Annotated in this window: 93 protein-coding genes and 2 riboswitches; of the genes, 64 read left to right on the top strand and 29 right to left on the bottom strand. The window is 71.9% G+C overall.

The features are described from left to right. The 3 genes from MTQ10_RS00460 to MTQ10_RS00450 form a co-directional block, all read right to left on the bottom strand. A partial coding sequence (locus tag MTQ10_RS00460; RefSeq protein WP_247461001.1) for an ABC transporter transmembrane domain-containing protein occupies positions 1-1,331 on the bottom strand: 1,331 nt, incomplete at its 3' end. A gap of 61 nt (positions 1,332-1,392) precedes the next feature. Next, complete coding sequence (locus MTQ10_RS00455; RefSeq protein WP_247461000.1) at positions 1,393-3,249, bottom strand: ABC transporter ATP-binding protein; 1,857 nt, start codon at positions 3,247-3,249, stop codon at positions 1,393-1,395. Further along, positions 3,246-5,057, bottom strand: a complete 1,812-nt coding sequence (locus MTQ10_RS00450) for an ABC transporter ATP-binding protein (RefSeq protein WP_247460999.1) — start codon at positions 5,055-5,057, stop codon at positions 3,246-3,248. The genes MTQ10_RS00455 and MTQ10_RS00450 overlap by 4 nt, the downstream gene beginning before the upstream one ends. A gap of 154 nt (positions 5,058-5,211) precedes the next feature. Between MTQ10_RS00450 and MTQ10_RS00445 the strand changes: the two genes are divergently transcribed. Beyond that, positions 5,212-5,919, top strand: coding sequence for an LmeA family phospholipid-binding protein (locus MTQ10_RS00445; RefSeq protein ID WP_247460998.1), 708 nt, complete (start codon positions 5,212-5,214; stop codon positions 5,917-5,919). 81 nt (positions 5,920-6,000) lie between these two features. Here MTQ10_RS00445 and glgX read toward each other — a convergent pair whose 3' ends face one another. Further along, positions 6,001-8,241, bottom strand: coding sequence for a glycogen debranching protein GlgX (gene glgX / locus MTQ10_RS00440; RefSeq protein ID WP_247460996.1), 2,241 nt, complete (start codon positions 8,239-8,241; stop codon positions 6,001-6,003). Between the two features lie 154 nt (positions 8,242-8,395). On the opposite strand from glgX, the gene MTQ10_RS00435 reads away from it, so the two are divergent. Beyond that, on the top strand, positions 8,396-9,637 hold the full coding sequence (locus MTQ10_RS00435; protein WP_247460994.1) for a L,D-transpeptidase: 1,242 nt from the start codon (positions 8,396-8,398) through the stop codon (positions 9,635-9,637). 159 nt (positions 9,638-9,796) lie between these two features. After that, positions 9,797-11,041: a L,D-transpeptidase gene (locus tag MTQ10_RS00430; RefSeq protein WP_374117548.1), complete on the top strand. Its 1,245-nt coding sequence runs from the start codon at positions 9,797-9,799 to the stop codon at positions 11,039-11,041. 81 nt (positions 11,042-11,122) lie between these two features. Here the strand turns inward: MTQ10_RS00430 and MTQ10_RS00425 are convergent, their stop codons facing one another. Next, positions 11,123-11,566, bottom strand: coding sequence for a DUF6325 family protein (locus MTQ10_RS00425; protein WP_247460990.1), 444 nt, complete (start codon positions 11,564-11,566; stop codon positions 11,123-11,125). 194 nt (positions 11,567-11,760) lie between these two features. Between MTQ10_RS00425 and MTQ10_RS00420 the strand changes: the two genes are divergently transcribed. From MTQ10_RS00420 to MTQ10_RS00400, 5 genes are all read left to right on the top strand, one after another. Then, entirely contained in the window at positions 11,761-12,066 is a 306-nt protein-coding gene (locus MTQ10_RS00420; RefSeq protein ID WP_247460988.1) for an SHOCT domain-containing protein, read from the top strand. Between the two features lie 185 nt (positions 12,067-12,251). Beyond that, entirely contained in the window at positions 12,252-13,019 is a 768-nt protein-coding gene (locus tag MTQ10_RS00415; protein ID WP_247460986.1) for an enoyl-CoA hydratase/isomerase family protein, read from the top strand. A gap of 327 nt (positions 13,020-13,346) precedes the next feature. After that, entirely contained in the window at positions 13,347-13,853 is a 507-nt protein-coding gene (locus MTQ10_RS00410; protein WP_308404522.1) for an ATP-binding protein, read from the top strand. Positions 13,854-13,993: 140 nt separating this feature from the next. Then, positions 13,994-14,776 (top strand): polysaccharide deacetylase family protein, encoded by a 783-nt coding sequence (locus MTQ10_RS00405; protein ID WP_247460982.1) that lies wholly within the window; start codon positions 13,994-13,996, stop codon positions 14,774-14,776. Continuing rightward, on the top strand, positions 14,776-15,978 hold the full coding sequence (locus MTQ10_RS00400) for a YncE family protein (protein WP_247460980.1): 1,203 nt from the start codon (positions 14,776-14,778) through the stop codon (positions 15,976-15,978). Before MTQ10_RS00405 ends, MTQ10_RS00400 begins: the two co-directional genes overlap by 1 nt. 24 nt (positions 15,979-16,002) lie before the next feature. Here the strand turns inward: MTQ10_RS00400 and MTQ10_RS00395 are convergent, their stop codons facing one another. After that, complete coding sequence (locus MTQ10_RS00395) at positions 16,003-16,647, bottom strand: GNAT family N-acetyltransferase (protein WP_247460978.1); 645 nt, start codon at positions 16,645-16,647, stop codon at positions 16,003-16,005. Positions 16,648-16,798: 151 nt separating this feature from the next. Here MTQ10_RS00395 and MTQ10_RS00390 point away from each other — a divergent pair, with 151 nt between their 5' ends. Beyond that, on the top strand, positions 16,799-17,011 hold the full coding sequence (locus MTQ10_RS00390) for an EF-hand domain-containing protein (protein WP_247460976.1): 213 nt from the start codon (positions 16,799-16,801) through the stop codon (positions 17,009-17,011). A gap of 267 nt (positions 17,012-17,278) precedes the next feature. Here the strand turns inward: MTQ10_RS00390 and MTQ10_RS00385 are convergent, their stop codons facing one another. Beyond that, positions 17,279-18,988 carry a 2-isopropylmalate synthase gene (locus tag MTQ10_RS00385; protein ID WP_247460974.1) on the bottom strand — a complete coding sequence of 570 codons (1,710 nt, stop codon included), beginning with the start codon at positions 18,986-18,988 and terminating at the stop codon, positions 17,279-17,281. 195 nt (positions 18,989-19,183) lie between these two features. Here MTQ10_RS00385 and MTQ10_RS00380 point away from each other — a divergent pair, with 195 nt between their 5' ends. Both MTQ10_RS00380 and MTQ10_RS00375 read left to right on the top strand, forming a co-directional pair. Then, the gene (locus MTQ10_RS00380) at positions 19,184-19,879 is read left to right on the top strand and encodes a FadR/GntR family transcriptional regulator (RefSeq protein ID WP_247460972.1); all 696 of its coding nucleotides are present in this window, start codon (positions 19,184-19,186) and stop codon (positions 19,877-19,879) included. A gap of 112 nt (positions 19,880-19,991) precedes the next feature. Then, positions 19,992-20,654, top strand: a complete 663-nt coding sequence (locus tag MTQ10_RS00375; protein WP_247460970.1) for an NADPH-dependent F420 reductase — start codon at positions 19,992-19,994, stop codon at positions 20,652-20,654. A gap of 403 nt (positions 20,655-21,057) precedes the next feature. Here MTQ10_RS00375 and MTQ10_RS00370 read toward each other — a convergent pair whose 3' ends face one another. The 5 genes from MTQ10_RS00370 to gcvT all read right to left on the bottom strand — a co-directional run bounded on the left by MTQ10_RS00370 (position 21,058) and on the right by gcvT (position 26,108). Next, positions 21,058-21,615 (bottom strand): glycoside hydrolase family 25 protein, encoded by a 558-nt coding sequence (locus MTQ10_RS00370; protein WP_247460968.1) that lies wholly within the window; start codon positions 21,613-21,615, stop codon positions 21,058-21,060. A 95-nt stretch (positions 21,616-21,710) separates the two neighbouring features. After that, a complete protein-coding gene (locus MTQ10_RS00365; protein ID WP_247460966.1) occupies positions 21,711-23,078 on the bottom strand; it encodes an L-serine ammonia-lyase in 1,368 nt (455 codons plus the stop codon). Between the two features lie 103 nt (positions 23,079-23,181). Further along, positions 23,182-24,462 carry a serine hydroxymethyltransferase gene (gene glyA, locus MTQ10_RS00360; RefSeq protein WP_247460964.1) on the bottom strand — a complete coding sequence of 427 codons (1,281 nt, stop codon included), beginning with the start codon at positions 24,460-24,462 and terminating at the stop codon, positions 23,182-23,184. A gap of 15 nt (positions 24,463-24,477) precedes the next feature. Next, the gene (gene gcvH, locus MTQ10_RS00355; protein WP_247460962.1) at positions 24,478-24,855 is read right to left on the bottom strand and encodes a glycine cleavage system protein GcvH; all 378 of its coding nucleotides are present in this window, start codon (positions 24,853-24,855) and stop codon (positions 24,478-24,480) included. Positions 24,856-24,980: 125 nt separating this feature from the next. Next, on the bottom strand, positions 24,981-26,108 hold the full coding sequence (gcvT, locus tag MTQ10_RS00350) for a glycine cleavage system aminomethyltransferase GcvT (RefSeq protein WP_247460960.1): 1,128 nt from the start codon (positions 26,106-26,108) through the stop codon (positions 24,981-24,983). Positions 26,109-26,145: 37 nt separating this feature from the next. Next, positions 26,146-26,257, bottom strand: a riboswitch (glycine riboswitch). Then, positions 26,258-26,358, bottom strand: a riboswitch (glycine riboswitch). A 169-nt stretch (positions 26,359-26,527) separates the two neighbouring features. Here gcvT and MTQ10_RS00345 point away from each other — a divergent pair. The 9 genes from MTQ10_RS00345 (at position 26,528) to MTQ10_RS00305 (ending at position 36,449) form a co-directional block, all read left to right on the top strand. Next, positions 26,528-27,193: an AAA family ATPase gene (locus MTQ10_RS00345; RefSeq protein WP_247460958.1), complete on the top strand. Its 666-nt coding sequence runs from the start codon at positions 26,528-26,530 to the stop codon at positions 27,191-27,193. A gap of 133 nt (positions 27,194-27,326) precedes the next feature. Next, on the top strand, positions 27,327-28,118 hold the full coding sequence (locus MTQ10_RS00340; RefSeq protein ID WP_247460955.1) for an enhanced serine sensitivity protein SseB: 792 nt from the start codon (positions 27,327-27,329) through the stop codon (positions 28,116-28,118). Positions 28,119-28,246: 128 nt separating this feature from the next. Further along, complete coding sequence (locus MTQ10_RS00335; RefSeq protein ID WP_247461007.1) at positions 28,247-29,008, top strand: enhanced serine sensitivity protein SseB C-terminal domain-containing protein; 762 nt, start codon at positions 28,247-28,249, stop codon at positions 29,006-29,008. A gap of 307 nt (positions 29,009-29,315) precedes the next feature. Next, on the top strand, positions 29,316-30,323 hold the full coding sequence (locus MTQ10_RS00330) for an ABC transporter permease (protein ID WP_247460952.1): 1,008 nt from the start codon (positions 29,316-29,318) through the stop codon (positions 30,321-30,323). 68 nt (positions 30,324-30,391) lie between these two features. Beyond that, positions 30,392-32,185, top strand: a complete 1,794-nt coding sequence (locus MTQ10_RS00325; protein WP_247460950.1) for an ABC transporter substrate-binding protein — start codon at positions 30,392-30,394, stop codon at positions 32,183-32,185. A gap of 141 nt (positions 32,186-32,326) precedes the next feature. After that, the gene (locus MTQ10_RS00320; RefSeq protein ID WP_247460948.1) at positions 32,327-33,328 is read left to right on the top strand and encodes an ABC transporter permease; all 1,002 of its coding nucleotides are present in this window, start codon (positions 32,327-32,329) and stop codon (positions 33,326-33,328) included. Then, positions 33,325-34,422: an ABC transporter ATP-binding protein gene (locus MTQ10_RS00315; RefSeq protein ID WP_247460946.1), complete on the top strand. Its 1,098-nt coding sequence runs from the start codon at positions 33,325-33,327 to the stop codon at positions 34,420-34,422. The genes MTQ10_RS00320 and MTQ10_RS00315 overlap by 4 nt, the downstream gene beginning before the upstream one ends. After that, positions 34,392-35,732, top strand: a complete 1,341-nt coding sequence (locus MTQ10_RS00310) for an ABC transporter ATP-binding protein (protein WP_374117549.1) — start codon at positions 34,392-34,394, stop codon at positions 35,730-35,732. Before MTQ10_RS00315 ends, MTQ10_RS00310 begins: the two co-directional genes overlap by 31 nt. A 63-nt stretch (positions 35,733-35,795) precedes the next feature. Further along, entirely contained in the window at positions 35,796-36,449 is a 654-nt protein-coding gene (locus MTQ10_RS00305) for a trimeric intracellular cation channel family protein (RefSeq protein ID WP_247460942.1), read from the top strand. Here the strand turns inward: MTQ10_RS00305 and MTQ10_RS00300 are convergent. Further along, the gene (locus MTQ10_RS00300) at positions 36,358-37,623 is read right to left on the bottom strand and encodes an alpha/beta hydrolase (protein ID WP_247460939.1); all 1,266 of its coding nucleotides are present in this window, start codon (positions 37,621-37,623) and stop codon (positions 36,358-36,360) included. The two genes, MTQ10_RS00305 and MTQ10_RS00300, sit on opposite strands and share 92 nt — an antisense overlap. A gap of 98 nt (positions 37,624-37,721) precedes the next feature. Here MTQ10_RS00300 and MTQ10_RS00295 point away from each other — a divergent pair, with 98 nt between their 5' ends. Both MTQ10_RS00295 and MTQ10_RS00290 read left to right on the top strand, forming a co-directional pair. Beyond that, a complete protein-coding gene (locus MTQ10_RS00295; protein ID WP_247460937.1) occupies positions 37,722-38,582 on the top strand; it encodes a thioesterase family protein in 861 nt (286 codons plus the stop codon). A 313-nt stretch (positions 38,583-38,895) separates the two neighbouring features. Further along, positions 38,896-39,945: a helix-turn-helix transcriptional regulator gene (locus tag MTQ10_RS00290; RefSeq protein ID WP_247460935.1), complete on the top strand. Its 1,050-nt coding sequence runs from the start codon at positions 38,896-38,898 to the stop codon at positions 39,943-39,945. Here the strand turns inward: MTQ10_RS00290 and MTQ10_RS00285 are convergent. Next, a complete protein-coding gene (locus tag MTQ10_RS00285; protein WP_247460933.1) occupies positions 39,911-40,540 on the bottom strand; it encodes a TetR family transcriptional regulator in 630 nt (209 codons plus the stop codon). The two genes, MTQ10_RS00290 and MTQ10_RS00285, sit on opposite strands and share 35 nt — an antisense overlap. A gap of 121 nt (positions 40,541-40,661) precedes the next feature. On the opposite strand from MTQ10_RS00285, the gene MTQ10_RS00280 reads away from it, so the two are divergent. The 3 genes from MTQ10_RS00280 (at position 40,662) to MTQ10_RS00270 (ending at position 42,448) form a co-directional block, all read left to right on the top strand. Continuing rightward, the gene (locus MTQ10_RS00280; protein ID WP_247460931.1) at positions 40,662-40,829 is read left to right on the top strand and encodes a hypothetical protein; all 168 of its coding nucleotides are present in this window, start codon (positions 40,662-40,664) and stop codon (positions 40,827-40,829) included. 50 nt (positions 40,830-40,879) lie between these two features. After that, on the top strand, positions 40,880-41,146 hold the full coding sequence (locus MTQ10_RS00275; protein WP_247460929.1) for a DUF4190 domain-containing protein: 267 nt from the start codon (positions 40,880-40,882) through the stop codon (positions 41,144-41,146). A gap of 138 nt (positions 41,147-41,284) precedes the next feature. Further along, complete coding sequence (locus MTQ10_RS00270; RefSeq protein WP_247460927.1) at positions 41,285-42,448, top strand: cysteine desulfurase family protein; 1,164 nt, start codon at positions 41,285-41,287, stop codon at positions 42,446-42,448. Between the two features lie 272 nt (positions 42,449-42,720). On the opposite strand, the gene MTQ10_RS00265 is transcribed toward MTQ10_RS00270, so the two are convergent. Beyond that, a complete protein-coding gene (locus MTQ10_RS00265) occupies positions 42,721-43,419 on the bottom strand; it encodes an N-acetylmuramoyl-L-alanine amidase (protein WP_247460925.1) in 699 nt (232 codons plus the stop codon). A 60-nt stretch (positions 43,420-43,479) separates the two neighbouring features. On the opposite strand from MTQ10_RS00265, the gene mnmA reads away from it, so the two are divergent. Then, positions 43,480-44,613, top strand: coding sequence for a tRNA 2-thiouridine(34) synthase MnmA (gene mnmA, locus MTQ10_RS00260; protein WP_247460922.1), 1,134 nt, complete (start codon positions 43,480-43,482; stop codon positions 44,611-44,613). Between the two features lie 69 nt (positions 44,614-44,682). Here the strand turns inward: mnmA and MTQ10_RS00255 are convergent, their stop codons facing one another. Then, the gene (locus tag MTQ10_RS00255; protein WP_247460920.1) at positions 44,683-45,465 is read right to left on the bottom strand and encodes an alpha/beta fold hydrolase; all 783 of its coding nucleotides are present in this window, start codon (positions 45,463-45,465) and stop codon (positions 44,683-44,685) included. 152 nt (positions 45,466-45,617) lie between these two features. Here MTQ10_RS00255 and MTQ10_RS00250 point away from each other — a divergent pair, with 152 nt between their 5' ends. The 5 genes from MTQ10_RS00250 (at position 45,618) to MTQ10_RS00230 (ending at position 52,622) form a co-directional block, all read left to right on the top strand. After that, positions 45,618-46,157 (top strand): TIGR00730 family Rossman fold protein, encoded by a 540-nt coding sequence (locus MTQ10_RS00250; RefSeq protein ID WP_247460919.1) that lies wholly within the window; start codon positions 45,618-45,620, stop codon positions 46,155-46,157. A gap of 18 nt (positions 46,158-46,175) precedes the next feature. Continuing rightward, the gene (locus tag MTQ10_RS00245; protein WP_247460917.1) at positions 46,176-46,874 is read left to right on the top strand and encodes an SDR family oxidoreductase; all 699 of its coding nucleotides are present in this window, start codon (positions 46,176-46,178) and stop codon (positions 46,872-46,874) included. Between the two features lie 32 nt (positions 46,875-46,906). Next, positions 46,907-47,914 (top strand): methionine synthase, encoded by a 1,008-nt coding sequence (locus tag MTQ10_RS00240; RefSeq protein WP_247460915.1) that lies wholly within the window; start codon positions 46,907-46,909, stop codon positions 47,912-47,914. A 15-nt stretch (positions 47,915-47,929) separates the two neighbouring features. Then, the gene (gene ligA / locus MTQ10_RS00235) at positions 47,930-50,125 is read left to right on the top strand and encodes an NAD-dependent DNA ligase LigA (RefSeq protein WP_247460913.1); all 2,196 of its coding nucleotides are present in this window, start codon (positions 47,930-47,932) and stop codon (positions 50,123-50,125) included. A gap of 268 nt (positions 50,126-50,393) precedes the next feature. Further along, the gene (locus tag MTQ10_RS00230) at positions 50,394-52,622 is read left to right on the top strand and encodes a putative bifunctional diguanylate cyclase/phosphodiesterase (RefSeq protein WP_247460911.1); all 2,229 of its coding nucleotides are present in this window, start codon (positions 50,394-50,396) and stop codon (positions 52,620-52,622) included. 61 nt (positions 52,623-52,683) lie between these two features. Here MTQ10_RS00230 and MTQ10_RS00225 read toward each other — a convergent pair whose 3' ends face one another. Then, the gene (locus MTQ10_RS00225; RefSeq protein WP_247460909.1) at positions 52,684-53,274 is read right to left on the bottom strand and encodes a TetR/AcrR family transcriptional regulator; all 591 of its coding nucleotides are present in this window, start codon (positions 53,272-53,274) and stop codon (positions 52,684-52,686) included. A gap of 95 nt (positions 53,275-53,369) precedes the next feature. Here MTQ10_RS00225 and MTQ10_RS00220 point away from each other — a divergent pair, with 95 nt between their 5' ends. From MTQ10_RS00220 to gatB, 5 genes are all read left to right on the top strand, one after another. Further along, positions 53,370-53,741, top strand: a complete 372-nt coding sequence (locus MTQ10_RS00220; protein WP_247461005.1) for a DUF4267 domain-containing protein — start codon at positions 53,370-53,372, stop codon at positions 53,739-53,741. A gap of 257 nt (positions 53,742-53,998) precedes the next feature. After that, positions 53,999-54,295, top strand: a complete 297-nt coding sequence (gatC, locus tag MTQ10_RS00215; protein WP_004925108.1) for an Asp-tRNA(Asn)/Glu-tRNA(Gln) amidotransferase subunit GatC — start codon at positions 53,999-54,001, stop codon at positions 54,293-54,295. 5 nt (positions 54,296-54,300) lie between these two features. Beyond that, positions 54,301-55,800: an Asp-tRNA(Asn)/Glu-tRNA(Gln) amidotransferase subunit GatA gene (gene gatA, locus MTQ10_RS00210; protein ID WP_247460908.1), complete on the top strand. Its 1,500-nt coding sequence runs from the start codon at positions 54,301-54,303 to the stop codon at positions 55,798-55,800. Continuing rightward, the gene (locus MTQ10_RS00205; protein WP_247460905.1) at positions 55,797-56,036 is read left to right on the top strand and encodes a hypothetical protein; all 240 of its coding nucleotides are present in this window, start codon (positions 55,797-55,799) and stop codon (positions 56,034-56,036) included. Before gatA ends, MTQ10_RS00205 begins: the two co-directional genes overlap by 4 nt. Positions 56,037-56,052: 16 nt before the next feature. After that, positions 56,053-57,567 (top strand): Asp-tRNA(Asn)/Glu-tRNA(Gln) amidotransferase subunit GatB, encoded by a 1,515-nt coding sequence (gene gatB, locus MTQ10_RS00200; protein WP_247460902.1) that lies wholly within the window; start codon positions 56,053-56,055, stop codon positions 57,565-57,567. Positions 57,568-57,925: 358 nt separating this feature from the next. Here the strand turns inward: gatB and MTQ10_RS00195 are convergent, their stop codons facing one another. After that, positions 57,926-58,702: an SAM-dependent methyltransferase gene (locus tag MTQ10_RS00195; protein WP_247460900.1), complete on the bottom strand. Its 777-nt coding sequence runs from the start codon at positions 58,700-58,702 to the stop codon at positions 57,926-57,928. A 72-nt stretch (positions 58,703-58,774) separates the two neighbouring features. Between MTQ10_RS00195 and MTQ10_RS00190 the strand changes: the two genes are divergently transcribed. The 6 genes from MTQ10_RS00190 (at position 58,775) to MTQ10_RS00165 (ending at position 66,041) form a co-directional block, all read left to right on the top strand. After that, positions 58,775-59,212 (top strand): hypothetical protein, encoded by a 438-nt coding sequence (locus tag MTQ10_RS00190; RefSeq protein ID WP_247460898.1) that lies wholly within the window; start codon positions 58,775-58,777, stop codon positions 59,210-59,212. A 214-nt stretch (positions 59,213-59,426) separates the two neighbouring features. Then, positions 59,427-61,661 carry an MMPL family transporter gene (locus tag MTQ10_RS00185; RefSeq protein ID WP_247460897.1) on the top strand — a complete coding sequence of 745 codons (2,235 nt, stop codon included), beginning with the start codon at positions 59,427-59,429 and terminating at the stop codon, positions 61,659-61,661. Beyond that, positions 61,639-62,214 carry a GNAT family N-acetyltransferase gene (locus MTQ10_RS00180; RefSeq protein ID WP_247460895.1) on the top strand — a complete coding sequence of 192 codons (576 nt, stop codon included), beginning with the start codon at positions 61,639-61,641 and terminating at the stop codon, positions 62,212-62,214. Before MTQ10_RS00185 ends, MTQ10_RS00180 begins: the two co-directional genes overlap by 23 nt. Positions 62,215-62,452: 238 nt before the next feature. Further along, positions 62,453-62,638 (top strand): hypothetical protein, encoded by a 186-nt coding sequence (locus MTQ10_RS00175; protein ID WP_247460893.1) that lies wholly within the window; start codon positions 62,453-62,455, stop codon positions 62,636-62,638. A gap of 92 nt (positions 62,639-62,730) precedes the next feature. After that, a complete protein-coding gene (locus tag MTQ10_RS00170; RefSeq protein WP_247460891.1) occupies positions 62,731-65,775 on the top strand; it encodes a helix-turn-helix transcriptional regulator in 3,045 nt (1,014 codons plus the stop codon). A gap of 38 nt (positions 65,776-65,813) precedes the next feature. Then, complete coding sequence (locus MTQ10_RS00165) at positions 65,814-66,041, top strand: DUF6191 domain-containing protein (RefSeq protein WP_247460890.1); 228 nt, start codon at positions 65,814-65,816, stop codon at positions 66,039-66,041. Between the two features lie 30 nt (positions 66,042-66,071). Here the strand turns inward: MTQ10_RS00165 and MTQ10_RS00160 are convergent, their stop codons facing one another. Beyond that, positions 66,072-67,244 (bottom strand): PQQ-dependent sugar dehydrogenase, encoded by a 1,173-nt coding sequence (locus tag MTQ10_RS00160; RefSeq protein WP_247460887.1) that lies wholly within the window; start codon positions 67,242-67,244, stop codon positions 66,072-66,074. 243 nt (positions 67,245-67,487) lie between these two features. Next, a complete protein-coding gene (locus MTQ10_RS00155) occupies positions 67,488-68,486 on the bottom strand; it encodes an aldo/keto reductase (protein WP_247460885.1) in 999 nt (332 codons plus the stop codon). Between the two features lie 76 nt (positions 68,487-68,562). On the opposite strand from MTQ10_RS00155, the gene MTQ10_RS00150 reads away from it, so the two are divergent. The 6 genes from MTQ10_RS00150 (at position 68,563) to serA (ending at position 78,504) form a co-directional block, all read left to right on the top strand. Beyond that, positions 68,563-69,504 carry a 2-hydroxyacid dehydrogenase gene (locus MTQ10_RS00150; RefSeq protein ID WP_247460883.1) on the top strand — a complete coding sequence of 314 codons (942 nt, stop codon included), beginning with the start codon at positions 68,563-68,565 and terminating at the stop codon, positions 69,502-69,504. 424 nt (positions 69,505-69,928) lie between these two features. Next, positions 69,929-72,916, top strand: coding sequence for a putative bifunctional diguanylate cyclase/phosphodiesterase (locus MTQ10_RS00145; RefSeq protein ID WP_247460881.1), 2,988 nt, complete (start codon positions 69,929-69,931; stop codon positions 72,914-72,916). Positions 72,917-73,133: 217 nt separating this feature from the next. Then, positions 73,134-74,984, top strand: a complete 1,851-nt coding sequence (locus MTQ10_RS00140) for an acetolactate synthase large subunit (RefSeq protein ID WP_247460878.1) — start codon at positions 73,134-73,136, stop codon at positions 74,982-74,984. A 20-nt stretch (positions 74,985-75,004) separates the two neighbouring features. Beyond that, on the top strand, positions 75,005-75,529 hold the full coding sequence (gene ilvN, locus MTQ10_RS00135) for an acetolactate synthase small subunit (RefSeq protein WP_030942875.1): 525 nt from the start codon (positions 75,005-75,007) through the stop codon (positions 75,527-75,529). Positions 75,530-75,651: 122 nt separating this feature from the next. Further along, positions 75,652-76,650, top strand: a complete 999-nt coding sequence (gene ilvC, locus MTQ10_RS00130; RefSeq protein WP_247460876.1) for a ketol-acid reductoisomerase — start codon at positions 75,652-75,654, stop codon at positions 76,648-76,650. 264 nt (positions 76,651-76,914) lie between these two features. After that, entirely contained in the window at positions 76,915-78,504 is a 1,590-nt protein-coding gene (gene serA / locus MTQ10_RS00125) for a phosphoglycerate dehydrogenase (RefSeq protein ID WP_247460874.1), read from the top strand. A gap of 99 nt (positions 78,505-78,603) precedes the next feature. On the opposite strand, the gene MTQ10_RS00120 is transcribed toward serA, so the two are convergent. Continuing rightward, positions 78,604-80,136: an MFS transporter gene (locus MTQ10_RS00120; protein WP_247460872.1), complete on the bottom strand. Its 1,533-nt coding sequence runs from the start codon at positions 80,134-80,136 to the stop codon at positions 78,604-78,606. A 195-nt stretch (positions 80,137-80,331) separates the two neighbouring features. On the opposite strand from MTQ10_RS00120, the gene MTQ10_RS00115 reads away from it, so the two are divergent. After that, entirely contained in the window at positions 80,332-80,913 is a 582-nt protein-coding gene (locus tag MTQ10_RS00115; protein ID WP_247460870.1) for a TetR/AcrR family transcriptional regulator, read from the top strand. 15 nt (positions 80,914-80,928) lie between these two features. Here MTQ10_RS00115 and MTQ10_RS00110 read toward each other — a convergent pair whose 3' ends face one another. After that, positions 80,929-82,092, bottom strand: coding sequence for a PucR family transcriptional regulator (locus MTQ10_RS00110; RefSeq protein ID WP_374117547.1), 1,164 nt, complete (start codon positions 82,090-82,092; stop codon positions 80,929-80,931). A 182-nt stretch (positions 82,093-82,274) separates the two neighbouring features. Here MTQ10_RS00110 and MTQ10_RS00105 point away from each other — a divergent pair, with 182 nt between their 5' ends. Continuing rightward, a complete protein-coding gene (locus MTQ10_RS00105; RefSeq protein WP_247460866.1) occupies positions 82,275-83,201 on the top strand; it encodes a proline dehydrogenase family protein in 927 nt (308 codons plus the stop codon). Positions 83,202-83,251: 50 nt separating this feature from the next. Continuing rightward, on the top strand, positions 83,252-84,883 hold the full coding sequence (pruA, locus tag MTQ10_RS00100) for an L-glutamate gamma-semialdehyde dehydrogenase (RefSeq protein WP_247460864.1): 1,632 nt from the start codon (positions 83,252-83,254) through the stop codon (positions 84,881-84,883). Positions 84,884-84,966: 83 nt separating this feature from the next. Here pruA and MTQ10_RS00095 read toward each other — a convergent pair whose 3' ends face one another. Both MTQ10_RS00095 and MTQ10_RS00090 read right to left on the bottom strand, forming a co-directional pair. Next, complete coding sequence (locus tag MTQ10_RS00095) at positions 84,967-85,170, bottom strand: DUF5988 family protein (RefSeq protein WP_247460862.1); 204 nt, start codon at positions 85,168-85,170, stop codon at positions 84,967-84,969. A 101-nt stretch (positions 85,171-85,271) separates the two neighbouring features. Then, positions 85,272-86,159, bottom strand: a complete 888-nt coding sequence (locus MTQ10_RS00090) for an alpha/beta fold hydrolase (RefSeq protein ID WP_247460861.1) — start codon at positions 86,157-86,159, stop codon at positions 85,272-85,274. 464 nt (positions 86,160-86,623) lie between these two features. On the opposite strand from MTQ10_RS00090, the gene MTQ10_RS31210 reads away from it, so the two are divergent. The 3 genes from MTQ10_RS31210 to MTQ10_RS00080 all read left to right on the top strand — a co-directional run bounded on the left by MTQ10_RS31210 (position 86,624) and on the right by MTQ10_RS00080 (position 89,247). Beyond that, positions 86,624-86,755 (top strand): hypothetical protein, encoded by a 132-nt coding sequence (locus MTQ10_RS31210; RefSeq protein WP_282611591.1) that lies wholly within the window; start codon positions 86,624-86,626, stop codon positions 86,753-86,755. Positions 86,756-86,859: 104 nt separating this feature from the next. Then, positions 86,860-87,903, top strand: coding sequence for a 3-isopropylmalate dehydrogenase (locus tag MTQ10_RS00085; protein ID WP_247460859.1), 1,044 nt, complete (start codon positions 86,860-86,862; stop codon positions 87,901-87,903). Positions 87,904-88,158: 255 nt separating this feature from the next. Continuing rightward, the gene (locus MTQ10_RS00080) at positions 88,159-89,247 is read left to right on the top strand and encodes a branched-chain amino acid aminotransferase (protein ID WP_247460856.1); all 1,089 of its coding nucleotides are present in this window, start codon (positions 88,159-88,161) and stop codon (positions 89,245-89,247) included. A 115-nt stretch (positions 89,248-89,362) separates the two neighbouring features. On the opposite strand, the gene MTQ10_RS00075 is transcribed toward MTQ10_RS00080, so the two are convergent. Continuing rightward, the gene (locus MTQ10_RS00075) at positions 89,363-90,844 is read right to left on the bottom strand and encodes a cytosine permease (RefSeq protein WP_247460854.1); all 1,482 of its coding nucleotides are present in this window, start codon (positions 90,842-90,844) and stop codon (positions 89,363-89,365) included. Between the two features lie 155 nt (positions 90,845-90,999). Here MTQ10_RS00075 and ureA point away from each other — a divergent pair, with 155 nt between their 5' ends. Genes ureA through MTQ10_RS00060 form a run of 3 tightly spaced genes read left to right on the top strand, consistent with a single transcriptional unit; the run spans position 91,000 to position 94,554 of the window. Then, positions 91,000-91,761: an urease subunit gamma gene (gene ureA / locus MTQ10_RS00070; RefSeq protein ID WP_247460852.1), complete on the top strand. Its 762-nt coding sequence runs from the start codon at positions 91,000-91,002 to the stop codon at positions 91,759-91,761. Continuing rightward, a complete protein-coding gene (locus MTQ10_RS00065) occupies positions 91,758-93,470 on the top strand; it encodes an urease subunit alpha (protein WP_247460851.1) in 1,713 nt (570 codons plus the stop codon). The genes ureA and MTQ10_RS00065 overlap by 4 nt, the downstream gene beginning before the upstream one ends. A gap of 55 nt (positions 93,471-93,525) precedes the next feature. Then, positions 93,526-94,554, top strand: coding sequence for an agmatine deiminase family protein (locus tag MTQ10_RS00060; RefSeq protein WP_247460849.1), 1,029 nt, complete (start codon positions 93,526-93,528; stop codon positions 94,552-94,554). Positions 94,555-94,876: 322 nt separating this feature from the next. Here the strand turns inward: MTQ10_RS00060 and MTQ10_RS00055 are convergent, their stop codons facing one another. Both MTQ10_RS00055 and MTQ10_RS00050 read right to left on the bottom strand, forming a co-directional pair. After that, positions 94,877-95,038, bottom strand: a complete 162-nt coding sequence (locus tag MTQ10_RS00055; protein WP_247460847.1) for a hypothetical protein — start codon at positions 95,036-95,038, stop codon at positions 94,877-94,879. Further along, entirely contained in the window at positions 95,035-95,256 is a 222-nt protein-coding gene (locus tag MTQ10_RS00050) for a hypothetical protein (protein ID WP_247460845.1), read from the bottom strand. Before MTQ10_RS00050 ends, MTQ10_RS00055 begins: the two co-directional genes overlap by 4 nt. 367 nt (positions 95,257-95,623) lie before the next feature. On the opposite strand from MTQ10_RS00050, the gene MTQ10_RS00045 reads away from it, so the two are divergent. The 3 genes from MTQ10_RS00045 to MTQ10_RS00035 are packed head-to-tail and all read left to right on the top strand — an operon-like array spanning position 95,624 to position 97,258. Then, positions 95,624-95,884, top strand: coding sequence for a hypothetical protein (locus MTQ10_RS00045; RefSeq protein WP_247460843.1), 261 nt, complete (start codon positions 95,624-95,626; stop codon positions 95,882-95,884). Then, entirely contained in the window at positions 95,856-96,383 is a 528-nt protein-coding gene (locus MTQ10_RS00040; RefSeq protein ID WP_247460841.1) for a DUF6879 family protein, read from the top strand. The genes MTQ10_RS00045 and MTQ10_RS00040 overlap by 29 nt, the downstream gene beginning before the upstream one ends. A gap of 20 nt (positions 96,384-96,403) precedes the next feature. Continuing rightward, complete coding sequence (locus MTQ10_RS00035; protein ID WP_247460839.1) at positions 96,404-97,258, top strand: helix-turn-helix domain-containing protein; 855 nt, start codon at positions 96,404-96,406, stop codon at positions 97,256-97,258. Between the two features lie 60 nt (positions 97,259-97,318). Here MTQ10_RS00035 and MTQ10_RS00030 read toward each other — a convergent pair whose 3' ends face one another. Next, positions 97,319-97,558: a hypothetical protein gene (locus MTQ10_RS00030; protein ID WP_247460837.1), complete on the bottom strand. Its 240-nt coding sequence runs from the start codon at positions 97,556-97,558 to the stop codon at positions 97,319-97,321. 727 nt (positions 97,559-98,285) lie between these two features. Between MTQ10_RS00030 and MTQ10_RS00025 the strand changes: the two genes are divergently transcribed. Next, complete coding sequence (locus MTQ10_RS00025; protein WP_247461003.1) at positions 98,286-98,828, top strand: TetR/AcrR family transcriptional regulator; 543 nt, start codon at positions 98,286-98,288, stop codon at positions 98,826-98,828. A gap of 288 nt (positions 98,829-99,116) precedes the next feature. Further along, entirely contained in the window at positions 99,117-100,736 is a 1,620-nt protein-coding gene (cimA, locus tag MTQ10_RS00020) for a citramalate synthase (RefSeq protein ID WP_247460835.1), read from the top strand. A 73-nt stretch (positions 100,737-100,809) separates the two neighbouring features. On the opposite strand, the gene MTQ10_RS00015 is transcribed toward cimA, so the two are convergent. Beyond that, positions 100,810-101,496 carry an SLATT domain-containing protein gene (locus MTQ10_RS00015; RefSeq protein WP_247460833.1) on the bottom strand — a complete coding sequence of 229 codons (687 nt, stop codon included), beginning with the start codon at positions 101,494-101,496 and terminating at the stop codon, positions 100,810-100,812. Between the two features lie 193 nt (positions 101,497-101,689). On the opposite strand from MTQ10_RS00015, the gene MTQ10_RS00010 reads away from it, so the two are divergent. Together MTQ10_RS00010 and MTQ10_RS00005 are read left to right on the top strand one after the other, a co-directional pair. After that, positions 101,690-104,710, top strand: coding sequence for a glycoside hydrolase family 3 protein (locus MTQ10_RS00010; RefSeq protein ID WP_247460831.1), 3,021 nt, complete (start codon positions 101,690-101,692; stop codon positions 104,708-104,710). Positions 104,711-104,754: 44 nt separating this feature from the next. Continuing rightward, positions 104,755-106,089 (top strand): YceI family protein (locus MTQ10_RS00005; protein WP_247460827.1); only part of this gene is annotated, 1,335 nt, incomplete at its 3' end.

Below are 106,089 nucleotides of genomic sequence, written 5' to 3'. Positions count from 1 at the left end.
CGCCCCCCGGTCGCCCTGGCCGACGCGGAGCAGCCCGCCGCCCCCGCCGCCCCCGCCGTTCCGCCGATCACCTCGCGCAGGGTGCCCGCGAAGAGGTCGGCCTCCGGGTCGGCGACCAGGACGCGGGCGCGCACCTGGGCCGGAGGGATGGCGTCCAGGCGTACGTCTCCCCAGGTCACCGCCGAGGGAACGTACCGGCCCAGGCGGTCCACCACCTCCGCCGCATCCGCCGGGCGGTCCGCCACGAGTGCCGTCAGACCGCCCGGCCGCACCCGCACGCCCGAGTCGGGGTCGTGCAGCACCGCCGGCTCGGCGGGCGCCTCGGCCGTGCCCGCATCCGGTTCCGGCTCCACGCCCAGCAGCCGCACCACGCGCCGCGCGGCCACCACGCCCCGCCCGAGCTGGTAGGCCCACTCCACGAAGTACGACATCGGGCGCACCAGCACCGCCACATAGCCGTACACCGACACCAGCTCGCCGACGGTGATGGTCCCCTGGGCCGCCATCCGCGCCGCCAGCCACGCCACCACCGCCAGATACAGGGTGGGCAGGCCCAGCCCGAGCGCCTGTAGCCAGCTGGCCACCGCGCCGACCCGGTAGCCCTGGGCGCGCAGCCGGGCCGAGTCCCGGCGGAACCCGTCCGCGAACAGGCCCTTGCCGCCGAGGCCGTTGAGGACGCGCAGCCCGCCCGCCAGGTCACCGATCCGCGCGGTCAGCACGCCCTGCCGCTCCCGGTACTCCGCCTCCACCGTCTGGAGCCGACGCGTCAGCGGCCCGATCAGGAGGGCGATCAGCGGCATCCCGACGAACACCACCAGCGTCAGCCGCACCGACACCGTCAGCAGCAGCCCCGTGACGGCGAGATAGGCGGCGACCGCGCCGACGCCGGGCCCGACGACGGTCAGCGCGGACGCGATGTGCTGCACGTCGCCGACGCCGATGGTGACGACCTCACCGGCGCCGACCCGGCGCGGCAGTACCGCGCCGAGCCGCACCACATGGTCGACGACCACCTTCACCGTGCGGAAGTTGGCGTCCATCCGCACCCGTGTCATCGTGCGGTGCCGCAGGATGCTCAGCCACGCGTTGAACGCGCCCACCGCCATCATCAGCGCCGTCCACAGCACGAGCGCCCCTGTGTCGCCGGGCACCAGGCCCTCGTCGACGGCCCGCTGCATCAGATACGGCGTCGCCGACAGCAGCACCATCCAGACGCTGCCGAGCAGCGCGCCCGCCACCGACCGGCCCGCCTGGCAGCGCACCAGCCACCACAGGTAGTGCCAGCCGCCCCGGTGGTCGGGCACACCGGGATCCCCGTACGTGTCGATCACCGAAACCCCGCCCCTGCCGTTCCGCCCCGCCGTCGTGCGTCCGCTGTCGACCGCTGCCCGCTCACGCGAGGCTGTCCCGCCACGCCCGGTGCAGATCGGAGAAACGGCCGCTGCCCGCGATCAGGTCGGCGGGTCTGCCGTCCTCCACGATCCGGCCGCGTTCCATCACCAGCACCCGGTCGGCGATCTCCACCGTCGACAGCCGGTGCGCGATCACCACTGCGGTACGGCCGTGCAGCACCGTCTCCATCGCCCGCTGCACCGCCCGCTCCCCGGGGATGTCCAGCGAACTCGTCGCCTCGTCCAGGATGAGCACCGCGGGATCGGCCAGCAGCGCCCGCGCGAACGCCACGAGCTGGCGCTGCCCGGCGGAGATACGGCCGCCGCGGCGGCGTACGTCGGTGTCGTAGCCGTCGGGCAGGGCGCTGATGAACTCGTGCGCGCCGATCGCCTTCGCCGCCAGCTCGATGTCCTCCCGTGTGGCGTCGGGCCGGCCGATCGCGATGTTGTCGGCGACCGAGCCGGAGAACAGGAACGCCTCCTGCGTCACCATCACCACTCCGCGCCGCAGCTCGGGCGTGGCCAGGTCGCGCAGGTCCACGCCGTCCAGCAGGATGCGCCCCTCGGTGGGGTCGTAGAACCGGGCGAGCAGCTTCGCCAGCGTCGACTTGCCGGCGCCGGTGCTGCCGACGACGGCGACGGTCTGCCCTGCGGGCAGCGTCAGGCAGAAGCGGGGCAGCACCTCGCCGCCGGTGCGGTACGCGAACCGCACCTTGTCGAAGACGACCTCGCGGCCCGGCATGTCGTCCTTGGCCGGGGGCAGTTGGCGCGGCTGCGCCGGCTCGGGCACCGACGGGGTCTGCGCGAGCAGGCCGGCGATCTTCTCCAGGGACGCGGCGGCCGACTGGTAGGAGTTGAGGAACATGCCGAGCCGGTCGATCGGGTCGTACAGCCGCCGCAGATACAGCACGGCGGCGGCCAGCACACCCAGCTCCAGTGAGCCGTCCGCGACCCGGTAGGCGCCCCACAGCACGATCGTCGCGACGGCCGTGTTCGCGACGAGGCGGGAGCCGACGACATAGCGGGCCATCTCCAGCAGCGCGTCGCCGTTGCTGCGTTCGTGCCGCCGGTTCAGCACCCGGAACTCGGCGTCGTTGACGTCCTCGCGGCGGAAGGCGCGCACCGGGCGGATGCCGTTCATCGTCTCGACGAACTTCACGATCACCGCCGCGATCGCCGTGGACCGCACCCGGTACACCTCGCCGGCCCGCCGCTGGTACACCCGTACCAGCAGATACAGCGGCACGAACGACGCCACGGCGACCGCGCCGAGCCCGAGGTCCAGCCACAGCAGCATCGCCGAGATGTACACGAAGGACAGGATCACCGTCACCAGCTCCTGGAGGCCCTCGTCGAGCAGCTCCCGCAGCGATTCGACGTCCGTGGTGGAGCGGGAGATCAGCCGGCCGCTGGTGTAGCGCTCGTGGAAGTCGACGCTGAGGGCCTGCGCGTGCCGGAAGATCCGTCCGCGCAGATCGAGCAGCACGTCCTGGTTGACGCGGGCGGCGGCGGTGATGAACGCGTACTGAAGCGCGCCGGAGGCCGCCGCGCTCAGCAGATAGCCGACCGCCACGGCGATCAGCGGGCCGTGGTCGTCGCGGCGGAAGGCGGGCACGGCACGGTCGATGGCGTACGCCACGAGCAGCGGGCCCGCCTGCACGGCCGCCTGCTGGAGCAGCAGCAGAAGCGTGGTGACCGCGACGCGGGCCTTCATCGGCGCGAGCAGGGACCGCAGCAGCGCGGCTGTCGCGCCCGGCGGGGTGGGCAGGACGTCCCGGTCGAAGGGGTCGCCGGCGGACTCCCGCCGCCGGTCGGCGTCGTCGTCGGTGGGGGTGACGGAGGCGGTGGGGGCCGTCATGGGGTGGGGTCCTCCCGGTACTCCTCGGCGCCGGACATGAGATGGGCGTACTCGGCGTTGCCCCGCAGGAGTTCGTGATGGGTGCCGACGGCGGTGATCCGGCCGCCGGAGAGCAGGGCGACGCGGTCGGCGAGCAGCACCGTGGACGGGCGGTGCGCCACGATCAGCGCGGTCGTGTCGGCGAGGACCCGCCGCAGCGCGGCCTCCACGGCGGCCTCCGTGTGCACGTCCAGCGCGGACAGCGGATCGTCCAGCACGAGGAACCGGGGCCTGCCGACGACCGCGCGGGCGAGCGCGAGGCGCTGCCGCTGCCCGCCGGAGAGGCTGTGGCCCTGCTCGCCGACCTGGGTGGCGGTGCCCTGCGGGAGGGCGTGGACGAAGTCGGCCTGGGCGACGGCGAGGGCGCGGTCCAGGTCGGCGGGGGAGGCGTCGGCGGCGGCGCCCATGAGGACGTTCTCGCCGACGCTCGCGGAGAACAGCGTGGGTTCCTCGAAGGCGACGGCGACCTGGGCGCGCAGCTCGGCGCGGCTCATCGCGCGGATGTCGATGCCGTCGAGGGTGATACGGCCCTCGGTCACCTCGTGCAGCCGGGGCACGAGCGCGGTCAGGGTGGTCTTGCCGCTGCCGGTGGCGCCGACCAGGGCGAGGGATTCGCCGGGACGGATGTGCAGGTCGATGCCGTCGAGGACGGGTGGGCTGTCCGGAGGCGCGTCGGGGTAGCGGAAGCGGACGTTCTCGAAGCGGATGCCGTCGGGGCGCGGCCCGGCGGGCGTCTTCGCTGCGGGGGTGTCCAGCGGCCGGTCGGACTCGGGCCGCTCGTCCATCACCTCGAAATAGCGTTCGGTGGCGGTGGCCGCCTCCTGGCTCATCGCCAGCAGGAACCCGATCGACTCCACGGGCCAGCGCAGCGCGAGGGCCGTCGACAGGAACGCCACCAGCGTCCCCGCGGACAGCTCCCCGTCGGCCACCTGCACCGCACCGACCACGAGCGCGGCGCCGATCGCGACCTCGGGCAGGGTGACGATGACCGCCCAGATGGTGGCGAGCAGGCGGGCCTTGCGCAGTTCGGTGCCGCGCAGGGTGGCCGACAGTTCGCGGAAGGCGCGGGCCTGGCTGCGGTGGCGTCCGAAGCCCTTGATGATGCGGATGCCGAGGACGCCCTCCTCGACGACGGTCGTCAGATCGCCGACCTGGTCCTGGGCGAGCCGGGCGGCATCGGCGTACCGCTTCTCGAAGACCACGCACATCACGATCACCGGGACGACCGGGCCGAGGATCACCAGGCCCAGCGTCCAGTCCTGCGCCAGCATGATGATCACGCCGACGAGGATCGTCACGCCGTTGACCAGCAGGAAGGTCAGCGGGAAGGCGAGGAACATGCGCAGCAGCATCAGATCGGTGGTGGCGCGCGACAGCAACTGGCCCGACGCCCACCGGTCGTGGAAGGCGACCGGCAGCCGCTGTAGATGCCGGTACAGATCGGCGCGCATCTCCGCCTCGACGTGCGACAGCGGGCGGGCCACCAGCCAGCGCCGGAACCCGAACAGCAGTGCCTCGGTGAGGCCGAGCAGCAGCAGCCACAGCGCGCCGAGCCACACCCCGGCCGGGTCACGGTCGGCGACCGGCCCGTCCACCATCCACTTCAGGACGAGCGGGATGACGAGCCCCATGCAGGAGGCGACGATCGCGACGCCCGCGGCGGTGAACAGCCGCACACGGACGGGCCGTACGTACGGCCACAGGCGCAGCAGCGCACGGACGGCGGAGCGCGGGACGGTCTCCCGGGCGGCGGCAGGTGTGGTGGACATCAGGAGCGAGCCTACGGTTCACCACTGACATCGCCCACCGAGTTTTCGTCGGCGGGGGCGGCGCGTCCGAGTATCCGTACTCATGCATATCGTCGAACGCCTGTGCAATGATCGGCGACCGTCACGGAAGCCGACGGGACAAGGGGGAGGCGGCATGAGACGTCGCTGGGTCAAGGTGCTCACGATCACGGTGGTCGTGCTCGCCGTGCTGTTCACGGTCGTCGACCGGATCGCGGTGCACTTCGCGAACGGCGAGGTCGCCGAACTCGCCACCGAGAAGTACTTCGGCAGTCCGTCGGGCAGCGACCTGGACGTGTCCATCACCGGCTTCCCGTTCCTCACCCAGGCCGCGGGCCGAGAGTTCGACCATGTCACCCTGGACGCCGACCGTGTGCTGGTGAACAGCACCGCCAACCGCACCGGCGACTACCTCGACCTCACCGACCTGCACATCGACCTGTACGACGTCTCCGTGCCGTCCTTCACCGCCCGCTCGGCGGAGGCCGACCACGCCACCGGCACGGTGACCGTGCCCTACGACGACCTGGCGAAGACGCTCGGCCGGCTCGGCAACGGCGAGTTCACCGTCACCCCGGCGGGCGACGACCGGATCAACGTCAAGGGCGACCTGGTGGACTTCGAGACCGGCCGCCGTACCCCGGTCGACACGACGGGCACCCTCCGGCTCGCGGGCGACGAGTTCTCCGTCGTCGTCCCCGGCGCCGGCAAGGCCGGCGCCACCTGGCGCGCCCCCCTCCCGCCGGGCATCGACATGACCGCCGCCCACACCACGAAGACCGGCATAGAACTCACCCTGGAGGGCCATCAGGTGGGCCTGGGAGCGACCCGCTTCACCCGCTGACGCCGAGCGGACATCCGAACTGCCGTGGATGTCGAGGCCACCGACCGACCGCCTTCGGCGGCGGGGCCGTGGGCCGGCGCCTCACCGCACCCGCAGCAGCAGTACCGCACGTTCCGGGACCGTGATGTCCGTGCCGGCGGCGTGGAGGGTGCCGGGGGGTTCCGACTGGTTCTCGCGGGACGTGTCCAGCAGGAGTTCGTAGCGTTCCGCCCATGGGGGGCCCGGGAGGGTGAAGGGGACCGGGTGGTCGCCGGCGTGGAGGACGGTGAGGAAGCTGTCGTCGGTGATCGGCTCGCCGCGCTCGTCGCGGCCGGGGATGTCCCGGCCGGAGAGGTACATGCCGAGGGTGGCGGCGGGGGCGTACCAGTCGGCCTCCGTCATCTCCGTGCCCCGCGCGGTGAACCAGGCCAGGTCGCGCAGGCCGTCCGCGGAGTGCGCGCGGCCGGAGAAGAACGCGCGGCGGCGCAGCACCGGGTGGCGGTGACGCAGGGCGATCAGGCGGGCGGTCAGGTCGAACAGGGCCCGCCAGCCGGGGTCGTCGAGGAGGCTCCAGTCGACCCAGCTGATCTCGTTGTCCTGGCAGTAGGCGTTGTTGTTGCCGCGCTGGGTGCGGCCCATCTCGTCGCCCGCGACCAGCATGGGTACGCCGGTGGACAGCAGCAGGGTGCTGAGCAGGTTGCGGAGCTGGCGGCGGCGCAGGGCGCGGATGTCCTCGTCGTCGGTCTCGCCCTCGTGGCCGCAGTTCCAGGCCCGGTTGTCGTCGGTGCCGTCGCGGTTGCCCTCGCCGTTGGCCTCGTTGTGCTTGCGTTCGTACGACACCAGGTCGCGCAGGGTGAACCCGTCGTGCGCGGTCACGAAGTTCACGGAGGCGTACGGGCGCCTGCCGCCCCACGCGTACAGGTCGCTGGAGCCGGACAGCCGGTAGCCCATCTCCCGCACGTCGGGCAGCGCGTGCCGCCAGAAGTCGCGGACGGCGTCCCGGTAGCGGTCGTTCCACTCCGTCCACAGCGGCGGGAAGGCGCCGACCTGGTAGCCGCCGGAGCCGACGTCCCACGGCTCCGCGATCAGCTTCACCCGGCGCAGCACCGGGTCCTGCGCGATCACCGCGAGGAACGGGGAGAGCATGTCCACGTCGTGCATGGAGCGGGCCAGCGCCGCGGCCAGGTCGAAGCGGAAGCCGTCGACGCCCATCTCCGTCACCCAGTAGCGCAGCGAGTCGGTGATCAGCCGCAGTACGTGCGGCTGCACGACGTGCAGGGTGTTGCCGCAGCCGGTGTAGTCGGCGTAGCGGCGGGCGTCGGACCGCAGGCGGTAGTAGCCGCGGTTGTCGATGCCCTTGAGGGACAGCGTCGGGCCGTACTCGCCGGCCTCCGCGGTGTGGTTGTAGACCACGTCCAGGACGACCTCGATGCCGGCCGCGTGCAGTGCCCGCACCATGCGTTTGAACTCGCCCACCTGCTGGCCGGTGGTGCCGGACGCGGCGTACGCGGCGTGCGGGGCGAAGTAGCCGATGGAGTTGTAGCCCCAGTAGTTGCGCAGGCCGCGCCGCAGCAGATGGTCCTCGTGCGCGAACTGGTGCACCGGCAGCAGCTCGACGGCCGTCACGCCCAGCTTCACCAGGTGCTCGATCGCCGCCGGGTGCGCGAGCCCCGCGTAGGTGCCGCGCAGCTCCTCGGGGACGCCGGGATGGAGTGCGGTGAAGCCGCGTACGTGCAGCTCGTAGATGACCGAGTCCGCCCACGGTGTCTTCGGGCGGCGGTCGTCCGCCCAGTCGTCGTCATCGTGGACGACGACACCTTTCGGCACGTACGGCGCCGAGTCCCGGTCGTCGCGGACCGTGTCGGCGACATGCTGGTCGGGCCAGTCCCGCACATGCCCGTACACCTCGGCCGGCAGGGAGAACTCGCCGTCCACGGCCCGCGCGTACGGGTCGAGCAGCAGTTTCGCCGGGTTCCAGCGGGCGCCCGTCCACGGGTCCCAGCGGCCGTGCACCCGGTAGCCGTACCGCTGCCCGGGCAGCACGCCCGGCACGAAGCCGTGCCAGATCTCATGGGTCAGCTCGGTCAGCCGCAGCCGGGTCTCGGTGCCCTTCTCGTCGAACAGGCACAGCTCCACGCCCTCCGCGCCGCCCGCCCACAGGGCGAAGTTGGTGCCGGCCACTCCGTCCGGGCCGACCCGGAACCGGGCGCCCAGCGGCATCGGCGTCCCCGGCCACACGGCCCCGGCCGGTGCGCGCCGCGTCCCGTTCACGACGGCGGCCGGTCGCGGCTCACCGGCGGCCTGCCCGTCGGCGACCGCCTCCTGCTCGGCTGCGCTCGACACCTGTATCGGCCCTTCGTCGGTCGGCTCCGGCCCGTGCGGCGGGGGCGGCGGCGTCCCGGCCGCGGCGCCCCCGTACGGCGTCCTTCTCACAGTTCTGCCCAGACGGGCGCTCGCACTCACGTTTCCCCAGGGCGGGCCGGTCGTTGGGCAGGCCGTGAGGCATGCACACGGACGCGCACGGCGCGCGGGGGCCGTCCTGGCCGCCGTACTGACATGGGCGGGACTGCTGGCCGGGGCGGTCGGCTGCACCGCCGACGGCACGACACCGATCGACAGCGTGTTCGGCAAGGGGTCCGCCCCGAAGGACGTCATCCGGGTCACCCCCGAGGACGGCAGCAAGGAGGTGAGCCCGGACCGGCGGCTGCGGGTGCGCATCCCGGACGGGCGCCTGGAGTCGGTGAAGGTGGTGAAGTCGCAGGACGCGCAGGAGACCCCGGTGCCCGGCCGGATCTCCGCCGACGGCCTGACCTGGCAGCCCGCCGAGGACCGGCTGGCGCTCGCCGCCGAGTACACCGTCGACGCGGTCGCCGTCGACGGGCACGGCCGCCGCTCCGCCCGCCACGCCGTCTTCACCACCAAGGTCCCCGGTCGGCGGTTCGTCGGCTACGTCACCCCCGAGAACCGTGCCGTCGTCGGCACCGGGATGATCGTCTCCGTCGAGTTCAACCGGGAGATCACCCATCGGGCGGCCGTGGAGCGGGCCATCGAGGTGAAGGCGGAGCCCCCCGTGGAGATCCGCGCGCACTGGTTCGGCGACTCCCGCGTCGACTTCCGCCCCGAGCACTACTGGAAGCCCGGCACCCGCGTCACCGTCGCGCTGCGGCTGCGGGACGTGGAGGGCGCGCCCGGCGTGTACGGCCTGCAGTCCAGGACGTTCTCCTTCACCGTCGGCCGCAGCCAGGTCTCCCTGGTCGACGCCGCCGCGCACACCATGGAGGTGCGGCGAGACGGCGAGCTGCTCGCCACCGTGCCGATCACGGCGGGCGCCCCGAAGACCACCACGTACAACGGCAAGATGGTGGTGATGGAGATGCTGGAGGTCACCCGGATGAACGGGGCGACGGTCGGCTTCCGCAAGAAGGACGGCAAGAGCGAGTACGACATCCCCGACGTGCCGCACGCGATGCGGCTGACCGACTCCGGCACCTTCCTGCACGGCAACTACTGGGCGGAGGGCGTCTTCGGCGAGGAGAACGTCAGCCATGGCTGTGTCGGTCTGCGGGACGTGAAGGGCGGCGGCGCGGACACCCCGGCGGGCTGGTTCTTCGACCGCAGTCTCGTCGGGGACATCGTCGAGGTCGTCAACAGCAAGGACAAGACGGTCGCCCCCGACAACGGCCTCGGCGGCTGGAACATGGGCTGGAAGCAGTGGAAGGCGGGCAGCGCGTTGCGCTGACCCTCCCCGGCGCGTTCACGGTTGGGACGGAACAGTGACATTCCCGCCCCTCCGGCCCCCCCTGACCATGCAGTTAATATGCGCGCACAGCGTGCCCGCGAGCTGCGGCGACGCTGCGGTGCGGGCCCGGTCGGGGCCCGGGGGAGGGGAGACACAGCTGTGAACGTGCGTCCGATACGGGGGGCGTCGGCCGATGGGCGTGGGCGGCGGCGCGGATGGACGGCGATGGCCGTCGGCGCGCTGCTGCTGGCCACCGCGGCCTGCGGCGGGGGTGGCTCGGACTCCGGGTCCGCCGGCGACGGCAAGAACCCCGGCAAGGCGACCGCCGTCGCGCAGAGCGGCCAGTCCGAGGCCGTCGTGACCATCGCTCCGAAGAACGGCGCCACCTCGGTCGACACCAGCGGCGCCCTCAAGGTCACGGCCGCCAAGGGCAAGCTGACCGAGGTCGTCGTCAAGGACGGCAAGGGCACGAAGGTCGACGGCGCGATATCCGCCGACGGCACCAGCTGGACGCCGGCGACGCACCTCGCCGCGTCCACGAAGTACCAGGTGCACGCGGTCGCCAAGGACGCGGCGGGCCGTACGGCGGCCGAGGACGCCAGCTTCACCACCCTCACCCCGAAGAACACCTTCGTCGGCACGTTCACCCCCGAGGACGGCTCCACCGTCGGCGTGGGCATGCCGTTCTCGGTCCGCTTCACCCGGGGCATCACCCACCCCGAGGACGTCGAGAAGGCCATCAGGATCACCACCGAGCCGCCCGTCGAGGTCGAGGGCCACTGGTTCGGCAACGACCGCCTCGACTTCCGGCCCGAGAAGTACTGGCAGGCAGGCACCAAGGTCACCGTCCGCCTCAACCTGGACGGCGTCGAGGGCCGCCCCGGCGTCTACGGCAAGCAGTCCAAGACCGTCTCCTTCACCATCGGCCGCAACCAGGTCTCCGTCGTCGACGCGAAGGCCCACACCATGCAGGTCATGCAGGACGGCAAGGTGATCAAGACGATCCCCGTCACCACCGGCAAGCCCGGCTACGCCACGTGGAACGGCCAGATGGTGATCAGCGAGAAGTTCACCGTGACCCGGATGAACGGCGACACGGTCGGCTACGACGGCGAGTACGACATCAAGGACGTGCCGCACGCGATGCGGCTGACCGACTCCGGCACCTTCGTGCACGGCAACTACTGGGGCGGTGACGCCTTCGGCAACTACAACGCCAGCCACGGCTGCATCGGCCTGCGCGACGTGCGCGGCGGCTACGACGGCAAGGCGCCGGCCGCCTGGTTCTTCAGCCACTCCATCGTCGGTGACGTGGTCGTCGTGAAGAACTCCACCGACCCGGTCGTCTCCCCGTCCAACGGGCTCAACGGCTGGAACATGTCCTGGGAGAAGTGGAAGGCCTGACCCGGCACCCCGCGCGGCCGGCGCCCACGCGCCCGGCCGCGCCGCCGTGACGTCTCCCGTGGCCGTGGTCGTCGCCCCGCTTCAGGACGCGGCTTCGAGCGCGTCCAGGGAGGCGAGCACGGCCTGCACGTTCAGCCGACCGGACGCCACGAGCTGGGCGCCGCCGCGCCGCAGCGCGGCTGCGAAGGGCCCCGCCCACGTGTTCTCGTAGATCAGCAGCCCCGCCGAGTTGCCGGGCTCCACGGCGGCTGCGGCCTCCTCCAGATCGTCCTGGCCGATCAGCCCCGAGTTCACGCCCTCGAAGACGGCGAGATCGAGCAGCCCGTCACCGGTCAGGTCGGCGATCTCCAGCGCGGTCACCGAGCCGTCCTCGTCCTTCCTGATGAACCGCAGGTCCAGGATGCGGATGATGCCCCGGTCCACCAGATCCACCAGCAGCGGGAAGGCCTCGCCCGTCATACGGTTGCCGGGGAACTCCACCACCACGTAGTCGATGGGTCCCGTCTCGTCGAGTGGCTCGCTCATCCTCGGTCCCCTCTCGCACCGGTCGGCCCCCGAGTGCCATTGCATCACCGGCGGGCAGGCACCGCACCCGCTGCGGGCCGCGGTCACCGCCCGCCCTCGGCGGGCCCTGCGGGCGGGCGGGATGCCGGGCCGCCCCCGCGATGCTCTACTGGAGGTGCCGGCCCGCACACGGCTGCCGCTGGGAGGCGATCACCATGCCAGGTCTGCTTCGCGGAGTCGCCCGCACCGCCGTCGTCGCCGGCACGGCGACCGCGGTCTCCAACCGGGTGTCCCGACGCCAACAGGGCCGCTGGGCCGCGCAGGCGCAGCAACAGCAGGCGATGCAGCCCGCCTACGGATCGTACGGATACGGAGAGCCGCCGGCGGCGGAGACCACCACCTCGACGCCCGACGAGATGACCGCCAAGATCGAACAGCTCAAGCAGCTCGGCGAGCTGAAGGCCCAGGGCATGCTCACCGAGGCGGAGTTCCAGGAGCAGAAGCGCCGCCTGCTCGCCTGACGCCCGGCCCCACCGGGCCGTCGGACGAGGCGCACGCGCCGCGCCCCGGCATCCGCACGATCCGTACGGGCCGAGACGACGTACGCCCGCGCCCCGGCGCCCGTACGCCCCGCACGGGCCGGTCCCGCGCGGTGTGACCGACCGCACCGGACCCACCCCCGTTAGTGGCCGTTAACCTGGCTGCCATGACCGTGAATCTCGAAGTCGCCGAGGGCGTCGGCACGCTGCGCCTGGACCGCCCGCCCATGAACGCGCTGGACGTCGCCACCCAGGACCGGCTGAAGGAACTCGCCGAGGAGGCCACGCGCCGCGACGACGTGCGCGCCGTCGTGATCTACGGCGGGGAGAAGGTGTTCGCGGCCGGCGCGGACATCAAGGAGATGCAGGCCATGGACCACACCGCGATGGTCCTGCGCGCCCGCGCCCTCCAGGACTCCTTCACCGCGGTCGCCCGCATCCCCAAACCGGTCGTCGCCGCCGTCACCGGGTACGCGCTGGGCGGCGGCTGCGAGCTGGCCCTGTGCGCGGACTACCGCATCGCCGCCGACAACGCCAAGCTCGGCCAGCCCGAGATCCTCCTCGGCCTCATCCCCGGCGCGGGCGGCACCCAGCGGCTGTCCCGGCTGATCGGCCCGTCGAAGGCCAAGGACCTCATCTTCACCGGCCGTATGGTCAAGGCCGACGAGGCCCTGACGCTCGGCCTGGTCGACCGGGTGGTCGCACCGGAGCAGGTGTACGCCGAGGCCCACGCCTGGGCCGCCAGGCTCGCGCAGGGGCCGGCGATCGCGCTGCGCGCGGCGAAGGAGGCGATCGACACCGGTCTGGAGACCGACATCGAGACCGGCCTCGCCGTCGAACGGAACTGGTTCGCGGGCCTGTTCGCCACCGAGGACCGTGAGCGCGGCATGCGCAGCTTCGTGGAGGAGGGACCGGGCAAGGCCAAGTTCCTCTGACGCTCCGATCCCGGCGGGACCCGGTCGGCCTGACGCGATGTGACCTCGGGAACGAGTTCGGCCGGAGGGCTTGCAATTGACGTGATGTCTGATCCGGGTCCCCCGAAGGGGCGGTTTGTGGGAACCTTGGGGCGACCTTGAGCCTGTCTCGTCGAGGGAGCCTGTCGATTGCCTCCGGCCGAGCCGTCACCGCAGGTCAGCCCGGGTACGTCGGACGCCGAAGTGCCCCTGTCATATGCCGAGCGCATGAAGCGCAAAGGGGGCGTCCAGGGGGCGTATTCGCCCGGAACGCCTCCGCGTGCCGTACCGGACGGCCATGATGGGGGCATGGCGGGGCTGGAGGGCATCGATCAGCCGCGGGGACACGGCCGTGCTACAGCGGCGGCACGCTGGTCGCCCGCTGTCGAGGACGAACGGGCGCTCAAGGCACTGGAGTTGTACGGCAACCCCACGGAAGCGGAGGTCCCCTTACCGTCGCTCCCCGAGTCCGCCGGCACCGCCCGCCGCCTCGCCCAGGTCGTCGTCCTGCGGCACTGGGCGCTGGGTCCCAAGCTGACCGAGGACACCGTCCTGCTGGTGTCGGAACTCGTCGGCAACGCCGTACGGCACACCGGCGCCCGCGTGTTCGGGCTCCGTATGCGCCGCCGCCGAGGCTGGATCCGCGTCGAGGTCCGCGACCCCTCCCGCGGCCTGCCCTGCCTGCTGCCGGTGCAGGAACTCGACACCAGCGGCCGGGGCCTCTTCCTCGTCGACAAACTCGCCGACCGCTGGGGCGTGGACCTCCTCCCGCGGGGCAAGACGACATGGTTCGAGATGCGCGTGTCCGACCGCTGACGTACGCCACAGCCGCCCAGGGGCGCCCTGCGGTGGCGGCCCGCTGTCGGATGAGGCCCGCGGTTCGGGTGCGACCCGCATCCCGCCACCGTCCGGGTGAATCGCCCGGTTTTATGCCATAACGCCCCTTAAATGGTCCGGTGACCTCCACCGACCGCCGCGCAGCGCTCCGCACCGGCGCCGGCCTCCTCGCCGGAGCCGCCGTCACCGCCGCCTGCGCACCCTCCGGCACCGGCGCCCCGGACAGTCCCGGCACCGGACAGCCCCCTGCCGCACCGGCGGCCGACGCCCCCGCGGCGCCCGGCCCGCGCCGCTTCCCGGGCAGCCCGGAGCAGATCACCCACGGCCCCCGCACCCGCGCCCGCGTCGCCCTCACCTTCCACGGCCAGGGCGACCCCGCCCTCGCCCGCGCCCTCCTCGACACGGCCGAACGCCACGGCGCCCGGCTGACCGTCCTCGCCGTCGGCACCTGGCTGGACGACCACCCCGAGATGGCCCGCCGCGTCCTCGACGGCGGCCACGACCTCGGCAACCACACCCAGAACCACCTCGACATCGGCGCGATGCCCGAGGCCGAGGCCCGCGCCGAGATCACCGCCTGCGCCGACCGGCTGAAACGGCTCACCGGGTCCATCGGCACCTGGTTCCGCCCCTCCCGCGCCGCGCGGGCCTCCCCGCTCGTCGCCCGCCTCGCCCGCGAGGCCGGCTACCCCCATGTCCTGTCGTACGACGTGGACTCGCTGGATTTCACCTCGCCCGGCGCCGACGCGGTCACCCGCACCGTGCTCGCCGAGGTCCGGCCCGGTTCCGTCGTGAGCCTGCACTGCGGCTACCCCGACACGGTCGCCGCGCTCCCCGCCGTCCTGACCGCCCTCGACCGCCGCGGCCTGCGCGCGGTCACCACCACGGAGCTGCTCAGCTGATGCCCACCATGCGTCCCTCCCGCGCCCTGCTCACCGGCACCGCCCTGCTCGCCGCCGCGGCCCTCGCCGCCTGCGGCACCGAGACCAAGGACCGGCAGACCGTCCAGACCGTCCAGACCACCAAGGCCGCCCTGCCCGCCCCGGCGCAGAAGAAGCAGCCGCCGGCCGTGCACGGCCTGCCCGGCATGCCGCCCGTCCTCGACCCGAAGGACGTCTACGCCGCCGACCGGCCCAACCGGCTCTCCCCGGTCGTCAAGGACTTCCCGTCCCGCGTGTACGTGCCGAACACCGAGTCCGACACCGTCTCCGTCATCGACCCGAAGACGTACGAGGTGATCGAGACGATCCCCGTCGGCCGGCAGCCGCAGCACGTCGTGCCGTCCTGGGACCTGAAGACGCTGTGGGTCAACAACAACCGCGGCCACACGCTCACCCCCATCGACCCCAGGACGGGCAAGGCGGGCAAGCCGGTCGAGGTGCACGACCCGTACAACCTGTACTTCACGCCCGACGGCAAGTACGCCGTCGTGATGGCCTCCCTCGACCGCGAACTGGTCTTCCGCGACCCGCACACCATGGAGCGCAAGAAGACCGTCCCCGTCACCTGCTACGGCGTCAACCACGCCGACTTCTCCCTGGACGGCCGCTACTTCATCGTCTCCTGCGAGTTCAGCGGCGAACTCCTCAAGGTCGACACCGCGCAGATGAAGGTGGTCGGCCAGCAGAAACTCCCCTTCAAGGGGGCCATGCCGCAGGACGTGAAGGTGTCGCCCGACGGCAAGCGGTTCTACATCGCCGACATGATGGCCGACGGCATGTGGGTGCTGGACGGCGACAAGTTCACCGAGCCCACGCTGCTGCCCACCGGCAAGGGCACGCACGGCCTGTACGTCAGCCGGGACTCGCGCGAGATGTACGTCTCCAACCGGGGCGAGGGCACCGTCTCCGTCTTCGACTTCCAGCAGAACAGGATCACCAAGAAGTGGAAGCTGCCGCAGGGCGGCAGCCCCGACATGGGCGGCGTCTCCGCCGACGGCAAGGTGCTGTGGCTGTCGGGCCGCTACAACTCCGAGGTGTACGCCATCGACACCAGCACCGGCCGACAGCTCGCCCGCATCAAGGTCGGCAGCGGCCCGCACGGCCTCGCCGTCTACCCGCAGCCGGGCCGCTACTCCCTCGGCCACACCGGCATCTTCCGCTGAGGACGCACGGCCCCGCCGGTCGGCTCACCCCGCCCGCTCCGGCAGCCGCAGCAGCGCCTCCGCACCCACCTGACGGAAGCCCGCCGCCTGGAACGCCCGCGCGCTGCGGGCGTTCCCGGGGGAGACCTGCGCCCACAGCGGCTCGTCGGCCAGCCGCCGTGCCGCCGCCACCAGGGCACGCCCCAGCCCCCGGTGCCGTACGTCCTCGTCGACCTCCACGGACACCTCGAGCCGCCCGGCGATCCCCCGGCCCAGGACCAGGACACCCCCGTCGGCCGACCACGCCCGCACGTCGTCGCGGCGCCTGCGGGCGTAGGCCACCCTCGGGTGGTCCGAGTCGATCTCCCGCAGCGGGACGGCCGGGCCGCCCGGCAGCGGGTCGGCGACCAGGACCGCGTCGATCGTGTCCGTGGTGCGGCCGGTGCGGTCCAGGAAGGCGGTGAGGAAGCGGGGGCTGAGCGTCGCTGCGAGCGGGTCGCAGTCCAGACCGGCCAGCGTGCCGTACACCCAGCTCGGGTCCTCGTCGGTGAAGACGACCGAGTGGCCGGTGAACGCCATCACGCCGGCGTCCCGCGCATCGTGCTGCGGCACCACGGTCGTGCCGCCGTCCGGGGGCGGGAAGTCGCCCCGCGCCGCCGCCTCCAGAATCTCCCGCAGACTCTGCCCCACTCCCGCGCTCCTCGTCTCCCGGTCTCTCCGTGCCGTCGGCAGGGCCCAGCCTCACACAGGGCGGCCGTACGGGGGACGCCCTCGGGCCGTTAATCTGACCTGCGGCACTGTGCCAGCTGTACCGGAAAACGTGACACAAAGGGGCGGATCGGTGGCGGACATCGAGGAAGCACGCAAGCAGTTCGAGCGGATCGACACGGACGGGGACGGTCGGATCACCGCTGCCGAGTTCAAGACCGCGCTCGCCCAGGGCGGCGACTGGAACGTCACCGAGGCGGTCGCCGAGGCGATCATCGCCAGCCGTGACCTGGACGGCGACAAGCAGCTGTCCTTCGAGGAGTTCTGGGCCTACCTGAACAAGTGAGACACCGCCGGGGACCCGCCTGACCAGGCGCGTTCCCCGGCCCGAGGTGGCGCCCGCCCGGTGGTCCGGGGGCGCCCCCTCGGCACGGGAGCACGTCCGGCCGGCGCATCCGGCACGGTCAGGACCTTGCGCACGGCCGGCGCGTCCCGCACGGTCTGGATTTCCCGCACGGCCGGCGCGTCCCGCACGGTCTGGATTTCCCGCACGGCCGGCGCGTCCCGCGCGTGCGGGACGTCCTCCCCGGCGCCTACGGGCTCGTCGCCGCGCTCATCGGGCCGCCGCCCGGTTCACCGCCGAGACGACCGCCGCGACCCGCGCCGCGAGCGGGGACGGGGCGATGCCCGCGCCCCACACGGTGACCCCGCCCACCCGGCACTCCGCGTAGGCGGCGGTGCCGTCGGTCACCGGCTGGTCGCTCGCCTCCAGCACCTCCACGGCGTACCCGGCGCCGGCGAGCGCGTCCGCGAACGCGGTCAGCGGGCCGCTGCCGGTGCCCTCGAGGTCGGCGGTGCGGTCGCCGGTGTCCAGCGTGCAGACGAAACGGTGGGCGCCGGACGGGTCGCTGTGCACGGACCACACGTCCGGCCGGATCACCGCGTCGGCGAGATACGTCGCCCGGAACAGCTCCTCCACCTCCTTCGGTGTGGCCTCGCCCCCGCTGTCCTCCGTGGCCTCCTGCACGACCCGCGCGAAGTCGGCTCGCATCCGCGCCGGCAGGTCCAGCCCGGTGCGTGTGCGCAGCAGATACGCCACACCGCCCTTGCCGGACTGGGAGTTGACCCGGATCACCGCCTCATAGGTGCGGCCCACATCGGCCGGGTCGACCGGCAGATACGGCACCGACCAGGGCGCCAGCCGCTCCGGCAGACCCGCCTCCCGTGCCGCGCGGGCGTGGTGCGCGAGACCCTTGCTGATGGCGTCCTGGTGGGTGCCGGAGAACGCCGTGTACACGAGGTCGCCGACGTAGGGGTGGCGGGGGTGCACGGGCAGCCGGTTGCAGTGCTCGACGGTCTCCCGCACCGCGTCGATGTCGCTGAGGTCGATCATGGGGTCGACGCCCTGGGCGTACAGGTTCAGCGCGAGGGTGACCAGGTCGACGTTGCCGGTGCGTTCGCCGTTGCCGAAGAGGCAGCCCTCGACGCGCTGCGCCCCGGCCAGCACGGCGAGTTCGGCGCAGGCGACGCCGGTGCCGCGGTCGTTGTGCGGGTGGACGGAGAGGACGACGCTGTCCCGCCGCGCGAGATGCCGGTGGATGTACTCGATCTGGTCGGCGTACACGTTCGGGGTGGCGATCTCCACGGTGGCGGGAAGATTGTGGGTGACGGGCCGGTCCGGGCTCGCGTCCCAGAACTCCGTCAGTTCGTCGCAGAGTTCGAGGACGAAGTCCGGTTCGGTCAGATTGAAGGTCTCCGGGGAGAACTGGAACCGCACCGACGGGGTGTCACCGGCCCGGCGGGCCATCAGCTCGGCCGCCTCCCGCACGATGCGCCGCACCCCGGCCCGGTCCCGGCCGAGGACCACCTCCCGCCACACCGGGGACGTGGCGACGTACAGATGGACCACGGCCCGCGGCAGGCCCTCGACGGCTTCGAAGGTGCGCTCGATCAGATCGGCCCGTGCCGCGGTGAACACGACCGGAGTCACATCGTCGGGCAGCGCGTCCGGGCCGGTCGCGAGGTCGCGGACGAAGTCGAAGTCGGTCCGGCTGGCGGACGGGTAGCCGACCTCGATCTCCTTGTAGCCGACGCGGACCAGCAGATCGAAGAAGCGCCGCTTGCGGGCCGGGTCCATCGGCTCGGCGAGTGCCTGGTTGCCGTCGCGCAGATCGACCGGCACCCACAGCGGGGCGCGCTCGATCAGGGCGGCGGGCCAGCGCCGCTCGGTCACGGGCACCCGCACCCGCTCGTGGTGGGGGCGGTAGCGGTGGTACGGCATCCCGCTGGGACGCTGCGGATTCCATACGTCGGTCAGGGTCATCGTCGGTCGGCCTCTCCGGCTCGGTGCGGCGGTGACCGGCAGCACGGCACCCCGCGGCGGGGTGCCGGTCGCGTCAGGCCCCGCCGCGGCAGCCGAGAAGGAGACCGCGGAGCGTCATGGACGGTACGCTAGCCACTCCTCAGGTCCTCAGACAAGTGAAATCCGATCACTCCTCAGACAAGTTGGTGAGCCCCGATGGACACCGGCCCGCTGCGCCCCAGCCCCCTGGTCGAACAGGCCGCCGCCCGGCTGCGCGCCCGGATCGCCGACGGCACCTGGCCGGTCGGCGCCAAACTCCCCGGCGAGACCAACCTCGCCAAGGAACTCGGCGTCGGCCGCTCCACCGTCCGTGAGGCCCTGCGCGCCCTGGCCGGCGCCGGTCTCGTACGGCCCCGGCAGGGCGCCGGGGTGTTCGTGACCGCCACCGCGCCGGTCGACGACTTCCCCGCCCGGCTGCGCCGGGCCGCGGTCACCGACGTCTACGAGGTCCGCGCGGGCGTCGAGGTGCACGCCGCCCGCCTCGCCGCGCACCGACGCACCGACGAGGACATCGCCGCCCTGCACGCCGCGCTCGCCGCCCGGCGCGCCGCGGCCGAGGGCGACGACGCGGCCTTCGTCGACGCCGACATCGCCTTCCACGCGGTCGTCGTGGACGCCGCGCACAACGTCGTCCTGTCCGGCCTGTTCGCCCAGTTCGTGCCGGTCCTGTGCAAGGGCCTCGTCGAACTGCTCGCCCTGACCGGGCTGCGCGCCCGTGACCCGAACCACGGCGACGCCGCCCACGAGGCGGTGGCGCAGGCCGTCGCGGACGGCGACGCCGACCTCGCGGCGGCCGTACTGGCGAAGGAACTCCAGGACCCGTTCGGGCAGGCCGGGCAGCCCGAAGGGTGACACGGGCGGTCCGAACGGGTGGGGACGCGGCCACGGCGGAACAGGCCGCCGCGCCGGGAGGTTGTACCAGCCGACCTATGCATGTGCATCGACTTTCGGGAAGGCGGCCGACATGAAGATCGGCATCATCGGCGCGGGGCACATCGGCGGCAACCTCACCCGGCGGCTCACCGCACTCGGGCACGACGTCTCCGTCGCCAACTCGCGCGGACCACAGACCCTCACCGGGCTTGCCGAGGAGACGGGCGCGACACCGGTACGGGTCGAGGAGGCGGCGCGCGGCGCGGAGATCGTCGTCGTCGCCGTCCCCGTGAAGGCCGTACCGGAGCTGCCCGCCGGCTTCCTCGACGGGGCCGCCGACGGCGTCGCCGTCATCGACACCGGCAACTACTACCCGCATGAGCGGGACGGCCGTATCGACGAGATCGAGGACGAGGGCATCACCGAGAGCCGCTGGACCGAGCGCCGGATCGGCCACCCCGTGATCAAGGCGTTCAACGGCACCTACGCCCAAGACCTTGTGGACCGGGCGCTGCCCGCCGGCCACCCCGAGCGGATGGCGCTGCCCGTGGCCGGGGACGACGAGGCGGCCAAGGCGAAGGTGCGCGCCCTCATCGACGAGCTGGGCTTCGACACCGTCGACGCGGGCGGCATCGACGACTCCTGGCGGCAGCAGCCCGGCACCCCGGTGTACGGCCTGCGGGAAGGCGTGGAGGAGGTGCGCAGGGCGCTGGCGGAGGCGTCCCCGGAACGGCAGGAGGCGTACCGCGGCTGACCCCTGGGTAACCCGCACGTCGCCCGGGGCGGGCCGAGCCCTCAGCGGCCCGGCCCGCCCGTGGAGGGCGTCAGCGGCCCTGCCCGAATCGCGGCCGGCGCGGGGCGCGGGGCTGAGGGTCCGCCGGACGGAACGCCGCGCTGCGCAGGGACCGCCCCATGGCCTGTGCGAGCGGCCGTTCCAGGAACCGCTGGACCAGGTGCCGCTCCCCGGGCCGTCGCGATCGCTGCTCGGTCGTCGGTCTGCGTCATGAGCCCACCGTTCGGCGTGTCCACGGACCCATCTCGGGCCGCCCGCGCGCCCTGAAGGCTGTACGCGCCATGAAACTCTCGCCCCTTCGACCGATCAGCCGATGAAATGGGTTGTGGGACAACGGTGTGACACCTGAGACGAGCGGCGCGTCTCACTCCGCCAGAGCCCACGAGCGCAGCGCCGCCACGCTCGCGAAATCGGCCACGTTCGTGTCGACCGGGGTGGAGGTGTACTGGTGGAAACGCCACTTCGCCTTGATCCGGGGTTTGCCCGCGGTCACATAGTCGGCGATCCACAGACCGTCGCCCGCGTACGAGGTGGTGTCGACGTTCAGCCAGAAGTCCCGGTTGCAGTACAGGACAACCCGCTGCTGCGGGCGCAGCCGCTTCAGGGTGCGGATGAAGGAGTCCTTCTCCGCGTTCGACGCGTGGCTGCCCGCGCCGGTGGTCTCCCAGTCGACGGCCAGGATGTCGCCGCGCTTCTCCGGCGCCTTGGCGAGGAAGTACTCGGCCTGGGCGGTCAGGTTGCCCGGCCACAGGAAGTGGTAGAAGCCGACGACCAGACCCGCGTCACGGGCGCGCTCGGTCTGGGCGGCGAGCTTGGGGTTGACGTAGGTGCGGCCCTCCGTCGCCTTCACGAAGACGAAGGAGAGGCCGGCGGTGTTGTAGGCGGAGGGCTGGTAAGCGCTCACGTCGATGCCGCGGAGCATGGGGGGACTCCCGTATGTGCTGGTGGGGGGACGGGAGTTGTTTTATGCCCCGGATCAACGCCCCTGATGCCGGGGGAGGTTCGGGCCGGGCGTGTTCAGCACTCGATGATGTTGACGGCGAGACCGCCGCGCGCCGTCTCCTTGTACTTCACCGACATGTCGGCGCCGGTGTCCTTCATCGTCTTGATGACCTTGTCCAGGGACACCTTGTGCGAGCCGTCGCCGCGCATCGCCATCCGCGCCGCCGTGACGGCCTTCACCGCGGCCATGCCGTTGCGCTCGATGCACGGGATCTGCACCAGACCGCCGACCGGGTCGCAGGTCAGGCCCAGGTTGTGCTCCATGCCGATCTCCGCGGCGTTCTCCACCTGCTCCGGGGTGCCGCCCAGCACCTCCGCGAGCGCGCCCGCAGCCATCGAGCAGGCCGAGCCGACCTCACCCTGGCAGCCGACCTCGGCGCCGGAGATGGAGGCGTTCTCCTTGAACAGCATGCCGATCGCGCCCGCCGCCAGCAGGAACCGCACCACACCGTCCTCGTCGGCGCCCGGCACGAAGTCGATGTAGTAGTGCAGCACCGCCGGGATGATGCCGGCCGCGCCGTTCGTCGGGGCGGTCACCACGCGTCCGCCGGCCGCGTTCTCCTCGTTGACGGCCATCGCGTACAGGGTGATCCACTCCATGGAACGGGCCAGCGGATCGCCCTCCGCGCGCAGCTGGCGGGCGGTGACCGCGGCCCGGCGGCGCACCTTCAGCCCGCCCGGCAGGATGCCCTCGCGGGACATGCCGCGCGTCACGCACGCCTGCATCACCCGCCAGATCTCCAGCAGGCCCGCGCGGATCTCCTCCTCGGTGCGCCAGGCACGCTCGTTCTCCAGCATCAGCGAGGAGATCGACAGGCCGGTCTCCTTCGTCAGCCGCAGCAGCTCGTCACCGGTGCGGAAGGGGTACTTCAGCACCGTGTCGTCCAGCTTGATCCGGTCCGCGCCGACCGCGTCCTCGTCGACGACGAAACCGCCGCCCACCGAGTAGTACGTCTTCGACAGCAGCTCGGCGCCGTCGGAGGCGAACGCCTGCACGGTCATGCCGTTGGCGTGGTACGGCAGCGCCTTGCGGCGGTGCAGCACCAGGTCCTGATCGAAGTCGAAGGTGATCTCGTGCTCGCCGAGCAGCCGCAGCCGCCCCGCCTGCTTGATCTTCTCCACCCGCTCGTCCGCGGTCTCCACGTCGACCGTGCGCGGCGAGTCGCCCTCCAGGCCGAGCAGTACGGCCTTCGGCGTGCCGTGGCCGTGACCGGTGGCCCCCAGCGAGCCGTACAGCTCGCAGCGGACCTGGGCGGCCCTGTCGAGCAGGCCCTCGTTGCGGAGCCGCCGGGCGAACATCCGGGCCGCGCGCATCGGGCCGACCGTGTGGGAGCTGGACGGGCCGATGCCGATCGAGAACAGGTCGAAGACCGAGATGGCCACGGGTGACTCCTAGGAACGGGGTGGTGCGAGAAGTGGGGGTGCAGGGCGCGGGCACCGCGCACGCCGGTACTCCCAGTGTGCGCGGTGCCCCGCGAAACGTGACTTACTTGTTCAGACCCGGGTACAGCGGGTGCTTGTCGGCGAGCGCCTTCACGCGGGCCTTCAGGGCCTCCGCGTCGGCTTCCCCGAAGGGGGAAGGCGCCTTGAGCGCCTCGGCGATCACGTCCGCGACCTCGGCGAAGTCCTCGGCGGTGAAGCCGCGGGTGGCGAGCGCGGGCGTGCCGATCCGCAGGCCCGAGGTGACCATCGGGGGCCGCGGATCGTTCGGGACGGCGTTGCGGTTGACCGTGATACCGACCTCGTGGAGGCGGTCCTCGGCCTGCTGGCCGTCCAGCTCCGACTCACGCAGGTCGACGAGGATCAGATGCACGTCCGTGCCGCCGGACAGCACGTTCACCCCGGCCTCGCGGGCGTCCGGCGCGGTCAGCCGCTCGGCGAGGATACGGGCACCCTCGACGGTGCGACGCTGCCGCTCCTTGAACTCCTCGCTCGCGGCGATCTTGAAGGAGACCGCCTTGGCCGCGATCACATGCTCCAGGGGGCCGCCCTGGAAGCCGGGGAAGACGGAGGAGTTCAGCTTCTTCGCGAAGTCCTTCTTCGCGAGGATGATGCCGCCGCGCGGTCCGCCCAGCGTCTTGTGCGTCGTGGACGTCACCACGTCCGCGAACGGCACCGGGTTCGGGTGCAGGCCCGCCGCGACCAGACCGGCGAAGTGCGCCATGTCGACCCACAGGTAGGCGCCGACCTCGTCGGCGATCCGGCGGAACTCCGCGAAGTCCAGCTGCCGCGGGTACGCCGACCAGCCGGCGATGATCACCTTCGGGCGGTGCTCCTTGGCGAGCTTCTCCAGCTCGGCCATGTCGACCAGCCCGGTCTCCGCGTCCACGTGGTACGCGACCACGTCGAACTGCTTGCCGGAGAAGTTCAGGCGCATGCCGTGGGTGAGGTGGCCGCCGTGCGCCAGGTCCAGGCCCAGGACGGTGTCGCCGGGCTGGGCCAGCGCGAACAGTGCCGCCTGGTTGGCGGAGGCACCCGAGTGGGGCTGCACGTTGGCGTACTCGGCGCCGAACAGCTCCTTGACCCGGTCGATGGCGATCTGCTCGGTGACGTCGACGTGCTCGCAGCCGCCGTAGTAGCGGCGGCCCGGGTAGCCCTCGGCGTACTTGTTGGTGAGGACCGACCCCTGCGCCTCCATCACCGCGAGCGGCGCGAAGTTCTCGGAGGCGATCATCTCCAGCGTCGACTGCTGGCGGACCAGCTCGGCGTCGACGGCCGCGGCGACCTCGGGGTCCAGCTCGTGCAGGGACGTGTTCAGGACAGTCATCGGCTCTGTGACTCCTCAGCCGGCGGTGTACGCGGTGTACTCGTCGGCGGAGAGCAGGTCGCCCGGCTCCTCCGCGACGCGCACCTTGAACAGCCAGCCGCCCTCGAAGGGGGCCGAGTTCACCAGGGAGGGGTCGGCGACGACGTCCTCGTTGATCTCGGTGACCTCACCGTTCACCGGGGAGTACAGCTCGGAGACCGACTTGGTCGACTCCAGCTCGCCGCAGGTCTCGCCCGCGGACACCGACTCGCCGACCGCGGGGAGCTGGACGAAGACCACGTCGCCGAGCGCGTTCGCCGCGTGCTCCGTGATACCGACCGTCGCCACGCCGTCCTCGGCGGGGGACAGCCACTCGTGCTCCTTGCTGTAACGCAGCTGCTGGGGGTTGCTCATGGCCTGAATTCTCCTGTACGCGTGGGTGTGCTGATGAAGGGGGGACAGCGCGGAACGCACATGACCAGGGCGGATGTGCCCCGCGTCACGTACGGGCGCTCACGACGGTGATGTGTACGACGGTGTCACTTCTGCCGCTTGTAGAACGGCAGCGCCACGACCTCGTACGGCTCGTGGGTGCCGCGGATGTCCACACCGACACCCGGCGTGCCGGGAGCGGCGTGCGCTGCGTCGACGTACGCCATGGCGATCGGCTTGCCCAGTGTGGGGGAGGGGGCGCCGGAGGTGACCCTGCCGATGACCTTGCCGTCGGCGACGACGTCGTACCCGGCGCGCGGGACGCGGCGGCCCTCGGCGACCAGGCCGACCAGGACACGCGGCGGGTTCTGCTCGGCGCGCTCGGCGGCCTCGCGCAGCGCCTCGCGGCCCACGAAGTCGCCGTCCTTGTCGAACTTCACCACCCGGCCGAGCCCGGCGTCGAAGGGGGTCAGCTCGGCGGTCAGCTCGTGCCCGTACAGCGGCATGCCCGCCTCCAGGCGCAGCGTGTCCCGGCAGGACAGACCGCAGGGGACCAGCCCGGCGCCCTCGCCGGCCTTGGTCAGCGCCTGCCACAGCTCGACGGCGTGCTCCGGCTTCACGAACAGCTCGAAGCCGTCCTCGCCGGTGTAGCCGGTGCGGGCGATCAGCGCGGGGACACCGGCGACGGTGCCGGGCAGGCCCGCGTAGTACTTCAGGTTGTCCAGGTCGGCGTCGGTGACGGAGGCGAGGATGCCGGGCGAGGCGGGACCCTGCACCGCGATCAGCGCGTACGCGTCCCGGTCGTCGCGCACCTCGGCGTCGAAACCGGCGGCCCGCTCGGTCAGCGCGTCCAGCACGACCTGCGCGTTGGAGGCGTTGGCGACGACCATGTACTCGGTCTCGGCGAGCCGGTAGACGATCAGGTCGTCCAGGATGCCGCCGTCGGCCTGGCAGATCATGGTGTAGCGGGCGCGGCCCGGCTTGACCGCGCCGATGTTGCCGACCAGCGCGTGGTCGAGGAGCGCGGCGGCCTGCGGGCCGGTGACGGTGATCTCTCCCATGTGGGAGAGGTCGAACAGGCCGGCCTTGGTGCGCACGGCGTTGTGCTCGTCGCGCTCGGAGCCGTAGCGCAGCGGCATGTCCCAGCCGGCGAAGTCGGTCATGGTCGCGCCGAGCGAGCGGTGCACGGCGTCCAGCGCGGTGTGCCGCAGCGCGGCGGAATCGGTACTGCTCACGGTCGTCTCCCAGGGGACAGGACAGGCGAGGAAGCGTTCCTCCCCATCTGTCATCGGAACCTGAGAGGTTCGCCCTGACCACCTGGGGCGGTCCTGGCTTGCACCTTGGGTGGGACCACCGAGGGAGGCGGTCCGCTTTTCAGATGTGCCTCGCCCGCGCGGTAACGGGGCCTGAGAGATTCAAGGGAGGGACTTGCTCCTTCGGCGCCCCGGACCCCTCGGGGGCCGGGAACTCTCCCGCGCGGATTCAAACGGCCGGTATGCAGTTGGCGCGCACATCATTGCACGCCCGGCCCGATCGCGGCAGGCCGCATCTGTAACCGGCTCGTGGCGGTACGCGAACGAAAACGCCGGGCCCGCGCATTACGTTCTCTTTACGCTCGACGGGGCAGAAGCCGTACCGGGCCCAGGGGAGGACGATGACGGTGGACAGGACGACGGCGTACGCGACCACGACGGGCATCGCGGTGCCCCGGCAGCAGACCGCCCCCGAGGCGGCGGCCCGCCCGGCCCCGGTCGTCCGGGATCTGCGCGACCGCGGTGGGCACAGCCCCCGCGCCCTGCTGTTCGGCACCCGCGACATCGTCGTGGTCACCGGCCTGCCCGGCAGCGGCAAGTCCACCCTGATGCACCGCGCGGTCCGCGGCCCGCGCATCGACTCGCAGGACACCCGCGACCGCTGGGAGGCCCGCCTCCCCGCCTGGCTGCCGTACGCGGTGTACCGCCCGCTGGTCCGCCTCGTCCACTACGCCGGGCTGCGTCGCGCCCTGCGCACCGGCGAGGGCCTCGTGGTGCACGACTGCGGTACCCAGGCCTGGGTCCGCGCCTGGCTGTCCCGCGCGGCCCGCCGCCGGGGCGGCACCCTCCACCTGCTCCTCCTCGACGTCCCGCCGGAGGCGGCCCTGGAGGGGCAGCGCGCCCGCGGCCGGGGCGTCTCCCGGTACGCCTTCGCCCGGCACCGCCGCGCCGCGACCCGGCTGGTGCGCGCCGTCGAGGCCGGCCGGCTGCCGGCCGGCTGCGGCTCGGCGGTCCTGCTGGACCGCGCGGCGGCCGACGCCCTGCACCGGGTGGCGTTCACGGGCTGACGCCGGGGCCCGGCCCCGCTGTGCACCGCCGCCTGCCGGTGGGTGATGTCGGCGGCAGCCGTTAGCCTTTCGGTCACATCGATCGGTCAGACCATCCGGTCACACCACCGGTTCCGGCAGACGGTAGGGAGAGATGGACTTCCCGGCGGATCTTCCCGCGGATCTTCCCGCGCAGACGCACCCCCACCCGCACGGCGGGTGGCCCGGCAACGAGCTGGAGGAGGTGCTGTCCGCCGCCCTCGGCGTGCCGGGCGCGGCGGCGCGGATCATCGAGGTGCTCGGCCGCAGCTTCGTCTGGGTGCCCCTGCCCAACGGCGGCGGCCCGCACAGCAGTTCCCTCGACCTGCCCACCACCGAGATCGACGGCCAGGCGTACGTCCCCGTCTTCAGCTCCGAGGAACAGTTCCGTCTGGTCACCGGTGCCCGTATGGCGTACGCGGTCGCGCCCGCCGTGGAGTTCGCCCGAGGTCTGCCCCCGCAGGTCGGCGTGGCGGTCAACCCGGGCGGTGTGGTCGGGGTGCCGCTGCCGCCCGACGCCGTCGCCGAGCTGTGCCGGGCCGGCCGCACCCCGCTGGACGGCCCCGCGAGCGGCGGCCGGGTCCGGCTGTACGAGCCGGACTGGCAGGACGACCCCGTCGACTTCCTCTCCGCCGCCTCCGCCGAGTTCGAGGCCATCGGCGTCGTCCTGACGGCCCGGCGCTGTCTGGCCGCGATCGAGACGGCGGACCCGGTGATGTTCGTCGGCGTCGAACTCTCCCAGTGGGAGGGCGATCTGCGTGCCGCCCCCCTGGACGCCCTCGGCCGTGCCCTCGGCAGGGTGCCGGTGCGCTGGCCGGTCAACCTGGTCCTGATGGACGTGGCGCAGGACCCGGTCGCCGACTGGCTGCGGGAGCGGGTCCGCCCCTTCTATCAGCGGGCCGTGTGACCGACCGAGCCGTCCCCGGTCCTGTCGGCCCACCGCTTAACCTGATTTCATAGCTCGGCCGAGGGTGTTGAACGAAGGGGCGATACAAAGTGAGCGCTGGCACGGCGGCGACCGGACAGGTCGAGCACATGCTGCGCCAGGTGACGCCCGGGCGCTACGACGCCTACGAGGCGCTCCTGCGCGCGCTCGCCACCCCCGGCACCGGCCAGATCTGGATGCTCCTGTGGCACGGCCAGGCCGGCTCACCCGACGCCCAGTACGGGGACATGGAGGTGGGCGGCCACCACTACGCGCCCTGCGTGACCAGCGCGCAGGAGCTGAGCGCCAGCGGCTGGAACCGTTCGTACGAGGTGACGGACGCGCTGGAGGTGGCCCGCGCGCTCTACCCCGACCACTACGGCCTCTGGCTCAATCCGCACGCCCCGGGCGGCGGCGTCGGCATCCCCTGGCTGGATCTGCGCCGTATCGCCACCGGACTCGACCGGCAGCCGGCCGGGCCGCTCAGGCTCTCCGATCCGGCCATCGAGATCCCCCAGTTCTACGCCCTGCTCACGCAGAACGCCCACCGCACCTCCGCGGTGCGGGCGCTGCGCCGCGCCTGGGTGCAGCCGGCGCTCGGCGCGCCGTATCTCGCCATCGGTCTGGAGATGTACGAGACCACCCCGCAGGCGGTCGACGCCGTGCGGGCGATGATGCAGCAGTCCGTCGCGGCCGTTCCCGACGGGCTGCCGGTGTCCACCGTGGCGATGTCGGACGACCACGACCCGGTGGTGATGTGGATGCGCGCGAAGGCGCGTCCTTTCTACGACCGTGAGGCGCACGCCACAGCACCCGTGCATGCCCCCGTGGCCGGTTACGGCTACCCGCCGCCCGCCCCTGGCCGATACTGAGCGTCACCGCGCCCCGGGCGCGGCCCGGATGATCTCCGCGCGTAGATGCGGGCGATTCAGTGTCATATGTCGGATTTGGTCTGACTTCTACCTGTCCGCCCCGCGTTATCGACTGTCCGGATAACGGAAACCCCAGCACATCATCACGTTTACGCATCCTTTCGCCGTCAACTCTGGCCGCAGATCGCAAAACCGTTGAAGACTCCGGCGACAGGGGTGTTTTCGCCCCTGTGTACGACGGACTGACCACGCCGCTACAGCGGCATGCGCGGGCCGGCTACCGCCGGTTGAGAGGGGTCCCTGCCAGATGACGGCACCATTGCACGAGCCGACCGCTGAAGCGGCCCCGAGCGCGGTCGACGAGGCTGCGGTCGCCAGCGCCGACGCCAAGGCCGTACAGGGCCGGTCGCTGGGCCGGATCGCCTGGGACCGCCTCAAGCGCGACAAGCTCGCCCTGACGGGTGGCGTCGTGGTGCTCGTCCTCATCGTGATCGCGGCCCTCGCCCCGGTGCTCACCAGCCTGCTCGGCCAGGACCCGAACGAGTATCACGAGAACCTCATCGACCCGCTGTTCGGCACGCCCACCGGCAGCATGGGCGGCATCAGCGGCGACCACCTGCTCGGCGTCGAGCCGGTCAACGGCCGCGACATCCTCGCCCGCATCCTCTACGGCGCCCGCATCTCGCTGCTGGTCGGCTTCCTGTCGGCCCTCGTCGCGGTCGTCCTGGGCACCGTCCTCGGCGTCCTCGCCGGTTTCTTCGGCGGCTGGGTCGACTCCCTGATCAGCCGCGTCATGGACGGCCTGCTGGCCTTCCCGCAGCTGCTCTTCATCATCGCCCTGGTGTCCGTCATGCCGGACAAGCTCTTCGGGCTGACCGGTTCGAGCGTCCCCGTCCTGGTGATGGTCCTGGTCATCGGCTTCTTCGGGTGGCCCTACATCGGTCGCGTCGTGCGCGGCCAGACGCTGTCGCTGCGTGAACGCGAATACGTCGAGGCGGCCCGCTCCCTGGGCGCCGGGCGGATCTACATCCTCTTCAAGGAACTGCTGCCCAACCTCGTCGCCCCCATCATCGTGTACTCGACGATGATGATTCCCACGAACATCCTCACCGAGGCGGCGCTCAGCTTCCTGGGCGTCGGCGTCAAGCCGCCCACCGCCTCCTGGGGGCAGATGCTGTCGAGCGCGCTGGACTACTACCAGTCGGACCCCATGTACATGGTCGTCCCCGGTGTGGCCATCTTCATCACCGTGCTCGCCTTCAACCTCTTCGGCGACGGCGTCCGGGACGCACTGGACCCGAAGGGCTCCCGCTGAGCCGCCGTACCTCAACTCCCGTGGCATCTGACACGGGGTCTCTCATCAAATCCGGAGGATCCGAGACCGTGACTACCCAACGCACCTCAGGGCGGCGCAAGCAGGCCTTGGCCGCTGCCATCGGGGTCGCCGCGCTGCTGACCACGGCGGCGTGCGGCGGTGGCGACGACAGCAGCGGGGGCTCGAAGACCGGCGCTGCCGGCTTCGACGCCGCGAACAACAAGGTCGCCCAGGCCGACCTGGCCAAGAAGGGCGGCACCCTGAAGTTCGGCGCCGCGCAGGACGCCGACTCGTGGGACACCACGCGTGGCTACTACGGCTTCATGTGGAACTTCTCGCGCTACTACAGCCGTCAGCTCGTCACGTTCAAGACGGCTCCCGGCAAGGAGGGCGCGAGCCTCGCCCCCGACCTCGCCACCGGTCTCGCCAAGGTCTCCGACAACGGCAAGACCTACACGTACACGCTGCGCGACGGCGTGACGTGGGAGGACGGCAAGCCGATCACCTCCAAGGACATCAAGTACGGCATCGAGCGCGTCTGGGCGCAGGACGTCCTCTCCGGCGGCCCGACCTACCTGAAGGACGTCCTCGACCCCAAGGGCGAGTACAAGGGCCCGTACAAGGACACCACCCCGGACCACCTCGGCCTGAAGGCCATCGAGACGCCTGACGACAAGACCATCGTCTTCAAGCTCCCGCAGGCCAACGCCGACTTCGAGTCCATGGTCGCCCTGACCTCGGCCTCGCCGGTCCGCCAGGACAAGGACACCAAGTCCAAGTACGGTCTGCACCCGTTCTCCTCGGGCCCGTACAAGTTCGAGTCCTACAGCCCCGGCAAGAGCCTCACGCTGGTCCGCAACGAGAACTGGAAGCAGTCCTCGGACCCGATCCGCAAGGCGTACCCGGACAAGATCACCGTCAACATCTACTCCAACGCCAACGACCTGGACCAGCGTCTGATCAACGGCGACCTGGACCTCGACCTCAACCAGACCGGCATGTCGCCGCAGGGCCGCACCACCGCCCTGAAGCAGCACAAGGCCAACGTCGACAACCCGGTCTCCGGCTTCATCCGCTACGCGGTCTTCCCGCAGAGCGTCAAGCCGTTCGACAACATCCACTGCCGCAAGGCCGTCATACTCGGCGCCGACCACGTGTCGCTTCAGACCGCGCGTGGTGGCCCCCTGGCCGGCGGTGACATCGGCACCAACATGCTGCCGCCCGGCATCCCCGGTGGCGAGGGCCAGAAGTACGACCCGTACCAGCTCGCCGGCGCCAACAAGAACGGCAACATCGAGCAGGCCAAGGAAGAGCTGAAGCAGTGCGGCCAGCCGAACGGCTTCTCCACCACCATCGCCGTCCGTAACAACAAGCCGGTCGAGGTGGCCACCGCCCAGTCGATGCAGGCGTCGCTGAAGAAGATCGGCATCAACGCCCAGATCCACCAGTACGACGGTGCCCAGACCGCCGGCATCATCGGCAGCCCCGCCAACGTGGCGAAGAAGGGCTTCGGCATCATCATCATGGGCTGGGGCGCCGACTTCCCGTCGGTCCAGGGCTTCGGTCTGCCGCTGTGGAGCAGCAAGTACATCCTCGACAGCGGTAACAACAACTACGCGCTGATCAAGGACAAGTCGATCGACTCGCTGTTCGACCAGTTCAACGCCACGCTGGACCCGGCCGGCAAGGAACAGATCGCCACCCAGATCAACCACAAGATCATGGACGGCGCCTACTACCTGCCGTTCGTCTTCGAGAAGTTCATCAACTGGCGCTCCGACCGCCTGGCGAACGTGTACACGACCGACGGCTACAGCGGTCAGTACGACTTCGTCAACCTCGGTCTGAAGTCCGCCTCCTGACAACCGGCACACCCGCCGTACGGCACGAAAGGCAGGTGAAGGCCGGCGCGGCGTGACCGCGGGCCACCGGAGGTCCCCCACCGCCCACAAGGTGTGGGGGCCCGGCCGGTGGCCCGCGGCCCGCGCCGCGGGCCGAGAGCTGTGCTCGCTTACCTCATCAGGCGGTTGTTCGCCGCCGCTGTGATGCTGGTGGTCATCATCACGGTGGTCTTCAGCATCTTCTTCATCGTCCCCAAGTGGGCGGGCGTCGACATCGCCCTGAGCTTCGTGGGCAAGCAGGCCGACCCCGCCGCCGTCGAAGGGGTGCGGCAGAAGCTGGGTCTGGGCGACCCCGTCTACGTTCAGGTCTGGCACTTCTTCAAGGGCCTGTTCGTGGGCCGCACCTACACGGGCGGCGGCGACACGATCAACTGCTCCGCACCCTGCTTCGGCTACTCCTTCCGCAGTGAGCAGGCCATCTGGCCCGTGCTGAAGGACCGCTTCCCGGTGACCCTGGGACTCGCGCTCGGCGCCGCCCTGCTGTGGCTGATCATGGGCGTCTCGGCGGGTGTGCTGTCCGCGCTCAAGCGGGGCTCCCTGTGGGACCGCGGCGCCATGGTCGTCGCCCTCGCCGGTGTCTCGCTGCCGATCTACTTCACCGGCATGCTCTCCCTGGCGATCTTCGTCTACGGACCGCTGAAGTGGTTCGAGTCGGACTACGCGCCCTTCGCGGACGACCCCGCACAGTGGTTCAGCGCGATGATCCTCCCCTGGGTCACCCTCGCGTTCCTCTACGCGGCGATGTACGCGCGCATCACACGGGCCACGATGATGGAGATCCTCGGCGAGGACTACATCCGCACCGCGCGCGCCAAGGGCCTGCGCGAGGGCGTCGTCATCCGCAAGCACGCCATGCGCTCCACGATGACGCCCATCCTGACCATGCTCGGCATGGACCTCGGCGCCCTCATCGGCGGCGCGATCCTCACCGAGTCCACGTTCAACCTTCCCGGCCTGGGCCGTGAGGTGCTGCTCGCCATCAGGAACCAGGACCTGCCCGTCATCGTGGGCGTCACCCTGATCACCTCGCTGGCGGTGCTCTTCGCCAACCTCGTGGTGGACATCCTGTACGCCGTGATCGACCCCCGAGTGAGGCTCGCATGACCGAACTCAGCAAGAGCGGCGCCGCCGTGGGCGAGCCCACGGCCGCCTCGCCCGCACCGACCGCCTTCCTGGAAGTGCGCGACCTGAAGGTGCACTTCCCCACCGACGACGGCCTGGTCAAGTCCGTCGACGGGCTCAGCTTCCAGCTGGAGAAGGGCAAGACGCTCGGCATCGTGGGCGAGTCCGGCTCCGGCAAGTCGGTGACCTCGCTCGGCATCATGGGCCTGCACACCGCCGGCCAGTACGGCAAACGCAAGGCGCAGATCTCCGGTGAGATCTGGCTGGACGGCACCGAGCTGCTGTCCGCCGACCCGGACCATGTGCGCAAGCTGCGCGGCCGTCAGATGGCGATGATCTTCCAGGACCCGCTGTCCGCGCTGCACCCGTACTACACGATCGGGCAGCAGATCGTGGAGGCCTACCGGATCCACCACGACGTCGACAAGAAGACCGCCCGCCGCCGCGCGGTGGAGATGCTCGACCGCGTCGGCATCCCCCAGCCGGACAAGCGCGTCGACAACTACCCGCACGAGTTCTCCGGCGGTATGCGCCAGCGCGCGATGATCGCGATGTCGCTGGTCAACAACCCGGAGCTGCTCATCGCGGACGAGCCGACCACCGCCCTGGACGTCACCGTCCAGGCGCAGATCCTGGACCTGATCCGCGATCTGCAGAAGGAGTTCGGCTCCGCGGTCATCATCATCACCCACGACCTGGGCGTCGTCGCCGAACTCGCCGACGACCTCCTGGTGATGTACGGCGGCCGGTGCGTCGAGCGCGGCCCCGCCGACAAGGTGTTCTACGAGCCCCGCCACCCCTACACCTGGGGTCTGCTCGGCTCGATGCCGCGCCTGGACCGCGAGCAGCAGGAACGGCTCATCCCCGTCAAGGGGTCCCCGCCGTCCCTCATCAACGTCCCGTCCGGCTGCGCCTTCAACCCGCGCTGCCCGTACGCCGACATCCCCAAGGACAACGTCACCCGCACGGTCCGTCCCGAGCTGGCCGAGGTCGGCAGCAAGCACTGGGCCGCCTGCCACATGACCAGGGAGCAGCGGGAGCGTATCTGGGCCGAAGAGATTGCGCCGAAGCTGTGAGCGAGAACCCCAAGGACACGGCCGTGACCACCGCGGACGCCGCCGACGGCGACATCCTGCTGAAGGTGACGGGGCTCCAGAAGCACTTCCCGATCAAGAAGGGCCTGCTCCAGCGGCAGGTCGGCGCGGTCCACGCGGTCGACGGCCTCGACTTCGAGGTGCGCAAGGGCGAGACCCTGGGCGTCGTAGGCGAGTCGGGCTGCGGCAAGTCGACGATGGGCCGGCTGATCACCCGGCTGCTCGAACCGACCGGCGGCAAGGTCGAGTTCGAGGGCAAGGACATCACGCACCTCGGTGTCGCGGGCATGCGCCCGCTGCGCCGTGACGTGCAGATGATCTTCCAGGACCCGTACTCGTCGCTGAACCCGCGGCACACCATCGGCACGATCGTCGGTGCCCCCTTCAAGCTGCAGGGCGTCACGCCCGAGGGCGGCATCAAGAAGGAAGTGCAGCGGCTGCTGTCGGTGGTCGGGCTCAACCCCGAGCACTACAACCGTTACCCGCACGAGTTCTCCGGCGGTCAGCGCCAGCGCATCGGCATCGCCCGCGCGCTCGCGCTCAGCCCCAAGCTCGTCGTGGCCGACGAGCCGGTCTCCGCGCTGGACGTGTCGATCCAGGCGCAGGTCGTGAACCTGCTGGACGACCTCCAGCAGGAGCTGGGCCTGACGTACGTGATCATCGCGCACGACCTGTCGGTCGTCCGGCACGTCTCGGACCGGATCGCGGTGATGTACCTCGGCAAGATCGTGGAGCTGGCCGATCGTGACCTGCTCTACACCTCGCCGATGCACCCGTACACCAAGGCGCTGATGTCGGCGGTGCCGATCCCGGACCCGGCGCGCAAGAGCGCCAAGAGCGAGCGCATCCTGCTCAAGGGCGACGTGCCCTCGCCGATCTCCCCGCCGAGCGGCTGCCGCTTCCACACGCGGTGCTGGAAGGCGACGGAGATCTGCAAGACCACTGAGCCGCCGCTGCTGGAGCTGCGGCCGGGCCAGCGGGTGGCGTGCCACCACCCGGAGAACTTCGAGGACCAGCAGCCGCAGGACACCGTCCTGCTGTCGGACGCCAAGGCGGCGGCCGAGCTGGTGGCCGACGAGGTGCTCGCGGAGTCGGCGGAGACGTCGGCGGCCGTGGCCGAGGCGGTCGGGAAGGGCGACGGCGCGGCCTCCGGGGCCACGGCAAAGGAGCCCGCCGGAGAGTCCGCCGAGGAGTCCGAGCCGGCCGAGGCCACCGCCGAGGAGTCCGGCGCGGCGTCGGACGAGTCCGGGGAGCCGGAGACTCAGGCCGAGGACACGCCCAAGAAGAAGTAGCTTCACCCGAGCCCCCGCCTTGCTTTGTAAGGCGGGGGCTCGTTCTTGCGTCAGAATATTCGGGTGTACCAGTTCCTCAGCCCGTCTGTTCAGCACACGCTCGACCTGATCGGCATCTTCGTCTTCGCCATCTCCGGCGCGCTGCTGGCCGTCCGCAAGAACTTCGACGTCTTCGGCATCGCCGTCCTCGCCGAGGTCACCGCCCTCGGCGGCGGGCTGTTCCGCGACCTGATCATCGGTGCCGTGCCGCCGGCGGCCTTCACCGACTTCGGGTACTTCGTGACGCCCCTGTTCGCGGCCCTGCTGGTGTTCTTCCTCCACCCCCACGTCGAGCGCATCCAGACCGGCGTCAATGTGTTCGACGCGGCCGGGCTCGGCCTGTTCTGCGTCGCAGGCACGACGAAGGCGTACGAGTACGGGCTCGGCCTCACCCAGTCGGCGGCGCTGGGACTCGCCACGGCCGTGGGCGGCGGTGTGCTGCGTGATGTCCTCGCCAACGAGGTGCCGTCGCTGCTGCGCTGGGACCGCGATCTGTACGCGGTGCCCGCGATGGTCGGCGCCACGATGGTCGTCGTCTGCCTGCACTACGACGCGCTGACCCCGGCCGCGAGCGCACTCGCCGCGGTCACCGCGTTCGTGCTGCGGCTGCTCGCGATGCGGTACCACTGGCGGGCCCCGCGGGCGTGGAACCGGCGCTCCACCGTCCGGGAGGAGTAGCCCCGCTCCCGGCCCCGTCGCCGTTGCCGTCTCGGGTCCCGCTTCCGGTCCTCCCCTCGCCGAGCAGGCCGGTGAGCCAGTGGAAGACCGGTTCCACCTGGGGCCGCCACAGCGCCATGGTGTGGCCGCCCGCGTTCGGCGGGACCCGGACCACGTGCACGGTGGTCGGTGCCTTCGCCGCCTCCTTCAGGGCGAGGCCGGCCTCGTAGCCGTCGTGCGGCTGCCCGGAGACGTACAGCGCGGTCCGGGGCGGCACGGTCGCCTTCCGCAGCAGCATCCAGGGGTTGTTCGCGGCGCGCAGCTCGGGGGTGCGGGCGGCGAGGGAGCCGCTCTCGGCGACGGGGTCGTTGTAGCCGGACAGGCTCACCCCCGCCCGGTAGCGGTCGGGGTGGGCGACGGCCAGCTTGGCCGCGCAGTGCCCGCCGGCGGAGTACCCGGCGACCGCCCAGCCGTCCGGGGCGGGACGGGCGCGGAAGTTGTCCATGACCATCTTCGGCACGTCGACGCTCAGCCAGGAGTCGGCGTTGACCCGGCCGGGCACGTTGGCGCAGCCGGTGTCCCGGCCGGGCAGCAGGGTGGTGCGGGGCGAGACCAGGATGAACGGCGCGATCTCGCCGGATCGCATCAGCGGCAGCAGCTGCTCGTGCGCCTTCATCGACCCGAACCAGGCCTTCGCCGAGCCGGGGTAGCCGGGCAGCAGCTCGACCACGGGGAAGGTGCGGTTCCGGTAGGCGGGGTCGTCGTACTGCGGCGGCAGCCATACGTACACCTCGGCCTCCACACCGGAGACGCGACCCTTGACGTGGGTGACGCGGACACCGCCGGCCGCGTGCATACCGGGGCCCTCGGCCTGCCGGAACGTCTGCCGCACCTTGGGCAGCTTGTCCACGTTGACGCCGCCCTTGCCGTCGGCACCGAGGTCGTCGGCCCGCTGCACATGGTCGCCGGTGCCGAGCAGGTCACCCCAGGTGTCGTACAGGTTGTTGGCGTTGTTGACCAGCGCGAAGACCAGGGCGACGGCCGTGACCTGCGCGAACAGCAGCATCAGCAGACGGGCCGCGGCGCGCAGCGGGCGCGGGCCCGGCACGCGCGACCACAGCGCGAGCGGCAGCACCAGGGCGAGCACGGCCAGCGCGATCAGCGTGGCGAGAAAGGGAGTCCCGGTCAGGCTCATGTCCCAGGAGAGGGAAAGCCTTGGCCCGAGGTTTACCTGTGGGTGGCATCTCACTTAGAAAGCTACCGCTTAGTATTTGCCCGTTGTACGGTTCATCCATGTCAGAAGCAGCATCCGCCGCGGCCCGACAGGCCATGATCGGCGACAGCGAGTTCGACCGGGACACCGCCGTCATCCGCCGGGAGCCCGGTGTCTACGACATCGACCTCTCGGCCGGCTGGACGATCATCAACGCCGTCAACGGCGGCTATCTGCTGGCCGTCCTGGGCCGCGCCCTCGCGGACGCACTGCCGCACGCCGACCCGTTCACCGTCTCCGCGCACTACCTGACCGCCTCCCAGCCGGGCCCCGCCGTCGTCCGCACCGATGTGGTGCGCACCGGCCGCACCCTCTCCACCGGCCAGGCCTCCCTCTTCCAGTACGCGGAGGACGGCACCGAGGTCGAACGCATCCGCGTCCTCGCCTCCTACGGCGACCTCGACTCCCTCCCCGACGACGTGCGGACCACCGCCAAGCCGCCCGAGATCCCGCCCATCGAGCAGTGCTTCGGCGCGGACGACTCCCCGGCCCCGGTGCCCGGCAGCTCCGCCATCGCCGACCGGCTGATGCTCAAGCTCGACCCGGCCACCCTCGGCTGGGCGCTCGGACAGCCGTCCGGGAAGGGCGAGATGCGGGCCTGGTTCGGGCTGGCCGACGGCCGCGACCCCGACCCGCTCTCCCTGCTGCTCGCGGTGGACGCCCTTCCGCCCACCGCCTTCGAGCTGGGCCTGTCCGGCTGGGTGCCCACGGTCGAGCTGACCGTGCACGTCCGCTGCCGCCCGGCACCCGGCCCGCTGCGCGTCGCGATCACCACCCGCAACCTGGCCGGCGGCTTCCTGGAGGAGGACGCCGAGGTCTGGGACAGCGCCGACCGGCTGGTGGCCCAGTCCAGGCAGCTCGCCCGGGTACGGCTGGGCTGAGCGGGCGGCGGGCGGTCGGGGTGCAGGTCTCGGGCCCGGCCGAGCGGTTCCCGGCCCGTCCAGGCCGCGAGCCGGGTGTGCACGTCCGCCTCCTCGGGGACGGACCGCACCCCGTCGATGGGCGTCCCGCCCCGCCGCTCCGCCGGCAGGACACGCTCGGCGGTCGCCGGCGCGAACGCAGACAGCTCCGCGTCGGGTTCGCCCGGTCGGCCGAGCGCCTCCCGGGTCGGTACGGCCCCGATGTTCCGGCGAAAACCTGACAGTTCCCGTCAGCTTTTGCGCCGGACCCGGGCCCGGCGGGATCCTTGCCCCCGTGAAGTCCGACCGCCTGCTGTCGATCCTGCTGCTCCTTCAGACCCGGGGCCGGGTCCCCGCCCGCGAACTCGCCGACCGCCTGGAGGTGTCGGTCCGTACCGTCTACCGCGACATCGAGGCGCTGTCCGCCGCGGGCGTCCCCGTCTATGCCGAGCGCGGCCGGCACGGCGGCATCGAACTCCTCCCCGGTTTCCGCACCGACGTCACCGGGCTGACCGCCGACGAGTCCCGGGCGCTGTTCGTCCTCGCCGCGCAGGGCGTCCATGCCGCCCTCGGTCTGGACGCGGCGCTCGGCTCGGCGCTGCGCAAGGTGATGGCCGCGCTGCCCGCGCCGCACCGCCCGGCCGCCGAGGTCACCAGCCGCCGTGTCCTCGTGGACGCCACCCGCTGGCGCGGCGGCCCGCGGCAGGCGGTGGACCTGGACACGCTGCGGGACGCCGTGTTCACCGACCGGCGCCTGAAGCTGCGCTACCGGCACAGCGGGCAGAGCGAGGACCGCACGTACACCGTCGACCCGTACGGGCTGGTCGCCAAGGCGGGCGTCTGGTACCTCGTCGCCGACCGGTGCGGCAAGCCCCGGCTGTTCCGCGCCGACCGGGTGCGGTCGGCGACCGTGCTGGACGCTCCCGCACGCCGTCGGCCGGGCGTCGAGCTGGCCGACGCCTGGGAGGTGCTGCGCCGTCAGATCGAGGAACGGCCGGGCGGGCTGGAGGTGACGGTGCGGGTGCGCCGCGACCGGCTCGGCATGTTCCAGCGGATCGCGGCCGGCTCGCTGGCGGGCCCGCCGGACGACGACGGAACGGGCGAGTGGGTCACCGCCCGGCTGTCGTACGGCATCGTCCGCGAGGCCCGGCAGCTCCTCGCCTTCTCCGACAACGTGGAGGTGGTCTCCCCGCCGGAGGTCCGCGCCGAACTCGCCGAGGCGGCGGCCGTGACCCGGCTGTACGCGGGGAAGGCGGCGCCCGAGGGGGACGGCGCGTCGGACGCCGACGGGTCGGGAGTCGTCGGTCCTGTCATTCCGCGTTCCAGTGCCGGCGGCCCAGGCTGATCAGACGGAGCTGACGGCGGGCCAGATCGGCGACCCGGGCCCGCTCCTCGCCGTCCTCGGCCGGCGTCTCCAGGAACAGGGACGCCGTACTGAGCATCTGGTCCACATAGAGATGGGCGAGCATCATCAGATCCTCGTCGCTCCAGCCCGCCGAGACCGGGTCCTTCGCCAGCTCGGCCCGCACCTCCTCGGTGAACCGGGCCAGTTGGTCCCCGATGGCCTCCCGCACCGGCTGCACGCCCCCGTGCCGCTCCCGCGCGATGAACCTCACATGGGCGGGGTGCTCGTCCACATGACGGGCGATCAGCTTCACGGCGCGGTCGATGCGCTCCTCGCTGTCGCCCGACGGGGACACCGTCGTCCGGATCATCGCGTGCAGGCTGCCCAGCGCCTCCTCGACGAGGGCCACGCCCAGGTCGGCGGTGGAGCGGAAGTGCCGGTAGAAGGCGGTCGGCGCGACGCCGACGGCACGCGTGACCTCGCGCAGACCCAGGCTGCTCAGGCTCTGCTCCTCCAGCAGCCGCAGGGCCGCGTCCAGGAGCGCCTGGCGGGTCTTCTGCTTCTGCGCCTGCCGGATGCCGAGGGTGTGACTCATGCCATGCAGTTAACAACTGTTCTCCGGAATTGCAAAGCCGTGCGACGCGCTAGACTGGGTAGTCAGTGAACAAGTGTTACTACAACCGTTCACCGAAACTTCACTGAGGGGGATCCGTCCGATGCTGTTCCTCGTCGCCGCACTCCTGCTGCTCGGCGTCGTGATGGGCACCGTGGCCCACGCGCCGCTGAGCTTCACGCTCGTCGCCGCCGCCGTCATCGCCGCCTGGCTCGGCATCTTCGCGCTGCGCGAGCGGCACACCCGCCGCCGCGGCACCTCGGCCCACTGAGTCGAACGCCCGTCCGACCGACCACTCCGACCGTCGGGAGCCGACCCGTCATGCACCTCACCGCACCGGCCACGCGCCGCACCGGTATCCGCGACACCGACGGCATGGCCGTCGCGTCCTTCATCCTCGGCCTGCTCGGCCTGCTCGTGCTGAACCTGTTCCTCGGCCCGATCGCCATCGTCCTCGCCTCGATCGCCCTGTGGCGCGGCACCGCCCGCCGCGGACGCGCCCTGCTCGGCCTCGGCCTCGGTGTCGCCGACCTGCTGGTGCTGCTCGCCTTCGTCCAGGCCGACCACACGCTGTCCTGGAGTCTCTGAGCCGCGCCCGCCGGGCCGTACGGCCCGTGCCGCCCGTACCGCCAGTGAGGCCGCGCCGGCCGAGGGGCGCCGGCCGTGCGCTTCAGGCCGACTCCGGCCGTGGATCCGCGACCCGGGGCCCGTAGAATCGGCGTCACCATGGCTTACCTCGACCACGCCGCGACCACGCCGATGCTCCCCGAGGCGGTCGAGGCACTCACCGCCCAGTTGAGCGTCACCGGCAACGCGTCTTCCCTGCACGCATCCGGCCGCCGCGCGCGGCGCACCGTCGAGGAAGCCCGCGAGACCCTCGCGGAAGCCCTCGGCGCCCGCCCCAGCGAGATCGTCTTCACCTCCGGCGGCACCGAGGCCGACAACCTCGCCGTCAAGGGCCTGTTCTGGTCGCGCCGCGCCGCCGACCCGGCCCGCACGCGCGTCCTCGCCAGCCCCGTCGAGCACCACGCCGTGCTGGACGCCGTCGACTGGCTCGGCGAGCACGAGGGCGCCGTCGTCGAGTACCTGCCGGTCGATTCCTACGGCCGGGTGCATCCCGAGGCGCTGCGCGAGGCCATCGCCCGCGACCCCGGCGATGTCGCCCTCGCCACCGTCATGTGGGCCAACAACGAGATCGGCACCGTCCTGCCGGTCCGTGAACTGGCCGATGTGGCGGCCGAGTTCGGAGTCCCGCTGCACGCCGACGCGGTGCAGGCCTTCGGTCAGGTCCCGGTCGACTTCGCCGCCTCCGGACTCGCCGCGATGACCGTCTCCGGCCACAAGATCGGCGGCCCGTACGGCATCGGTGCCCTCGTCCTCGGCCGCGACCACAGCCCCGTGCCCGTCCTGCACGGCGGCGGCCAGGAACGCCATGTGCGCTCCGGCACCCTCGACGTCCCGGCCATCGCCTCCTTCGCCGTCGCCGGCCGGATCGCCGCCGAACAGCGCGAGCGGTTCGCCCGGGACATCGGCCGGCTCCGCGACGCACTCATCGACGCGGTCCGCACCGCCGTACCCGACGCGATCCTCGGCGGGGACCCGGTCGACCGCCTCCCCGCCAACGCCCACTTCACCTTCCCCGGCTGCGAGGGCGACTCCCTGTTGCTCCTGCTGGACGCCCAGGGCATCGAATGCTCCACCGGCTCCGCCTGCACCGCGGGCGTCGCCCAGCCCAGCCATGTGCTGCTGGCCACCGGCACCGACCCCGACCTGGCCCGCGGCACCCTGCGCTTCTCCCTCGGGCACACCTCCACCGAGGAGGACGTCGAAGCGGTCGCCAAGGCCATCGGCCCGGCGGTGGAGCGAGCACGCGCGGCCGGACTCACCTGAGCCGCGGAGGCGCCGGCCCCGGAGCGGGGGCCGTTCGGGCCGCACGGGCACGAAAAAGCGGCCCACGAGACGGGTTCCCTTCGCCGGCATGGTCCGGATCAGGTGGTGGGGGTCGCCTTCCGGCAGCCACCTCACGGCGGTCGCCTTCCGGCCTCTCAGCCCGACCGTCGACGTCGGCATCGGCGGAAACCTCGGTCTCACGCCCACGTCGGCTACGACGCTCGGACTCCCTCACTCGTCCCGTAGGCCTTGCCTCCAGGATAGAACGCCTCTCACTGGGCGGAAGAGGGTGATTCTTGATTTTTTCCGGCATTCTCCGCGGCCGTGTACTCCCGCCGCACCAGCCCCATGTACCGGTCCCAGTCCCAGTGCGGCCCCGGATCGGTGTGGTCCGTCCCCGGCACCTCCACATGCCCCAGGATGTGCTCCCGGTCCACGGGTATGCCGTACCGGAGGCAGATACCCGCCGCCAGCCGCGCCGAAGCCGCGTACATCGCCGCCGTGAAATCCTGCGGGCGGTCCACGAACCCCTCGTGCTCGATACCGACGCTGTGCTCGTTGACCTCCCGGTTGCCCGCGTGGAACGCCACGTCCAGCTCCCGGATCATCTGCGTGATCCGGCCGTCCTGCCCCACGATGTAATGCGCCGCCGCCTTGTGCCCCGGGTCCTGGAACGCCTTCACCGCGCTCGCCCGGCTGCCCTGGGTGACATGGACGACGACGCGGTCGATGTCGTAGTCGTCGGGCCGGTCCGCGCGCCGGTAGTTCGCCGGTGACGCCTCCACCCAGCGCGCGCCCGCGAAGTCCACCGCCCCCGCCACCCGCGGCTTCTCCACCCCCGGCATCCGCCACCACAGGTGCGCCAGCTCGTCCCGGGCCAGCACCGCCGTGCCCACCGCCGCCGCCGCGCCGCCGATGAGCAGAGCACGCCGCCCGATCCGCCGGTCCGCTTCGCTCTTCGCATCCCCCACGCGATCGACAACGCATATCCGCGGGCTCCGGTTCCCGCGCCCCCGTACTCTGGAAGGGTTATGACTGACACCCCGCAGCGCCCCCGCCCCCTCCGCGTCCTCGCCGCCATGTCCGGCGGCGTCGACTCCGCCGTCGCCGCCGCACGCGCCGCCGAAGCGGGCCACGACGTGACCGGCGTCCATCTGGCGCTCTCCGCCAACCCGCAGTCCTTCCGCACGGGCGCGCGGGGCTGTTGCACCATCGAGGACTCCCGCGACGCCCGGCGCGCCGCCGACGTCATCGGCATCCCGTTCTACGTCTGGGACCTCGCCGACCGGTTCCGCGAGGACGTCGTCGAGGACTTCGTCGCCGAGTACGAGGCGGGCCGCACCCCCAACCCGTGCCTGCGCTGCAACGAGAAGATCAAGTTCGCCGCCCTGCTCGACAAGGCCCTCGCGCTCGGCTTCGACGCCGTCTGCACCGGCCACTACGCCAAGATCGTCACCCGGCCCGACGGCACCCGCGAACTGCACCGCGCCTCCGACATGGCCAAGGACCAGTCGTACGTCCTCGGCGTCCTCGACGAACAGCAGCTCGCCCACGCCCTCTTCCCGCTCGGTGACACCGTCACCACCAAGGACGAGATCCGCGCCGAGGCCGAGCGCCGCGGCCTCGCCGTCGCCAAGAAGCCCGACTCGCACGACATCTGCTTCATCGCCGACGGCGACACCCAGGGCTTCCTCGCCCGCCGCCTCGGCAAGGCCGAGGGCGACATCGTCGACGAGGACGGCAACAAGCTCGGCACCCACGAGGGCGCCTACGGCTTCACCATCGGCCAGCGCAAGGGCCTGCGCATCGGCACCCCGGCCCCCGACGGCAAGCCCCGCTACGTCCTCGACATCTCCCCGGTGAACAACACCGTCACCGTCGGCCCCGCCGAGGCCCTCGACGTCACCGCGCTCACCGCGATCCGCCCCCGCTGGTGCGGCACCGCCCCCAGCGGCCCCGGCACCTACACCGCGCAGCTGCGCGCCCACGGCGAGGAGACCGAGGTGCGCGCCGAGATGGCCGACGGCGAACTGCGCGTCACCTTCACCGAGCCGGTCCGCGGCGTCGCACCCGGCCAGGCCATCGTCCTGTACGACGGCACGCGCGTGGTCGGCTCGGCGACGATCGCCACCACCACGCGCGCGAGGACGGCCGCCGCGGTCTGACCCGGCCGGCGCGCCGCACCCGACGCGGCCCGCACCGGCGCCGGGGGGCGCGCGCCCGGCGCCTGCGGCTCACTGCGTGAAGTACTCCGCCAGCACCGGCCCCAGCACCTCCGGCTCCACCATGTGGGTCTGGCCCGGCAGCTCCCGGTACGTGCCGTCCGGCACCGCCTCCGCGACGTCCCGGGCCGCCCGCGGCAGCCACGCCGGGCTCGCCCCGCCCGCCACCGACAGCACCGGCACGCCCACCGACGCCAGCAGCTCGCGGGGGAGCAGCCCGTCACCCATCACGGCGTTGTCGTACGCCAGGCTCGGCGCGACCGTCTCCATGCCCGCCCACATCGGCGACTGCCGCGCGCCCTGGATGGTCTGCTCGCCGAGCCCCGTCAGCCGCAGGAACAGCTCCACCGCGTCCCCGCGCCGGTCCTCCCCGAGCGCCTGCGCGAGATCCTCCGAATAGCGCGCGTGCAGCTCCGCCCCGCCCTCCAGATGATCCGCGTACGGCACCTCGTACACGGCGACCCGGCGCACCGGCAGCCCGGCCGCCGCCGCCCGCAGCACCAGCGCGCCGCCCGAGGACACCCCGAACAGGGCCGCGTCGCCGCCCGCCGCCTCGGCGACCGCCGCCAGATCCTCGATCTCACGCTCGACCGTGTACGGCGCCGTGTCACCGCTCTCGCCGCGGCCCCGGCGGTCGTACACCACGGCCGTGCACCGGTCGGCGAGCCGGTGCGCCAGCGGAGCCACCGTGCCGCCGGTCGACATGGCCCCGCTGACCAGGACCACCACCGGCCCCCGGCCGGTCACGTCGTACGCGAGGGACGTCCCGTCGCGGGAAACCGTCTTCTTCTCCATGAAGCCGAGACTGCCACTCGCGGGCCGACTCATCGCGGACGACACCTCGACGACCCGCCCCGTCCCGCCGTGCGACCCCGTGACCGTGTGCGCCTCACCCGTGCTCCGGGAGCGCTCTCCGGGCCGCCGCGCCGTCCGCGTACCGTGACGCCATGCGTATCTGTGTCTTCCTCTCCGCCGCCGACCTCGACGAGCGCTACACCCGCCCCGCCCGTGAATTCGCCGAACTTCTCGGCAAAGGAGGCCACACACTGGTGTGGGGCGGCTCCGACGTCGGACTGATGAAGGTCGTCGCCGACGGGGTGCAGGAGTCCGGCGGCCGGCTGTGCGGGGTGTCCGTGGAGTTCCTCTCCGCCCGGGTGCGCCACGGCGCCGACGAGATGGTCGTCGCCCGCGACCTCGCCGAACGCAAGCGGCTGATGCTGGAGAAGGCCGACGCCGTCGTCGTCATGGTCGGCGGCACCGGCACCCTCGACGAAGCCACCGAGATCCTGGAACTGAAGAAGCACGGCCACACCGACAAGCCGGTCGTCCTGCTGAACACCGCCGGCTTCTACGACGGGCTCAAGCAGCAGTTCCACCGCATGGAGAGCGAGGGCTTCCTGCCGCGCCCGCTCGCCGAGCTGGTGTTCTTCGCGGACGAACCCGTCGGCGCACTGGCCTACCTGGAGGAGAGCCAGGGCGTCCGCTGACCGCGCGGTGATGGGAGCATGGCGGGCATGGCTACACATGTGATCACCGGCGCCGGGTCCGGCATCGGCGCGGCCGTCGCCCGCCGCCTGCACGCGCGCGGGGACGATCTCGTCCTGCACGCGCGCGACGCGGGCCGCGCCAAGGAACTGGCCGCCGAGTTCCCCGGCGCCCGCACCCTCGTCGGGGACCTCGCCGACCCCGACCGGCTCAGCTGGGCGTTCTCCCACCAGTCCCTGCCGGACCGGGTGGACTCCCTGCTGCACATCGCGGGCGTCGTCGACCTCGGCAAGGTCGGCGATCTCACCCCGAAGACCTGGCGCCACCAGCTCGACGTCAACCTGATCGCCCCCGCCGAACTCACCCGGCACTTCCTGCCGCAGCTGCGCGCCTCCCGCGGTCACGTCGTGTTCGTGAACTCCGGGGCCGGACTCAACGCCCACGCCGAGTGGTCCGCGTACGCCGCCTCCAAGCACGGCCTGAAGGCCCTCGCCGACGCCCTGCGCCACGAGGAGCACGCCAACGGCGTCCGCGTCACCTCCGTCTACCCCGGCCGCACCGCCAGCCCCATGCAGGCCAAGGTGCACCGGCAGGAGGGCAAGGAGTACGACCCCGTCCGGTGGATCGACCCCGAATCGGTCGCCACGACCGTCCTCATGGCCCTCGACCTGCCGAGGGACGCCGAGGTCAACGACCTCACCGTGCGCCCCGGGCGGTGAAAGCCGGCGCCGGCGTTCCGTAGGCTTCCCGGGTGAGCGACAACACCCAGTTCAGCTTCGGCGCGGCCACCGGGGTCGGGTCCCTCCCCGGTGGCGACGCCCGGGAGGCCGCGAAGACGGCCACCGGATCCTTCGAGGACTTCCCGTTCCTGCCCGAGCTGCCCGCACGCGGACCCGGCGCCGACATGATCGGCCGCACCGCGGGGATGCTCGTCGAGCTGTACGCGCGCGTGGAGCCCAGCGGCTGGCGCATCGGCGACCGGCCCGGCCGCGACACCAGACGGGCCCGCTCCTGGCTGCGGGAGGACCTCGACGCCCTGGAGGAGTTCACCCAGGGCTACGAGGGGCCGCTCAAGGTGCAGGCAGTCGGCCCCTGGACGCTCGCCGCGAGCCTGGAGCTGAAGAACGGCGAGGCCGCCCTCTCCGACCCCGGAGCCTGCCGCGACCTCGCCGCCTCCCTCGCCGAAGGGCTGCGGCTGCACCTCGACGAGGTGCGCCGCCGCGTCCCCGGCGCGCGGATCGTCCTCCAGCTCGACGAGCCCTCCCTCACCGCCGTCCTGCGCGGACAGGTCCGCACCGCCAGCGGCTACCGCACCCACCGCGCCGTCGACCGGCAGATCGTCGAGGCCGCTGTGCGGGACATCGTCGGCGTGCACGACGAAGGGCCCGTCGTCGTCCACTCCTGCGCCCCGGACGTGCCGTTCGCGCTGCTGCGCAGGGCGGGCGCCGCCGCGGTCTCCTTCGACTTCTCCCTGCTCACCGAGCGTGACGACGAGGCGATCGGGGAGGCCGTGGAGGGCGGCACGCGGCTCTTCGCCGGTGTCGTGCCCGGCACGGACGGCCCATTGTCGGACCCTGCCGGTAGCGTCATGGGTGTCAGGACGCTGTGGCGCAGGCTGGGGCTGCATCCTGGGCTGCTCGCCCAGGCGGTGACGATCACCCCGGCATGCGGTCTCGCGGGCGCGTCCCCCGGTTACGCACGCCGGGCGCTCGCCCACTGCGTCCGGGCGGCGAGATCCCTCGCGGACAACCCAGAGTAACGGGAGGACGACACGGTGGCCGGCGACAAGCAGCAGGCGGAGACGGCGGTGCCCGCCGAGGCTCGGGAGAGGCACGCGCAGCTCGCCGAGCAGATCGAGGAGCACCGCTTCCGGTACTACGTGAAGGACGCTCCCGTCGTCAGCGACGCGGAGTTCGACACGTTGCTGAAGACCCTGGAGGCGCTGGAGGAGGAGTATCCGGAGCTGCGCACCCCGGACTCCCCGACCCAGAAGGTCGCCGGCTCCTACGCCACGGAGTTCACGGCGGTCGAGCACCGGCAGCGGATGCTGTCCCTGGACAACACCTTCAACGACGAGGAGCTGGCCGCCTGGGCCGAGCGCATCCACCGCGAGCTGGGCGAGCAGGAGTTCCACTTCCTGTGCGAGCTGAAGGTGGACGGCCTCGCGGTCAACCTCACCTACGAGCGGGGCCGGCTGGTCCGCGCCGCCACCCGCGGCGACGGCCGCACCGGCGAGGACATCACACCCAACGTCCGTACGATCGCCGAGATCCCCGACCGGCTCGCCGCCGACGACGTCCCCGACCTCGTCGAGATCCGCGGCGAGGTGTACTTCCCCGGCGAGCAGTTCGAGGAGCTGAACGCCCGTCTGGTGGCCGCCGGCGACAAGCCGTTCGCCAACCCGCGCAACGCCGCCGCCGGATCGCTGCGCCAGAAGGACCCGCGCGTCACCGCGACCCGCCCGCTGCACATGGTGGTCCACGGCATCGGCGCCCTGGAGGGGTACAAGGGCATGACCCGGCTCTCCCAGGCGTACGACCTGCTGAAGAGCTGGGGTCTGCCCACCTCGCCGCACGCGCGCGTGGTCGACGGCCTCGACGGGGTACGGGAGTTCATCGCGTACTACGGCGAGAACCGGCACTCCGTGGAGCACGAGATCGACGGAGTGGTCGTCAAGCTCGACGAGATCCCCCTCCAGGGCCGGCTCGGCTCCACCTCCCGCGCCCCCCGCTGGGCCATCGCGTACAAGTACGCGCCGGAGGAGGTCAACACCAAGCTCGTCAACATCCGCGTGGGCGTGGGCCGCACCGGCCGGGTCACGCCGTACGCGCAGGTCGAACCGGTCACCGTGGCCGGCTCCGAGGTCGAGTTCGCCACCCTGCACAACCAGGACGTCGTCAAGGCCAAGGGCGTCCTCATCGGCGACACGGTCGTGCTGCGCAAGGCCGGTGACGTCATCCCGGAGATCCTCGGCCCGGTCGTCGATCTGCGTGACGGCACCGAGCGGGAGTTCGTGATGCCGAGCGAGTGCCCCGAGTGCGGTACGCCGCTGCGGCCCATGAAGGAGGGCGACGTCGACCTGCGCTGCCCCAACGCCCGGTCCTGCCCGGCCCAGTTGCGGGAGCGGCTGTTCTATCTCGCGGGCCGCAAGGCCCTCGACATCGAGCACTTCGGCTATGTGGCGGCGGCGGCGCTCACCAAGCCGCTGGAGCCGGCCGAGCCTCCGCTGAAGGACGAGGGCGACCTGTTCGATCTGACGGTCGAGCAGCTGCTGCCCATCAAGGCGTACGTCGTCGACCAGGACAGCGGCCTGCCCAAGCGCGATCCGAAGACCGGCGAGGACAAGATCGTCACCGTGTTCGCCAACCAGCAGGGCGAGCCGAAGAAGAACGCCCTCGCCATGCTGGAGAACATCCGCGCCGCCAAGGACCGCCCGCTGGCCCGCGTGCTGACCGGCCTGTCCATCCGGCACGTCGGCCCGGTCGCGGCGGAGGCGCTGGCCCGGGAGTTCCGCTCCATCGACCGGATCGAGCAGGCGAGCGAGGAGGAGCTGGCCGGCACCGAGGGCGTCGGCCCCATCATCGCCGCCTCCCTGAAGGAATGGTTCGCCGAGGACTGGCACCAGGAGATCCTGCGCAAGTGGCGTGCCGCGGGCGTGCGGATGGAGGAGGAGTCCACCGGTGAGGACGAGGGCCCGCGCCCGCTGGAGGGACTCACCGTCGTCGTCACCGGCACCCTGGAGAACCACACCCGCGACGGTGCCAAGGAGGCACTGCAGAGCCGCGGCGCGAAAGTGACCGGATCGGTGTCCAAGAAGACGTCGTTCGTCGTCGTCGGCGACAACCCCGGATCGAAATACGACAAGGCCGTGCAGCTGAAGGTGCCCGTTCTGGACGAGTCCGGTTTCGCCGTCCTGCTCGAACAGGGTCCCGACGCCGCGGCCGAAGTCGCACTCTCGTCCGAGGAGTAGCGGTTGAAGGGCACTCGATCGGTGCATATCAGATGCATACGGGTGGCCGGGGCGCAAACGGGCAACCGCCGACGACCGGTGCCCGTGGAAGCCTTCTGCGGCCTACTGTTGAGGTGTGCGCCTGCCGTGCCCAGCTGCGGTCGGGGCATCCCCGTGTTCCGGACGGCTCGGGAAGGACAGGGGCAGGGTTTCCCAACGCGGAACCGCTGATGGTTGTCGGGCATCGGGCCGCGTGGCGTGGGCACCGCCGGCTGTGAGAGGGACGGGAATGGAACCGACCGAGAGCGTCGCCCCGGACTCACGGCTGCGCCTGCGCCGTATGGCCGGCGCATGGCGTGGCTGGGCGACGCGGGTATCGGAGCGCGCCGGCCGGCGGGGGCGCACCGCCGCGGCGCACGGCGCACCGGACGCGCTGCTCGCCTCCGGACATCCGACCGCCGGTCACGACCGGCACCGGTCGTGGGTGAGGCTGCCCGCCGCGGTCGTCGTCGCCGCCGCGCTGGTGCTCGGCGCCGGTTTCGTCCGCGCCTTCACCGGCGACCACCCCCTCTTCCCGTCCGGCACGGCCGGCTGGTCGCTGGCCGTGCTCACCGGCATCGTCGTCGGCCACCTCGTGATGCTGGGCCGCGCCCGCTGGTGGGGCGGCACCGGCTCCGGCGCCGCCCTCACCCTCGCGGTCCTGCTGCTGTACGGCTGGGTCCCGGCCGGCCTGGTCAGCCTCACCGTCGTCGTCCTGGTCGGCGTGGCCCGCCGCCACCGCTGGCGGCAGGGCGTCCTGCACGGCGCCGTGGACATCCTCGGCATCGGCGCGGGCGCCCTCGTGCTGGCCGCGTTCGGGGCCGTACCGAGCGTCGAGGACCCGTGGGACCCGGACCGCTGGACCCTCTACACCGCACCCCAGGTGGTGCTGGTCGCGGCGGCCTATCTCCTCGTCTCCCGCGCCCTGTTGTGGTACCTGCACGCGCTGCGCACCGGCGGCCTGCCCACCGTCGCCCGCACCGCCCTCGTCAGACAGGGCCTGGTCGCGATCGCCCTCCTCGGCATCGCACCCCTGGTGTGCGTCGTGGCCGTGTCCAAGCCGATCCTGCTGCCCCTGTTCGCCATCCCGCTCATCGCCCTCGACTCCACCCTGTGGATCGCCCGCGCCCGCGCGGAGGAGCAGTTGCGCGACCCGCTCACCGGGCTGCCCAACCGGCAGTGGCTCCTCGAACGCATCTGGACGGCCCTGGACGACGCCGAACGCATCGACGCCCGCGCCGCCCTCATGCTGATCGATCTCGACCGCTTCCGATCGGTCAACGACACCCTCGGTCATCTCGCCGGTGACCGGCTGCTGCTTCAGACCGCCGACCGGCTGCGGCTCGCCCTGCCGCGCGGCGCGGAGGTCGCCCGGCTCGGCGGCGACGAGTTCGCCGTCTTACTGCCGGTCGCCGACTCCACCACGTCCGCGACCCGCATCGCCCGCGGCCTCGTGGCCGCCCTCAGCTCCCCGCTCGACCTCGACGGACTCACCCTCGTCCTGGAGGCCAGCGCGGGGGTCGCCGTCTTCCCCGACCACGCCCTCGACGCCGAAGGCCTGCTGCGCCGCGCCGACGTGGCGATGTACCAGGCCAAACGGGACCGCACCGGCGTCGAGGTGTACGAGTCCAAGCGGGACTCCAACACCCCCGACCGGCTCGGCCTCCTCGGCGATCTGCGGCGCGCGCTCGACGCGCACGAGGTGCAGCTGCACTACCAGCCCAAGGTCCGCTTCGACGGCCAGGTGGCCGGCCTGGAGGCCCTGGTCCGCTGGGTGCACCCGGAGCGCGGCAAGGTCCCGCCGGACGAGTTCATAGCCATCGCCGAGTCCTCCGGCCTGATGCCCCATCTCACCGAGTACGTCCTGGAGACGGCCCTGGGGCAGGTCGCCCGGTGGCGGTCGGAGGGCCTGTTCGTCCCGGTCGCCGTCAACGTCTCCCCGCGCGACGTGCACACCCCCGGCTTCGCCGGCTCCGTCGCCGCCCGCCTCGCCCGGCACGGGGTGCCCGCCGGGGCGCTCCAGCTGGAGATCACCGAGCATGTCCTCCTGGAGGACCCGACCCGCGCCGCCGACACCCTCGCCGCGCTCACCGGCCACGGCGTGAAGATGTCCCTGGACGACTTCGGCACCGGCTACTCCTCCCTCGTCCATCTGCGCCGGCTGCCCGTCAGCGAACTGAAGATCGACCGGTCCTTCGTCGCCCGGCTCGCCGTCGACACCGAGGACGCGGAGATCGTCCGCTGCACCGTCGACCTCGCCCACTCGCTCGGCCTGCTCGTCGTCGCCGAGGGCGTCGAGGACGACGAGACCTGGGAGCGGCTGCGCGACCTCGGCTGCGACGCCGTACAGGGCTGGCTGGTCGCGGCGGCGATGCCGCCCGAGGAGACCACGGCCTGGCTGCGCGCCCGCGGCTCACGCGGCTGGCAGCGCCCCGCGGCGGCCCTCCCTGCGGCGACGGCGGAGGAACCGGGCCGCTGAGGCGCGGCACGCCCGGCACACGGGACGACGGCGCCGGGCGGGCGGCGGGCCGGCCCGCCCGTCAGCTCCCCGGCAGCCCCGCCGTGAAGTGCCCGATCAGCAGGGCGAGCCGCCGCTCGTGCCCGGCCTCGGGGAGCCGGCCGCTGCGCATCAACGTGACCAGGCCGTGCAGGCCCGCCCAGAACGTCTCGGTGAGCAGCCCGGTGTCCTCGCCCTCTGCCGCCGTCGGCTCCACCGCGGCCAGCAGCTCCCCGAACGCCTCCCGCAGCGGCGCCGGTGCCTCGGGCGTCGCCCACGGCAGATCCACGAGGTGCGTGAACATCGCGTCGTACAGCGCGGGCCGGCGCCGCGCGAACGCGGTGTACGCCTCGCCGACCGCCGCGAGCCGGGCCCGGGTCCCCTCCGCGGCCGTCCGGGCGCGCCGCAGCTCGCCGGCGAGTTCCGCGCAGCCCTCCACGGCGACCGCCGCCATGATCGCGGTCTTGCCCTTGAAGTGGCTGTAGAGGACCGGCTGGCTGTACTCGATCTCCGCCGCCAGCCGGCGCGTCGTCACCGCGTCCCAGCCCTCCGCCTCGGCCAGCTCCCGCGCGGCCGAGACGATCAGCCGTTCGCGCTCGGCCCGTTCGCGCTCCTTGCGCGCCTGAATCGACATGACCCGGATTCTAGCAGTGCTAGCAACACTGCCGCCGCTCGTGCTAGCGTCGAAACAAGACCTAGCGCCGCTAGCGAACATGAATGGGGATCCCGATGACCGTCGCCGCCACCACCCTGGCCGTCCTGCTCGACCTGTTCTGCCTGTTCCTCGGCTACCGCTTCTGGTTCCGGCCCGCGCCCGCCGCCGCCGGTTACGGCGTCCCCGCCGACCCGCGCGGTGACGCGGGCGCCTATCTGACGGTCAAGGGCCTGCGCGACGGCACCTTCGGCCTCGTGGGCCTCGCCCTGCTGGTCTTCGCCGGGCTGCGCGCGGAGGCCTGGTTCATGGTGTGCGTGGCGCTGATCCCGCTCGTGGACACGGTGATCGTCCTGCGCCACGGCGGTGCGCGGGCCGTCGCGTTCGGTATCCACTTCGCCACCGCGCTCGTCGTGCTCCTCAGCGCCGCCCTGCTCTTCGCGGCCTGAGCCGCCGACGGTGCGGTGTCCCCGGAGCCGTGCGGGCGGGGCCGCCGAGGAGGCCGCACAGGAGATCGCGGAACAGGCCGTACAAGAGGCCGTGGAAGAGTCCGCGTCGGACGCCGCCGGAGCGGCCGAGGAGAAACCGTTTAACGGCCGCCGCCCCGCGCCCCATAGGATTGGGGCCAGTCGCCACATTCCCGCCTGTCCGGAATGCGACGACTGGCCCCGGCCCAAACCACACACTCACCCCAGAGGAACGCTGCATGCCTGGCATCACGCGCGAGGAGGTCGCCCACCTCGCCCGGCTGGCGCGTCTGGAGCTGAAGCCCGAAGAGCTCGACCACTTCGCAGGCCAGCTGGACGACATCATCGGCGCGGTGGCCCGCGTCAGCGAGGTCGCCGACCAAGACGTACCGCCGACCTCGCACCCGCTCCCGCTGACGAACGTCATGCGCCCGGACGAGGTCCGTCCCTCGCTCACCCCCGAGCAGGCGCTGTCCGGCGCCCCGGCCCAGGAGCAGCAGCGTTTCAAGGTGCCGCAGATCCTGGGGGAGGAGTGACCGCCATGACGGACAGCAACATCATCAAGCTCACGGCCGCCGAGATCGCCGAGAAGATCGCCTCCGGCGAGCTGACGGCCGTCCAGGTCACCGAGGCGCACCTCGCCCGGATCGACGCCGTCGACGAGAAGGTGCACGCCTTCCTGCACATCGACCGCGAGGGCGCCCTCGCCCAGGCCCGCGCCGTGGACGAGAAGCGGGCGCGCGGTGAGAAGCTCGGCCCGCTCGCCGGCGTTCCGCTGGCGCTGAAGGACATCTTCACCACCGAGGGCGTGCCCACGACCGTCGGTTCGAAGATGCTCGAGGGCTGGATCCCGCCGTACGACGCGACCGTCACGCGCAAGCTGAAGGCCGCCGACGTCGTCATCCTCGGCAAGACCAACATGGACGAGTTCGCCATGGGGTCCTCCACCGAGAACAGCGCGTTCGGCCCGACCGGCAACCCGTGGGACCTCACCAGGATCCCCGGCGGCTCCGGCGGCGGCTCCTCCGCCGCGCTCGCCGCGTTCGAGGCGCCCCTCGCCATCGGCACCGACACCGGCGGCTCCATCCGCCAGCCCGCCGCCGTCACCGGCACGGTCGGAGTGAAGCCGACGTACGGCGCGGTCTCCCGCTACGGCATGGTCGCCTTCTCCTCCTCTCTCGACCAGGGCGGCCCCTGCGCCCGCACGGTCCTGGACGCGGCCCTGCTGCACGAGGTCATCGCCGGGCACGACCCGATGGACTCCACCTCCATCGACGCGCCCGTCCCGCCGGTCGTCGAGGCCGCCCGCAACGGCAGCGTGCAGGGCATGCGCGTCGGTGTCGTCAAGCAGTTCCGCGGCGAGGGCTACCAGGCCGGCGTCGTCCAGCGGTTCGACGAGGCCGTCGCCCTGCTGAAGGACCTCGGCGCCGAGATCGTCGAACTGGACTGCCCGTCCTTCGACCTCGCGCTGTCGGCGTACTACCTGATCGCGCCGTCCGAGTGCTCCTCCAACCTCGCCCGCTTCGACGGCCTGCGCTACGGCCTGCGCACCGGCGACGACGGCAGCCGCTCCGCGGAGGAGGTCACCTCCCTCACCCGCGAGGCAGGCTTCGGCCCCGAGGTCAAGCGGCGCATCATGCTGGGCACGTACGCGCTCAGCTCCGGCTACTACGACGCGTACTACGGCTCCGCGCAGAAGGTCCGCACGCTCATCAAGCAGGACTTCGACAAGGCCTTCGAGCAGGTCGACGTGATCGTCTCCCCGACGACCCCGACGACCGCCTTCCCGATCGGCGAGCGCGCCGACGACCCGATGGCGATGTACCTCGCGGACCTGTGCACCATCCCGACCAACCTGGCGGGCAACGCGGCCATGTCCCTGCCCTGCGGCCTCGCCCCGGAGGACAACCTCCCGGTCGGCTTGCAGATCATCGCCCCGGTGATGAAGGACGAGCGCCTCTACAAGGTGGGCGCGGCCGTCGAGGCCGCCTTCGTGGAAAAGTGGGGGCACCCGCTCCTGGAGGAGGCTCCGTCGCTGTGAGTGCACTGAAGAAGGCCAAGGGCTTCAAGAAGTCCAAGTCCGGCACCTACCTGACCATGGCCACCACCGCGTTCGGCGCGTTCGGTGTCGCCAAGCAGATCAAGAAGGCCCGCGCCGAGAACGACACGCTCCGGCTCGTCGACGCCACCGTGTCCGCCGTCGCGATCGTCACCGGCCTCGCCGTCCTCTACCGCGAGCTGAAGCGGCTGGGCGACGACGACGTCCTGCTGGGCTGAGAGGGAAGTTTTCACCGTGACCACCACGACCGACCTGGTGTCGTACGAGGACGCACTCGCGGCGTACGACCCCGTCATGGGCCTCGAGGTCCATGTCGAACTCGGCACCAAGACCAAGATGTTCTGCGGCTGTTCGACCTCGCTCGGCGCCGACCCGAACACCCAGACCTGCCCGGTCTGCCTCGGCCTGCCCGGCGCGCTCCCGGTCGTCAACGCGACCGGCGTCGAGTCCGCCATCAAGATCGGCCTCGCGCTGAACTGCGAGATCGCCGAGTGGTGCCGCTTCGCCCGGAAGAACTACTTCTATCCGGACATGCCGAAGAACTTCCAGACCTCGCAGTACGACGAGCCGATCGCCTTCAACGGCTACCTGGACGTCGAGCTGGAGGACGGCGAGATCTTCCGCGTGGAGATCGAGCGCGCCCACATGGAGGAGGACACCGGCAAGTCGACGCACGTCGGCGGCGCCACCGGCCGTATCCACGGCGCGTCCCACTCCCTGCTGGACTACAACCGCGCCGGCATCCCCCTCATCGAGATCGTCACCAAGCCGATCGTGGGCGCCGGCGAGCGTGCCCCCGAGGTGGCGAAGGCGTACGTGCGTGAGCTGCGTGAACTGATCCGCGCGCTCGGCGTGTCCGAGGCCCGCATGGAGATGGGCCAGATGCGCTGCGACGTCAACCTGTCGCTGATGCCGAAGGGCGCCGACAAGTTCGGCACCCGCTCCGAGACCAAGAACGTCAACTCGCTGCGCTCCGTGGAGCGCGCGGTGCGCTACGAGGTCCAGCGGCACGCGGCCGTCCTCGACGGCGGCGGCACGGTCGTGCAGGAGACCCGGCACTTCCACGAGGACACCGGCTCCACCACCTCCGGCCGCACCAAGGAAGAGGCCGAGGACTACCGGTACTTCCCCGAGCCCGACCTGGTGCCGGTCGCCCCGTCCCGCGAGTGGGTCGAGGAGATCCGCGCCTCGCTGCCCGAGCTGCCGCTGGTGCGCCGCAACCGGCTGCGCGAGGAGTGGGGCATCTCCGGCACGGACATGCAGGCCATCCTGAACGCCGGAGCACTGGACCCGATCGTCGCGACGATCGAGGCCGGCGCGGACGCCGCGTCCGCCCGCAAGTGGTGGATGGGCGAACTGGCCCGCAACGCCAACGAGTCCGGCAAGGCCCTGGACGAACTGGCCATCACCCCGGCGCAGGTGGCCCGCGTCGCCGAGCTGGTCGCCAAGGGTGACCTGAACGACAAGCTGGCCCGCCAGGTCATCGAGGGCGTCCTCGCCGGTGAGGGCACCCCGGACGAGGTCGTCGACAAGCGCGGCCTGAAGGTCGTCTCCGACGAGGGCGCGCTCACCGCCGCCGTCGACGAGGCCATCGCCGGCAACCCGGCCATCGCGGACAAGATCCGCGGCGGCAAGGTCGCCGCGGCCGGCGCCCTGGTCGGCGCCGTCATGAAGGCCACCCGCGGCCAGGCCGACGCGGCCCGCGTCAAGGAGCTGATCCTGGAGAAACTGGGCGTCAGCGAGGGCTGAGGCCCGCCGAGCGGGACCGGAGGGGACGTACCGTCGCACGCGGTACGTCCCCTCCGGCACGTCAACGGCCCGGCACCGACGTCACGGGCGGCGCCCGACCGGCCGTATCAGAGCCGTCCGTCACACAGGTGGCACCCGACCGTCCGTGTCACAGGTGGCGCCCACTCTTCCGCACCGCATCCGGTGTCCGACCGTCTGTGTCACAGGTGGCGCCCACTCTTCCGCTCCGCATCCGGTGTCCGACCGTCTGTGTCACAGGTGGCGCCCACTCTTCCGCACCGCATCCGGGCGTCCGACCGTCCGTGTCACAGGTGGCGCCCACTCTTCCGCTCCGCATCCGGGCGTCCGACCCTCCGCGTCACAGGCGGCGCCCCACCACCCGTACGAAGCCCAGCGTGCGTCCCTCGTCCGCGCGCAGCATCTCCACCGAGTCCCGTGCCAGGCCCCGCATGAACTCGCTGGGGCTCTCCTCGGCGCACACCTCGCTCCACAGCAGCCATTCGCGCCACCCGTCCTCCTGCCACTCCGCCGTCTCCACGGTCACGGCACCGCTGCGCGTCCAGTGCCTGCGCCACCACTCGGCGGAGTGGAAGCACCAGAACGCGGGCTCCCAGAACGGCTTCAGATGCTCCGGCGGCTCCGTGCCGTCGATCTCCTCCCGCAGCGCCGGTACGACGACGCCGATCCGCCCGCCGGGCTTCAGCAGCCGGGTCAGGGTGGGGAGATACAGGTCGTCGGTGCCGAAGTACTGATAGGCGTCGATGGAGACGATCGCGTCGAACGACGCCTCGCCGAACGGCAGGTCGTGCGCCTCGGCCGCCACCGGCAGCACCCGGTCGGCGACGCCCGCCTCGGCGAGCCGGGCCGCGTTCTCGTCGGGCTTCACCCACAGATCCGCGGCGGTGACCCGGACGCGGTACTCCCGGGCGAGGAACACCGACGTCATCGCCCGCCCGCAGCCCAGGTCGAGGACCCGGGCGTCCTCCGTGAGACCGTCCAGGCCCATCGCCGGGGCCAGCCACTCCAGCAGCCACAGGGCGTTCGGACCCATCTGGTTCTCGACCGTCCAGCGGGGGTCGTAGCGGGCGCTGCGGGGGAAGCGGGCGAGGGACAGGCGCTCGGCGAGATCGTTCATGAGGCCTGCCTAGCAGCCCGGAGGGAGGGCCCGCACCTGGGTTTTCACCCCAGCGCGCTACGCTCCCGCGGCATGAGTGGACGAGCCGATTCCGACACCGGGCCTCAGACGGTCCCCGAGGAAGCGGAGCGGATCGAGGGCGCCGTGCCGCACGAGAAAGACATACGAGCGGACCAGGACCGAGATCAGGACCCGGCGGAGGACGGGGACACCGAGGACACCGAGGACACCGAGGACGCCGAGGACGACGCAGAGGAGCCCCGGGAGGCCGCGCGGCGGGCCCGCTGGACGGCCGCCGGCGCCGGGGCGCTGCTGACCCTCGCGGGGCTCACCGCGTCCCTGCTCAGACTGGCCGGCCCGGCGCCCGCACCGGTGGCCGCCGCGTACGCCGCCGGGGGCGCGGTGTGCGCCTGCGCCGCGTTCCTCGGCGCGCGCGGCCGTACCCGGCGCGCGCTGTGGCTGCTGATCGCCGGGGTGATGGTGATGGCGCTCGGAGACCAGTTCGACTGAGTGCGCGGTCCGTGAGGCCGGGGCGACAGCCGGCCCGGGATTGTCGTGTGACGTGCCTCCCAGTCCTGTGAACAAGCCCACGAACCCATCAAACGATCACTTTTTGCTGCAAGAGTGGTCTTCGCATTGCTCATGCGTTCTTTGCGGGCCGTTCACCTCATGAACGACGGTTCCCGGCCAAAGATCCACAATCAGTCATTCCGGGAGCACGTTCGTGGCAGCCCTTGCACGCTGGTGTGTACGACGCCGCCTGTTCGCCGTTCTGCTCTGGCTCCTCGCCTTCGGCGGGGTGGCCGCCGCCGCGGCCGTCACCGGCTCCGCGTACAGCAACGACTACGAGGCCCCCGGCACCGAGTCCGGCCGCGCCACCCGGCTGCTCCAGGAGGGCTTCCCCGGCCTCGGCGGCGACACCGACACCGTCGTCTGGCACACCGACACCGGCACCGTCCGCGCCGCCGACGTCGAACAGACCATGTCCCGCACCCTCGACCGGATCGCCGCCCTGCCCGGCGTCGCCTCCGTGAGCGGCCCCTACGCCGGCAAGGGCGACGCCGGCCGGATCAGCGACGACGGGCACACCGCCTACGCCACCGTCACCTTCGACGACTCCGCCGAGAACATCACCCCCGGCGAGGCACAGGCCGTCGTCGACACCGCCAAGGCCGCCGAGACCGACGGACTCCAGGTCGAGCTGGGCGGCAGCGCCATCGCCCTCACCGAGCCCTCCGGCGGCCACCTCGCCGAGGTGGTCGGCGTGGCCGTCGCCGCGGTCGTGCTGTTCCTCGCCTTCGGGTCGCTCGCCGCGTCCCTGCTGCCCATCGCCACCGCCCTGGTCGGCGTCGGCACCGCATACGCCGGGATCGTGCTCCTCGGGCACGCCATGACCGTCGCCGACTTCGCGCCCATGCTCGGCCTGCTGGTCGGGCTCGGCGTCGGCATCGACTACGCCCTGTTCATCGTCACCCGGCACCGGCGCGGACTGAAACACGGACTGAGCGTCCCCGACGCCGCGGCCGAGGCCGTCGCCACCACCGGACGCGCCGTCGTCTTCGCGGGTGCGACCGTCTGCATCGCCCTGCTCGGCATGCTGATCCTCGGACTCGGCTTCCTCAACGGCGTCGCCGTCGCCGCCTCCCTGACCGTCGTACTGACCGTCGCCGCCTCCGTGACCCTGCTGCCCGCGCTGCTGTCCTTCATCGGCATGCGCGCGCTCAGCCGCCGCGAGCGGCGCAGGCTCACCGAACACGGGCCCCAACCGGAGCTGCCGACCGGGCTCGCCGCACGCTGGTCCGCGTTCGTCGAACGCCACCCCAAACTGCTCGGTTCCCTCGCCCTCGGCGTCGTCACCCTCCTCGCGCTGCCCACCCTCTCCCTCCACCTGGGCACCTCCGACCAGGGCAACCGCCCCACCAGCTCCACCACCCGGCAGGCCTACGACCTGCTCGCCGACGGCTTCGGCCCCGGCGTCAACGGGCCGCTCACCCTGGTCACCCGCGTCGACGGCGGCGAGGACCGGCTCGCCCTGGACAACCTCGGCACCACCCTGCGCGCCACCGAAGGCGTCGCCGCCGTCACCCCCGTCACCTACAACTCCGGCGGCACCACCGCCTGGCTGGAAGTCGTCCCCGACTCCGCCCCGCAGTCCACCGCCACCAGCGACCTCGTCGACCGGCTGCGCACCGACGTACTGCCCCGCGCCGAGACCGGCACCACCCTCGACGTGCAGGTCGGCGGGGTGACCGCCTCCTACGACGACTTCGCCGAGGTGATCGTCGGCAAGCTGCCCCTCTTCGTCGGCGTCGTCATCGGCCTCGGCTGCGTCCTGCTGCTGCTCGCATTCCGCTCCCTGGGCATCCCGCTCAAGGCCGCCGCCATGAACGTCGCCGCCGTCGCCGCCGCGTTCGGCGTCGTCGTCGTGATCTTCCAGTGGGGGTGGGGCGGCGAACTCCTCGGACTCGGCCGCGCCGGACCCGTCGAACCCTTCCTGCCGGTGATCATGGTGTCGGTCCTCTTCGGGCTCTCCATGGACTACCAGGTCTTCCTCGTCAGCCGGATGTACGAGGAATGGCTGGAGACAGGCGACAACCGGCGCGCGGTCCGGGTCGGCCTCGCCGAGACCAGCCGCGTCATCAACTCCGCCGCGGTCATCATGATCTCCGTCTTCCTCGCGTTCGTGCTCAGCGGCGACCGCGTCATCGCCATGTTCGGCATCGCCCTGGCCGCCGCCGTCGCCCTCGACGCGTTCGTGCTGCGCACCCTGCTCGTCCCCGCCCTCATGCACCTCCTCGGCGGCGCCAACTGGTGGCTGCCGCGCGCCCTGGACCGCGTCCTGCCCCGCATCAGCATCGAGCCGCCCGAGTGCCGTGCCGCCGCCCGTGAGAGGCTCACGGACGCAGTGGAGGAGATGGAGAAGGAGCGGCAGCAGGATGTACGCGATATCCCTGGGTGACGACGGCGCCGAACTGCGCCCCCTGGAGCCCTGGCAGGCCGAGGAGTTCCTCGCCCACCTGGACCGCGGCCGTGCGTTCATCACCCGGTACATCCCCTTCGGCTCCCAGGTCACCGACCTCGACACCGCCCGCGAGACCCTGCGCCGCTACGCCGGGATGCGCGCCGCCGACACCTCCCACCACCACGGCATCTGGCAGGACGGCAAGCTGGTCGGCGGTGTCCTCGCTCTGGAGTTCGACGCCGCCGCCGGTACCTGCGAGGTCGGCTGCTGGCTGGAGCCCGCCGCCACCGGACGCGGCCTCGTCACGCGCGCGATGCGGCACCTCGTCGACTGGGCCGTGGACGAGCGCGGCATCCACCGCGTCGAGTGGGTCGCCGCATCCGGCAACGAGGCCAGCATCGCCGTAGCCCGCCGGCTCGGCATGCACCGCGACGGCGTACGCCGTGAGGCCCATCTCCACCAGGGCGTACGGCACGACCTGGAGGTGTGGTCGCTGCTCGCCCCCGAGTGGCGTGCGGCACGCGCGCGTACCGCCCACCACGATCACTGAGGGACCTGCCCTCCCCGAGGGGGAACGCCGCCCCGGCAGGAGACCCGGCAGGGGCATGCCCTAAGACCCTCAGACAGAACCCCGGGCACCTTAGACGATCACCGCTCGCCCCAGCCCCCGTCTAAGGCACCCGCCCCCGCCGCAAGATGCGGAGGTCGCCCGATGCGGCGGACCCCCCTGGGAGACGAAAGTCGAAGCATCGCGACAGCGAGACCCGACCGTCTCCCAGGGGAACACCATGTTCGAGTACGAGATCCAGCAGACCCGCTCCGCCGACCTGATCCGGCAGGCCGACAACGAGCGCCTCGCCCGCGAGGCCGTCCGCGCCCGCCGCGCCGCCCGCCAGGCACAGCGCGAACGGTCCGCCGAGAGCGACAGCCATACCGGGCGGCCCCGGCGGCGCTGGTCCACGCGCGCCGCGTGAGCGCGCCCCCGGCGCCGCCGGAGCCGCGGGTGCCGGCCTCCGCGCGGCAGGGGCTGTGGAAAACCCCTGCCGCGCTGTCAGCGGCGCATGCCATGCTCGGGTCCGTGGAGATCCGATCCGTCAGCCCCGTGTTCGTCGGCCGCACCGCCGAGCTGGACGCCCTGCGCGAAGCGCTCTCCCGCGCCACCGCGGGAGAGCCGCAGGCGTTGCTCATCGGCGGCGAGGCAGGCGTCGGAAAGACCCGCCTCGTCGAAGAGTTCGCCAAGGCCGCCGCCGGCGAGGGCGCCGTCGTCGCCGTCGGCGGCTGCGTCGAGATCGGCGCCGACGGACTGCCCTTCGCGCCCTTCTCCACCGCCCTGCGCACCCTCCACCGCGAACTGCCCGCCGAACTCGCCGAGGCCGCCGCCGGACAGGAGGAAGAACTCGCCCGCCTCCTGCCCGAACTGGGCGAGACCGGCAGCGGACGCCACGACGAGGAGGGCATGGCCCGCCTGTTCGAACTGACCGCCCGCCTGCTGGAGCGCGTCGCCACCGACCGCACCGTCGTCCTCGCCCTGGAGGACCTGCACTGGGCCGACGCCTCCACCCGCCACCTGCTGTCGTACCTCTTCCGCACCCTGCGCACCGGCCGCCTCGTCGTCCTCGCCACCTACCGCTCCGACGACGTCCACCGCCGCCACCCCATGCGCCCCCTCCTCGCCGAACTGGACCGGCTGCGCACCGTACGCCGCCTGGAACTGTCCCGGTTCAACCGCGACGAGGTCGGCCGGCAGATCGCCGGCATCCTCGCCGCCGAACCCGAACCGGCCCAGGTCGACGACATCTTCCGCCGCTCCGACGGCAACGCCTTCTTCGTCGAGGAACTCGCCGTCGCCGTCTTCGAGGGCTGCCGCACCGGCCTCACCGACACCCTCCGCGACCTGCTGCTGGTCCGCGTCGAGGCCCTGCCCGAGACCGCGCAGAACGTCGCCCGGATCGTCGCCGAGGGCGGCTCCACCGTCGAGTACCGGCTGCTGGCCGCCGTCGCCCGGCTCGCCGAGGACGACCTCATCGAGGCACTGCGGGCCGCCGTCAACGCCAACATCCTCACCGCCACACCCACCGGCGACGGCTACCGCTTCCGCCACTCCCTCGTCCGCGAGGCCGTCGGTGACGATCTGCTGCCCGGCGAACGCTCCCGCATCAACCGCCGCTACGCCGAAGCCCTCGAAGCCGACCCCGGCCTCGTCCCCGCCGACCAGCGCGCCATGCGCCTCGCCAGCTACTGGTACCACGCGCACGACGCCGCCAAGGCCCTGCCCGCCGTCCTCGAAGCCGCCGTACAGGCCCGCACCCGCCACGCCTACAGCGAGCAACTGCGCCTGCTGGAGAGGGCCATGGAACTGTGGGACGCCGCACCCGAGGACATCCGCGCCCGCCTGTGCGTCGCCGGATACGCGGAGGCCTACCCCGAGTGCGCCGGCGACCCCGCCACCACCCCGCTCGGCTTCCTCGACCTCATGACGGAGGCCACCTGCGCGGGCCGCTTCGGTGGCGAACGGGAACGCGCCCTGAAGATCACCAAACGGGCCCTGCGCCTCCTGGAACACGAACACGACCCCCTGCGCGCCGCCTGGTTCTGGATCCAGCGCTCCCGCCTCGTGCAGTCCCTCGCCCGCGGCGACGGCCGACAGGAACTGGCCACCGCCCAGGAACTCGTACGCGGACTGCCCCCGTCCCGCGTCCACGCCGAGGTGCTCACCAACGTCGCGAGCTGGTCGATGCTCCACGAACCCGGCCCCGACGCCCTCGCCGCCGCCGAACAGGCCGTCGCCTACGCCCGGATGGTCACCGCCCGCGAGACCGAGCTGAACGCGCGGCTCACCCTCGGCGGGCTCACCGTCGGCGCCGGCGACGTCGAGACCGGCCTCGCCATGATGGAGGAGGTACGGCAGCAGGCGGCCACCGAGGGCCACACCTTCGTCGCGGGCCGCGCCTATGTGAACCTGCCCAACGACCTGGAGAGCGTGGGCCGGTCCCGCGAGGCGGTCCGCGTCCTGACCGAGGGCGTCGCCTACGCCCGCCGGTTCGGGCTGCTGGACTCCGAATCCTGGGTTCTGGGCAACCTCGCCGACTCGCAGTACTCCCTCGGCAACTGGGACGAGGCCACCGACGCCGCCCGCGCCGCGCTGCGCCGCGGACACAGCGCCAAACCCCTGGGCTGCGGCGCGATCACCCTGGCACTGATCGCCCTGAGCCGCGGCGACAACGCCGAGGCCGCCCGCCACCTCGCCGAGGCGGAAGCCCACTTCGGCACCCACGACCCCATGCCCCAGCAGTGGCTCATCGTCGCCCGCGTCCGCCTCGGCCTCGCCGCCGCCGAGGGCCGCCTCGCCGACGCGCGCACCGCCCTCGCCGCCGCCCTGGACGCGGGCATCCCACCCGGCACCCACCGGTACGGCTGGCCGCTGCTGCTGGACGCCGCCGCCGCCGAAGCCGACGCCCGCCTGCTGCCCGCCGCCCGCCCCGGCCGCGAGGAGGCCCTCGCCCGGATCGCCGGCGCCGTGCAGCGGCTCACCACCGACGCGCCCGTCTGGCACGCGCACGCGGCGTGGGCCCGCGCCGAACTGCTGCGCGCCGAGGGCCGCGACACCGGCGCCGACTGGTCGGACGTGGTGACCCGCGTCGAGCCTCTGGAACGCCCCTACGACCTCGCCCGCGTCCGCCACCGGCTGGCCGTCGCCCTGCTCGCCGACGGCGGCGACGACGAACGCGCCCGCGCCACGGAACTGCTGCGCCTCGCCCACGCCGTCGCCGGCCACCTCGACGCCCGCCCCCTCGCCGACGCCGTCGCCCTCGTCGCCCAGCGGGCCCGGATCGCCCTCACCGCCGACACGACCGGCCCCCGGCCCCCCGCCGACCCCGTGGAGGCACTGGGCCTGACCAGCCGCGAACAGGACGTGCTGCGCCTGGTCGCGGCGGGCCGCACCAACCGGCAGATAGCGGCGGAACTCTTCATCTCCCCGAAGACCGCCAGCGTCCACGTCTCCAACATCCTCGCCAAGCTCGGCGTGGCGGGCCGCGGCGAGGCGGCGGCGGTGGCGCACCGGCTGGGCCTGTTCACGGCCGAAACCGTCCCCGTGCGCACCACCGGCTGAGCCGTACGCTGGAGGAACCTGCGACCGGGGAGGAACCCGTGTTCAACGCCTTCGAGGAACTGTTCGCCCCCGGCCGCAAGCACACCCACGACGAGGAACGCCGGCTGGAGCTGACCCGGGAGGACATCGGCGACAGCGACCCCGCGCACGGCCCCATAGACCTCACATCGGGCAAGGTCGTCGTACGCCTCCAGGAACGGCCCGAGGAAGCGCCCCCCGGCGAGGGAACCGACGACGAACCGCCCGAGGACGGCCCGGACACATAGCCCCCGGCCCCGGCACGCCTCCGGCCCGGCTCAGCTGACCTGGAGCTCCAGGACGCGGTCGTCGCCGTCCTTCGGATCGCCCCGGCCGTCGGTGTTGCTGGTCGTCACCCACAGCTTGCCGCCGCCCGCCGCGACGACCGTGCGCAGCCGGCCGTACTCGCCCGTGAGGAAGGCCTGCGGTTCCGCCGACGCCTCGGTGCCCTTCAGCGGGATGCGCCACAGCCGCTTGCCCTTCAGCCCCGCCATCCACACCGAGCCCTCGGCCACGGCGATGCCGCTGGGGGAGGCGTCGTCGGTGTGCCACTGCACGAGAGGGTCACGGAAGCCCGGGTCGTCCGACCTGCCCTCCGCCTCCGGCCAGCCGTAGTCGCCGCCCGGCGCGATCGCGTTCAGCTCGTCCCAGGTGTCCTGGCCGAACTCCGACGCGAACAGTCGCTGCTTGTCGTCCCAGGCCAGACCCTGCACATTCCGGTGCCCGTACGAGTAGACGGGGGAGTCGGGGAACGGGTTGCCGGGCGCCGGCTCACCCTCCGGGGTCAGCCGGAGGATCTTGCCGCCCAGGGACTCCTTGTCCCGCGACAGCCCGCGCTGCCCGCTCTCGCCCGTGCCCACGTACAGCATGCCGTCGGGGCCGAACGCGATCCGGCCGCCGTTGTGGATGAACCCCTTCGGAATGCCCTTGAAGACGGTGTCGGGCGCGCCGAGCTGCTCACCGGCGGGCTTCTTCGGGTCGTACAGCATCCGGACGATGCGATTGTCCGAGGCCGACGTGAAGTAGGCGTAGATCATGCGGTCGGACGCGTAGTCCGGGGAGAGCGCGATCCCGAGCAGCCCGCCCTCGCCCTGCGGGGAGACACCGGGCACCTCACCCAGCAGCGTCTTGCGGCCGGTCCGCGCGTCGACGAGGGTGATCGTCGCCCGGTCCCGCGACGCCACCAGCAGCGAGCCGCCGTCGGGCAGCGGGGCCAGACCCCACGGGGTGTCCAGACCGGTCGCGACGGTGCGCAGCACCTTCACGGTGCCCTTGGCGGGCGCTGTCGCCTCGGCCGTCGCGGAACCCGAGGGAGAGGCCGGGGAGCTCATACCGGCGGGGGAGGAGGCCGCACCGGCCGGCGCCCCCGATCCGCTCCCGGAGCATCCCGCCGCGAGCAGGAGCGCGGCAGCGGCCAGCAGGGCCGGTACAGCCCGTCGTCGCACGATCATGGTCCCCCTCGGAGTAGGTCCGACTTCTGTCATACACCGCCCGCACGTTCCCGGCGCCCGCTCCCGAAGATCCGGTACGACCGCGCACCACCCGCCGCACGAACACCCCCGCCCGCGCCCCGGCCGCCGGGAGCCGTTTCCGTCGCGGGCCAGGCCCGCCCGGGCCCGTTCCGCCGAGCCCGAGCCGCCCCCCGCACCCGCGGCCGAACCGAACCCGTCCCGCCCCCGCACCGCGGCACCGCCTCAGTCCCACGACCCCTGCGCCGCCGGCAGTCCCGCCACCTCCGCCAGGTCCGCCGCCGTCAGCCGCAGATCCGCCGCGCCCGCGTTCTCCGTCACCCACCGCGCCCGCTTGGCGCCCGGCACCGGCACCACGTGCCGCCCCTGGGCCAGCACCCAGGCCAGCGCCACCTGGCCCGGCGTGACATCCGGGCCGTGCCGGGCGGCGATGCGCCGCAGCCCGGCCACGATCGGCTGGTTGGCGGCCATCATCTCGGCGGTGAACCGGGGATGCCGGGCCCGCATGTCGTCCGGCTCGAACCCCTCGCCCGGGGTGAGCGTGCCGGTCAGGAAGCCGTTGCCGAGCGGCATCGCCGCGAGGAACCCGATGCCGCGCGCCTCGCACCACGGCAGCAGCTCCCGCAGCGCCTCCGGCGACCACACCGACAGCTCGGCCTGCACCGCGCTCACCGGGAACACCTGCTGCACCCGCCGCAGCTGCCGCAAGGTCGCGTCGTACAGGCCGGCGCCGGGGCGGCGCCCGCCGCGCACCCCGACCGCGCACAGCCCGAGCGCCCGCACCTTGCCCGCCCGCACCAGCTCCGCCATCGCCCCCCAGGTCTCCTCGATCGGCACCTCGGGGTCGGCGCGGTGCAGCTGGTACAGGTCGATCACGTCCGTCTGCAACCGCCGCAGGGAGGCGTCGCAGGCCCGCCGCACATAGCCGGGGCGGCCGTTGGCCACGATGTGCTGCTCGCCGACGAGCAGACCGACCTTCGTCGACACGAACGCCTCCCGGCGGCGCTCCTTCAACACCCGCCCCAGCAGCAGCTCATTGGTGAACGGGCCGTACATGTCGGCCGTGTCCAGCAGTGTCGAGCCCAGATCCAGCGCCCGGTGGACCGTCCGCAGCGACTCCTCGCCCCGCTGCCGGGAGCCGCTGTAGGCCCAGCTCATCGGCATGCACCCGAGTCCGACGGCCCCCACGGAGAGTGCCGTCGCGCCGATCGTCCTGCGCTCCACCTGCTCGTGATCCTCCCTCTCCTGGCGCCCCCAACCTAACCTCTGCTCCTCGACGCCCCTGACATAGCCTCCTGACATGACTGCTGACGTGTGGCTGCCCATCCCCGCCGAGGAGATCGAGGGGCTCCCCGAGGGGCCGAACTACCGCTTCTGGAACGGCGAGGACGACTTCCCCGCCGACCCCGCGGACTGCGCGTACTACGTCGTGCCGTACATGAAGCCCGCCGACGTCGGGCAGCGCCCGCTGCCGCAAATGACCGCCGTCGAGGTCGTGCAGACCCTGTCGGCCGGCACCGACCACGTCGAGCCCGGCCTGAGGCATCTGAAGCCCGGCGTACGGCTGTGCAACGCACGCGGTGTGCACGAGGCGAGCACCGCCGAGCTGACACTGGCCCTGATCCTCGCCTCGCTGCGCGGCATCCCCGACTTCGTCCGCGCCCAGGACCGCGGCGCCTGGCTCGGCGGCTTCCGGCCCGCGCTCGCCGACCGGACGGTCCTCATCGTCGGGTACGGCTCCATCGGCGCCGCCATCGAAGACCGGCTCGCGCCCTTCGAGCTCGCGCGGGTCGTGCGCGTCGCGCGCTCTGCGCGTACAACGGCGCGCGGTCCCGTGCATCCGCTCACCGAACTGCCCGCCCTGCTGCCCGAGGCGGACGTCGTCGTCCTCTCCACGCCCCTCACCGACACCACCCGCGGCCTCGTCGACGGCGCGTTCCTCGCCCGCATGAAGGACGGCGCGCTGCTCGTCAACGTCGCCCGCGGCCCCGTCGTCGACACCAAGGCGCTGCTCGCGGAGCTGGACAGCGGCAGGATCACCGCCGCACTCGACGTCACCGACCCCGAGCCGCTGCCCGCCGACCACCCGCTGTGGCGCGCCCCCGGTGTGCTGATCTCGCCTCATGTCGGCGGGCCCACGTCCGCGTTCCTGCCGCGCGCCAAGCGGCTGTTGGCCGACCAGTTGACGCGTTTCGTGAACCGGGAGCCGTTGCGCAACGTGATCCTCACGACGGGCGCGTAATCCGCTTCGCGTACCCTCCGCAGTCCCGCGAACGCGGTGCGTGCCCGCATAACGCCTGGTGGTCACGGAGCGTAGAGAAGCTATGTCCCTGAGTGACGATACTGGTGTATCGTCCCGACAGGGGATGCGCCGCGCACCGTTCGGCGCCGGGGACGGACATTCCAGACTTGTGAGGGGGGCGACGGGCGATGCACGGCCTATGGACGAACGATCCGACGCGGCAGGGCAGCCGGCGGCGGCCCTGGCGCACGGCCGCGCGCAGACGCGGCCACCACGCCGATCACAGGGAGTACCGGGGCCGTCCGCACCGGCCGGGCGGCCGGCCGGCCCCGCACCGCAGGCCGACCGCCCGGCGCAGGCATGCGCACCCAGTGCACCGCACCCGGCGGGACCGGGGGGCGACGGCACGGACCGGGAGGACCCGGTGAACTCGCCGCCGCACTCCGCGACCGCCGTCGGGTCGCCCCTGCGTCCGCAGCCGACCGCGCAGCTGCCCCGGCCCCGCCCGCCGGCCTCCGGCAACCGCACGGCCATGGTCCAGCAGATGGTGCTGGCCGTGGTGTGCGGCGGATACGCCGTCGGTGCCGCACTCGGCTGGGGATCGGGCGAACTCGCCCTCGTCATGGGTGACTTCGGGCTGGCCGCGGCAGCGGCCACGGCAGCCGTCTCCTGCCTGCTCTACGCGCGCTGCCGCCGCGTCCGCTTCCGCACCGCCTGGCTGCTGTTCGCCCTCTCCTCGGCGATGGCCGCCCTCGGCAACGGCATCTGGGGCTGGTACGAGGTCGTCCTCGACCGGCCCGTGCCCAGCCCCTCCTCGGCCGACCTGTTCTTCCTGTGCTTCGCGCCGCCCGCCATCGTGGGACTGCTCGTCCTCGCGAAACGCCCCATGACCAAGGCCGGCTGGGTCTGCCTCGCCCTGGACGCCTGGCTGATCGCGGGCTCCCTGCTCACACTGTCGTGGAGCCTCGCCCTCGCCCAGGCCGCCCAGTCCGACGGCCCGAGCGTCGCGCACGTCGCGCTGTCCCTGGCGTACCCGCTGCTGGACATCGCCCTCGTCAGCATGGTCCTCGTGCTGCACTTCCGCCGCTCCGCGGTGAACCGCACCGCCGTCAACACGGCGATCGGCGCGCTCGCCCTGACGGTGATGTGCGACGCGATGTTCACCTCACCGCTGCTGCACAACAACTACCGCTCCGGCCAGCTCCTCGACGCCGGCTGGTTCGCCGGCTCGCTGCTGCTCGCCTACGCCCCCTGGGCCGCCCGGCACCCGCGCGACACCGACGGCCACACCCGAGTCGTCCACGAGCACCGGCCCGGCCGCCGACCGCCGGGCCGGCCGACACCGCCCCAGCCGGGCGCGGACCACGGCCGCTACCCGGGCACCCGGCCCATCACCGGCTCCCTCGCCGCGCTCACGCCGTACCTCGCGGCAGCCGTGTGCACCCTGGGGATCCTCTACAACGTCCTCAACGGGCACAGCGTCTCCCGCGTCGTGCTGCTCATCGGCGGCACCGTCGTCCTCGCGCTCGTCGTCCGCCAGGGCATCATGCTGCTCGACAACATCTCCCTCACCCAGGAACTCGCGCAGAAGGAGAACCACTTCCGCTCCCTGGTGCAGGGCTCCAGCGACGTCATCATGATCGCCGCGCCCAGCGGTGTCCTGCGGTACGTCTCCCCGGCCGCCGCCGGGGTCTACGGCCGTCCCGCCGAGGACCTCGTCGGCACCGAACTGGCCAACCTCATCCACCCCGAGGACCTCGGCTGCGTCGTCCACGAGATCCGCCGCTTCCTCGCCGCCAGCCCCCTGGAGGAACCCACCACCCGCATCGAGTGCCGCTTCCGCTCCGGCGACGGCGGCTGGCTCAACGTCGAGTCCACCGTCAACCGCCACCACGGCGGGCTGATCTTCAACAGCCGCGACGTCACCGAACGCGTCCGGCTTCAGGCCCAGCTCCAGCACAACGCCGAGCACGACCCGCTCACCGACCTGCCCAACCGCGCCCTGTTCACCACGCGCGTCCAGCAGGCGCTGTCCGGGCGGCGCAGCTCCGACCGGGGCCTCGCCCTGCGCAACACCGCCGTGCTCTTCATCGACCTCGACGGCTTCAAAGCCGTCAACGACACCATCGGCCACCAGGCCGGCGACGAACTCCTCGTCCAGGCCGCCCGCAGACTCCAGGACGCGGTACGCCACGGGGACACCGCCGCCCGGCTCGGCGGCGACGAGTTCGCCGCCCTCATCGCCGGCGACAACACCCGTGACCGAGGCGCCCGGGAGCGGCACATCCTGGAGCTCGCCGACCGCCTCAGGGTCACGCTCTCGCAGCCGTACGCCATCGACGGAAACGATGTCCGCGTCAACGCCTCCATCGGCGTCGCCTTCGCCGAACCCGGCCTCGGCGCGGGCGAACTGCTGCGCAACGCCGACCTCGCCATGTACCGGGCGAAGGCCGGCGGCAAGGGACGCGTCGAGCTGTACCGGCCGCAGATGCAGCAGGACGTCGTCCGCAAGGCCGAGCTGGCGACCCGGCTGCGGGCCGCGCTGCACGACGGCGAGTTCACCCTGCTCCACCAGCCCGTCGTACGGCTCTCCGACGGCCGCATCTCGGCGGTCGCCGCCCAGGCCCGCTGGCGCTCCTCGCAGGGCGTGCTGTTCACGCCCGCCGAGTTCCTGCGGGTCGCCGAGGACAGCGACAGGACCGCCGAGCTGGGCCGCTGGATGCTCCAGGAAGCCGTCGAGCAGGCCGCCGAACGCCACGCGTCCGGCGTCACCGTGCCGGTCGCGGTCCGGATGCCCGCCCGGCGGCTGCTGGACCGGTCCGTGCCCCTCGGTTCCGTCGAGGCGCTGCTGACCCGGCACGGGCTGCCCTCCGGCTCCCTCGTGATCGAACTGGCCGACCTCGACCCCCGTGTGCCGCTCGACGAGCTGGAGCGGCGCCTGACGGCCCTCAGAAGGCTCGGCGTACGGTTCGTGCTGGACGGCTTCGGCACCGGCTGGGCGGCCGTCACCGCGCTGCGCCGGCTCCCCCTGGACGGGCTCAAGCTCGACCGCTCCCTCGTCGAGGGCGTCGTCGAGTCCGCCCGACTGCACAAGATCACCGGCGGGCTGCTGAGGATCGCCGGCGATCTCGGTCTGCAGACCGTCGCCGAGGGCGTGGACCTTCCCGAGCAGGCCGTCGCCCTGCGCGCCATGGGCTGCACCCACGGGCAGGGCACGGCGTTCGCCGGCCCGCTGGACGAGTACCGGCTGCGCAGGGCGCTCGGCACCGGACACCTGCCCGTGCCGCACGGTCCGGCCGAACCGGCCCTGACGGGCGGCGGCTCGGGGGTGTACACCAGCGGTGTCTCCGTCGTCGTCGCGGGCGGCGCGCCACTGCGTTCACATAATGAGACTCCCGTCCCACCCACTTGACACCGGGTGCGTGCCGGGGGGAGGGTCAGTGCCATGCGCACCCGAATTCTCGTACTTGGAAAGCGCGTCGGCTGACGCTGAGCCCTGACCGCTCAGCACCCCCACCGGCGCGCTCCCCTCGCTTGCCTTACGGCACGAGGGGTTTTTTGTTGCACCAGCAACAGCCGCACAACGCCCGAACTTCGCAAAAACCCTCAGCATCGAGAAGAGAATGCCGATGACCGAGCAGGCCACCGGGGCCCATCATCCGCAGCCGCGGCCCCGATCCGGAGGACAGCAGCCCGCCCCTGTCGAGCACGTCACGGGCGCGCAGTCCCTCATCCGCTCTCTCGAGGAGGTCGGCGCCGACACGGTATTCGGCATTCCCGGCGGTGCCATCCTTCCCGCCTACGACCCGCTGATGGACTCCTCCCGGGTGCGCCACGTCCTGGTCCGCCACGAGCAGGGCGCCGGCCACGCCGCCACCGGCTACGCGCAGGCCACCGGCAAGGTCGGCGTCTGCATGGCCACCTCCGGCCCCGGCGCCACCAACCTGGTCACCCCGATCGCCGACGCCCACATGGACTCCGTCCCGCTGGTCGCGATCACCGGCCAGGTCGCGTCCTCCTCCATCGGCACGGACGCCTTCCAGGAAGCGGACATCGTCGGCATCACCATGCCGATCACCAAGCACAACTTCCTCGTCACCAAGGCCGAGGACATCCCCCGGGTCATCGCGCAGGCCTTCCACATCGCCTCCACCGGCCGCCCCGGCCCTGTCCTCGTCGACATCGCCAAGGACGCCCTCCAGGCGAAGACGACGTTCTCCTGGCCGCCTGTGATGGACCTGCCCGGCTACCGCCCGGTGACCAAGCCGCACGCCAAGCAGATCCGCGAGGCCGCCAAGCTCATCACCTCCGCCAAGCGGCCCGTCCTCTACGTCGGCGGCGGTGTCCTCAAGGCCCGCGCGACGGCCGAACTGAAGGTCCTCGCCGAACTCACCGGAGCGCCCGTCACCACCACACTGATGGCGCTCGGCGCATTCCCCGACAGCCACCCGCTGCACGTCGGAATGCCGGGCATGCACGGTGCGGTCACCGCCGTCACCGCGCTTCAGAAGGCCGACCTGATCGTCGCCCTCGGAGCCCGCTTCGACGACCGCGTCACCGGCAAGCTGGACAGCTTCGCCCCGTACGCCAAGGTCGTCCACGCCGACATCGACCCCGCGGAGATCGGCAAGAACCGCGCCGCCGACGTGCCGATCGTCGGTGACGCCCGCGAGGTCATCGCCGACCTGATCCAGGCCGTGCAGAAGGAGCACGCCGAGGGCCACAAGGGCGACTACAGCGCCTGGTGGAAGGACCTGTCCCGGTGGCGGGAGACGTACCCGCTCGGCTACGACCAGCCCGAGGACGGCTCGCTCGCCCCGCAGCAGGTCATCGAGCGGATCGGGCAGCTCGCACCCGAGGGCACGATCTTCGCCGCGGGCGTCGGCCAGCACCAGATGTGGGCCGCGCACTTCATCCAGTACGACAGGCCCGCCACCTGGCTGAACTCCGGCGGCGCCGGAACCATGGGGTACGCCGTCCCCGCCGCCATGGGCGCCAAGGCCGGCGCACCCGACCGCACCGTCTGGGCGATCGACGGCGACGGCTGCTTCCAGATGACCAACCAGGAACTCACCACCTGCGCGCTGAACAACATCCCCATCAAGGTCGCCGTGATCAACAACGGCGCCCTCGGGATGGTCCGCCAGTGGCAGACCCTCTTCTACAACCAGCGCTACTCCAACACCGTGCTGCACAGCGGCCCCGACGACATCAACCCGGAGGCCAGGGGCACCCGCGTCCCCGACTTCGTGAAGCTGTCGGAGGCCATGGGCTGCGTGGGCCTGCGCTGCGAGCGGCCCGAGGACCTGGACAAGGTCATCGAGGAGGCCAACTCCATCAACGACCGCCCGGTCGTCATCGACTTCATCGTCCACGAGGACGCCATGGTGTGGCCGATGGTCGCCGCCGGCACCTCCAACGACGAGATCATGGCCGCCCGGGACGTCCGCCCCGACTTCGGCGACAACGAAGACGACTGAGCGAGGAAGAGCACACCGACATGTCCAAGCACACGCTCTCCGTCCTGGTGGAGAACACGCCGGGCATCCTCGCCCGGATCGCCGCCCTCTTCTCCCGCCGCGGCTTCAACATCGACTCGCTCGCGGTGGGTGTCACCGAGCACCCCGACATCTCCCGTATCACCATCGTCGTCGGTGTCGAGGACCTGCCGCTCGAACAGGTCACCAAGCAGCTCAACAAGCTGGTCAACGTCCTGAAGATCGTCGAGCTGGAGCCGTCGCAGGCGGTGCAGCGCGAACTCGTCCTGGTGAAGGTGCGCGCCGACAACGAGACGCGCTCCCAGATCGTCGAGATCGTCCAGCTGTTCCGCGCCAAGACCGTCGACGTCTCCCCGGAGGCCGTCACCATCGAGGCCACCGGCAGCAGCGAGAAGCTGTCCGCCATGCTCAAGATGCTGGAACCGTACGGCATCAAGGAGCTGGTCCAGTCCGGCACCATCGCCATCGGCCGGGGCGCCCGCTCGATCACCGACCGCTCGCTGCGCGCCCTCGACCGCAGCGCCTGACGCGCCCGTACGGGCGGCTTCCCGGCGACGGGGCCGCCCGTATGCCGAGACCCCGCAACTCCGACTCCGCCCGCCGTCATACGGTGGGACGCAACACCAGCACTCCAAGGAGAGAACCCAAAGTGGCCGAGCTGTTCTACGACGCCGACGCCGACCTGTCCATCATCCAGGGCCGCAAGGTCGCGGTCATCGGTTACGGCAGCCAGGGCCACGCCCACGCGCTGTCGCTCCGTGACTCGGGTGTCGACGTGCGTGTCGGTCTGCACGAGGGCTCCAAGTCGAAGGCCAAGGCCGAGGAGCAGGGCCTGCGCGTGGTGACGCCGGCCGAGGCCGCCGCCGAGGCGGACGTCATCATGATCCTGGTGCCGGACCCGATCCAGGCCCAGGTCTACGAGGAGTCCATCGCCCCGAACCTGAAGGACGGCGACGCGCTGTTCTTCGGCCACGGCTTCAACATCCGCTTCGGCTTCATCAAGCCCCCGGCCGGCGTGGACGTCTGCATGGTCGCCCCGAAGGGCCCGGGCCACCTGGTGCGCCGCCAGTACGAGGAGGGCCGCGGCGTCCCCTGCATCGCCGCCGTCGAGCAGGACGCCTCCGGCAACGCCTTCGCGCTGGCCCTGTCGTACGCGAAGGGCATCGGCGGCACCCGCGCCGGCGTCATCAAGACGACCTTCACCGAGGAGACCGAGACCGACCTGTTCGGTGAGCAGGCCGTTCTGTGCGGTGGCACCGCCGCGCTGGTGAAGGCGGGCTTCGAGACGCTCACCGAGGCCGGCTACCAGCCGGAGATCGCCTACTTCGAGTGCCTGCACGAGCTGAAGCTGATCGTGGACCTCATGTACGAGGGCGGCCTGGAGAAGATGCGCTGGTCGATCTCCGAGACCGCCGAGTGGGGCGACTACGTCACCGGCCCGCGGATCATCACCGACGCCACCAAGGCCGAGATGAAGAAGGTCCTCGCCGAGATCCAGGACGGCACCTTCGCCCAGACCTGGATGGACGAGTACCACGGCGGTCTGAAGAAGTACAACGAGTACAAGCAGCAGGACTCCGAGCACCTGCTGGAGACCACCGGCAAGCAGCTGCGCAAGCTGATGAGCTGGGTGAACGAGGAGGCGTAAGCCACCGTGCCGAGGGGCCGGAGCAGGACTGCTTCGGCCCCTTCGGCGAACCTCGGGTAACGTCGGTGACACGGCGTTGTCCAACCCGTCCAACCACGGACGGGTGATCCTTCCGTGGAGGCGTCATACGACCTCCGCCACGCCACTAGACTGCTGCCCAACACGCGTCAGGCCCACAGCGTCGTGCGTCTTCCGCGGTAGCCCCTCCCTCCACCGCCTGCGGCCGTCGGGACGGCCGTCCGCATCGCACATGTGAGGACTCACGTGAGCTCGAAACCCGTCGTACTCATCGCTGAAGAGCTGTCGCCCGCCACCGTCGACGCGCTCGGCCCCGACTTCGAGATCCGCCACTGCAACGGCGCTGACCGCGCCGAACTGCTGCCGGCCATCGCCGACGTCGACGCCATCCTCATCCGCTCGGCCACCAAGGTCGACGCCGAGGCGATCGCCGCCGCGAACAAGCTGAAGGTCGTCGCGCGAGCCGGCGTCGGCCTCGACAACGTCGACGTCTCCGCCGCCACCAAGGCCGGCGTGATGGTCGTCAACGCCCCCACCTCCAACATCGTCACCGCCGCCGAGCTGGCCTGCGGCCTGATCGTCGCCACCGCCCGCAACATCCCGCAGGCCAACGCCGCGCTGAAGAACGGCGAGTGGAAGCGCAGCAAGTACACGGGCGTGGAGCTGGCCGAGAAGACCCTCGGTGTCGTCGGCCTCGGCCGTATCGGCGCGCTCGTCGCCCAGCGCATGTCCGCCTTCGGCATGAAGGTCGTCGCGTACGACCCCTACGTCCAGCCGGCGCGGGCCGCGCAGATGGGCGTGAAGGTGCTGAGCCTGGACGAGCTGCTGGAGGTCTCCGACTTCATCACCGTCCACCTGCCCAAGACCCCCGAGACGATCGGGCTCATCGGCGACGAGGCCCTGCGCAAGGTCAAGCCGAACGTGCGCATCATCAACGCCGCGCGCGGCGGCATCGTCGACGAGGAGGCGCTGTACTCGGCGCTGAAGGAGGGCCGCGTCGCCGGCGCCGGCCTCGACGTGTACGCCAAGGAGCCCTGCACGGACTCCCCGCTGTTCGAGTTCGACCAGGTCGTGTGCACCCCGCACCTCGGTGCCTCCACCGACGAGGCGCAGGAGAAGGCCGGTATCGCCGTCGCCCGCTCGGTGCGTCTCGCGCTCGCCGGTGAGCTGGTGCCGGACGCGGTCAACGTCCAGGGCGGCGTCATCGCCGAGGACGTCAAGCCGGGTCTGCCGCTCGCCGAGCGCCTCGGCCGTATCTTCACCGCGCTCGCGGGCGAGGTCGCGGTCCGCCTCGACGTCGAGGTGTACGGCGAGATCACCCAGCACGATGTGAAGGTGCTGGAGCTGTCCGCGCTCAAGGGTGTCTTCGAGGACGTCGTCGACGAGACGGTCTCCTATGTCAACGCCCCGCTGTTCGCGCAGGAGCGCGGTGTCGAGGTCCGTCTGACCACCAGCTCCGAGTCGGCCGACCACCGCAACGTGGTCACCGTGCGCGGCACCCTCGGCACCGGCGAGGAGGTGTCGGTCTCCGGCACGCTGGCCGGCCCGAAGCATGTGCAGAAGATCGTCGCTGTCGGCGAGTACGACGTGGACCTGGCGCTCGCCGACCACATGGTGGTGCTGCGCTACGAGGACCGTCCCGGTGTCGTCGGCACCGTCGGCCGCATCCTCGGCGAGGCCGGCATCAACATCGCCGGTATGCAGGTGGCCCGCGCGGCCGTCGGCGGTGAGGCCCTCGCGGTGCTGACCGTCGACGACACGGTGGCCCCGAACGTGCTGGCCGAGCTGGCCGCCGAGATCGGCGCGACGTCCGCCCGCTCGGTGAACCTGGTCTGACACCCCGCGGTGGTCCGACACCCACGGCACACGGACGCCGGGCGGTCCGAGGAGTTCCCTCGGACCGCCCGGCGTTCTTCATGTGCGGGGCCGCCGCTCTCATACGGCCGCCCGTGCCTCCTCGGTCGTGGACTGCTCCGGTGCCTCCGCCTCGCGGACCCGCACGCCCCGCAGTGAGCGGGCCGCCAGTGCCGCCGACGCCAGCAGCAGTACCGCCCCGGCGACCGCCGCCCCGTGCATACCGCCGGTGAACGCCTCCCGGGCCGCCGCGGCGAGGCCGGGCACCCGGTCGGCGACGGCGAGCGCGCCGCCCAGGGTCTCCTTCGCCACGTCCGGTGCGCTGTCCGGCATCCGGTGGCCGTACACGGCGGTGCCGATGGAGCCGAGTACCGCCATGCCGAGCGCCCCGCCGAACTCCCCGCCGGTCTCCAGCAGGGAGGACGCCGAGCCGGCCCGCTCCACCGGGGCCGCGCCGAGCGCCATGTCGGTGATCTGCGACATGACGACGACGATGCCGCAGGCGAGGACCGCGCAGGCGGCCAGCAGCAGCCACAGGCTGTCGGTGTCCGTGAAGGCGAGCATCGCGTACCCGGCCGCCGCGGTGACGAACCCGGCGGCGACGACCGAGGCCCGGCTCACGCCCTTCTGCACCAGGGCGCCGGCCGCGGGGGCGGCCATGCCGATCGGCACCGACGGCAGCAGCGCCCACAGCGCCGCCTCCAGAGCGCTCTTGCCGAGCACCGACTGGAGGTACTGGGTGGTGAAGAACGCCGAGCCCATCATCGCGAACGAGGCGATCAGGTTGAGCACCACGGCCGGGCTGAACCCGCGGGCGCGGACCAACGCCGGCGGGATCATCGGGGACGCGGCGGTGCGCTGCCGGCGGACGAAGAGCGCGGCGAAGCAGAGTCCGACCGCGATCGAGACGACGTCCTGGATGTGCCGGCCCTCGGACGGGATCTCCTTCAGGCCGTAGATCACCGGCAGCACCGCGGCCATCGACAGCGGCACGCTCGGCCAGTCGAAGCGGCCCGGGTTCGGGTCCTTCGACTCCGGCAGCAGGAACGGGCCGATGACCAGCAGCAGCACCATCGCGGGCAGGTTGACCAGGAACACCGAGCCCCACCAGAAGAACTCGACGAGTACGCCGCTCAGCACCGAGCCGAGCGCGATACCGCCGGTCATCACGCCGGACCACAGGCCGATCGCCTTCGCGCGCTGCCCGGGGTCGGTGAACATCGTGCGGATCAGCGCCATCGTCGACGGCATGAGGGTGGCCCCGCCGATGCCGAGGACCGCCCGGGCCGCGATCAGTGTCCCGGCGCTGTCCGCGTAGGCCGCGACCAGCGAGGCGGTGCCGAAGGCGGCGGCGCCGATCAGCAGCAGCCGGCGGCGGCCGATGCGGTCGCCGAGGGAGCCCATGGTCATCAGCAGGCCGGCGAGCACGAACGCGTAGATGTCGAAGATCCACAGCTGCTGGGTGCCGCTCGGCTCCAGGTCGGCGCTGATCGCGGGGATCGCGAAGTACAGCACCGACACGTCCATCGAGACCAGCAGCAGCGGCAGCATCAGCACGCAGAGGGCGGTCCATTCGCGGCGTCCGGCACGGGCGGTGGGGTGTGGGTTCGTCATGACCGTTAATGTACGCACGTCTTAAACAGTTGTCTAGAACGAATGTATAAGACGCTCGTCTGGAGGCTGGCGGACGGCCGGGAAAGAGCCCGCGCCGGGCAGGCGCACCGATCGCGCGCCGGGCGGGCGTGCGCCACGCGAGCCGTGTGAACGCGCGTCTGAGACGGCCGTATGGACCGGGGTTACGCTTCCCGCATGGGACACCGTGAGGATCTGCTCGAAGGCGCCAAGCGCTGCCTGCTGGCCAAGGGCTTCGCCCGCACCACGGCACGCGACATCGTCAAGGAGTCCGGTACCAACCTGGCCTCCATCGGCTACCACTACGGCTCCAAGGACGCCCTGCTCGCCCAGGCCTATGTGGAGCTGGTGGAGGACATGTCCGTCGCCTTCGACGGCGGCGGGGCCGGCGTGCACGCCCCACCCGGATCGGCGGAACGCTTCCAGGAGGTGTGGGCGAACATCATCGCGACCATGCGCGAGCCCGGCTCGATGTGGCGGCTCAGCCTGGAGGTCGTCGTCATGGGCGACCAGCTCCCCGAGCTGCGCGACCGCCTGGCGCGCGCCCAGCGGGAGGCCGCGCGCGGCATCGTCGCCCTCTTCACCGGGGTGCCCGAGGACAGCGTCACCGACGAGACCGTGGACACCGTCGGCTACTTCTATGTGACGCTGCTGATGGGCCTGGTCATGCAGTGGCACTTCGACCCGAGGACCGCCCCCGAGGCCGACCAGCTCACCGAGGGCCTGCGCCGCGTCGCCGAGGGCTTCACACGGAACTGACCCGGCCGCCGGGTCTCACAGCCGCGCCCCCTTCAAGGCCATGTGCAGCAGCAGCCGGTCCTCCCCGTCGTCCAGGTCCAGCCCCGTCAGCTGCTCCACCCGCGACAGCCGGTAGTACAGCGTCTGCCGGTGGATGCCGAGTGCGGCGGCGGTCCGCCCGGCCTGGCCCGCGTGGTCCAGGTACGTCTCCGCCGTGCGGGCCAGCTCCCGATGAGCGGGGGAGAGCAGCGGCGCCACGGCCGCATCCTGCGGGGCGTGCGCGGGCAGCGCGGTCAGCAGCCGGTACGGGCCGATGCGGGACCACTCCGCGACCGGCCCCAGGCGCGGCTCCGCCAGCGCGGCCCGCGCCGCCGCCGACGCCTCCCGCCAGGTCACGCCCAGCTCGGCGAGACCGGTGCGGACCTCGCCGACACCGGCCGCGCGGGCGCCCTCCCGCAGCAGCCGCGTCGCCGCCGTCAGCGCCGGCACGCGCACATCCGTCGACCGCAGCCGCACCAGCACCGCCAGGCACTGCCCGTCGGCGCCCCACGGCACCGTGCACAGCGCCGTCGCGTGCGGCACCGTGCGCGCCGAGGGCGCGTCGTCCGGGTCGGCCGACGGCCACGGAGCGACGCACACCACCGTGTGCGGGCCGTCCGCGCGCGGGCCGAGCGCGCTGCGCAGCGCGGCCACGGCCGCCTCCTGCTGCCAGCCCGCCTGTGCCGTCAGCACCGCCCGGAACTCGCGGGTCAGGTCGGCGCCGTGCTGGGCCTCGTCCGCGAGCAGCGCGCCGATGCGTGCCGTCACCTCCATGGCCGCGGCCAACTGGGCGTCCGTGGGGCCGGGGTCACCGTCCAGCAGCCACACATAGCCGAGGACGACCCCCCGGTGCCGTACCGGAAGGCAGATCCGCCCGCGGTACACGCCCGCCTCCGGGGTCGGCGGGATCCGCACGGGGCCGGTCGCGCGGGCGATGCCGAACCCCTCGAACCAGGCGCGGACGGTGGCGGTCGAGCGCCGGGTGAGGATCGAGCGGGTGCGGACCGGGTCCAGGGCGGTGGGGTCGAGGTCGTCCTCGCTGTCGTACGCCCCGAACGCGATCAGCTCGAAGTCGCGGTTCTCCAGGGTCGCCGGGGCGCCCAGCAGTTCCGAGATCTCGTCGACGAGCTCCTGGTAGTCACCCCTGTGTTCCACCGTCACACCGGGCATTGTCCCGCATGGCCGAAGGGCTCTCATACATCTGTCTGAGATCCCGGGCACAAATGCGTGACAGCTGTCGATGGCCCACGATCGGAGGGATCCTTAGGTTTCACGGTGGTTCTCCGTGCCGTCCCCGGAACATCGGGTTTCGGCCGCCCTGTTGCACTTTGTGGAGGTGCCCCGTGCTGGGTCCCGTGATTCTCGCCGCGTCTCGCAGCGACCGGATGCGACGCCTGATCTCGGCGGCCCCGGTGACCAAGCAGGTCGTCGACCGGTTCATCCCCGGCGAGACCGTCGACGACATCGTGCCGATCATCGAGGACCTCACGGCCAAGGGCCTGGAGCTGACGATGGACGTCGTCGGCGAGGACATCACCACCCCCGAGCAGGCCACCGCCGCCCGCGACGCCTACCTGGAGCTGATCGACCGGCTGAAGGACCTCGACCTCGGCGAGAAGGTCGAGATGTCCGTGAAGCTGTCCATGTTCGGCCAGGCGCTGCCCGGCGGCCACGAGCTGGCCCTGGCCAACGTCCGCCCCGTCGTCGAGGCCGCCGCCGCGATCGGCACCACGGTCACCCTCGACGCGGAGGACCACACCACCCTCGACTCGATGTTCGCCATCCACGAGGAGCTGCGGAAGGACTTCCCGCAGACCGGCTGCGTCATCCAGGCCTACCTCTTCCGCACCGAGGCCGACGCCCGCCGCCTCGCGGACGCCGGCAGCCGCGTCCGCCTCGTCAAGGGCGCCTACAAGGAGCCCGCCGAGGTCGCCTACCAGCAGAAGCACGAGATCGACAAGGCCTATGTGCGCATCCTGCGGATCCTGATGGAGGGCGAGGGCTACCCGATGATCGGGTCCCACGACCCGCGCCTGATCACCATTGCCCAGGAGCTGGCCCGCCGCGCCGGCCGCAAGCTCGACGAGTACGAGTTCCAGATGCTGTACGGCATCCGCAGCGAGGAGCATCTGCGGCTCGCCGCGGAGGGCCACCGTATGCGCGTCTACACCGCGTACGGCACCGACTGGTACGGCTATTTCATGCGCCGCCTCGCCGAGAAGCCGGCCAACCTGCGCTTCTTCCTCAGGTCGATGGTCAGCAAGGGCTGAGCCCGCACCCCCGCTCGCAACACCGCCCACGTCAAGGAGTTACGGAACCCATGGACGCTGTGACCCAGGTCCCCACCCCCGTCAACGAGCCGGTGCACGGCTACGCCCCCGGCTCGCCGGAGCGTGCCCGTCTGGAGGCCAAGCTGAAGGAGCTGGCCGAGAACCCGATCGATCTGCCCTGCACCATCGGCGGCGAGAAGCGGATGGGTGGCGGTGAGGCCTTCCAGGTCGTGCAGCCGCACAACCACAAGGCTGTCCTCGGCACCTACCGCAACGCCACCCAGCAGGACGCCCAGGACGCCATCGACGCCGCCCTGGCCGCCGCGCCGGCCTGGCGTGCGATGTCCTTCGACGACCGCGCGGCGATCATCCTGCGCGCCGCCGAGCTGCTGGCCGGCCCGTGGCGGGAGACCATGGCCGCCTCCACCATGCTCGGCCAGTCCAAGACCGCCCAGCAGGCCGAGATCGACACCCCGTGCGAGCTGGTCGACTTCTGGCGGTTCAACGTCGCCTACGCCCGGCAGATCCTCGCCGAGCAGCCCCCGGCCAACTCGCCGGGCGTGTGGAACCGCCTCGACCACCGCCCGCTGGAGGGCTTCGTCTACGCGATCACGCCGTTCAACTTCACGGCGATCGCCGGCAACCTGCCCACCGCCCCGGCTCTCATGGGCAACGTCGTGGTGTGGAAGCCGTCCCCGACGCAGACCCACGCCGCCGTGCTGCTGATGCGGTTGCTGGAGGAGGCCGGTCTGCCCAAGGGCGTCATCAACCTGGTCACCGGGGACGGCCTGGACGTCTCCGAGGTCGCCCTGAACCACCGCGACCTCGCCGGCATCCACTTCACCGGCTCCACGAAGACCTTCCAGTACCTGTGGAGGACCGTCGGCCAGAACATCGAGAAGTACCGCTCGTACCCGCGTCTGGTCGGCGAGACCGGCGGCAAGGACTTCCTCGTCGCCCACCCGTCGGCCGACCGGGCGGTGCTGAAGACGGCGCTGACCCGCGGTGCCTTCGAGTACCAGGGCCAGAAGTGCTCGGCGACCTCCCGCGCGTACATCCCGGCGTCCATCTGGAACTCCGGGTTCAAGGAGGAGTTCGCCTCCGAGGTCGACTACCTCACCATGGGTGACGTCACCGACCTGTCGAACTTCATGGGCGCCGTCATCGACGAGCGTGCCTTCGCCAAGAACAAGGCCGCCATCGACCGTGCCAAGTCCGACCCGAGCTGCACGATCATCGCGGGCGGCAGCTACGACGACTCGGTCGGCTGGTTCGTCCGCCCGACCGTCATCGAGTGCACCGACCCGGAGAACGAGGTGTTCACCACCGAGTACTTCGGCCCGATCCTCGCCGTCCACGTGTACGAGGACGACAAGTACGACGAGATGCTGGAGCAGATGGAGTCGGTCTCCGACTACGCGCTGACCGGCTCGGTCGTCGCCAACGACCGCGCCGCAGCCGCGTACACCGCCGAGAAGCTGCGTTACGCGGCCGGCAACTTCTACATCAACGACAAGTCGACCGGTGCCGTCGTCGGCCAGCAGCCCTTCGGCGGCGGCCGGGCCTCCGGCACCAACGACAAGGCGGGCGCCCCGCAGAACCTGATGCGCTGGACGCTGACCCGCGCCATCAAGGAGACGCTGGTCCCGCCGACCGACTACACCTACCCGCACATGGGCTGACGCCCGGAGCGCCGGACGGGCCGGGTCCCCTGCCAGGGGGCCCGGCCCGTCGTGCTGCCGCGGGTCGTCCGGCGGACGGCCCGCTACTCGGCGACCTCCGTACGCTCCCACCACTCGAACACCGGCAGGTGCCCTTCCTCGGTGTCCTCGTGGCGCCCGGTCACCTTGAAGTGTTCGTAGCCACCCTTGTGGGGGATCTTCAGCTCCGTGCCCGGAGGGGTGATGGGGACGATCCGTTGGGCCAGGTCCTCCGGGCCGCCGTGGAGCACTGCCTTCGCGTTGGTCATGACGTCACCGTCCCGCTGCCGTGTGCGCGATGTCCCCCCGTCCGGCAGGATCGGCCGCCCGGCGCCCCGCCGCAACCGGGCCGGGGGCGCCGTGACCGGGCTCAGACCGACGCCAGGTGCCTGCCGAGGAAGTCCCGCATCAGCACGGCGATCTGCGCAGCGTGCGTCTCCAGCGCGAAGTGGCCCGTCGGCAGCAGATGCACCTCCGCTTCCGGAAGGTCCCGCAGGAAGGCGAGCGCCCCGGCCGGCACGAAGATCTCGTCGTGGGCGCCCCACACGGCCAGCAGAGGGACGCGGCTGGTGCGGAAGTACTCGTGGAAGGCCGGGTAGAGGGTGAAGTTGCTGCCGTAGTCGGAGATCAGGTCGAGCTGGATCTCCGTCTGGCCGGGCCGGGCGATCCGCGCCGCGTCGTGCTCGTAGGCGTCCGGGCTGACCAGGTCGCGGAAGGCCTCCGGCACCCCGTGCAGGTACTGCCAGGCGATGCCCTCCGGGGAGTAGATCTCCTTCACGGCCGCCTCGGTCTGCGGCGTCCGCTTCTCGATCAGTGCCCGCACCGGCGCCCAGGCCTGCTCGCCCAGCCCGTCCTCGTAGGCGTTGCCGTTCTGCGTGACGATCGCCGTGACCCGTTCGGGGTGGGCGAGCGCGAGACGCAGGCCGATGGGGGCGCCGTAGTCCTGGACGTAGAGGGTGTACTCCTTCAGGCCGAGCTGCTCGGTGAACTCCTCGGTGACGGAGGCGAGCGCGTCGAAGGTGTAGCGGAAGTCCGTCGCGGCGGGCGTCGCCGAGCGGCCGAAGCCGAGGTGATCGGGGGCGATGACCCGGAAGTCGCCGGCGAGCAGCGGTATCAGGTCGCGGAACATGTGCGAGCTGCTCGGGAAGCCGTGCAGCAGGAGCACGACGGGGGCGCCGGCGGGCCCGGCCTCGCGGTAGGCGATCTCGTGGCCCTGGACGGTGAGGGTGCGGTGGTGGACCTGGACGACGGCGGACACGGCCATCCTTTCTAACCGGTGAAAGTAGGGTGGACGGTTAGCGGTGAGTGCAGTGCATCACGCCCCGACCTAACCGGTCAAGTGCCTTTAGGTAGTTGACTCGCTCGCACGGGCCCGCGATGCCTGTCGCCCGGCGTGCGGCACGCCGCCACCGGGGTGATGGGTGTCGCACCCCTGTCCTTCGCGTGGAGTATGCCGACGCCATGCCGTTCATGCAGGTCAGAGCCGTGTGACCTACTCCACCGTCTCAGATAGTAGGAAGTCCGAGTAATTGTGGAGACAGACGCTGCGACCTCCTCTAGCGTTGTAGAAGCCGAACGATTCGCTCGACCCAGCGAACGGCGGTCGTGAGCCGGGCCCCGGTGCAGGCAACCCCTGCGGCCCCGACGCTCCCCGCCCCTTCCGGCGTCTCGTAACCCTTTCTTCCGCAGCGCTTCCACGCGTCCTCCAAGGAGTGGATCCCCATGGCCGAGACGACCGTCCGCCGCCGCGTCCGCCACGCCTCCCGCGCCGGCGAGACCGACCGCAAGAACGCCGCCGCCGCACTCCAGCGCGCCCTCGACCGCCGCGACAACGGCGGCGCCACCGGCCACTGAGCCGTACCGGACCGCAGCAGGCCCACTGCGCCGGCCGAGTGTCCACGGTGTCCGCATGGCGGACACTCCATGTCATCACCTGGGACGAGGAGTAGGGTGCCCGCATGTCTCGCAGCATCGATCTCGCAGTGATCCCCGGTGACGGCATCGGCCAGGAGGTCGTGGCCGAAGGCCTGAAGGTCCTCTCCGCCGTCCTCCCGCAGGATGTGAAGCTGGAGACCAAGGAGTACGACTTCGGCGCCCGGCGCTACCACGCCACCGGTGAGACCCTCACCGACGCCGACCTCGACGCGCTCAAGCAGCACGACGCCATCCTGCTCGGCGCGATCGGCGACCCGTCCGTCCCCTCCGGCGTGCTGGAGCGGGGCTTCCTGCTCAAGCTGCGCTTCGCCTTCGACCACCACGTCAACCTGCGGCCCTCCAAGCTGCTGCCGGGCGTCGCCACCCCGCTCGCCGGCCAGCCGAAGATCGACTTCGTCGTGGTCCGCGAGGGCACCGAAGGCCCGTACACCGGCAACGGCGGCACCATCCGCAAGGGCACCCCGCACGAGGTCGCCACCGAGGTCTCCGTCAACACGGCCTACGGCGTCGAGCGCGTCGTCCGTGACGCCTTCGCCCGCGCCCAGGCCCGCCCCCGCAAGAAGCTCACCCTCGTCCACAAGAACAACGTGCTGACCTTCGCCGGCCACCTGTGGACGAACATCTTCAACAAGGTGGCCGAGGAGTACCCCGAGGTCACCACCGAGTACATCCACGTCGACGCCGCCACCATCTACCTGGTCACCCAGCCCGAGCGGTTCGACGTCATCGTCACCGACAACCTCTTCGGCGACATCATCACCGACCTCGCCGCAGCCGTCTCCGGCGGCATCGGCGTCGCGGCCTCCGGCAACATCAACCCCAGCCGCGAATTCCCGTCCATGTTCGAGCCCGTCCACGGCTCGGCCCCGGACATCGCCGGCCAGGGCAAGGCCGACCCCACCGCCACGGTCCTGTCCGTCGCCCTGCTGCTGCGCCACCTCGGCTACGAGGCCGAGGCCGACCGCATCGACGAGGCGGTCGCCGCCGACCTCACCGAGCGCGCCGAGCTGCCCGCCCGCAGCACCTCGGAGATCGGCGACGCCCTCGCCGTACGAGTAGCCGGCTGAGACCCGCGCCGCTCGTCACACTCCACGAAGCCGTCGGGTCGCACACCGCACCCGGCGGCTTTCCGTACGCGGCCCCGGGTGCCACCATCAACCCCTGGGCCGCCTGCCCCGGATTCCTTCCACCGCCGGCACCGCGCGATAATCGAACGCGGGGCCGCGATATGAGGGAAAGCTCGGACGTCCTAGCACCGGTCGTGCGACCGGTACCGGGAGGAGCTGCGGCCCGTCACGACAACCGGTGAAGGACATCCACTCATGACGACGCCCACGATCGAGCTCAAGCCCTCCGCCCGTCCGCTGCCCGCCGCCGAACGCGAGGCGATCCTCGCCGACCCCGGCTTCGGCCGCCACTTCACCGACCACATGGTGACCATCAAGTGGACGGAGGGCCGCGGCTGGCACGACGGACAGCTCGTCCCGTACGCGCCGATCCCGCTCGACCCCGCCACCAACGTCCTGCACTACGCCCAGGAGATCTTCGAAGGGCTCAAGGCCTACCGCCAGCCCGACGGCTCCGTCGCCACCTTCCGCCCCGACCAGAACGCCCGCCGCTTCCAGCGCTCCGCCAAGCGGCTCGCCATGCCGGAACTGCCCGTCGAGACGTTCATCGAGGCCTGCGACGCGCTCGTCCGGCAGGACAAGGACTGGGTGCCCCCGCACGGCGGCGAGCAGTCCCTCTACCTGCGCCCCTTCATGATCGGCACCGAGGTCGGGCTCGGCGTCAAGCCGTCCAACGAGTACCTCTTCATCGTGATCGCCTCCCCGGCGGGCGCCTACTTCCCCGGCGGCGTCAAGCCGGTGTCCATCTGGGCCTCCCAGGACCGCGTCCGCGCCGTCCCCGGCGGCATGGGCGACGCCAAGACCGGCGGCAACTACGCAGCGTCCCTGCTCGCCCAGGCCGAGGCCGCCGCCCACGGCTGCGACCAGGTCTGCTACCTCGACGCCGTCGAGCACAAGTGGGTCGAGGAACTCGGCGGCATGAACCTGTACTTCGTGTACGGCAACAAGATCGTCACGCCCACCCTGACCGGGTCCATCCTCGAAGGCGTCACCCGCGACTCGCTCCTCACCGTCGCCCGTGACCTGGGTTACGAGGCCGAGGAGGCCCGCGTCTCCATCGACCAGTGGCGTGCCGACACCGAGAGCGGCGCCCTCACCGAGGTGTTCGCCTGCGGCACCGCCGCCGTCATCACCCCCGTCGGCACCGTCAAGACCGACGGCGTCGAATGGACGCAGGGCGACGGCACCCCCGGCGAGGTCACCGTGCGCCTGCGCGAGGCCCTCCTCGGCATCCAGCGCGGCCTCACCGAGGACAAGCACGGCTGGATGCACAAGCTGGGCTGACCGGCACCGGCATCGACGTCAGCGGGCGGGGCCGCCGTCACCGGGGCGGTCCCGCCCGTTCGTGCGCCCACGGGTGCGCCGAATCTCACAGGCCCACGGGTGCGCCGAGGGGGCGTCAGTTCCGTTCGGGCGCGGGACTGTCGACGAGCCCCGCCCGGTCGGAGGAGTACGAGGCCGCCTCGCCGGACACAGGGGCCGCCCCGCCGGCCGCAGGGGCCTCTCCGCCCCGCACCAGCAGCAGATACGCCGCCCCGCCGACCAGCCCCGACAGCAGGAAGCTGCAGTCGACCCCGCCGGTGTACGCCAGCAGCGGGCCCTGGTACTCCGGCAGCGACACCGCGAGCAGCCCCGTGACCGCGCCCAGCGCCCAGGCGAGCGCGGCACGCACGTTCCAGCCGCCCCGGAACCAGTAGACGCCGCCCCGCGAGCGGCGGTTGAAGACCTGCAAGGCGTCCGCGTCGTACTCCCCGCGACAGCGGACGAAACCGATCAGCGTGATCACCGCCCACGGCGTGCCGATCGCGGTCAGCAGCAGCACGAACGACGTCATCGCGTCCTGCGCCGTCGATGCGTAGTGCCCGGCGAAGACACAGGCCGTGGCGACGGCGGCGACCGTGTAGGTGGCCGTGGCGCGGGAGGCGCGCGGCAGGATCGCGTCCAGGTCCAGGCCCATCGAGTACAGCATCAGCCCCGCGTTGCCGACCGAGCCCGCGGAGGCGGCCAGCAGCAGCGGCACCAGATACCAGCCGGGGGAGGCGTCCACCAGCGGCCCCGCGTAGTCCAGGGCGGCGCGGGCGGCGTACGCGGTGAACGTGCCGAACAGTTGCGGCACCAGCAGCCCGAGGATCAGACCCAGCCAGGTCGCGTGCAGGACACGGCGCGGGGTGTGACGTGCGGGGGAGATGTAGCGGGTGTAGTCGCCGAGCAGGGTGATGAACGCGACCGGCCCGGACAGCCCCGCCGCCACCGCCGACAGCAGCCAGGTCGGCCAGTAGCCGCCCAGCAGATACCCTCCGGCCTCCGGCAGCGCGTCCGTGGTGAAGTCGGGGGCGTACGCGACCAGGCCCAGCGCCAGCAGAGCGGTCATGCCGATCGCGAGGATGCGGGACATCGCGAGCAGCACCCGGTAGCCGTAGACGGCGCCCGCGACGGTCGCCGCGGCGAGCAGCGCGTAGACGACGGCGTACGACCCCCCGTCCGCGGGCAGCCCGGCCAGCCGGCCGAGGACACCCACCATCACATCACCGCCGATCCACACCGTCAGCGCCGTGTAGCCGAGGGCGAGCAGCAGGCCCACGACGGAGCCGATCAGCCGGCCCCGCACCCCGAACTGGGCGCCCGAGGACGTGGACAGGTTGGTCGCGGTACGCAGCGAGATCAGCGCGAGCGGCGCCGTCAGCGCGGTCCCGACCAGGGTGCCCGCGACGACGGAGCTGACCGAGGACCAGAAGTCCAGCCCGAACGACGGCGGCAGCCAGCCGAAGACGATGACACCGAGGCAGAGGTTGGAACCGAGCAGGATCGACACGAGGTCACGGGGGCCGCTGGTGCGTTCCTCGTCGGGGACGGTGTCGACTCCGCGCTGTTCGATGGGCATGGGCTGGGTCTCCTTCGACGCCGCCGAAAGTTAGAGCGACGCTCAATGTGCGCCCTGCTTCAGTGCGCGTCAAGCTTTCGGTTACGTGAATTTCATGTTTAGAGTGATGCTCTAACGCTTTGAAGCGCAAGAGGGAGGCAGGGAGGTGCCGCGACGTGAGACTGACCCCGACGGAGCGTGACCGGCTGCTGCTCTTCGGGGCGGCCGAACTGGCCCGCGCCCGCAGGGCCCGCGGCCTGAGGCTCAACGTCCCCGAGGCCACGGCACTCATCGCCGACACGGTCTGCGAGGCCGCCCGTGACGGCGCCCGGCTCGCCGAGGCGATCGAACGGGCCCGCGCCGTCCTCGGCCCCGACGACGTGCTGCCCGGCGTCGCCGGCATCGTCACCGAGGTGCACGTCGAGGCCGTCTTCGACGACGGCTCCAGGCTGGCCGTGGTGACCGACCCGATCGGCAAGGGCACCGGGTCCCGCCCCGACGAGGACGCGCCCGGCGCCCTGCTGCCGGGCCCCGAGCACGAGGAGTCCCGACCCGAGGTGCGGCTGACCGTCACCAACACCGCGCCCGTGCCGGTCTCCGTCACCTCCCACTTCCACTTCTTCGAGGCCAACCCGCGCCTCGACTTCGACCGCGACCGCGCCTACGGCATGCGCCTCGCCGTACCCGCCGGATCGTCCGTGCGCTTCGGCCCCGGCGAGACCCACGAGGTCGGCCTCGTCCCGATCGGCGGCGCCCGCATCGCCGTCGGCTTCGCCGGGCTGGTCGACGGACCGCTGGACGCGCCGGGGGCCCGGCAGGAGGCCCTGCGCCGGGCGGCGGCGTGCGGGTATCTCGGCGTGCGGGGCGCGGAGGAGCGGCCGGCGCGCCCGGTCGGGAACGGGAGCCCGCAGCTCCCCGCAGAGGAGGAGCAGTCATGAGCCGACCCGGAGGGCACCCCGCCGAAGCCCGCCGCCTCACCCCGTACGAGTACGCCGCGACCCACGGACCCCGCGCCGGCGACCGCATCCGGCTCGGCGACAGCGGACTGACCGTCCTGGTCGAGTCCGACGCGCAGCGCCACGGCGACGAGTTCCTCGCCGGTTTCGGCAAGACCGCCCGCGACGGACTCCACCTCAAGGCCGCCTCCGTCCGTGACACCTGCGACGTCGTCATCAGCAACGTCGTCGTCATCGACGCCGTGCAGGGCATCCGCAAGGTGTCCATCGGCATCCGCGAGGGCCGTATCGCCGCGATCGGCCGGGCCGGCAACCCCGACACCCTCGACGGTGTCGACGTCGTCGTCGGCACGGGCACCTCGATCGTCTCCGGCGAGGGTCTCATCGCCACCGCCGGCGCCGTCGACACCCATGTGCACCTGCTGTCCCCGCGGATCATGGAGGCGTCCCTCGCCTCCGGCGTCACCACGATCATCGGGCAGGAGTTCGGCCCGGTGTGGGGCGTCGGCGTCAACTCGCCCTGGGCGCTGCGGCACGCGTTCGCCGCGTTCGACGCCTGGCCCGTCAACATCGGCTTCCTCGGCCGGGGTTCGTCCTCCCGGCCCGAGCCCCTCGTGGAGGCCCTCGCCGAGGGCGGCGCCTGCGGTTTCAAGGTGCACGAGGACATGGGCGCCCACACCCGCGCCCTGGACACCGCGCTGCGCGTCGCCGAGGCCCACGACGTACAGGTGGCCCTGCACAGCGACGGCCTCAACGAATGCCTGTCCGTCGAGGACACCCTGCGTGTGCTGGAGGGCCGCACCATCCACGCCTTCCACATCGAGGGCTGCGGCGGCGGACACGTCCCCAACGTGCTGAAGATGGCCGGAGTCCCCAACGTCATCGGCTCCTCCACCAACCCCACCCTGCCCTTCGGCCGGGACGCCGTCGCCGAGCACTACGGCATGATCGTCTCCGTCCACGACCTCAAGACCGACCTGCCCGGCGACGCCGCCATGGCCCGCGACCGCATCCGCGCCGGCACCATGGGCGCCGAGGACGTGCTGCACGACCTGGGCGCCATCGGCATCACCTCCTCCGACGCGCAGGGCATGGGGCGCGCCGGGGAGACCGTCCGCCGTACGTTCGCGATGGCCGGGAAGATGAAGGCCGAGCTGGGCGACCCCGGCGTCGGCCACGACAACGAGCGCGTCCTGCGCTACATCGCCAAACTCACCGTCAACCCGGCGATCGCCCACGGCCTCGCCCATGAGATCGGCTCGATCGAGGTCGGCAAACTCGCCGACATCGTGCTGTGGCGCCCGGAGTTCTTCGGCGCGAAACCACAGCTCGTCCTCAAGTCCGGCTTCCCCGCGTACGGCGTGACCGGCGACCCCAACGCGGCCACCGACACCTGCGAACCCTCCGTCCTCGGACCGCAGTTCGGCGCGCACGGCGCCACCCCGGCCGAACTGTCCGTGGCGTTCGTGGCGCAGGCCGCCGTGGACCAGGGCCACGACACGCTGCCGACCCGCCGCCGCAGGGTCGCCGTCCGCGGCACCCGCGGCATCGGCCCGGCCGACCTGCTCCTGAACACCCGTACCGGACAGGTCGACGTGGACCAGCGCACGGGCCTGGTCACCCTGGACGGCGAACCGCTCAGCTCCGGCCCGGCGGACACGGTCCCCCTCAACCGCCTGTACTTCCTCTGACCCCTTCCCCCGGACCTTTCCTCCAGCCCCTTCCTCCAGAGCCCAGGACCCAGCGATGACTTTCTCCATGCCCCCGGAGTGGGCCCCGCACGAACGCACCTGGATGGCCTGGCCGGGCCCCAACCCGACCTTCGCCACCGACGCGGAACTCGCCGAGGCCCGCGCCGCGTGGGCGGCCGTCGCCCGCGCCGTACGCCGCTTCGAACCGGTGACGATGGTCCACGGCCCCGGCCAGGGCGACACGGCCCGCGCCCTCCTCGGCCCGGACATCGACCTGGTCGAACGCGACCTCGACGACGCGTGGATGCGGGACATCGGCCCCACGTTCGTCACCGACGCCGAAGGCCGCCTGGCCGCCGTCGACTGGGTCTTCAACGGCTGGGGCGCCCAGGAATGGGCCCGCTGGGAGCACGACGCGAAGATCGCCCGGCAGATCGCCGGTCTGACCGGCGTACCCGTACTGTCCTCGCCGCTGGTCAACGAGGGCGGCGCCATCCACGTCGACGGCGAGGGCACCGTCCTGCTCACCGAGACCGTCCAGCTCGGCGCGGCCCGCAACCCCGGCTGGAGCAAGGAAGCCGTCGAGAAGGAGATACACGCCAAGCTGGGCACCACCAAGGCCATCTGGCTCCCGCACGGCCTCACCGGCGACTACGGCACCTACGGCACCCAGGGCCACGTCGACATCGTCGCCGCGTTCGCGGGCCCCGGCAGGGTCGTCGTCCACACCCAGCAGAACCCGGACCACCCCGACCACGCCCGCTCACAGACGTACCTGGAGATCCTCCGTTCCGCCACGGACGCCCGAGGCCGCCACCTGGAGGTGGTGGAGATCCCGGCCCCCACGGCCCTGCGTGACGAGAACGGCGACTGGCTCGACTACTCCTACATCAACCACTACGTCTGCAACGGCGCCGTGATCCTCTGCGCCTTCGACGACCCCCACGACGACCTGGCGGCAGCCGCCTTCCGACGCCTCTACCCCGACCGCACGGTGACCCTGGTGGACGCGCGGGCGATCTTCGCGGGCGGGGGAGGCATCCACTGCATCACCCAGCAGCAGCCGAAGAGCGCTGGTCAGTGAGCTGACCTGCGGAATCTCTGTCGGCTGCTTCGCTTTGGTCAGCCTGAGTCAGCCCTACTCGGCTCCCATTACCTGGATGGGTCTCCCATATCTCTCCCATCGGGAGACGCAGAGAGGCCCCCGGCGACGTCGTCTGCGCCGGGGGCCTCTCTGCAAGACCAGGGTGGGGCCACCACCCGGGGAGGCGGAGAGAACGACCACGCTTCGCCGCGCCTCGACACACTGATCCGCATCGCCGACGCGATCGGCTGCGAGCTGGTCGACCTCGTGCGCTGAGCGGCCCGCCCTCGCCGTCGGGCGGGCCGCTCGCCCGGCGCCGGTCCTACCGACCGAAGGGGCCTGCCTGATTGGTCTGCTGCGGTACGGGCACGCCCCGCACGGCGTGGATGTACAGCGTCGAACCGGCCCCGGAGGCGCCAGGGTTGTCGACCCGCACGTACTCCTCGCCCGGCCGGATGGGCTTGTCGCATCGGGCGCAGATCACGGGCGGCGTCCCCTCGTCAGCCGGGCCAGGGCCATGCCGGTGGCGCACTGGGTGATGTCCTCGACGCACTGCTCGCACTCGCCGACGTGCGCCTGGAGCGCAGAGTTCGCGGCGACCGCGATGTGCGAGCGGCAGGCGCGCGGGTACCAGCGGCCCCCGCAATCGGGCTCTGCGCTGAGCCCGGTGGTGCGCACGCCGAGATCGACGGCCGTGTGCACGGTGAGCGGCTCCCCACCCCACACGCATGCCGCACCGCGCCGCTGATCCTCGCTCAGGCCGACAGGGTCGGGGAGCGGGAGGAGCGTCGCGCTGAGAGCGCCTGGGCCACCCGACGGGGGCCGGGTCTGCGTGACCTCTGCCATGTCGACTCCAACCAGTCGGCCACACCCCGGGAGGTCTGCGGCCTCGCCGGGGCTTGTCGTCCCCGCCGACGCTAAGGCGTGATGTGCGCCACTGCCAGCGATGTGCAGTTCTGTGCACGGACTCGTTCGGCCGGGCCAGATGGCGCAAAGGCGCCCTTGACCGGTCAGGCCGGGCGGGCGACTGTGGCGCACAGTCCTGCACATCAGACAGCCGGAGGTCGCCATGGCCCTACAGTTCATCGGGATCGACCCCAGCACGGGGGACGGCGAGAGCCCCACGGTGTGGGTCGACAAGGAGCAGAAGGAACTCGTTCTCCAGGGATGGAAGCCGGGACCCGAACTGGCCGCGCAGTGTGCCGCGTTCGAGGTGCCAGGTCATGCCGTCGGCATCCCGGGGCACGAGGCCGTAGTCCGCATCCCCGCCCGGATGGTGCCGATGATCAGGGAGGCGTGCGATGCCCTTGAGCGTGCCGACATGGCCTGAGCTGCTCGGGTCGGCCACCCGCTCCGCAGTGCACCTGGAGATGCGGGACTCCTACGCCGTCGACTACGAGAAGGGCCCCTTCGCCCAGTGGCGGGCGGGATTCCGCCACGACCCGTCCGACCGCGCTTCGTGGTGGCGACCGTGGCTCGATCTGATCCAGGAGACCGTCGGCCGTGGCGTCGTCGTGTGCCGCGCCCGCATCGTGTCCGAACCGGTCAGCGAATACACCCACTTCCTGTACGACGGCACGTTCACCAACGTGGCCGCAGGCGAGCAGGTGCGATGGCTGCCCCGCCGCCAAGCCTCGGACATTGCCTTGCCGGGAAACGACTTCTGGCTGATCGACGACCGGCTGATCCGGTGGAACCACTTCACGGGCGAGGGCGCGTCGGCCGGCGGCGAGATGAGCGATGACCCGGCGGCGGTGAAGCTGTGCGGCGAGGCCTTCGAGGAGGTCTGGTCGAGGGCCATCCCGCACGACCAGTACCAGATCCGCTAGCGCACCCGTAAGGCCGGCTCATGCCCACATCCCCGTCCTCGTCGGCCCAGGCCGCGCGGGAAGTCGTCGCCCGACGTCTGCGTGCCCTCCGCAAGGGCGCAGGGCTGACGGTCACTGAGCTGGCCGGCCGGTGCGGCTGGCACCACGCCAAGACCAGCCGCATCGAGAACGCGCGCACGGCACCCACAGCCACCGACATCCGCCTGTGGTGCCGCGCCACCGACAACCTGGACCAGGCCGACGACCTCATCGCCCAGTCCCTCCACGCCGAGTCCATGTACACCGAGTGGCGCGCCCAAGTCCGCCACGGTCTGGCCGAACTCCAGCGCAGCAGCTCCCAGCTCTTCCAGGACACCAAGGTCTTCCGGGTCTACTCCTCCTCGCTCGTCCCCGGCCTGCTCCAGACAGAGGGCTACGCGGCCGGAGTCCTCGGGATCAGCGCCCGCTTCCGGGAGCTACCGGTCGATGACAGTGCCGAGGCGGCCCGCGCGCGCGTCGACCGGTCCGCCGTCATCCACCAGCCGGGGCACACCTTCGTCTTCGTCGTCGAGGAGGCCGTGCTGCACCATCAGGTCGGCGATTCCGATGCGATGGCCGCCCAGCTCGGCCATCTCCTGACGGCCGGCGCCCTGCCGCAGGTGTCTCTCGGCATCATCCCCATGGCTACGCCCCAGCGGCAGCAGTGGGCGCGAGAGACCTTCCACGTCTACGACGACCGCCTCGTCTCCGTCGAGCTGGTCTCGGCCCGGGTGAGGATCACGCAGCCGTCAGAGATCAACCTGTACTTCCGGGCCTTCGAGCAGCTGCGCGCGATGGCCGTGTACGGAGCCGAGGCCCGTGCCCTGGTGCTGCGCGCCATCGAGGCGCTGCACTGACGGCATGACGAAACGCCCCTCGCCCGCCCGGCGAGGGGGTGGTACAGGCGGCGCTGGTGGTCATCGTGCGAGGAGGCTGATGGCGCCGGTGGCGGCGCCGGCCACACCGGCGAGGACACCGATCGTGGGCAGCGGCCAGCGGGCGCGCTCCAGCGCGCGGATACGGGTCTCGTGGTCGCCGACGTCGTCGCGGAGGTTCCTCGTCTCGTTCAGGACGCCGTCGATCCCGGCTTCGATCCGGTGTACCGCCTTCGACAGCTCCCGCACCTCCTGATACGTCTGCGCCGGGCTGATGTACACGCCCTGGGTCCGGGGGTCGTCATCGCGCTGCTTGCTCGCCAGGCGGGTCGCAGGCGGGCGGGCGCGCTCGGGTACTGAGGCACAGGCTCCCACAGGGCGATGTGAGGTGATCCCGAGGTGAACCCCGAACCCCGCCCTCGCATCTGCACACGCTCGACTGCCGCAGTCTCATCGAGGGCAAGTCGGCCAAGTTGCCGACACGGTCACGGAATCCACTCGGCCACCACTCGATCCGCCACCCCGAACTCGGTCGAACAGTCTGCGCAGGGGCGCGAGGGCGCACCCGCCACCGGCGGGGAGCCGCCACCGGCTCCCGGCGTGCATGCGAGGCGAGGACGCGCCCGCCGCCCACCGGGCCTCTCGACGCCCCCACGGGGTGCCGACCCCGGGGCCCGTCTTTCCGGGCTGCCCGCTCGCTTCTTCCCCCCGCTGGAGCGCCCTTGACTCGGGTCGCGGAGACACGACGATCGCCCGGAAGTGGGCGGCCCGTACGGCAACTGCCCGCCCCCCGACCGCATCAACGCCCCCCGACCAGCGCCGGGAGCCGTGCGGGGCGCCGTGGCGCATCGCACGGCGTCCCCGTCAGGTAGAACATACGGGTGAACGTACTGCTGAGCGCGGCCCTCGGGGTGTCCCGGCCGCCGGTCGAGCCGTGTCCGGAGGTTGCCGCGTGACCTCCCGGCGTCGTACGCCCGCGCCGCCCCGTGAGGACGTCCTGGCCGCCGCCATGGGCATGATCGCCGAGCGTGGGCTGGAGAAGCTCACCATGGCCGCGCTCGGGCGGGAGGTCGGGATGAGCAGCGGGCATCTGCTGTACTACTTCCGGTCCAAGGACGAGCTGCTGCTGCGCACGCTGGAGTGGAGCGAGGGGCGGCTCGGCGCCGAGCGGGGGCGGTTGCTCGCCCGGCCCGGCACTGCCCGTGAGCGGCTCGACGCCTATGTCGATCTGTACGTCCCGGACGGGCATCGCGACCCGCACTGGACGCTGTGGCTGGAGGTGTGGAACCGGTCGCAGAACGCCGCCGACGACGCCCGTGACCGGCAGGCCGCGATCGAGGGCGCCTGGCATCGCGACCTCGTCGCCCTCCTCGCCGAGGGCATCTCGCGCGGCGAGTTCCGGCCCGTGGACCCCGATCGGTACGCCGCCCGGCTGCGGGCGCTCCTCGACGGGTTCTCCATCCATGTCGCCATCGGGCTGCGCGGCACCGACCGCGCGCAGGTTCTCGCCCACGTCCGGGAGTTCCTGGAACAGACGCTGCTCGCATCCTGAGACAGACGGCGAGCACCCGGGCGAGGTGTGCCAAACTTCCCCCGTGCTCTCGTTCGCCACGATTATTGGCAGCAGGCGCGCCGGTCCGCAGTGACCGCCTTCGTACGACCAGGTACGGGCGGCCACCGTCGTCCTCGACCCGCGCGCAGACCTCTCGCACCCGCGAGAGGTTTTTCTGTTTCCAGGGCCCACCCACAGCCGGGAGACGAGCGCGAGGGACCATTGGGGGGACGGTGGAGCCGGTTATTCCGGTAAGACCGAAGATCCACAATCAGGAGCCTTGAGACCATGACCGCGACGACCGATCCGGCAAACAGCGAGCTCGACGACTCGTTCCATGTCTTCGACACCACCCTGCGCGACGGCGCGCAGCGGGAGGGCATCAACCTCACGGTCGCCGACAAGCTCGCGATCGCACGGCACCTGGACGACTTCGGTGTGGGCTTCATCGAGGGCGGCTGGCCCGGCGCCAACCCGCGCGACACCGAGTTCTTCGCGCGCGCCCGGCAGGAGATCACCTTCCGCACCGCCCGGCTCGTCGCGTTCGGCTCCACCCGCCGCGCCGGCACCACCGCCGCAGAGGACCCGCAGGTCAAGGCGCTGCTGGAGTCCGGTGCCCCGGTCGTCACCCTGGTCGCGAAGTCGCACGACCGGCATGTCGAGCTGGCGCTGCGCACCACCCTCGACGAGAACCTGGAGATGGTCCGGGACACCGTCTCCTACCTGCGCTCCCAGGGCCGCCGCGTCTTCGTCGACTGCGAGCACTTCTTCGACGGCTACCGCGCCAACCCCGAGTACGCCAAGGCCGTCGTGCGCGCCGCCTCCGAGGCCGGCGCCGACGTCGTCGTACTGTGCGACACCAACGGCGGCATGCTGCCCGCCCAGATCCACGCCGTCGTCTCCACGGTCCTCGCCGACACCGGCGCCCGGCTCGGCATCCACGCCCAGGACGACACCGGCTGCGCCGTCGCCAACACGCTCGCCGCCGTCGACGCGGGCGCCACGCACGTGCAGTGCACCGCCAACGGCTACGGCGAGCGCGTCGGCAACGCCAACCTGTTCCCCGTGGTGGCCGCACTGGAGCTGAAGTACGGCAAGAAGGTGCTGCCGGAGGGCCGGCTGCGGGAGATGACCCGTATCTCGCACGCCATCGCCGAGGTCGTCAACCTCACGCCGTCCACCCACCAGCCGTACGTCGGTGTCTCCGCGTTCGCCCACAAGGCCGGCCTGCACGCCTCCGCGATCAAGGTCGATCCGGACCTGTACCAGCACATCGACCCCGAGCTGGTCGGCAACACCATGCGGATGCTCGTGTCCGACATGGCGGGCCGCGCCTCCGTCGAGCTGAAGGGCAAGGAGCTGGGCATCGACCTCGGCGGCGACCGCGAACTGGTCGGCCGGGTCGTGGAGCGCGTCAAGGAACGCGAGCTGCAGGGCTACACGTACGAGGCCGCCGACGCCTCCTTCGAGCTGCTGCTGCGCGCCGAGGTCGAGGGCCGCCCGCTGAAGTACTTCCGCGTCGAGTCCTGGCGGGCCATCGTCGAGGACCGCCCCGACGGCAGCCACGCCAACGAGGCCACCGTCAAGCTGTGGGCGAAGAGCGAGCGGATCGTCGCCACCGCCGAGGGCAACGGCCCCGTCAACGCCCTCGACCGGGCGCTGCGCGTCGCCCTGGAGAAGATCTACCCGCAGCTCGCCAAGCTGGAGCTGGTCGACTACAAGGTCCGCATCCTGGAGGGCGTGCACGGCACGCAGTCCACCACCCGCGTCCTCATCTCCACGTCGGACGGCGCGGGGGAGTGGTCCACGGTCGGTGTCGCCGACAACGTCATCGCCGCGTCCTGGCAGGCCCTGGAGGACGCCTACACCTACGGTCTGCTGCGGGCGGGCGTCCAGCCGGCCGAGTGACCCGACCGGGTCCGCGCGGCCGGTGCCGACTCGGCGGGCCGAGCGCTACCGGCCGTGACGCGCCAACGGCGTCTCACAGCGCCGAAGTACGCGGCCGGGGCGCCCCCTCGGCGCCCTGGTCTCGGCCTCCGGCCCGGTCCAGCCGCAGTACGCCCGCGGGGCCGGAGCGCTGGCCGCCGGGCGTGGTGGAGCGGGTCAGCTCCTCGATGCTGTCGGCGAGGTAGCCCATCCACGCGCGGCTCTCCTCCTCCAGGATCCGCTGGGCGTCGGCACGCAGCCGCTCGATCACGTTGAGCAGGGCCGTCTGCTCCTTCTCGCTGGGCGATTCGGTGCCCCGCAGATAGGCCTGCGCCCAGTCGGCCTGCGCCTTCTTCAGCACCTGCTGAAGGGCCAGTTCGCTGCGGATGTAGCGGGTCCAGGACGCGGAGAAGCCGAAGATCCGGTCGAACAGCACGCAGCCCGCGCCGCCCGCGAGGAACACGAACCCCCACTCCGGCCGGACGAGGCCGGCGTCGGCCGCGTGCACCAGCGGGGTGATCGTGCCGGCGATGCCGAGCAGCGCGGCCAGCGCCCGCAGCGCACGCGACCAGCGGGCGGGCCAGCGGCGCCTCGCCAGATACCAGCCGATCGCGGTGATCACTTCCTGTTCGGCGTGCCGGAACAGCTCCAGCAGCACCTCCGACCGCGTCCGTGCGCGGTCCAGGTCCACCAGCTCCGACACCGTCATGTCCGCGGCTCTGCGCTTGCCGGACTCAGCCATCTTCCGCCCCCTTCGGCCCACGGCAGTACCGCTGCATCGTAGGGGCTGTGCGGCCGTCGGCGGGGACGGGGGCGGCAGGGTGCACGGTTTCTGACGGTACGTCTTGACGGGCCCCCGGGACCCCAGTTAACTCACGGCGTGATCTAAGTGCTGAGTGAACCGAGTGCATCAGGACAAGCCGAGGGGAAGGTCCATGCCGAGAACCGCCCTGCTCGTCTCCACCGCTCTGCTCGCCGCTCTGCTCCCCGTCTCCGCCGCCCGCGCCGCACCGGCCGCCGACGCACCCGCACCCGTCCTCGTCGACCGTTTCGAGGGCGAGGTGCCCTTCGCCTCCCAGCCCGCCGAGGGCCTGTTCACCTGGGGCGGCGACGCCGACGACCCGCCCACGCTCCGCCTCGCCGAACGGCCCGACGCCCCCGAGGGGCAGAAGGTCCTCGCCGGCGACTACGACATCAGCGGATACGGCGGCTTCACCCACGACTACGCCGCCGACGGCCCCGCCCACGACTGGTCCGCGTACCGCGGCATCCGCTTCTGGTGGGAGGGCCGCGGCACCGGCCGTACCGTCACCTTCGAGATCAAGGACGGCGGCGCCCACGGCGAGGCATCCGAACTGTGGACCACGTCCTTCGCCGACGACTTCACCGGCTGGAAGCAGATCGAACTGCCCTTCACCGACTTCGTCTACCGCACCGACTACCAGCCCGTCGGCGGCATCGACCAGGTCCTCGGCCTCACCGGGATGTGGGGGTACGCGGTCACCCTCCCGACCGGCGCCAAGGGCAGCTTCGCGATGGACGCCGTCGAGCTGTACGGCACCGCCGACCAGTCCCTGCGGGCCTCCGTCACCGCAGACGCGGCCGTCCACCCGGTCGCCGAGGGCGCCACCGCCTCCGTCCGGCTGACCGTCGCCACCACCGGCTCCCGCCCGCTCGACGAACCCGTGACGATCACCTACCGCACGGGCGGCGGCAGCGCGAGCCCCGCCGACTACGCGCCCGCCGAGGGCACCTTCACCTTCCCCGCGGGTACCGCCTCCGGCACCTCCCGCGTCGTCCAGGTCCGCACCCGCAAGGACCGCGCCGCCGAGACTGCCGAGACGATCCCGCTGAACCTCACCGTCACCGGCGCCCGGCCGCCCGCCGAGACCCCGCAGATCGTCATCGACGCCCACGGACTGCCGTACCTCGACCCGAAACTGCCCGTGCAGCGCCGCGTCGCCGACCTGCTGTCCCGCATGTCGCCGGAGGAGAAGGCCGGCCAGATGACGCAGGCCGAGCGCGGCGCCGTCGCCGCCACGCCCGGTGACATCGCCACGTACGCCCTCGGCTCCCTGCTCTCCGGCGGCGGCTCCACACCGACGCCCAACACGCCCGAGGGCTGGGCGAAGATGATCGACGGCTTCCAGCTGCGGGCGCAGGCCACCCGGTTGCAGATCCCGCTGATCTACGGCGTCGACGCGGTGCACGGCCACAACAACCTGGTCGGCGCCACCGTCATGCCGCACAACATCGGCCTCGGCGCCGCCCGCGACCCGAAGCTCGCCGAGCGCACCGCCGCGGTGACCGCCGCCGAGGTCCGCGCCACCGGCGTCCCCTGGGACTTCGCGCCCTGCCTGTGCGTCACCCGCGACGAACGCTGGGGCCGCTCCTACGAGTCCTTCGGCGAGGACCCGGCGCTCGTCGCGTCGATGGAGACCGTGATCCAGGGCTTCCAGGGCCGCGCCGACGGCCGCGACCTGGACCGGCACGACAAGGTCCTCGCCACCGCCAAGCACTTCGTCGGCGACGGCGGCACCGCCTACGGCTCCTCCACGACCGGCACGTACACCATCGACCAGGGCGTCACCGAGGTCACCCGGCAGGAGCTGGAGGCCGTCCATCTCGCGCCGTACGCCGAAGCCGTGGACCGCGGCGTCGGCTCGGTCATGCCCTCGTACTCCTCGCTCGACATCGCGGGCGACGGCAAGGGCCCGGTGAAGATGCACGCCCGCGGCGACATGATCAACGGCGTGCTCAAGGGCCGGATGGGCTTCGACGGGTTCGTCATCAGCGACTGGAACGGCATCGACCAGATCCCCGGCGACCTCGCGAGCGACGTGCGGACCTCGATCAACGCCGGACTCGACATGATCATGGTGCCGTACGGCTACAAGGACTTCCGCGCGGCGCTCGTCGCCGAGGTCCGGGCCGGACGGATCAGCGAGAAGCGCGTCGACGACGCCGTCTCCCGCATCCTCACCCAGAAGTTCCGCCTCGGCCTGTTCGAGCGGCCGTACGCGGACACCCGCGGCGCCTCCGCGATCGGCTCGGCCGCGCACCGCGCCGTGGCCCGGCAGGCGGTCGCCGAGTCGCAGGTGCTGCTGAAGAACGCGGGCGGCCTGCTGCCGCTGAAGCGGTCCCAGAAGGTGTACGTCGCCGGATCGAACGCCGACGACATCGGCAACCAGAGCGGCGGCTGGACCGTCACCTGGCAGGGCTCCTCCGGCGACATCACCCCCGGCACGACGATCCTCCAGGCCATGCGCAGGGCCGGCGGGAACGTCACCTACTCGAAGGACGCCTCCGCCCCCACCACCGGTCACGACGTCGGTGTGGTCGTCGTCGGCGAGACCCCCTACGCCGAAGGCGTCGGAGACGTCGGCAACGGGCACGACCTGGAGCTGTCCGCCGAGGACAAGGCCGCCGTCGACAAAGTGTGCGCCGCCATGAAGTGCGCCGTGCTGATCGTGTCGGGCCGCCCCCAGCTCATCGGCGACCGGCTCGGCGAGATCGACGCCCTCGTCGCCTCCTGGCTGCCCGGCACCGAGGGCGACGGCGTCGCCGACGTCCTCTACGGCAAGCGGCCCTTCACCGGCCGGCTGCCCGTGACCTGGCCGCGCTCCGAGGCCCAGCTGCCGATCAACGTCGGCGACCGGTCGTACGACCCGCAGTTCCCTTACGGATGGGGCCTCACCACTCTGACCAAGGTCCCCTCCGGCGGGGAGCACACCCTCAAGACCCTCGCGGTGGCAGGCCGCGTCGCCGAACGCCTCGGCGCCGACGAGGCCGGGCGCACCCTGGTCACCGAGGCCCGGCTGATCGTCCAGCAGAAGGCCGGCCAGAGGATCACGGCCGCCGTGTCCGCGCCCTTCGCCGACGCCGACCATCTGCTGCTCACCGGGGACTACGGAAAGGCGGTGGACCGGCTGATCGCGGCCTACCGGGCCGCATAGAGACGTAATGTCTGTATTCGGGCGGCTTCGGGTAGGTTCGAACCATGAAGGCCGTGATACGGACCCGAAGCCTCCCGGGAATCCTGCTCGCCGCCCTGCTCAGCGCATTCGCGCTGCTCGCGGCCACAGCGCCGCGCGCGGCGGCCGACACCAGCCTGTCGACCGTCGCCGCGGCCCTGCGGGAGAAACCCGTCTACGTCGACCCGGCCGCCTCCGGTGAGCTGTCGGCCGCCGACGCGGACGCCCTCGCCGCGAAGATCGAGGACGCCGGGAAACCGCTGTTCGTCGCGGTCCTCCCGGCCGACTACCCCACCGAGAGGCTGTTCTCGGACCTGCGCACCGCGACCGGCGTCACTGGTCTGTACGCGGTGCGCCTCGGCGACCGCTTCGACGCCCGCGTCGACTCGGCCGTCCTGCCCCGTACGGCCGTCCAGAACCTCGTCGGCAGCGTGCGGGGCGAGAACGACGCCGCCCGGCAGCTCGACGACTTCACCGACCGGGCCCTGGCCAACATGGGCGGCTCGGCACCGGCGAGCTGGGGCACCTCCGACAGCGGCGGCACCTCCACCACCGCGCTGGTCACCACCCTCGCCGTGCTCGCCGCGGCCGGCGCCGGCGCGTACACCCTCGTCCGGCGCAACCGGCGCCGCCGCGAGGAGGAGCAGCGGGCCGCGCTGGAGCGGCTGAGGGTCGTCGTCGACGAGGACATCACCGCCTTCGGCGAGGAACTCGACCGGCTCGACTTCAGCCCCGGCGAACCCGGCGCCGACGATGCGATGCGCGCCGACTACGCCCGCGCCCTCGACACCTACGAGGAGGCCAAGTCCCTGATGGCGGCGGCGCAGCGGCCCGAGGACGTCCGGGGCGTGACCAAGGCGCTGGAGGACGGCCGGTTCTCCCTCGCCTCCCTCGCCGCGCGCCGTGAGGGCCGGCCGCTGCCCGAGCGCCGGCCGCCCTGCTTCTTCGACCCGCGCCACGGCCCCTCGGTCGACGACGCCGAGTGGACACCGCCCGGCGGCGCCCCGCGGGAGGTGCCGGTGTGCGCGGCCGACCGGACCCGGCTGGCCGACGGGCTGGACCCGATGGTCCGTGAGGTGGAGACCGACCAGGGCCGCCGCCCCTACTGGGACGCCGGACCGGCGTACGGCCCGTGGGCCGGCGGCTACTTCGGCGGGGGCATACTGCCCGGACTGCTCGTCGGCACCATGCTCGGCGGCATGATGGCCGGCCCGTCCTACGCGTCCGACTACGGCACCGGCGACTACACGATCGACGCGGCCCACTCCACGCTCGGCTTCACCGCGCGGCACGCGATGGTGACCAACGTCAAGGGCAAGTTCCTCGACTTCAGCGGCTCGCTGTCCCTCGACGGCACCGAC

Source organism: Streptomyces sp. XM83C (assembly GCF_023072675.1).
GTDB classification, from domain to species: Bacteria; Actinomycetota; Actinomycetes; order Streptomycetales; family Streptomycetaceae; genus Streptomyces; species Streptomyces thermocoprophilus.
Note: the sequence above shows the minus strand (reverse complement) of the source record. Positions and strands in the feature narration are given on the sequence as shown.

Coding starts and splice junctions, on each gene's coding strand:
- MTQ10_RS00115 (WP_247460870.1), top strand. CDS start 80,332: ATGGGACACCGTGAGGATCTGCTCGAAGGCGCCAAGCGCTGCCTGCTG.
- MTQ10_RS00220 (WP_247461005.1), top strand. CDS start 53,370: ATGACCGTCGCCGCCACCACCCTGGCCGTCCTGCTCGACCTGTTCTGC.
- MTQ10_RS00330 (WP_247460952.1), top strand. CDS start 29,316: ATGACGGCACCATTGCACGAGCCGACCGCTGAAGCGGCCCCGAGCGCG.
- MTQ10_RS00455 (WP_247461000.1), bottom strand. CDS start 3,249: ATGACGGCCCCCACCGCCTCCGTCACCCCCACCGACGACGACGCCGAC.
- MTQ10_RS00345 (WP_247460958.1), top strand. CDS start 26,528: ATGACGGTGGACAGGACGACGGCGTACGCGACCACGACGGGCATCGCG.
- MTQ10_RS00420 (WP_247460988.1), top strand. CDS start 11,761: ATGCCAGGTCTGCTTCGCGGAGTCGCCCGCACCGCCGTCGTCGCCGGC.
- MTQ10_RS00095 (WP_247460862.1), bottom strand. CDS start 85,170: ATGACCAACGCGAAGGCAGTGCTCCACGGCGGCCCGGAGGACCTGGCC.
- MTQ10_RS00295 (WP_247460937.1), top strand. CDS start 37,722: ATGTCAGAAGCAGCATCCGCCGCGGCCCGACAGGCCATGATCGGCGAC.
- MTQ10_RS00140 (WP_247460878.1), top strand. CDS start 73,134: ATGACCGAGCAGGCCACCGGGGCCCATCATCCGCAGCCGCGGCCCCGA.
- MTQ10_RS00170 (WP_247460891.1), top strand. CDS start 62,731: ATGCTCGGGTCCGTGGAGATCCGATCCGTCAGCCCCGTGTTCGTCGGC.
- MTQ10_RS00275 (WP_247460929.1), top strand. CDS start 40,880: ATGCACCTCACCGCACCGGCCACGCGCCGCACCGGTATCCGCGACACC.
- MTQ10_RS00385 (WP_247460974.1), bottom strand. CDS start 18,988: ATGACCCTGACCGACGTATGGAATCCGCAGCGTCCCAGCGGGATGCCG.
- MTQ10_RS00040 (WP_247460841.1), top strand. CDS start 95,856: ATGCCCTTGAGCGTGCCGACATGGCCTGAGCTGCTCGGGTCGGCCACC.
- MTQ10_RS00175 (WP_247460893.1), top strand. CDS start 62,453: ATGTTCGAGTACGAGATCCAGCAGACCCGCTCCGCCGACCTGATCCGG.
- MTQ10_RS00025 (WP_247461003.1), top strand. CDS start 98,286: ATGGGCATGATCGCCGAGCGTGGGCTGGAGAAGCTCACCATGGCCGCG.
- MTQ10_RS00255 (WP_247460920.1), bottom strand. CDS start 45,465: ATGGAGAAGAAGACGGTTTCCCGCGACGGGACGTCCCTCGCGTACGAC.
- MTQ10_RS00285 (WP_247460933.1), bottom strand. CDS start 40,540: ATGAGTCACACCCTCGGCATCCGGCAGGCGCAGAAGCAGAAGACCCGC.
- MTQ10_RS00010 (WP_247460831.1), top strand. CDS start 101,690: ATGCCGAGAACCGCCCTGCTCGTCTCCACCGCTCTGCTCGCCGCTCTG.
- MTQ10_RS00450 (WP_247460999.1), bottom strand. CDS start 5,057: ATGTCCACCACACCTGCCGCCGCCCGGGAGACCGTCCCGCGCTCCGCC.
- MTQ10_RS00370 (WP_247460968.1), bottom strand. CDS start 21,615: ATGCTCCGCGGCATCGACGTGAGCGCTTACCAGCCCTCCGCCTACAAC.
- MTQ10_RS00380 (WP_247460972.1), top strand. CDS start 19,184: ATGGACACCGGCCCGCTGCGCCCCAGCCCCCTGGTCGAACAGGCCGCC.
- glyA (WP_247460964.1), bottom strand. CDS start 24,462: ATGACTGTCCTGAACACGTCCCTGCACGAGCTGGACCCCGAGGTCGCC.
- MTQ10_RS00340 (WP_247460955.1), top strand. CDS start 27,327: ATGGACTTCCCGGCGGATCTTCCCGCGGATCTTCCCGCGCAGACGCAC.
- MTQ10_RS00120 (WP_247460872.1), bottom strand. CDS start 80,136: ATGACGAACCCACACCCCACCGCCCGTGCCGGACGCCGCGAATGGACC.
- MTQ10_RS00015 (WP_247460833.1), bottom strand. CDS start 101,496: ATGGCTGAGTCCGGCAAGCGCAGAGCCGCGGACATGACGGTGTCGGAG.
- gcvH (WP_247460962.1), bottom strand. CDS start 24,855: ATGAGCAACCCCCAGCAGCTGCGTTACAGCAAGGAGCACGAGTGGCTG.
- MTQ10_RS00245 (WP_247460917.1), top strand. CDS start 46,176: ATGGCGGGCATGGCTACACATGTGATCACCGGCGCCGGGTCCGGCATC.
- MTQ10_RS00195 (WP_247460900.1), bottom strand. CDS start 58,702: ATGAACGATCTCGCCGAGCGCCTGTCCCTCGCCCGCTTCCCCCGCAGC.
- gatC (WP_004925108.1), top strand. CDS start 53,999: ATGCCTGGCATCACGCGCGAGGAGGTCGCCCACCTCGCCCGGCTGGCG.
- MTQ10_RS00065 (WP_247460851.1), top strand. CDS start 91,758: ATGAGCCGACCCGGAGGGCACCCCGCCGAAGCCCGCCGCCTCACCCCG.
- MTQ10_RS00445 (WP_247460998.1), top strand. CDS start 5,212: ATGAGACGTCGCTGGGTCAAGGTGCTCACGATCACGGTGGTCGTGCTC.
- MTQ10_RS31210 (WP_282611591.1), top strand. CDS start 86,624: ATGGCCGAGACGACCGTCCGCCGCCGCGTCCGCCACGCCTCCCGCGCC.
- MTQ10_RS00250 (WP_247460919.1), top strand. CDS start 45,618: ATGCGTATCTGTGTCTTCCTCTCCGCCGCCGACCTCGACGAGCGCTAC.
- MTQ10_RS00075 (WP_247460854.1), bottom strand. CDS start 90,844: ATGCCCATCGAACAGCGCGGAGTCGACACCGTCCCCGACGAGGAACGC.
- MTQ10_RS00410 (WP_308404522.1), top strand. CDS start 13,347: ATGGCGGGGCTGGAGGGCATCGATCAGCCGCGGGGACACGGCCGTGCT.
- MTQ10_RS00400 (WP_247460980.1), top strand. CDS start 14,776: ATGCCCACCATGCGTCCCTCCCGCGCCCTGCTCACCGGCACCGCCCTG.
- cimA (WP_247460835.1), top strand. CDS start 99,117: ATGACCGCGACGACCGATCCGGCAAACAGCGAGCTCGACGACTCGTTC.
- MTQ10_RS00225 (WP_247460909.1), bottom strand. CDS start 53,274: ATGTCGATTCAGGCGCGCAAGGAGCGCGAACGGGCCGAGCGCGAACGG.
- MTQ10_RS00335 (WP_247461007.1), top strand. CDS start 28,247: ATGCTGCGCCAGGTGACGCCCGGGCGCTACGACGCCTACGAGGCGCTC.
- MTQ10_RS00315 (WP_247460946.1), top strand. CDS start 33,325: ATGACCGAACTCAGCAAGAGCGGCGCCGCCGTGGGCGAGCCCACGGCC.
- MTQ10_RS00190 (WP_247460898.1), top strand. CDS start 58,775: ATGAGTGGACGAGCCGATTCCGACACCGGGCCTCAGACGGTCCCCGAG.
- MTQ10_RS00045 (WP_247460843.1), top strand. CDS start 95,624: ATGGCCCTACAGTTCATCGGGATCGACCCCAGCACGGGGGACGGCGAG.
- MTQ10_RS00280 (WP_247460931.1), top strand. CDS start 40,662: ATGCTGTTCCTCGTCGCCGCACTCCTGCTGCTCGGCGTCGTGATGGGC.
- MTQ10_RS00035 (WP_247460839.1), top strand. CDS start 96,404: ATGCCCACATCCCCGTCCTCGTCGGCCCAGGCCGCGCGGGAAGTCGTC.
- MTQ10_RS00230 (WP_247460911.1), top strand. CDS start 50,394: ATGGAACCGACCGAGAGCGTCGCCCCGGACTCACGGCTGCGCCTGCGC.
- mnmA (WP_247460922.1), top strand. CDS start 43,480: ATGACTGACACCCCGCAGCGCCCCCGCCCCCTCCGCGTCCTCGCCGCC.
- MTQ10_RS00415 (WP_247460986.1), top strand. CDS start 12,252: ATGACCGTGAATCTCGAAGTCGCCGAGGGCGTCGGCACGCTGCGCCTG.
- MTQ10_RS00425 (WP_247460990.1), bottom strand. CDS start 11,566: ATGAGCGAGCCACTCGACGAGACGGGACCCATCGACTACGTGGTGGTG.
- MTQ10_RS00375 (WP_247460970.1), top strand. CDS start 19,992: ATGAAGATCGGCATCATCGGCGCGGGGCACATCGGCGGCAACCTCACC.
- MTQ10_RS00300 (WP_247460939.1), bottom strand. CDS start 37,623: ATGAGCCTGACCGGGACTCCCTTTCTCGCCACGCTGATCGCGCTGGCC.
- MTQ10_RS00160 (WP_247460887.1), bottom strand. CDS start 67,244: ATGATCGTGCGACGACGGGCTGTACCGGCCCTGCTGGCCGCTGCCGCG.
- MTQ10_RS00060 (WP_247460849.1), top strand. CDS start 93,526: ATGACTTTCTCCATGCCCCCGGAGTGGGCCCCGCACGAACGCACCTGG.
- MTQ10_RS00085 (WP_247460859.1), top strand. CDS start 86,860: ATGTCTCGCAGCATCGATCTCGCAGTGATCCCCGGTGACGGCATCGGC.
- pruA (WP_247460864.1), top strand. CDS start 83,252: ATGGACGCTGTGACCCAGGTCCCCACCCCCGTCAACGAGCCGGTGCAC.
- MTQ10_RS00270 (WP_247460927.1), top strand. CDS start 41,285: ATGGCTTACCTCGACCACGCCGCGACCACGCCGATGCTCCCCGAGGCG.
- MTQ10_RS00080 (WP_247460856.1), top strand. CDS start 88,159: ATGACGACGCCCACGATCGAGCTCAAGCCCTCCGCCCGTCCGCTGCCC.
- MTQ10_RS00150 (WP_247460883.1), top strand. CDS start 68,563: ATGACTGCTGACGTGTGGCTGCCCATCCCCGCCGAGGAGATCGAGGGG.
- MTQ10_RS00180 (WP_247460895.1), top strand. CDS start 61,639: ATGTACGCGATATCCCTGGGTGACGACGGCGCCGAACTGCGCCCCCTG.
- ilvN (WP_030942875.1), top strand. CDS start 75,005: ATGTCCAAGCACACGCTCTCCGTCCTGGTGGAGAACACGCCGGGCATC.
- gatA (WP_247460908.1), top strand. CDS start 54,301: ATGACGGACAGCAACATCATCAAGCTCACGGCCGCCGAGATCGCCGAG.